This window comes from Singulisphaera sp. GP187 (assembly GCF_900129635.1).
GTDB lineage: Bacteria > Planctomycetota > Planctomycetia > Isosphaerales > Isosphaeraceae > Singulisphaera.
In genome coordinates this window covers 2614901-2730243 of sequence record NZ_FSRB01000001.1, presented here as the reverse complement: position 1 = coordinate 2730243, position 115343 = coordinate 2614901, and the positions used below count along the sequence as shown (strand labels likewise).

The 115343-nt window shown below is 63.2% G+C and carries 95 protein-coding genes and 1 riboswitch (2 of these 96 running past the window's edge); of the genes, 35 read left to right on the top strand and 60 right to left on the bottom strand.

The genetic code is table 11. The annotated features are described in order from the left end of the window. The 25 genes from BUS42_RS10675 to BUS42_RS10550 all read right to left on the bottom strand — a co-directional run. Positions 1–27, bottom strand: the 5' end (the start) of a protein-coding gene (locus BUS42_RS10675; RefSeq protein ID WP_159452197.1) for a patatin-like phospholipase family protein. It extends 1761 nt beyond the left edge of the window; the window shows 27 of its 1788 coding nt (coding positions 1–27); it begins with the start codon at positions 25–27; its stop codon lies beyond the left edge, outside the window. Positions 28–94: 67 nt separating this feature from the next. Then, positions 95–1159: a lipoprotein N-acyltransferase Lnb domain-containing protein gene (locus BUS42_RS10670; RefSeq protein ID WP_143206286.1), complete on the bottom strand. Its 1065-nt coding sequence runs from the start codon at positions 1157–1159 to the stop codon at positions 95–97. A gap of 568 nt (positions 1160–1727) precedes the next feature. Next, positions 1728–4928, bottom strand: a complete 3201-nt coding sequence (locus tag BUS42_RS10665) for an efflux RND transporter permease subunit (protein WP_083670131.1) — start codon at positions 4926–4928, stop codon at positions 1728–1730. Positions 4929–5011: 83 nt separating this feature from the next. Then, entirely contained in the window at positions 5012–6430 is a 1419-nt protein-coding gene (locus BUS42_RS10660) for an efflux RND transporter periplasmic adaptor subunit (RefSeq protein ID WP_074306895.1), read from the bottom strand. Between the two features lie 234 nt (positions 6431–6664). Next, the gene (locus BUS42_RS43580; protein WP_074306894.1) at positions 6665–7273 is read right to left on the bottom strand and encodes a hypothetical protein; all 609 of its coding nucleotides are present in this window, start codon (positions 7271–7273) and stop codon (positions 6665–6667) included. 113 nt (positions 7274–7386) lie between these two features. Then, entirely contained in the window at positions 7387–9906 is a 2520-nt protein-coding gene (locus BUS42_RS10650; protein ID WP_216821024.1) for a glycogen/starch/alpha-glucan phosphorylase, read from the bottom strand. 207 nt (positions 9907–10113) lie between these two features. After that, complete coding sequence (gene glgX / locus BUS42_RS10645; RefSeq protein WP_074306893.1) at positions 10114–12237, bottom strand: glycogen debranching protein GlgX; 2124 nt, start codon at positions 12235–12237, stop codon at positions 10114–10116. 66 nt (positions 12238–12303) lie between these two features. After that, a complete protein-coding gene (locus BUS42_RS10640; RefSeq protein WP_083670130.1) occupies positions 12304–12612 on the bottom strand; it encodes a histidine phosphatase family protein in 309 nt (102 codons plus the stop codon). A gap of 174 nt (positions 12613–12786) precedes the next feature. Further along, positions 12787–13476: a hypothetical protein gene (locus BUS42_RS10635; protein WP_143206283.1), complete on the bottom strand. Its 690-nt coding sequence runs from the start codon at positions 13474–13476 to the stop codon at positions 12787–12789. Between the two features lie 1143 nt (positions 13477–14619). Continuing rightward, positions 14620–15393, bottom strand: a complete 774-nt coding sequence (locus BUS42_RS10630; protein ID WP_074306890.1) for an ABC transporter ATP-binding protein — start codon at positions 15391–15393, stop codon at positions 14620–14622. Continuing rightward, positions 15390–16409, bottom strand: coding sequence for a FecCD family ABC transporter permease (locus BUS42_RS10625; protein WP_074306889.1), 1020 nt, complete (start codon positions 16407–16409; stop codon positions 15390–15392). The genes BUS42_RS10630 and BUS42_RS10625 overlap by 4 nt, the downstream gene beginning before the upstream one ends. Then, on the bottom strand, positions 16406–17398 hold the full coding sequence (locus tag BUS42_RS10620) for an ABC transporter substrate-binding protein (protein WP_074306888.1): 993 nt from the start codon (positions 17396–17398) through the stop codon (positions 16406–16408). The genes BUS42_RS10625 and BUS42_RS10620 overlap by 4 nt, the downstream gene beginning before the upstream one ends. Positions 17399–17468: 70 nt before the next feature. Beyond that, on the bottom strand, positions 17469–18311 hold the full coding sequence (locus BUS42_RS10615) for a DUF1559 family PulG-like putative transporter (RefSeq protein WP_074310948.1): 843 nt from the start codon (positions 18309–18311) through the stop codon (positions 17469–17471). Positions 18312–18473: 162 nt separating this feature from the next. Then, positions 18474–18695: riboswitch (cobalamin riboswitch) on the bottom strand. A 328-nt stretch (positions 18696–19023) separates the two neighbouring features. After that, positions 19024–19899, bottom strand: a complete 876-nt coding sequence (locus BUS42_RS10605) for an alpha/beta fold hydrolase (protein ID WP_074306887.1) — start codon at positions 19897–19899, stop codon at positions 19024–19026. After that, positions 19892–21073 (bottom strand): enolase C-terminal domain-like protein, encoded by a 1182-nt coding sequence (locus BUS42_RS10600; RefSeq protein WP_074306886.1) that lies wholly within the window; start codon positions 21071–21073, stop codon positions 19892–19894. The genes BUS42_RS10605 and BUS42_RS10600 overlap by 8 nt, the downstream gene beginning before the upstream one ends. Positions 21074–21482: 409 nt before the next feature. Beyond that, on the bottom strand, positions 21483–22853 hold the full coding sequence (locus BUS42_RS10595; RefSeq protein ID WP_074306885.1) for a HoxN/HupN/NixA family nickel/cobalt transporter: 1371 nt from the start codon (positions 22851–22853) through the stop codon (positions 21483–21485). 8 nt (positions 22854–22861) lie between these two features. Further along, entirely contained in the window at positions 22862–23242 is a 381-nt protein-coding gene (locus BUS42_RS10590) for a response regulator (RefSeq protein ID WP_015249401.1), read from the bottom strand. Between the two features lie 216 nt (positions 23243–23458). Then, complete coding sequence (locus tag BUS42_RS10585) at positions 23459–24661, bottom strand: DUF1571 domain-containing protein (protein WP_074306884.1); 1203 nt, start codon at positions 24659–24661, stop codon at positions 23459–23461. Positions 24662–24864: 203 nt separating this feature from the next. Then, on the bottom strand, positions 24865–26571 hold the full coding sequence (locus BUS42_RS10580; protein WP_074306883.1) for a GH3 auxin-responsive promoter family protein: 1707 nt from the start codon (positions 26569–26571) through the stop codon (positions 24865–24867). Between the two features lie 78 nt (positions 26572–26649). After that, positions 26650–27687 (bottom strand): alpha/beta hydrolase, encoded by a 1038-nt coding sequence (locus tag BUS42_RS10575; protein ID WP_074306882.1) that lies wholly within the window; start codon positions 27685–27687, stop codon positions 26650–26652. 93 nt (positions 27688–27780) lie between these two features. Continuing rightward, the gene (fabF, locus tag BUS42_RS10570; RefSeq protein ID WP_074306881.1) at positions 27781–29064 is read right to left on the bottom strand and encodes a beta-ketoacyl-ACP synthase II; all 1284 of its coding nucleotides are present in this window, start codon (positions 29062–29064) and stop codon (positions 27781–27783) included. A gap of 33 nt (positions 29065–29097) precedes the next feature. Beyond that, positions 29098–30429: a beta-ketoacyl-[acyl-carrier-protein] synthase family protein gene (locus tag BUS42_RS10565; protein ID WP_074310946.1), complete on the bottom strand. Its 1332-nt coding sequence runs from the start codon at positions 30427–30429 to the stop codon at positions 29098–29100. 131 nt (positions 30430–30560) lie between these two features. Beyond that, entirely contained in the window at positions 30561–31109 is a 549-nt protein-coding gene (locus BUS42_RS10560; RefSeq protein WP_074306880.1) for a 3-hydroxyacyl-ACP dehydratase FabZ family protein, read from the bottom strand. Positions 31110–31250: 141 nt separating this feature from the next. Continuing rightward, positions 31251–31637, bottom strand: coding sequence for an acyl carrier protein (locus BUS42_RS10555; RefSeq protein ID WP_074306879.1), 387 nt, complete (start codon positions 31635–31637; stop codon positions 31251–31253). 350 nt (positions 31638–31987) lie between these two features. Further along, positions 31988–32533 (bottom strand): 3-hydroxyacyl-ACP dehydratase FabZ family protein, encoded by a 546-nt coding sequence (locus BUS42_RS10550; protein WP_074306878.1) that lies wholly within the window; start codon positions 32531–32533, stop codon positions 31988–31990. A 413-nt stretch (positions 32534–32946) separates the two neighbouring features. Between BUS42_RS10550 and BUS42_RS10545 the strand changes: the two genes are divergently transcribed. Further along, complete coding sequence (locus tag BUS42_RS10545) at positions 32947–34956, top strand: TolB-like translocation protein (protein ID WP_074306877.1); 2010 nt, start codon at positions 32947–32949, stop codon at positions 34954–34956. 38 nt (positions 34957–34994) lie between these two features. On the opposite strand, the gene BUS42_RS10540 is transcribed toward BUS42_RS10545, so the two are convergent. After that, on the bottom strand, positions 34995–36167 hold the full coding sequence (locus tag BUS42_RS10540; RefSeq protein WP_074310944.1) for a M28 family metallopeptidase: 1173 nt from the start codon (positions 36165–36167) through the stop codon (positions 34995–34997). A gap of 183 nt (positions 36168–36350) precedes the next feature. On the opposite strand from BUS42_RS10540, the gene BUS42_RS10535 reads away from it, so the two are divergent. After that, positions 36351–36689, top strand: a complete 339-nt coding sequence (locus BUS42_RS10535) for a hypothetical protein (RefSeq protein WP_074306876.1) — start codon at positions 36351–36353, stop codon at positions 36687–36689. Between the two features lie 156 nt (positions 36690–36845). On the opposite strand, the gene BUS42_RS10530 is transcribed toward BUS42_RS10535, so the two are convergent. From BUS42_RS10530 to BUS42_RS10520, 3 genes are all read right to left on the bottom strand, one after another. Beyond that, complete coding sequence (locus BUS42_RS10530) at positions 36846–37994, bottom strand: M20 family metallopeptidase (RefSeq protein WP_256386199.1); 1149 nt, start codon at positions 37992–37994, stop codon at positions 36846–36848. Positions 37995–38829: 835 nt separating this feature from the next. Continuing rightward, positions 38830–39291 (bottom strand): PIN domain-containing protein, encoded by a 462-nt coding sequence (locus tag BUS42_RS10525; protein WP_074306874.1) that lies wholly within the window; start codon positions 39289–39291, stop codon positions 38830–38832. 3 nt (positions 39292–39294) lie between these two features. Then, complete coding sequence (locus BUS42_RS10520; RefSeq protein ID WP_074306873.1) at positions 39295–39522, bottom strand: hypothetical protein; 228 nt, start codon at positions 39520–39522, stop codon at positions 39295–39297. Positions 39523–40172: 650 nt separating this feature from the next. On the opposite strand from BUS42_RS10520, the gene BUS42_RS10515 reads away from it, so the two are divergent. The 4 genes from BUS42_RS10515 (at position 40173) to BUS42_RS10500 (ending at position 45605) form a co-directional block, all read left to right on the top strand. Beyond that, positions 40173–41600, top strand: coding sequence for a KamA family radical SAM protein (locus BUS42_RS10515; protein ID WP_074306872.1), 1428 nt, complete (start codon positions 40173–40175; stop codon positions 41598–41600). Between the two features lie 18 nt (positions 41601–41618). Further along, positions 41619–42659: a D-alanine--D-alanine ligase family protein gene (locus tag BUS42_RS10510; protein WP_074306871.1), complete on the top strand. Its 1041-nt coding sequence runs from the start codon at positions 41619–41621 to the stop codon at positions 42657–42659. After that, positions 42656–43735: a D-alanine--D-alanine ligase family protein gene (locus tag BUS42_RS10505; protein ID WP_074306870.1), complete on the top strand. Its 1080-nt coding sequence runs from the start codon at positions 42656–42658 to the stop codon at positions 43733–43735. Before BUS42_RS10510 ends, BUS42_RS10505 begins: the two co-directional genes overlap by 4 nt. Positions 43736–43856: 121 nt before the next feature. Next, a complete protein-coding gene (locus tag BUS42_RS10500) occupies positions 43857–45605 on the top strand; it encodes a histone deacetylase family protein (RefSeq protein WP_074306869.1) in 1749 nt (582 codons plus the stop codon). Between the two features lie 109 nt (positions 45606–45714). On the opposite strand, the gene BUS42_RS10495 is transcribed toward BUS42_RS10500, so the two are convergent. The 4 genes from BUS42_RS10495 to BUS42_RS10480 all read right to left on the bottom strand — a co-directional run bounded on the left by BUS42_RS10495 (position 45715) and on the right by BUS42_RS10480 (position 49735). Further along, complete coding sequence (locus BUS42_RS10495; protein ID WP_074306868.1) at positions 45715–46779, bottom strand: type II toxin-antitoxin system antitoxin DNA ADP-ribosyl glycohydrolase DarG; 1065 nt, start codon at positions 46777–46779, stop codon at positions 45715–45717. A 30-nt stretch (positions 46780–46809) separates the two neighbouring features. Continuing rightward, positions 46810–47460 (bottom strand): type II toxin-antitoxin system toxin DNA ADP-ribosyl transferase DarT, encoded by a 651-nt coding sequence (locus tag BUS42_RS10490; protein WP_074306867.1) that lies wholly within the window; start codon positions 47458–47460, stop codon positions 46810–46812. Between the two features lie 508 nt (positions 47461–47968). Then, entirely contained in the window at positions 47969–48532 is a 564-nt protein-coding gene (efp, locus tag BUS42_RS10485) for an elongation factor P (protein ID WP_074306866.1), read from the bottom strand. A 129-nt stretch (positions 48533–48661) separates the two neighbouring features. Further along, positions 48662–49735 carry a methyltransferase gene (locus tag BUS42_RS10480; protein ID WP_074306865.1) on the bottom strand — a complete coding sequence of 358 codons (1074 nt, stop codon included), beginning with the start codon at positions 49733–49735 and terminating at the stop codon, positions 48662–48664. A 277-nt stretch (positions 49736–50012) separates the two neighbouring features. Between BUS42_RS10480 and epsC the strand changes: the two genes are divergently transcribed. Both epsC and BUS42_RS46125 read left to right on the top strand, forming a co-directional pair. Further along, positions 50013–50972, top strand: coding sequence for a serine O-acetyltransferase EpsC (epsC, locus tag BUS42_RS10470; protein WP_074306863.1), 960 nt, complete (start codon positions 50013–50015; stop codon positions 50970–50972). A gap of 1017 nt (positions 50973–51989) precedes the next feature. Then, on the top strand, positions 51990–53855 hold the full coding sequence (locus tag BUS42_RS46125) for an ABC transporter permease (protein ID WP_159452196.1): 1866 nt from the start codon (positions 51990–51992) through the stop codon (positions 53853–53855). 129 nt (positions 53856–53984) lie between these two features. On the opposite strand, the gene BUS42_RS10460 is transcribed toward BUS42_RS46125, so the two are convergent. The 10 genes from BUS42_RS10460 to BUS42_RS10425 all read right to left on the bottom strand — a co-directional run bounded on the left by BUS42_RS10460 (position 53985) and on the right by BUS42_RS10425 (position 65559). Next, complete coding sequence (locus BUS42_RS10460; RefSeq protein WP_143206282.1) at positions 53985–54233, bottom strand: hypothetical protein; 249 nt, start codon at positions 54231–54233, stop codon at positions 53985–53987. After that, a complete protein-coding gene (locus BUS42_RS44320; protein WP_074306860.1) occupies positions 54230–55819 on the bottom strand; it encodes a HEAT repeat domain-containing protein in 1590 nt (529 codons plus the stop codon). The genes BUS42_RS10460 and BUS42_RS44320 overlap by 4 nt, the downstream gene beginning before the upstream one ends. A 62-nt stretch (positions 55820–55881) precedes the next feature. Next, the gene (locus BUS42_RS41815; protein WP_159452195.1) at positions 55882–56322 is read right to left on the bottom strand and encodes a polymorphic toxin-type HINT domain-containing protein; all 441 of its coding nucleotides are present in this window, start codon (positions 56320–56322) and stop codon (positions 55882–55884) included. After that, complete coding sequence (locus tag BUS42_RS42620; protein WP_159452194.1) at positions 56207–57964, bottom strand: HEAT repeat domain-containing protein; 1758 nt, start codon at positions 57962–57964, stop codon at positions 56207–56209. Before BUS42_RS42620 ends, BUS42_RS41815 begins: the two co-directional genes overlap by 116 nt. Before the next feature lie 541 nt (positions 57965–58505). After that, entirely contained in the window at positions 58506–59468 is a 963-nt protein-coding gene (locus BUS42_RS10445) for a hypothetical protein (RefSeq protein WP_254053431.1), read from the bottom strand. 40 nt (positions 59469–59508) lie between these two features. Then, positions 59509–59931, bottom strand: a complete 423-nt coding sequence (locus BUS42_RS10440) for a hypothetical protein (protein ID WP_143206280.1) — start codon at positions 59929–59931, stop codon at positions 59509–59511. 417 nt (positions 59932–60348) lie between these two features. Further along, positions 60349–60537 carry an ATP-binding protein gene (locus BUS42_RS46390; RefSeq protein WP_410001701.1) on the bottom strand — a complete coding sequence of 63 codons (189 nt, stop codon included), beginning with the start codon at positions 60535–60537 and terminating at the stop codon, positions 60349–60351. A gap of 234 nt (positions 60538–60771) precedes the next feature. Further along, a complete protein-coding gene (locus tag BUS42_RS10435) occupies positions 60772–61563 on the bottom strand; it encodes a class I SAM-dependent methyltransferase (protein WP_074306858.1) in 792 nt (263 codons plus the stop codon). Next, positions 61560–63026, bottom strand: coding sequence for a glycoside hydrolase family 13 protein (locus BUS42_RS10430; protein ID WP_074306857.1), 1467 nt, complete (start codon positions 63024–63026; stop codon positions 61560–61562). Before BUS42_RS10430 ends, BUS42_RS10435 begins: the two co-directional genes overlap by 4 nt. A 199-nt stretch (positions 63027–63225) precedes the next feature. Further along, positions 63226–65559 (bottom strand): carboxylesterase family protein, encoded by a 2334-nt coding sequence (locus BUS42_RS10425; protein WP_074306856.1) that lies wholly within the window; start codon positions 65557–65559, stop codon positions 63226–63228. A 296-nt stretch (positions 65560–65855) separates the two neighbouring features. Here BUS42_RS10425 and BUS42_RS10420 point away from each other — a divergent pair, with 296 nt between their 5' ends. The 3 genes from BUS42_RS10420 (at position 65856) to BUS42_RS10410 (ending at position 68992) form a co-directional block, all read left to right on the top strand. Further along, positions 65856–66455: a hypothetical protein gene (locus BUS42_RS10420; RefSeq protein ID WP_074306855.1), complete on the top strand. Its 600-nt coding sequence runs from the start codon at positions 65856–65858 to the stop codon at positions 66453–66455. 136 nt (positions 66456–66591) lie between these two features. Next, positions 66592–68505, top strand: a complete 1914-nt coding sequence (ilvD, locus tag BUS42_RS10415) for a dihydroxy-acid dehydratase (RefSeq protein WP_083670125.1) — start codon at positions 66592–66594, stop codon at positions 68503–68505. Between the two features lie 223 nt (positions 68506–68728). Continuing rightward, positions 68729–68992, top strand: coding sequence for a hypothetical protein (locus BUS42_RS10410; RefSeq protein ID WP_074306854.1), 264 nt, complete (start codon positions 68729–68731; stop codon positions 68990–68992). Between the two features lie 130 nt (positions 68993–69122). On the opposite strand, the gene BUS42_RS10405 is transcribed toward BUS42_RS10410, so the two are convergent. Continuing rightward, positions 69123–69533: a PilZ domain-containing protein gene (locus BUS42_RS10405; RefSeq protein ID WP_074306853.1), complete on the bottom strand. Its 411-nt coding sequence runs from the start codon at positions 69531–69533 to the stop codon at positions 69123–69125. 593 nt (positions 69534–70126) lie between these two features. On the opposite strand from BUS42_RS10405, the gene BUS42_RS10400 reads away from it, so the two are divergent. Next, entirely contained in the window at positions 70127–71122 is a 996-nt protein-coding gene (locus BUS42_RS10400; protein WP_074306852.1) for an SGNH/GDSL hydrolase family protein, read from the top strand. 108 nt (positions 71123–71230) lie between these two features. Here the strand turns inward: BUS42_RS10400 and BUS42_RS10395 are convergent, their stop codons facing one another. Beyond that, a complete protein-coding gene (locus tag BUS42_RS10395; RefSeq protein ID WP_074306851.1) occupies positions 71231–71878 on the bottom strand; it encodes a phosphatase domain-containing putative toxin in 648 nt (215 codons plus the stop codon). Between the two features lie 325 nt (positions 71879–72203). On the opposite strand from BUS42_RS10395, the gene lpxA reads away from it, so the two are divergent. Next, positions 72204–73034: an acyl-ACP--UDP-N-acetylglucosamine O-acyltransferase gene (lpxA, locus tag BUS42_RS10390; protein ID WP_173878239.1), complete on the top strand. Its 831-nt coding sequence runs from the start codon at positions 72204–72206 to the stop codon at positions 73032–73034. Positions 73035–73108: 74 nt separating this feature from the next. On the opposite strand, the gene BUS42_RS10385 is transcribed toward lpxA, so the two are convergent. The 4 genes from BUS42_RS10385 to BUS42_RS10370 form a co-directional block, all read right to left on the bottom strand. Then, entirely contained in the window at positions 73109–73936 is an 828-nt protein-coding gene (locus BUS42_RS10385; RefSeq protein ID WP_074306850.1) for an RND family efflux transporter, read from the bottom strand. A 41-nt stretch (positions 73937–73977) separates the two neighbouring features. Beyond that, positions 73978–75093 carry an aminopeptidase gene (locus BUS42_RS10380; protein ID WP_074306849.1) on the bottom strand — a complete coding sequence of 372 codons (1116 nt, stop codon included), beginning with the start codon at positions 75091–75093 and terminating at the stop codon, positions 73978–73980. Positions 75094–75627: 534 nt separating this feature from the next. After that, complete coding sequence (locus BUS42_RS10375; protein WP_074306848.1) at positions 75628–76827, bottom strand: hypothetical protein; 1200 nt, start codon at positions 76825–76827, stop codon at positions 75628–75630. A 487-nt stretch (positions 76828–77314) separates the two neighbouring features. After that, positions 77315–78097: an MBL fold metallo-hydrolase gene (locus BUS42_RS10370; RefSeq protein WP_074306847.1), complete on the bottom strand. Its 783-nt coding sequence runs from the start codon at positions 78095–78097 to the stop codon at positions 77315–77317. 711 nt (positions 78098–78808) lie between these two features. Here BUS42_RS10370 and BUS42_RS10365 point away from each other — a divergent pair. The 6 genes from BUS42_RS10365 to BUS42_RS10340 all read left to right on the top strand — a co-directional run bounded on the left by BUS42_RS10365 (position 78809) and on the right by BUS42_RS10340 (position 84940). Beyond that, a complete protein-coding gene (locus BUS42_RS10365; protein ID WP_254053430.1) occupies positions 78809–80272 on the top strand; it encodes a HEAT repeat domain-containing protein in 1464 nt (487 codons plus the stop codon). Next, complete coding sequence (locus tag BUS42_RS10360) at positions 80269–80928, top strand: GltB/FmdC/FwdC-like GXGXG domain-containing protein (protein ID WP_074306845.1); 660 nt, start codon at positions 80269–80271, stop codon at positions 80926–80928. The genes BUS42_RS10365 and BUS42_RS10360 overlap by 4 nt, the downstream gene beginning before the upstream one ends. 314 nt (positions 80929–81242) lie before the next feature. After that, complete coding sequence (locus BUS42_RS44960; RefSeq protein ID WP_254053429.1) at positions 81243–81419, top strand: hypothetical protein; 177 nt, start codon at positions 81243–81245, stop codon at positions 81417–81419. Between the two features lie 27 nt (positions 81420–81446). Continuing rightward, a complete protein-coding gene (gene corA, locus BUS42_RS10350) occupies positions 81447–82499 on the top strand; it encodes a magnesium/cobalt transporter CorA (RefSeq protein WP_074306843.1) in 1053 nt (350 codons plus the stop codon). Between the two features lie 28 nt (positions 82500–82527). Beyond that, positions 82528–84294, top strand: a complete 1767-nt coding sequence (gene recJ, locus BUS42_RS10345) for a single-stranded-DNA-specific exonuclease RecJ (protein ID WP_074306842.1) — start codon at positions 82528–82530, stop codon at positions 84292–84294. After that, positions 84272–84940, top strand: a complete 669-nt coding sequence (locus tag BUS42_RS10340) for a protein-L-isoaspartate(D-aspartate) O-methyltransferase (protein WP_074306841.1) — start codon at positions 84272–84274, stop codon at positions 84938–84940. Before recJ ends, BUS42_RS10340 begins: the two co-directional genes overlap by 23 nt. A gap of 200 nt (positions 84941–85140) precedes the next feature. Here the strand turns inward: BUS42_RS10340 and BUS42_RS10335 are convergent, their stop codons facing one another. Next, the gene (locus tag BUS42_RS10335; RefSeq protein ID WP_074310938.1) at positions 85141–85686 is read right to left on the bottom strand and encodes a TetR/AcrR family transcriptional regulator; all 546 of its coding nucleotides are present in this window, start codon (positions 85684–85686) and stop codon (positions 85141–85143) included. Positions 85687–85982: 296 nt separating this feature from the next. Between BUS42_RS10335 and BUS42_RS10330 the strand changes: the two genes are divergently transcribed. Both BUS42_RS10330 and BUS42_RS10325 read left to right on the top strand, forming a co-directional pair. Then, positions 85983–87026 (top strand): Nit6803 family nitrilase, encoded by a 1044-nt coding sequence (locus BUS42_RS10330; RefSeq protein WP_083670124.1) that lies wholly within the window; start codon positions 85983–85985, stop codon positions 87024–87026. Between the two features lie 62 nt (positions 87027–87088). Then, positions 87089–87598 (top strand): hypothetical protein, encoded by a 510-nt coding sequence (locus BUS42_RS10325; RefSeq protein WP_074310936.1) that lies wholly within the window; start codon positions 87089–87091, stop codon positions 87596–87598. 89 nt (positions 87599–87687) lie between these two features. Here the strand turns inward: BUS42_RS10325 and BUS42_RS44955 are convergent, their stop codons facing one another. The 3 genes from BUS42_RS44955 to BUS42_RS10310 form a co-directional block, all read right to left on the bottom strand. Beyond that, on the bottom strand, positions 87688–88272 hold the full coding sequence (locus tag BUS42_RS44955; RefSeq protein ID WP_254053428.1) for a hypothetical protein: 585 nt from the start codon (positions 88270–88272) through the stop codon (positions 87688–87690). A gap of 153 nt (positions 88273–88425) precedes the next feature. Continuing rightward, on the bottom strand, positions 88426–89832 hold the full coding sequence (locus tag BUS42_RS10315; protein ID WP_074306840.1) for a hypothetical protein: 1407 nt from the start codon (positions 89830–89832) through the stop codon (positions 88426–88428). Positions 89833–89872: 40 nt separating this feature from the next. Beyond that, on the bottom strand, positions 89873–91177 hold the full coding sequence (locus tag BUS42_RS10310; RefSeq protein WP_074306839.1) for an acetyl ornithine aminotransferase family protein: 1305 nt from the start codon (positions 91175–91177) through the stop codon (positions 89873–89875). A gap of 185 nt (positions 91178–91362) precedes the next feature. Here BUS42_RS10310 and BUS42_RS10305 point away from each other — a divergent pair, with 185 nt between their 5' ends. Then, positions 91363–92445 (top strand): Gfo/Idh/MocA family oxidoreductase, encoded by a 1083-nt coding sequence (locus tag BUS42_RS10305; RefSeq protein ID WP_254053427.1) that lies wholly within the window; start codon positions 91363–91365, stop codon positions 92443–92445. A 65-nt stretch (positions 92446–92510) separates the two neighbouring features. Here BUS42_RS10305 and BUS42_RS10300 read toward each other — a convergent pair whose 3' ends face one another. Continuing rightward, entirely contained in the window at positions 92511–93242 is a 732-nt protein-coding gene (locus BUS42_RS10300) for a zinc ribbon domain-containing protein (RefSeq protein WP_074306838.1), read from the bottom strand. 341 nt (positions 93243–93583) lie between these two features. Here BUS42_RS10300 and cphA point away from each other — a divergent pair, with 341 nt between their 5' ends. The 8 genes from cphA (at position 93584) to BUS42_RS10255 (ending at position 101942) form a co-directional block, all read left to right on the top strand. Further along, complete coding sequence (gene cphA, locus BUS42_RS10295) at positions 93584–96187, top strand: cyanophycin synthetase (protein WP_074306837.1); 2604 nt, start codon at positions 93584–93586, stop codon at positions 96185–96187. A gap of 20 nt (positions 96188–96207) precedes the next feature. After that, the gene (locus BUS42_RS10290) at positions 96208–97050 is read left to right on the top strand and encodes an alpha/beta fold hydrolase (protein WP_074306836.1); all 843 of its coding nucleotides are present in this window, start codon (positions 96208–96210) and stop codon (positions 97048–97050) included. A 257-nt stretch (positions 97051–97307) separates the two neighbouring features. Further along, positions 97308–97904 (top strand): TetR/AcrR family transcriptional regulator, encoded by a 597-nt coding sequence (locus tag BUS42_RS10285; protein ID WP_074306835.1) that lies wholly within the window; start codon positions 97308–97310, stop codon positions 97902–97904. A 192-nt stretch (positions 97905–98096) separates the two neighbouring features. Beyond that, positions 98097–98426 (top strand): nuclear transport factor 2 family protein, encoded by a 330-nt coding sequence (locus tag BUS42_RS10280; RefSeq protein WP_074306834.1) that lies wholly within the window; start codon positions 98097–98099, stop codon positions 98424–98426. Positions 98427–98635: 209 nt separating this feature from the next. Then, the gene (locus BUS42_RS10275; RefSeq protein WP_074306833.1) at positions 98636–99058 is read left to right on the top strand and encodes a nuclear transport factor 2 family protein; all 423 of its coding nucleotides are present in this window, start codon (positions 98636–98638) and stop codon (positions 99056–99058) included. Between the two features lie 26 nt (positions 99059–99084). Further along, on the top strand, positions 99085–100203 hold the full coding sequence (locus tag BUS42_RS10270; RefSeq protein ID WP_074306832.1) for an alkene reductase: 1119 nt from the start codon (positions 99085–99087) through the stop codon (positions 100201–100203). 541 nt (positions 100204–100744) lie between these two features. Next, positions 100745–101470: a hypothetical protein gene (locus BUS42_RS10260; RefSeq protein WP_074306830.1), complete on the top strand. Its 726-nt coding sequence runs from the start codon at positions 100745–100747 to the stop codon at positions 101468–101470. Between the two features lie 19 nt (positions 101471–101489). Next, the gene (locus BUS42_RS10255; protein ID WP_074306829.1) at positions 101490–101942 is read left to right on the top strand and encodes a MaoC family dehydratase; all 453 of its coding nucleotides are present in this window, start codon (positions 101490–101492) and stop codon (positions 101940–101942) included. Between the two features lie 208 nt (positions 101943–102150). On the opposite strand, the gene BUS42_RS10250 is transcribed toward BUS42_RS10255, so the two are convergent. Continuing rightward, a complete protein-coding gene (locus BUS42_RS10250) occupies positions 102151–102600 on the bottom strand; it encodes a MarR family winged helix-turn-helix transcriptional regulator (RefSeq protein ID WP_216821022.1) in 450 nt (149 codons plus the stop codon). A gap of 215 nt (positions 102601–102815) precedes the next feature. On the opposite strand from BUS42_RS10250, the gene BUS42_RS10245 reads away from it, so the two are divergent. From BUS42_RS10245 to BUS42_RS10230, 4 genes are all read left to right on the top strand, one after another. Next, the gene (locus BUS42_RS10245) at positions 102816–103721 is read left to right on the top strand and encodes an NmrA/HSCARG family protein (RefSeq protein ID WP_074306827.1); all 906 of its coding nucleotides are present in this window, start codon (positions 102816–102818) and stop codon (positions 103719–103721) included. A gap of 44 nt (positions 103722–103765) precedes the next feature. After that, on the top strand, positions 103766–104026 hold the full coding sequence (locus BUS42_RS10240) for a nitroreductase family protein (protein WP_074306826.1): 261 nt from the start codon (positions 103766–103768) through the stop codon (positions 104024–104026). Further along, entirely contained in the window at positions 104023–104646 is a 624-nt protein-coding gene (locus BUS42_RS10235; protein ID WP_074306825.1) for an ArdC family protein, read from the top strand. Before BUS42_RS10240 ends, BUS42_RS10235 begins: the two co-directional genes overlap by 4 nt. A gap of 98 nt (positions 104647–104744) precedes the next feature. Beyond that, positions 104745–107303 (top strand): M14 family metallopeptidase, encoded by a 2559-nt coding sequence (locus tag BUS42_RS10230; RefSeq protein WP_074306824.1) that lies wholly within the window; start codon positions 104745–104747, stop codon positions 107301–107303. Positions 107304–107567: 264 nt separating this feature from the next. On the opposite strand, the gene BUS42_RS10225 is transcribed toward BUS42_RS10230, so the two are convergent. The 5 genes from BUS42_RS10225 to BUS42_RS10210 all read right to left on the bottom strand — a co-directional run bounded on the left by BUS42_RS10225 (position 107568) and on the right by BUS42_RS10210 (position 113990). Further along, positions 107568–108854 carry an IS4 family transposase gene (locus BUS42_RS10225; protein WP_254053426.1) on the bottom strand — a complete coding sequence of 429 codons (1287 nt, stop codon included), beginning with the start codon at positions 108852–108854 and terminating at the stop codon, positions 107568–107570. 173 nt (positions 108855–109027) lie between these two features. Further along, entirely contained in the window at positions 109028–111412 is a 2385-nt protein-coding gene (locus tag BUS42_RS10220; protein WP_074306822.1) for a serine/threonine-protein kinase, read from the bottom strand. Next, entirely contained in the window at positions 111331–111900 is a 570-nt protein-coding gene (locus BUS42_RS42615; RefSeq protein ID WP_143206279.1) for a hypothetical protein, read from the bottom strand. The genes BUS42_RS10220 and BUS42_RS42615 overlap by 82 nt, the downstream gene beginning before the upstream one ends. A gap of 214 nt (positions 111901–112114) precedes the next feature. After that, positions 112115–113179, bottom strand: a complete 1065-nt coding sequence (locus BUS42_RS10215) for a site-2 protease family protein (RefSeq protein ID WP_074306821.1) — start codon at positions 113177–113179, stop codon at positions 112115–112117. Continuing rightward, positions 113172–113990, bottom strand: a complete 819-nt coding sequence (locus BUS42_RS10210) for a hypothetical protein (protein ID WP_074306820.1) — start codon at positions 113988–113990, stop codon at positions 113172–113174. The genes BUS42_RS10215 and BUS42_RS10210 overlap by 8 nt, the downstream gene beginning before the upstream one ends. Before the next feature lie 366 nt (positions 113991–114356). On the opposite strand from BUS42_RS10210, the gene BUS42_RS10205 reads away from it, so the two are divergent. After that, a protein-coding gene (locus BUS42_RS10205) for a Mur ligase domain-containing protein (protein WP_074306819.1) crosses the window boundary here: on the top strand, positions 114357–115343 show its 5' portion. Its footprint extends 399 nt past the window's final position; the window shows 987 of its 1386 coding nt (coding positions 1–987); it begins with the start codon at positions 114357–114359; its stop codon lies off the right edge, out of view.

Sequence of the window (115343 nt, the reverse complement as noted above, 5' to 3'; positions counted from 1 at the left end):
ATAATGCGCGATCCGTCCGAGCCGCACGACTTCCTCGAGGGTCTCTTCGGACGCACCCTGAAAGTACTCGTGAACCTTCAGTAACGCGATGACCTCATCGTTCATGGCGGCGCCTTTCGAGTTCGCGGCGGATATGATCCCCAAATCCCGCCTGGGGGGCTGCGTTCGCAGTGTCGTTAAGGTAGGCGAGCCGGCGGAGTTCCTCGAAGGGTAGAGTCCGGTCCAAGCGACCGTCCTGATAGAGGGCCCGATCCAAGCGGGCGTTGGCAATGACGCGCCAGTCCCAGCGGGCCTTTCTGCTGGGAAGCTTGTAGAAGGACGTGGTGCAATTCGCGAATACCACGTGGTACCAACGAGGGCTCTCGTACAATTGGTTGATTGTATTCACGTAGTCGAGAAACAGTTTTGTGAGTTCCTCAACGCTCGAGTTGATGCGGTAGAGGTACGCCCATTGACCTTGGCTATATTTCGTGCGCCGTAGAATGACGTCGCGCTCGTCCGCGGCGACGAAGATCAGTTCCTGCTGTCGATACAGACCGCGAACGATCGAGTATTTCTGCCCCTTCGTGATTCTTGCCTCGATCGACATGCAGATGCGGCCATCAGGTCCCAAGTCGAAGACCAGGGCAGGATGGCCCATTAACCCCTTTCCCCACTTGAAGAAAATGATGTCCAATCCCTGCATGTTCGAAAGATGACATGTGCGGGCTTCATAATTTGGAGTGAAATCGTCCAGCGAACGGTATTCAAGATTGCGGACGTTTTCGATCGTTACCGCATCTCCGGAGATGATAGCCCGCGGCAGCACGGCCGCGCTAGGGTCCCAGTCGCGGTCGGTGCTCGGTTTCTGCCGGTACCACCAGGCGAGGAAAAGCGACTCCACCCCGAGCAAGGCAACAATCGGCTGCCAGAGCGGCCGCCAGACCACGAACATCGCGATCACGCCAATGGCCCAGGCCAGCGCGACCCAACGGCCCCACCTGGCTCCGCCACACACGTTGAAGTAAATCGCGCCGACCATCCAAACGGCAACCAGGCCACATGTCAGCAGCGATGCTCCCGTGATGATTCCCAGTATGGCGCCCATAAACGCTTTCTCGTCGGGTTGACGCAGCGCATTGCGAGAGCGGGATGATGCACCAGAGAGAGCCGGCTTCAAGACTGGCCTTCACGCAGTTTACCGGCATGGGCTTTTCGGAGCATGGGTCGTCTCGTGCTTGAGGTGGATCGGCCGTCTGTGTGCGGCGTCGAGCTACAACTCATCGTACATCGCGTCTGGATGGGAGTCATGTGGAGTTCGAGGAAGTCAGAGACTGAAGTTGCGTCCGTGGCGATCGTCGAGTGCTGCGGTTGGAGGCGATCCGGACTACCACCGTGAGCCAGTTTATTACCGAACCGTCCATCGCTCCCTCATCAGGCACGATGGCGCCACCGGCTCACATGGAAACGGGCCGTCGAACCAAGCACGGCGTCCGCGGTCGCCGTGCCGCCTTGATCGAAATTAGTGATGTCCAGCCCGCGGATTAGGTCGCCAACGTCGGAGGGAGTCAGGTCGGACGCGCCCGAACTCGTGGCGTCCCCGTCCAACCGATTGACCTCTCGGAGTTCACCCGCGCCGATGAAATGGCTGTCATCGGAGAACAGGCGACGAACGAGTCGGTCTATTGACTCAAAGGGATGCTCTTATAACTCGACACGAAATTGTTTGCGTCAAATCCCATGCAAACTTAGCCTTCCTCCACCACGGTGGCGACGGATTCGGCGGGGATCGTTCTGGGGGTGTGTCCATTCCCATCGGGTGGCGTGGGCGGTGTCGACTGGTCCGCGTGACTCCGGGAACCACGCAGTCGCTCGCCCAGGACGTAATAGATCGGGATGACGAATCGTCCGAGGACTGTGCTGATCGCGATGCCGAAGGCGATCGCCACGCCCAGCGAGTTGCGGCTGTAAGCCCCCGCGCCGGTGGCCCGGGCCATCGGCAGGACGCCGAAGACGAACGCGAACGAGGTCATCAGGATCGGCCGGAGCCGTTGGCGAGACGCCTCCTTGGCCGAGTCGATGATGCTCAGCCCGTGCTTCTCCATCAGCTCGACGCCGAACTCGACGATCAAGATCGCGTTCTTGGTCTCAAGGCCGATCAGCATCACGAGGCCGATCTGGCCGAAGACGTCGAGCGGCATGTCGTAGAGCCAGAGCCCGATCATCGCCCCGAAGGTCGCCAGGGGGACCGTCAGGATAATGACCAGCGGCCGAATCCAGCTCTCGTAGAGGGCTGCCATGAAGAGGAAGACGCAGACGATCGACAGGGCGAAGATGTAGATCGCCAGGTTTCCGGTCTTCTGTTCCTGGTACGTCGTGCCGGTCCACTCGTAGCCGAAGCCTTCGGGCAAGACCTCGGCGGCCACCTCATGCATCGCGGTGATCGCCTGGCCCGAGCTGAACCCCGCGGCGGGCTGACCGGTGATCCGTGCGGCGTTGTACATGTTGTAGTGCGGCGTATCGATCGGTCCGAGTGCGTACTTGACCTCGCCCAGGGCGCTAAGCGGCACCTTGTCTCCCTTGCGGTTGAGGACGTACAGGCGGGTGACGTCCTCGGGCCGTTGGCGATCGCGGCTCTCGGCCTGGACCATGACCTTCCAGGTCTTGCCGAAGAGGTTGAAATCGTTGACGTAGTAGGACCCCAGGTTGGTCTGGAGGACGCTGAAGATATCGGAGACGGAGACGTCGAGGCGACGGGCCTTGATCCGATCGACGTCGAACCGGAGTTGCGGCACCTTCGCCGAGAAGGTCGTGAAGATTCCGGCGAGCTCGGGGCGGGCCCGGGCCGTGTCCAGGAACCGATCGGCGACGGTCGCCAGCGCCTCGACCCCCTTGCCTTCGCGGTCCTCGATCATGAAGTCGAAGCCGCCGGTGGAGCTCAGGCCCTGGATCGGCGGGGGCTGGAGGATCACCACGCTCGCCTCGCGGATCTGCTCTGACATCTTTCGTTGGAGTTCTCTCGCCAGGGCGACGGCCCGCAACTCCGGAGCGGTCCGATGGTGCCATTCCTCGAGGATGACGAACGCCGTGGCGGTGTTGGTCTGGTTGATCGCGTTGATGGCGTTGTAGCCGTCGAGGATCAGCACGTCCCGGACGCCGTGGAGTTCTCCGGCGATCTGGCTGGCGCGTTGGGCGGCTCGGCTGGTGGGTTCCCGGGTGGTGCCATCGGGCGTCTGCACGACGACGATCAGGTAGCCCTGGTCCTCGGTCGGGATGAACGCCTTGGGACGCTCGTAGATCATCCAGCCGGTCAGGGCCAGGAGGCCGAGCGAGGGTAGGACGATCGCCCACCAGTGACGGGCCCCGAAGTCGAGGAACGAGTCGTAGGAATCCTCCACCCACTTCAGGCCGCGGTTGAACCAACGGAACGGTGGGAACTTCGTCTCGCCGTGCTTGGGCCGCAGGACCAACCGGGCGATCGCCGGGGTGAAGGTCAGGGAATTGAACGCCGAGAAGAGGAACGAGAAGACGATTGTCATGGCGAACTGGTTGTAGAGCCGGCCCGTGAGGCCAGGGATGAACGCCACCGGCACGAACACGGCCGCCAGGACCAGGCCGATCGTGACGATCGGCGCCGTGATCTCGGCCATCGCCGCTCGAGTCGCCTCGAGCGGTGCCATCCCCCGCTCGAGGAATTTCTCGATGTTCTCGACGACGATGATCGCGTCGTCGACGACCAGGCCGATCGCCAGGACCAGGCCGCACATCGTCAGGGTGTTGATCGAGAACCCGAACGCGGCCATCATCGCGAACGTGGCGACGAGCGAAACGGGGATCGCGATCATGGGGATGGCCGTGGCGCGGAAGCCCTGCAAGAACACGAATACGACGATGAGCACCAGCAGGAACGCCTCCAGGAGCGTGTGCCAGACCTCGGTGATGTTCTCGCGGACGTAGAGGGTCGTGTCGTAGGCGATCCGGTATTCCAGGCCCTCCGGGAAGTTCCGGGCCACGCGGTCCATCTCCTGCCGCACCTGTTTGACGATCTCCAGGGCATTGGCGTCGGCGAGCTGGTAGATCGGGACCGTGCCGGCGGGCTTGCCGTTGAGCCAGCCGGCCGTCTCGTAGTTCTCCGAGTCGAGTTGGACGCGGGCGATGTCAGAGAGGTAGATGATCGAGCCGTCGTCGTTGCGGCGGACGACGATCTTCTCGAACTCATCGACCTTCGACAGCCGCCCCTTGGACGTGATCGGGTACTCGAACCGCTGGCCCGGCATGGCCGGCGAGGCGCCGATCTTGCCGGAGGCCGCCTGCTTGTTCTCCTGCTGGATCGCCTGGATGACCTCGGCGGGTGAGATCCGCTGGTTGGCCATGCGGTCCGGATCGAGCCAGATCCTCATCGCGTACTTGCGACCGAAGGGGTTCACGTCGCTGACGCCCGGGATCCGCTTGAGCGCGTCGACGACGTTGATCTGCGCGTAGTTGTCAAGGAAAGTCGCGTCGTACCGGCTGTCGGGCGAGACGAGGTTGACGACGCAGACCATGCTGGTCGAGGTCTTCTTGATCGTGACCCCGTACTGCTTGACCTCGGGGGGGAGGCTCGTCTGGGCCGTGGCTACCTTGTTCTGGATGTCGACGGCGGCGATGTCCTGGTCGTAGCCGACGTCGAAGGTGGCGATGATGTTGGCGAGACCGTTGGAGGTGCTGTCCGAGCTGAAGTAGATCTGGCCCTTGACGCCGTTGATCTGCTGCTCGATCGAGGTCGTGACGGTGTCGGCGACGGTCTGGGCGTCGGCCCCAGTATAGGTGGTCGTCACCTGGACCTGCGGCGGGACGACGTCGGGGTAGAGCGAGATCGGTAGGATAAAGATGCAGATGCCGCCGACGAGCAGCATCAGCAGGGCCAGGACCGAGGCGAAGATGGGGCGGCCGATGAAGAAGTTGACCATGGTGAGACTCGCTCTTGGATTCCCGGTTCGGGTCGATGGAGGATGCCGAGTCGGGGCGCGGCCCGGCCCGGTCGGCTCATGGATCAAGGCTTCGACTTCGCCTCGTCGGACGGGCGGTCTTCGCGCGGTCCCGCTTGACCGCCCGCTCCGGCAGTCTTCTCCACGACTGGCGACGCCGGCGCGGCTTTGGGGCCGGTTTCGGTCGTGGGAGAAGCTGGTACGGTCTTGACGTTCATCCCGCTGCGGACCAATGTCAGCCCCTCGACGACCACCGGCTGACCGGGTTGCAGGCCTGACTCGATGACGCGGAGCCCCTCGTGGACGAAGGTCGCGCGGACGGGAACAACCTTCACCTTGCCCTGTTCGTCGACCGTGTAAACCGTCGGGCCCGCCTGGGTCTCAACCACGGCCTGCTCGGGGACGACGATCGCATCTCGGGCCTCGCCGACCTTGGCGTGGGCTTTCACATACTCTCCGGGCAGGATTGTCTTCGCCGCGTTGGCGACCTCCGCCTGGATCAAGAAGGTGGAAGTCGTGGGATTGATCGCGTTATCGACGACCGTCGCCTTGCCGGGGAACCGGCGGGCCTCTTCTCCCTCGAGACCGGGCCGGAAGACCTCGACGTCGAGCCCCTGGTTGATCAGCCGCATCACCCGGTCGAGGTAGCGGGAGGCGACCGGGATGTCGACGCCCATCGGGTCGAGTTGCCGGACCACCGCCAGCTCGGTGTAATCGCCGCCGCCTCCGCTCGACGCGGGGCCGACGAGGTTGCCGAGCTTGACCTGGGCCAGGCCGATCCGGCCGTCAATCGGCGAGGACATCCGGCAATAGCTCAATTCGATCTCGGAATCGTGGACCCTGGCCTTTTCCCCGGCGACTTCGGCCTGGGCGGACAGGATGTTCGTCTCATGGTCGGCTTTGGCCTGCTCCAGGCTGGCCCGATCGGCTTCGACCTGGGCCGCGCTCCTCTTGCGAAGCGCCTGCTTTCGCTGGACGTCCTCGACCGCGGTGGCGTTCCGCTTCAGCAGCAACTGCTCGCGCCGCTCCTCGACCTCGGCGAGTTCGAGTGATGCCTGGTCGAGTGCGAGTTGTGCCGTTGCGACCTCCCGCGCCTTGGAATCTCGCGCCTTCTTGAGGCTGGACTCGGCCGCTTCCAGCTTGGCCTGGGCCTCCTCCAGCCTGGCCTTGAAGGGCTCCTCATCAATGACGAACAGGAGCTGACCGGCCTTGACGTCGCCCCCTTCCTCGAATTGGATCTCCTTGAGGAACCCGCGTACCCGGGCCCGGACGGAGACCTCTTGCAGGGCCCGCGTCGTCCCGATCGGCTCGGCCATGATCGGGACGGTCATCCGGCGGGCTTCGACGACGGAGACCACCGGGGGCGGTGGCGTTCGTGCCGCCTCGACTTTGGGGGAGCACCCCGGTATCGCGACCGATGCAAGGGCGATCCCCAGAGCGAGCCCTCCGAGCCCCCTCGACTTACTCAGCCTTCGCCAAGTCATGATTCTTCCTCCAAGGAGAAGGTCGAGGCGGGCGGCACCGCCCGACGTTTGGATCCGTCTCGCCGTGTTCCGAACGCGCCCGAGCCCGGTTGTTGCCCCCCGAAAGGCTTCCCGGGAGGTGCTTTTCAGCGATAGGGAGCTCGCCAAATGTGAAATAGAATAGGGGGCCGTCGTCAAGCAATCAAACGGGTCGGTCCTAAAATCCTCCGGACGTGGAAGTCCGGTCGCACATCGTCAGAGCGGGCCGAGTGGGCCGCGGGGAGAGGGATCGATTGGGTCTCCCGCCTCCGGGTAACGGCCGAGCTTGAGGCGAAGCAGTTCGTCGTAATCGTGCAGGGCCGCGGCCGTGAAATCCTCGTTGTTCAGGCCGACGGCTTGGTACGCCGCCACGGCTGCGGCGAAGGCGTTGCGCGCGGCGAGGTCGGCCGTGACCAGGGCGAGACCACCGAGGGATTTCCGTGCCTCGGTCGTCTTGAGTTCCCGAGGCTCGCCTTGCTCGGCTTCGCGAGATTCGGTCAGGTGCCAGGCGGAGGCGGCCGCGTGGGCTGCCTCCGAGGCGGCCGCCGCGGCCTTTTCCGCGCGGAGGGGCATGCCCGCCACAAGACGGCTTGCGTCGAGCGCCTCGCCCACCGAATCCGAGCACGGCGTGGTCGAGCCGCTCGCGAACCCCTCGGCCATGTGGAGGGCGGCCTCGACGTCCTCCCGAAGCCTTTCCCTCCCGGGATGGCCATCGGGGAGTTCGGAGAGGGCCTGGACCCTGCGTGCGCAGCGGGCCGAGAACGCAACGATCGCACGGAGCGGGAGTTGCTTGAGGTGCTCAGATTGGAAATCCTGCTTGTTCATGGAAGCCTCAATGGGTCAGAGGGTCCAACACTCCAATGGAGCCTGACCGCCGCGGTTCGGTTGGCTCGGGGCGGAAGGGACTTAGCCTCCTCGTCGGCGAGTCGCGTCGGCGGTCAGTCGATGGGACAAGGCTTGGCGCCCCAGACGTCGGAGGCGTACTCGCGGATCGTCCGATCGCTCGAGAACTTCCCGGACCGGGCGACGTTCAGGATGGCCTTGCGTCCCCACCCGTCGCGATCCGCATAGAGGTCGGAGACCTGCGATTGCGTCGCCGTGTAGGACCCCAGGTCGGCCAGGTGCATGTAGTAATCTCCGTGCGTGAGTAGGGCATTCCGAATCGGTTCGTAGAGCCCAGGCTCACGGCGGTTGAAATGGCCCGAAAAGATCAAATCGAGGGCCTGGCGGGTCTCGTCCTCCTGCTCGTAGTGCCAGCGCGGGTCATACCAGCCCCGCGAGCTTGCGACCTGGTCGGCGGTAAGGCCGAACAGGAAGACGTTCTCCTCGCCGGCCTCCTCGGCGATCTCGATCGTGGCGCCGTCGCGGGTGCCGACGGTCAGGGCTCCGTTCATCATGAACTTCATGTTGCTCGTGCCGCTGGCCTCGTAGCCCGCGGTCGAGATCTGCTCGGAGACGTCACTTGCCGGGATCAGCCGCTCGGCGAGGGTGACGGAATAATTCGGCAGGTACTCGACCCGGAGCCTGCCCCGAACCTCCGGGTCGTGATTGACCACGGATCCAACATCGTTGATGAGCTTGATGATGAGCTTGGCGAGCCGGTAGGCCGGGGCCGCCTTGCCCGCGAAGAGGTACGTGCGGTGCGGAAGATCCAGACCTGGGTTCGCACGCATGCGGTTGTAGCTCACCACAATCTGGAGGACGTTGAGCAGTTGCCGCTTGTACTCATGGATGCGCTTGATCTGCGTATCGAAGATCGAGTCGGGGTCGAGCGCGACACCCTCCCTGGCCTTGATCCAGTCGACGAACCGCAGCTTGGCCGCTCGCTTGGCGGCCAGAAACGCCTCGCGGAATGCCGGGTCGTCGGCCATCGGTTCGGCCTGCTTCAGCGTCGAGAGGTCTGTGACCCAAGCTTCGCCGACCGCCTCGGTCAGCAACCCCGCCAGGTCCGGGTTGGCGAGCAGCAGCCAGCGGCGGGGGGTGACGCCATTGGTCTTGTTGCTGAACCGTTCGGGGAACATCGCCGCGAAATCGGCCACGGTCGTGGTCCTGAGGAGTTCCGAATGGATCGCCGCGACCCCGTTCGTGCTGTGGGTCCCGACGATCGCCAGGTTCGCCATCCGGACCTGGCGTGCCTGTGTTTCCTCGATCAGGCTCATCCGGGCGGCTTTCGCCGCGTCGCCGGGATAATTTGCCCGGACCGCGTCCAGGAACCGGCGGTTGATCTCGTAGATGATCTCCAGTTGCCGGGGGAGGAGCGCCTCGAACAACTCGACCGGCCACTTCTCGAGGGCCTCCGGCAGCAGCGTATGGTTGGTGTACGCCAGGGTCCGGACCGTGAGGTCCCACGCCTCGTCCCACCCGAGCTTGGCCTGCTCGAGGAGGATCCGCATCAATTCGGCCACGGCCATCGCCGGGTGGGTGTCATTGAGCTGGACGGCGACCTTGTCCGCCAGCGCCGACCAGTCGTTGCCGCGGCGGAGGAACCGGGAAACGATGTCAGCCAGCGAGCAGGCGACGAGGAAGTACTCCTGGACGAATCGAAGCGAGCGTCCCCGGGGCGTCGAGTCGTCCGGGTACAGGACGCGGCTGACCGTCTCGGAGAGGGTCCGGTCCGACACCGCGCCGAAGAAGTCGCCGCCGCTGAATTCGCCGAAGTCGAAGACGTCCGGGGTCGAGGCTTGCCACAAGCGAAGGGTGTTGATCGTCCGCCCGCTGTAACCGACCACCGGCCGGTCGTAGGGAACACCGAGCAGTTGGGACGTCTGTCCGCGATGCACCGAGATCTGGCCCGCATGAACCTCGAACCGAGAGCCGAGCGGAACGGACACCGTCTCATTGGGGCGCGCGACCTCCCACGGGTCGGGATGGGCCAGCCAATGGTCGGGGTGTTCGACCTGGAAGCCGTCGCGGATCTCCTGGCGAAAGATCCCGTAATCGTAACGGAGGCCATATCCCACGGCCGGGATCGCCAGCGTGGCCAGCGATTCGATAAAGCACGCCGCGAGTCGACCGAGTCCGCCGTTGCCGAGGCCGGCGTCCGGCTCTTGCTCGATCAGCTCGGCGAGCCGCAGCCCCTTGTCCCGGGCGGCGGCGTCGACCAGGGGCGACAACATCAGGTTCGTGATGTTGTTCGCCAGCGACCGGCCGATCAGGAACTCCATCGAGAGGTAGTAGACTTGCTTGGGGTTGGCCCGGTCGTACTCCCGCTGGGTTCGGACCCAGCGCTGGGAGAGCACGTCGCGGATCGCGAGGGCGACGGCCTCAAACTGGTCTCGGGGCCCGGCCTCCCCGGGGTCGACGACGTGATCGAAGACCAGCCGTCGTTCGTACAGGGCGTCGTTCGTGCCACTGAACGGTACGGGTCCACACCCGTATCGGGCGATGAGTTCATTGAGGAGGTTGCCGTCGGGGCCGATGGCTCGAGGGTTCCGGGACGAGGCGGTGAGTCGGGTCACGATCTAGCCTCCTGGTTTGCTTTCCCACGGCCGTGGTGCTCGCGAATGATCTCGAGGATTTCGGGCCCGATCCGACAACAGATCGGGATGGCGATGTCCTCGGGACTCGCCAGCGGGATACCTGAGAGACGCATTGATATGCTTATTTGTCGAATCAGCCTCGCTACGTTCCCCGGGGCAAACGCCTCTTTCCGCGAGCGGACGGTCTTAATGCCATGACGAATTTTCGCCAGTGCTGGCGAGCGAGTAGAGCATCGCGACCGAGCGAGCGGTAACGCGATATGAGCCACTCGGGATTGCGGATGCTTCCAGCCACGGCACGATGTCGTGCGGTGAGTCGAGGCCGGTGTCGATCCATCGTCGCCAAGGGAGACCGTCACCCAGGTTCGGCAACTCGAATTCGAGCGGCTCCCAGTACGCGTTCAGGATCAGATGGAAATGCAGCCCCTCGCTGCGGAGCTCCGCGCCCAGGGCAACACTGTGCGAACTGTCCCCCCAATCCGGCGCGTACTGCTTCACACCGTGCCAGGCTTTATTGGCCTCTTTCAAGAATGTGTTCAGGCTCACGCGTCGACGCTCATGCTCGACCTCACGCAACAATCGCCTTGCGGTGAGCAAACTCACGAAGCGGTGGACATCGGCGTGCTTCGCTAGAAGGGTCCAGTCGAACCAGTTGGTCTCATCGTCGAGGCAATAGGCGTTGTTGTTCCCCTGCTGGGTGCGTCGGACCTCGTCTCCCATAGGGATCATGGGCACGCCCAGCGACAACATCGTGACCGTGAGAAAATTCTTGACCTGGCGGTTGCGCAGGGCCTCGACGGCAGGATCGTCGGTCGGGCCCTCGACGCCGCAGTTCCAGCTCCGGTTGTCGTCGGCGCCGTCCCGGTTGTCCTCGCCGTTTGCCTCGTTGTGCTTGTGGCTATAGGAGACAAGGTCGTTGAGTGTGAAGCCGTCGTGGCACGTCGTGAAATTGACGCTCTGCTCGGCCTCGCGACCTTTGTGGCCGTAAATTTCGGGGCTCCCAACCAGCCGGTCCGCCAGGTGCCGCACCGCTCCCGGTTCCCCGCGGAAGAAGTCGCGGACGTCGTCGCGAAATCGGCCGTTCCACTCCTTCCAGGCGTCGCCGACGAAGCTCCCGACCTGGTAGAGCCCGGCCGCATCCCAGGCCTCGGCGATGAGCTTCGTGCCGGCCAGGGCCGGCTCCGACTCGATATCCCAGAGGACCGGCGGATTCGGCAGCGGCTGCCCCGCCGAGTCGCGGGCCAGGATCGACGCGAGGTCGAACCGGAAGCCGTCCACATGCATTTCCTCGACCCAGTAGCGCAGGCTGTCCACGATCATGCGGCGGACGATTGGGTGATTCCCGTTCAGCGTGTTGCCGCAGCCGGTGTAGTCGGCGTATCGCGAGCCCCCCTCCGCAAGGATGTAGTAGGTTGGGTTGTCGATCCCCCGGAAGCTGAGCGTCGGCCCGATGCGATCCCCCTCGGCGGTATGATTGAAAACCACGTCGAGGATGACTTCGATGCCCGCCCGATGCAGGGCCTTCACCAGGTCGCGGAACTCATCCACCGGGCCAAGGGCATCGCGGCGCGAGCTATAAGCCGGATGCGGGGCGAAGAAGGAAACCGGCTGGTAACCCCAGTAGTTGACTAGCCCCGGGGGGCAGGCCTGGGCGTCGAACGCGAACACCGGGAGCAACTCGACGGCGGTGATCCCGAGTTCCCGGAGATAGGGGATCTTCTCGATCAGTCCGGCGTACGTGCCCCGGGTCTGCTCCCCGACCCCAGAGCTGGGATGGCGGGTGAATCCCCGGACGTGCATCTCGTAGATGATTGTACGCGCGGAGGGCCGGCTCAGCGGCAGGTCCCCCTCCCAGTCGTAGTGGCTCGGGTCGACGACCACACCCTTCATCGCCGTCGCGGCGTTTTCGCCCTCCCGTTTCGCGGCCTCGCGATCGTAGGTCGTCGGGATCACGACGCCCCGGGCGTACGGGTCGAGAAGGAGCTTTGCCGGATCGAACCGTAGCCCGCGAGCGGGGTCTGAAGGCCCGCCGACCCGATAGCCGTAGAGCTGGCCCGGTGACACGCCGGACACGAACACGTGCCAGTAGTGGTAGGTTCGGTTCGTTGCCGGGTCCAACCGGATCACACGGGACGGGGTGGTGTCGCCCTCCCGGTCGAAGAACACGAGTTCGACGGCGGTCGCGGTCCGCGAGAACAGGCTGAAGTTGGCTCCGCCCTCGACGATGGTGGCCCCCAGGGGGGAGCTTCGGCCGATGGTCACGGAGGTCCCGAGGGGGAGACCTTGCCTGATCTGCATGGCAACCGTCATGTGGACGCCGCTCCTCTCTTCGGAACGCCCCATTGTTTGGGACGCCAAGGCTGTGGTCGGCTCGACTCACTCCCGTGGTCGAGCGACCTGGTTCCAGGGGACGAGGATCGGCTCGTCCCGCGTCTCGTGCTCAAAGCCGATGACGCTCATGCTGGTGGTCTGACTGAAGAGGTACCGGCCTGCTCCTGGCGGTAGGCTGAGCCATCGGGCCGCGATCATCCGGATGAGGTGCCCGCTCGAGAACGCCGGTGCGTCCTCGTCGAGGGACCAAATCCGGGAGATGAACCGATTCACCCGGGCGGCGACGACCTCCGGCGATTCGCCGTCGGGGCGGCCTTCGCGATACCATTCCCAGCCGGGTTGCTGCTTGAGAATATCCCTGGACGCAACCGGAGAGAACGCGTTCGATCGAGTCGGCCGCCGTGAAGACCGCGAACTTCAGGCGGGATGAACCGCCGTTGATCGTCAAGATGTAAGGTCGTCGCAACCGACCGGCTTGGAGCGGGGCCGTCGTGGATCCGGGCGGGTCCGGCCGGACGCCTGTGTCACTCATGGGGTCAAGCCATGACGTTCCGCGAACTCGCGACGCGTTTCCTCGCTGATGAAGTAATAGGTCGTCCCGTCGTGGTCGAACGTGGCCGCGGCGTAATATTTCGGGAAGGTGATGCCGGCCACGGTGTCGGAGACCATCACCCGCGCCTGGTGCTGCTTCGTCGAACGCAACTCCAGTAAGACATTCGCGAACTCGATGATGCGGTCGTCGAGCCACTGGCCCACGACCGCTTCGTCGAACGCCTCGAGCGGCATGTCGAACTCGGAGTGTGAATTGAACCGGAAGAAGACCGGAACGATCTGGAGGTCGTAGGCGAGGCTGATCTGCCGCACGTCCGAGTCGTGAGTCAGTCTGAAGATGAGCTTGATGACCCCAGCCAGCTCGGACTTCACGTCGAGGGTGACCGATCGAGAGTAAGTCTGCTCGGTTTGGAACTGAGCGGGGATGACGTCGAACTTGAGTCGCTCTCTCAGCTGTTCCAGCTTTTCCCGAGCGATCGCGACGATCCGCTCGGCGATCGGGAGGAACTTCTGGAACCGGTCTCGGACTTCCAGACGCGCCGTCTCCGCCTCCGCCTGGAAGGCCTTGGCCTTCTCCTGGGCTTCCTCGACCACAGCATCAAGGCGGCTGGAGAGATCACCCGTTTCCGAGCGGTTGGCGCGGTCGTCTATAATGGATGCACTCATTTTTGTTGCTCCACCGGCGTCCATCCGGCCCGATCGACCTGCGATACAGTGGCGGCGAGCAGGAACGACAATCCTGTCAGGAGGGACGCCGAAAACGGTAACAGGTCATGAACGCCTCATTTCCCCGTTGGCGGGACGCCCATTCCGATAAGAAGGGACGCAGGCCAAGAATGTTTTGATGGCGATTTCGAGTCAGGGCGATTCAAGCCTCCAGGACTCGGTGGATGGGAGAGGTCATTGTATCAGTGGTGTCCAAAAAGGACGTCGCTCGTGCAATTGACGAGCACCACGGCTGTCACCCCGGAGGGAGGCTGAGCGTGCATGGGATGCACCGTTGAAACCAGCCTGACCCGGTTTGGCGCACCCTCCGAAGGGCGGAGCCAAAAATTTGATCTCAAATCGCAACGAGTTGCAGAGCGGTGCTGCCCTAGCCGAAAACGCGTTCCTGACGCGAGATCACGCTTCTTGTAAATCCATGGAATCCGTAAGGACTTAGATTGTCAATAGCCAAGCATCATGAATCCCGCGATATTTGATGATCAAGAAGAATGTTTTGGAATTCAATGCAATTCAAGCATGGCGGCTATGATCTGAAGGGCATGGCACGACCAGGTACGACCTGGAATCGTTCAAGAGCAGCCGCAGTGGCCGCCGTTCGTTCCAAACTTGCCGTACCCGCTTGGGTCGGATCATCCGGTCCCGAGGGGCCGGCATCGCGTGAATGTGAGCGAGGGACCGAATGATTCGGAAATACCCGCCGTTGCGGGTCGGTCGGTCGCCGATCGACTGCAACGCAACGTGGCCGTGCTCGACGAACAGATTCTGCCAACGGTAGAACAGCGGCGGGCGGGTGCTGGAGCTGATCGCATCGATTGGAGATGGGGATTTGATCGATCAGGTGACGCCAAAGGATGGCCACTTTCTCGACAGGCGTATCGTTACTTTCGGGGCTTTCGCATGGTGAGACTCCTGCCGAGTTTTCGTCTCACTCGGGATGGGCGTCGCCCCATTTCTGTCTGAAGGAAGACAAACTCTGAAACCACTGAGAAAGCAATTCAATGAGCGGACACAACGTATCGCATCATGAGTTGTGCCAACCTCCGTCGAAGACTCATTGGGGCCGCCGTCAGGTTTTCCCGTTCCTCAAAGCGAGTCTGACGGCAGAAATCGGAACCCGGGCCCCGTGTGTACTCGCACGCTGAAAGCGGTTTCCAGGGCGGGACCCAGCACGACGGTCTCGGTGGGGCCGTCGTCGATCAGCCGGCCTTCGTGCAAGAGCACTGCGCGCGGAAAGAACTCGAGGGCCGATTGGAGGTCGTGCACGGCGGCGAGGATGGTTTGACCCTCGCCGTGGAGCTCAAGGAGCAGGGTCATCAGTTCCAACTGGCGGCCGATGTCGAGCGACGAAGTGGGTTCGTCCAGGAGCAGGATGGGCGCTTCCTGGGCCAGGGCTCGCGCCAGGAAGACTCGCTGACGCTCGCCGCCGGAGAGGGTCGGGAGCGTCCGGTGGCGGAACGAGGTCAGGCCGACGCGGTCGATCGCCCAGGTAACCCGGGCGTGGTCGTCGCGCGACAGGCTTCCCCAGGCTTTGAGGTGGGGATAACGGCCCAGGGTGACGACGTCTTCAACCCGCATCTCGAAGCGGGTGACCGTCTGCTGGGGGAGGTATGCGCAAAGCCGGGCGATCGCTGTACGGCCCAATTCGCCGAGGAGTCGCCCTCCCAGCTCAACCTCGCCTTCGGACACGGGAAGGAGGCCCGCCAGGACGCGGATCAAGGTCGTCTTGCCGGCCCCGTTGGGACCGAGCAGGGCGGTCATGGAACCTGGCGGCAGGGTCAGCGTCACGTTCTCCAGCAGGGTCTTGTTCTCGATGCGGACCGTAACGTGACGGGTGCGCATGTCCGGCGGGGTGATCATGGCCGGCCTCCTCGCGTCCTTCGGAGGACGACCAGGAACGTTGGGCCTCCCAATAACGCGGTGAGGATGCCCAGGTGGAGCGCGAACCGATCGGAAAGGGCCCGGGCGAGCAACTCGCAGGCCGTGAGGAATGCCGCGCCCCCCGCCACGCAGCCCGGCAAGAGAGCCAGGAGTCGGGGACCGGTCAGACGGCGGATCAGGTGCGGAACCATCAGGCCCACGAACCCGATCGAGCCGCTCACCGCGGTTGCCGCTCCGGTCGCCAGGGCGGTCAGGACGAGCACCCAGAGCCGCGTCCCGACGACCGGGACGCCGATTGCGAGCGCCTGTTCTTCTCCGAGCAACATCGCGTCCAGGCGGCGGTGCAGCAGGAGCAGCCCACAGATGCCGACGGCGATCGGTGGGCCGGCCAGCACGACGTGTTCCCAGGTCTGGTTTCGGACGCCGCCGACCAGCCAGAAGAGGAGCTCCTGAACCCGATGAACGTCGGTCAGGATCATCACGAGGGAGACGCCGGCGATGGACATGCTCCCCACGGCAACCCCGGTCAGAAGCAGCGTGGGGCCAGTCGGGCGACCGCCGAGGTAGGTGAGCGCGTAGACGAGCAGCGAGGCGGCAAACCCACCCACACAGGCACAGAGCGGAAGCGAGAGGAAGACGGATTCAGCCAGGCCGGTGTGAATCGCGATCACGGCCCCGAGCGCCGCCCCTCCGCTCACGCCCAGGATCGCGGGGTCGGCCAGTGGATTTTCGAAAGTCGCCTGTAAGGCCGCCCCGGAACAGGCGAGCGCGGCCCCGACCAGGCCGAGCAATAAGGCTTGCGGTAGCCGCACGTTGCGCACTAAAAATCGTTCGACGGGTAAGACGGAGCTATCGTCGCCCAGTCCCACCAGGGCCGTCATGACGCGCGCCACGTTTCTCGGAGGGATCGCGGCGGTCCCCCAGATCGTGCTCAGGAGTGCCAGCCCCAGGTAGGCCACGGCCAGCCCACTGGTAATTGCGGCCGGGCGAGTCATGGCGCCACCTCGGCGGCACCTGGGAATCGATCGGGATGGAGCGCCCGGGCGAGCCGTTCGGTCGCCTCGACCACGTACGGGGACACCGACGTGAGGTAGCGACTTTCGATGGCGATCACGTGGCCCTCGCGGACCGCCCGAAGCTGGCGGAGGATCGGATGGCTCGCGATCTGTCCCTGCCGCTCGTCTTCTTTCCAGTAAGACAGGAGCACGACGTCGGGGTCGGCGGCCACGACGCGCTCGGGGGCGAGCTCGGCCGACCCCTCAAGGTTCAGGTCCGCCGCCACGTTCACCCCGCCCGCTTCGCGGATAACCTCGTCGATCGTCGAACGGAGCCCCGAGGTGTAACCGGCGGACCAGAACAGGACGCGGGGACGGTGCACTACCGCGCCCAACCGCTCGGCCAGCCGGCGCCGGCGTTCCCGCATCCGCTCGACCAGAGCGTGAGCGCGGGCCGGTTCGCCGACGCGCTCCCCGAGCCGCACCAGGCCGGCCTCGATCTCGGCCATGCTGTTGACGAAGTCATTGCGGTAGATCGACAGCCCCGAGCGTTCGAGTAACTTGAGCGAATCGGCGGAATTATAGTGGGCGACGCAGACCAGGTCGGGCGTGAGCGCGATGATCCGTTCCGGATTCGCGTCATTCACCCGGACGATCTCCTTCGCGTATCGCCCGGAAACGTTCGAGATGCCCGCGTCGTCCGCGAACACCGTCACGGCGACGACGCGTTCGATCGGCACCAACTCCGCGAGCAACTCATCCGTGCCCAAGGTCAGGGAGACGATTCGGGCCGGTTTCGCGTGTTTCGGCGTGGCCGGCGCCGAGCGCCCGCACCCCGATCCGGCTCCGAGACTGATGACGGCCAGGAAGATCGTGGCGAGCCAGGTTCGGCGAGCTCCGGTCATGAATACGCCCGCGCCTGGGTGTGCCCGTCGGCGTTCCAGAGCGTCAGTCGCAGTCGGGTCGACCGGGTTGCCAATCGCCTGCACGCTTCGTTCTCCTTGAGTCATGATTCTACGTCAATGCAGGCAGCCAGGGGGATGGGTGGTTCGGTACGGATCAGCGATCGCCGAGCGGGCCGATGCCATTGAACAGGGCGTCGTCGGTGCCGATATCGTGGAGATGGCTTTGCTCGACCAGGTTGACTCCCGCGGGCGACCACCACGAGGCGAGCGGGTTTTTGGACGGTCGCTGGGCCTCCACGTGGCCGTCGAGGTAGAGCAGATTCGCCACATCCCGATGACGAAAGTGGACGGTCGGATACTGGCTCGAAGGGGGTTCGAGGGCGTAGTTTTCCTCGAGCTTGGCCTGCCCCGGCCCGAAATCCCGGTCATTGACATGGGCGCTGTCGCCAAAGGCGATCGTCCGCGACGTTGTGCTGATCTTGGCGAGCGGATACGAGTAGGGAATCCCCATCTCGTTCCAGCCGAACCCGAGATAATTATAGTTGTACCCGTACCCGGAGCTGGCCCCGCTGTACCGAAGCGAGAACAGTGTGGGATCGAAATCGGGGCAGCGCTGGACCGCGGTCTGGGTTTCCATGAACGGCATCAGCGCCCCGGTGGTCAAGTCAAGGTCGGGGAGGCCGTTGGCGCCTTTGGTCTCGAGCACGTCTCCGAACCAGTACCGCTTGGGATTTGCCGGGCTGGGGGGAAGGTTGTAGTTATAGAGACTTGACGGTGGGAACAGGCCGTGCGTGTCGGCGTACATGGCCAGGGCGATGCCCATCTGCTTGAGGTTCGATGAGCAGTTGATCCGCCGGGCCGCACCGCGCGCCGCTTGAACGGCGGGTAACAGCAAGCCGACGAGCACGGCGATAATCGCGATGACCACCAACAGTTCGATGAGCGTAAAGCCAGCCGGCCGCGCCTTCGCGGTGCGCGGGAATCGGGAGTCGTTCATGAATCGTCCCCCCGCGACCGTTACGTGTCCTCGCCGCCGGCCGATCACGCCGAGTGTGTGGGGGCGCGAAGGCACGCTGACGAATGGCGGCGGTCTACGGGAACGGGCACCCTCGGAGAGAATCGGGAAGAGTTTCTTCGGCGCGCCCGTCCCTCGCAAAGCGACGCCCACTTCGGTGCAGGTAGGTCTTCTGACTCCCGAGCTGGGGCGGCGGGCCTTCTCATCAGAGCGGCGTGCGAGGCCGACCCGACAATGGCAAAGGAGGTGCGTCGCCCGTGAGCACTCGGTTACAGCGGCGGGGCCGTTCCGGATTTCCACCGGATTCCCTGTTTGCCGGCATCGACAGGCAGTCGACGGCCGGCCACCAACACCTTTGAGAAAGGATAAGGTTACCTGGAATTCGATGGGACCGTCAAGGAGTGACTTGGCGTTTCTGAAGTGACCGTACGATCTTGAGTCGTTTTTGCAGCGTCGGTAGGGGCGTGGCGATGGCGCGTGGAGTCGCGGTCGATACCGTTCATTTTCGCAGAGCAGAACCGGCCAAAGTCGAACTCGGTGTCAGGGGCCTCGTCGGGCCGTTCGGCGAGTCCTTGTTTCAGGAGGCGGCGCCGGCGTTTGCCACCCGCTCGTTTGATCTCACGTTTCTGTTGGCGGAGTTCCCGCTTGGTTTGGTCCATGACCCGGGTCCCGTTGGACGACTGGAAAGACGGATTCAAGGACTGACACGGCCACCCGCCTTTGAGTTCGCGAACAGGCGGCTGTCCAGCCATTCGATCAGGTCGAGCGCATAGCGGTCAGGGGCGGGCTCGAATTCGAGGGTGTGATGGGCCTCGGGGTAAACGATCAGGTGGCGGTCGGGGGTCGCGAGCCGTTCGAAATAGGCGCGAGTCAAGGTGTTGTCGACGATCCGGTCCTGCCCGGCGAGCATCAGCAGGGCGGGCTGATGGACCTTGGGGGGGATCCGTTTCACGGCCTTGTCGATGAAGAAACTGGCGGCCAACAACCCGGCGGTGCCTGCGTGCAGGCTGAGATTGTCGGAGGCGATGAAGGCTTGTCCCTCCGCGCTGTCTGTGAACAGGGCGGGTTCGCTCAACGGGATCGGGAACGTTTTGCGACGGTTCGTGAGCCAGGCCAGGGCGATCCCCAACCGCTCGCGCCGGGTGACGTCGACCCGGGGGTGGAGTCCGGGACAGATCAAGGCGAGGGCATCGACCAGGCGCGGCTGCTCTCCGGCCGCAATCACGGCCGGCTTTCCCCCCCAACTGATCCCGGCCAGTGCGGTCAGAACGGCGGGTTCGCGGTTTCGGAGCGTTCTGAGCCATTCGGTGAGGTCATCAAGCAAGCGACGGGACGAGGGGGCGTGCCCGCGGTCCGCGCGATTGGCGCCCGAACCCCTGCGATCGGGAAAGTGAGCCTCATACCCTGCCTTCGCGAGGGTTTGGCCGAGCCGATGATACCAGCCGCCGTGGCTCTGCACGCCGTGCAAGACCACCACCCGGCCCCGCGGAGTACCCGACACGGGCCAGACGGCCACCTGAATGGCGTAGCCGTCGGAGGCGGTCTGGGTCTCGATGCGCGGTTCACTCATAGGAAATCTCCTTGCGATCGACCGTCATCCGCTCCAGCGCCTCCGGATCGACGGTCACTCCCAGGCCCGGCCCGGTCAGCGGGGGAGCCCAGCCACCGTAGCGGAAGGTGATGTCCTCGACGATCAGGTTGGCGGCGAGCACATGGCGGTCGTACGAGCCCTCGACGTAGCGGAGCCCGCGCAGATTGGCGGCGACATGACGCCCGGCGGCCGAGAGGATTCCGGTCTCGCCCGGATGACAGCCCAGTTGTAAGCCAAGGCCGTGACGTTGGGCCAGTCCAATGATCCTCAGGCTCGGCACGATGCCACCGCATTTCGACAGTCGCACGTTCAGCAGGTCGGCGGTCCCTCGCTCGATCGCTCGGGTCGCATCGGGGTAGCCGCAGAGCGACTCGTCGAGCATGATCGGTAGACCGAGGTTCGGTCGAAGCGCCGCCAGGGAGTCGGACTCGGCGTGCGGAACCGGCTGCTCGAGCACCGAGGGGCCGAACGGGAGCAGCGGCCGAACCCGGTCGATCAACTCCGTGCTCTGCCAGGCCTCATTGGCGTCGAGCCGAAGGTCGATTCGCCGACCCAGGATCCGCCGGAGCCGGGCCAGCCTGGCGGGATCGTCCTGCCCCGCCACTCCGACCTTGAGCTTGACTTGCGCGAATCCGTAGAGCCGCATCTTCCAGGCCGAGATCCGCTCTTTCGCGGTCGAGTCGGCCATGATGGCGCCGCTGTAGCGAACCCGCGAGGGAGCGTCGGTCCGTTGCAGGCCGAGCACATCGACCATTCGGACCGCCTGGCCGAGCGACGTGTTGAACCGCCGGCCGTAGGCATCGAGGATGGCCAGCTCCAAGGCGCAACGCGCTGCGTTACCAGCCATGCCGCGCGGGTCGGCCTCGGTTTCGGGGAGGACGAGCGCCTCGAGCCGACGAACCAGTTCTTCAGTAGAGCCAGGTTGGCCCAGGTGTCGGGAAAAGTCGATGCCGGAAAGCGACGCAAAGGTTGACTCAATGGTCTCACCGGTCACGTAGGGGCGGGGCACCCCCTCGCCGTATCCCACCTGGCCGTCATCGAGCGTGGCGCGAACGACGAGGCTATCGCTCGTGGTTCGCTCGTGCGACGCGTGCTTGATCGGTTTCTTCAGGGGAACGGCCACGTGAAACAGGTCGAGCGCTTTGAGGGTCATGGTGTTCCTGAGTGATCGCTGGCGCTAGTTCGTACGTTTGGAGTGTGCCACACGATCGGGTGCAACGACGAGGGACGACTCGTAAGACCGTTCGCGGTAAGAGTCCGCCCGTCACCGCGCACCAATAATCTCCGCAGACGGAAGTACGGTCACCCTCTCGTGATGAGAATCGTCTGCTGGGTGCCCCGGGTTCCGTACTCGGAACCCGTGCGGCAATGCCTTGGGCCGAGTCTCACGGGTTCCGAGTACGGAACCCGTGGCACCCAGAATTCCCCTTGTCATTGGGCTTGTATGGACCGAGTAAGTTCGGCTCGATCTGTGATCCCGCCGACGAACACTGGAGATTATAGGCCGAAACGGCCGTGCGACTCGATGCGTGAACTTCGAAGGCAACGGACTCACCACCAAGTCAGGGAGACCCCAAGAGGTAGACTCCCATCACGCAGAGAACCAGGCTGCCGGCGACTCCGACCCAATGCTCGACGCGCGCATCGCGATCGAATCGGGTGAAGAATTGCCGGCAACGGGCGGCCATCCACCCCACGGCAATCAGAACGGCGGCCATCCCGAGGCCAAATGCGACGAGTAGCACGACGCCGATCCTGAGTTGGCCGACCGCCTCCGCCAAGAGGATCAGGGCCACGGCATCCCAGCACGGGACCAAGCCACCCACGACTCCGAGTCCGACGATGTTTCGGTGGCCGCCGCTGGAGCTTGTGAGAGGAACCGGATCCTCGTCGTGCTCGCCGTAGCCCCCGAGATGCCGCCCGAGCCTCCAGAAGCCGATGGCCGCGATTACGAACCCTGCAATCATCGTCAGAGTGGAATGAATCAGCTCGTAGCGGGACGAACGCGTGAGCCAGAGCCCGAGTGCGACCAGCAGGACGCTCCCCGTGTGGGTCGCGGTCGTGACCAGCGCGAGGAGGGTTCCCCGGAGCCAGCTTCCGCGTTCGGCGACAACGGTCGCCGCGACGAGCGTTTTGCCGTGTCCCGGCTGGATCGCGTGCGCCGCACCCAGGCCGAAGGCGATCAACGTTAGTCCGAGCAGAGAGAACCCGGAGCTTCGATCGAGGAGTCTCGAAAGGCGATCCGAGCCGCGACTGGGGGCGGTCCGTTCTGGTTTCACGCTGACGACTGGCTTCCGAACTCGATCGGAGGGGACGATTGGCGTCGGCTCGGCCTTCGTCGGTGCGACATGGGTCGCCGTGTGATAGTCGAGCTCGGCCTGCTTGCTGCGTCGTTCTTCCAGGTCGGACATCAGCCAGAGGGGCTGGACCGAAATGAGCTGGACGTCGGCTGGAAGCAAGTCGCCCCGGAGTACGACTCCCTCTTCGCCCCTCAGCGCGAGCCGGCTCGTCCCCTCGCTCGACACGAAATTCGTGTCCTGAACCTTCAGGCGACCGCGGGGGGGGATGGCGACCGCGAAGTGGAACGTGTACTGAGGGTGCTCCTCCGTCTTGAGGTCGAACCCACGAGCCTGGAGGGGCAGGGGGCGACCATCGACCGAGATCAGCAGTCCCTTCGCATTCAGGAGGGCGGTCTCTTGCCCATAGCGTTCGAGCCAGTCGCGACGATCGCCGTCCGGGAGCGCTCCGATCAGGTCACGGAGGTCCCTCGTCAAGGTGAGCTCCGAGAGGCTGACCTCGTAGTCAGCCGTGAGCCGTCCGGGACGGAGATGGATCTGAATCGACCGATCGACCCGCGCATTGGGGATATCGTGCGCCCTTGCGGAGGAGGGCAAGAGGGCGAACACGAGCAGGAGCAGGTGAGGTCGACGCATTCGACCGCTCAGTAGAACTTCTCGAGCGCTTTAGTCACAACGTAGATCACCACGTTGCGACTGACCGGCTTCGCCAAGACGCAAAAGGCATGGGCGGAAAGCGCCCGGCGAAGGAGGTTGTCATCGCTTTCGGCCGAGATCAGGATCATGGGCAGTACGCCCTTGATCTGTCGGACGAGGGTCATCGTCTCCAGGCCCGAGAGCTTCGGCAAGTGCATATCCATCAAGGCCAGGTCAACGTGTTGAGCCTGGACGATATCGATAGCTTCTTCACCGCTCTCGGCCAGGAGAGTATGAAACCCAACCGGTTCAAATATCTCGCGAAACGTCTCCCGCACAGCGGGATCGTCGTCGGTGATAAGGATGGAGTAGGGACGATCCATGGTCATGACGACCGTTCTCACGCAAGGCGGGCCTGTTGGGGTAGTCAGGCTACGAGCCTCGGCATTCCTTGCAAGAAACAGGCCGAAGCGATGGGTCCATGGAAGAACCTGCTAGTATTATGCTCTAAACGACGATCAAGTCAAGATTTACATTTTCTAAGCTCGGTTCATTGATTTTCGCCAACGCTGACAGGGCTGCCGTATTGTTCGCCAGTATGGCAGTCAGCGCGCCTGAGCCTCCGCCGGTGCCTTGCCGCCGCCGGCCCGGGCGAGGCGGGACAAGAGTCCGCTGGGGGCCTGCCCCCAGCGTTGACTCGGGTCGAATGCCTCGTTCGCGGCCAGCGCTTCCGGGTCGACCGTCACCGCGCCGAAGAGGTAGCGTTCGAGGAGGTCGCCGTTGGCAGCCTGCCCTTCAACCATGACGGGGAGTTTCGAGGTCGGGTCGATGTAGACCACCCAGTTCTCGCCGTTGGGGGTGACGCGAACGATCTTATGGCTGGGTTGATCGAGCTGCCCCGGGTTTTCCAGGCCTCCGTAGGTCATTTGGCCCACTGCGGAGCCTGTCGCCCCGGCCTGTGCGATGTTCTTTTGGAGGTCGGCCAGGATCGTCTCGAAGCCGGCTTCGGTAATGGGATGCCGGCTGTTGCGGAGCACCATCGGGTTATCCACGGCCAGGCTCATGGGGGGCACGGGCACGATCGAGTCGGTCATCTTGACGTGCATGAGGTTCGCGTCGTCGTTGGCCGAGTAGAGCACCTCACGCCCCTTGCTCGGTCCGTCGGGCCATTCCAGGCGAATCGCCCTCGGGTTCCGGCGCACGCTCAGCAAGACTTCTTCCGCCGGTCCGAGGGTCTCACCCACGCGTTCCCGACGCTTCATCAAAACCTGATAGCTTGTGATGGCTTCGAGCCGAGCCTGGGACGATGCCACGATGGTGGCGAGTTCCGTCGACTCAGGCGCCGGCTTCGGCTCCGGGCTGGCCGGGGCGGGTTGGCTGGTCGGTTCGTTCAAACCGAGGGCGGGGAGCGGCTCGCTGGTCGAGCGTTTTTCTCCCGGCCGGATCGTTACGGGCGGCTGAAGCGCCACTTGGAGCGGGGGTGTTTCCGCGAGTGCGGAGGGGTCATCCCCACCGGAAAGCCGGCCACCGTTCGATCGGTTGCGGGCCTGCGTCCGGGCGCGGTCCTGGGCCAACAGGGTCCGGGAGTGTGAGACCCCGCGTCCCACTTCCTGGGCGTAGAGATCGTTTCCCGGCGCGACCGGTTTCGTGCGACCGAACGGAGCTGCGGCACCCAGCATCAGCGGAGTACCCGGGTTGAAGGAGCGCATCCGAGCGCAGCCTACGTTGGTGACGCAGGCAACCAGCCCGGTCACAACACAAACCCGACGCGCGAGCAATTTCAAGGCGGAATCCGTCGCCCTATCCATAGCGAAGTTCTCCCCCTCAATGGGGTCTACCGGGCCCGGATCTCCCCAAAGTAAAAGTAGGGGACCGGGCCGGGGCCATCATGGCTGGCGGATCGCCGCGCGTCCCATCCTGGTGGGCGATCAGCGAGAACGAATCGAGGATATCGGATACCACAACCCGAATCCCCGCACAAGCCGAACCTAATACCGCACGGTCACTCGCGTCAGTCCGCGAGCGAAGTCCAAGCGGTGTCACTGAGTCGGAACGTTTCCAACGCTCCGAGGTCAGGCATCAGGTGCGGCTGCTTATATTGTTCGACGGTTCCCCCACTCCTCGCCAGTCGCCTCTTTTGAAAATCGGACCAAGATCCGGTCGGAATGCGGCGTATCCGAATTGGGCCGAGTCGGAGGGTTGAGCGCTTGTTTTCGTATTCGAGGTTCAGGCGCTGCAGTTCGGCTTCGACTTCGTGGGCGAGCGCCTCGGCGATGCCGCGATCGACCAGGTCGGACTCTTCCACGAGGAGGTTGTAGTGGGGGGGATCGCCCCAACTCGGGAGGAGCAAGAACGAGCCAATCCGCAGGTTGAGGGTCCGCTGCGCGGCACTGACCGCGGCGACGACCTGGAATTCAGACAGCTTCTCTCCGGTCAGGCTCGAGAAGTGGGCCCCTTTGTTGAGGAATTCGATAACGGGGGCCTTGCCGTGGAACCCGACGCACCGGATCAGGTCGTGAATCTGGTAGCGATAGAGACCCCCCGCGGTGGTTGGGAGGATGAAGTAGCGTTGGCCTTCGATCAACTCGTGGGCCTCAACGGTCTCGGGCGCTTCGCGGTCCGCCTGGTCCTCGGGGATGAACTCGAAGTAGTGGTGGCGGATATCGAGAACGCCCGCGGGGGTTCCGTCCTCGATCGGAATCGTCATCCGCCCTTCCGAAGCGATGAGACCGACGTCGCGGACCGGGCGGTCGCCGAAGTACTCCGGGTAGTTCCGGAGGTAAGAGCCCATGGTGCCGCCGGTCCAGTTCGCCAGGAAGCAGAGGTTGGGCCAGTAATCCTTGGGGAGCAACCGACCCGTCTGATTGACGATCGCCTCGAGCCGCCGCGCTGCCTTCTTGTGCTTGCGGCCGACCTTTCGGCGGAGCGCTTCGCGGACGTCGGCGGGAAGGTCCCACTTCGCGTTGAGCGTGCCGTCGGCAATGTCGCGAATCAGGGTGGCCTTCTCACGGTCGCCGAGCCGCGCGATCGCCAGGATCGTGCTCGGATTCGCGGCGATCGTCGTGCCCAGGTTGCGGAAGACCGAAAGCCGAAGCGCTACATAATATTTCGATTCGATGTCCTTGATCCGCGACGCGATCGCGGGCATGCAGTAGGTCAACCGGATCAGCGGGTTCTGCATGTGGGCCGTCAGCCCGGTGATCGCTCCGCACGGGATCCCGGACGGGGTCATGCTCTCGCGCCAGTCGCTGGCGATTTGCAGGATCGGGAGCAGACCGCGAGCGAGGATTTGCGGGTGCGCATCGAACGCCTGAATGCCCCAGATCGTCCATCCTTCGCGGTAGTCGTTGAGCGACTCCTGGGTGACCGGGATCGTCTTGGGACGATTGGTTGTTCCCGAGGTCATCGCGAACATCAACACCTTGGTGCCGGCGCCGAACAAGGCGCCGAGGTCGCCTTGGCGGACGCGGTCGATGTACGGTTCCATCGCGTCGTAGGCGCGAATCGGGACGCGGCGACGGAAGTCGGCGGGGGTCCGGATTTCGTGGAAGTGATGATCGCGGCCGAACTGACTCTCGGCGTGACGAGCGATCCGTGACATGAGTAAGTCGCGCTGAACTTCGTCAGCGCGACTCGTCTGAGCAAGGAAATGCCGCGCCAACCGCCGTGAGCGATTGAGGAGCGGCAATCCGGCATACTTCCGAAATAGATAGAGCATCGATGCCGCCAATCCTTCAACGGTTCCTGCCGTTCGGCCGCGAGCCGCGCGGCGGCCCGAATCGAAGGAGGCGGAAGTTCAGAGAACTCCCGAGGAAGTCATTTCCTTGGTCACCTGACCGACCGGCACGGCCGTTTCTTTAGGGAGGGGCCGACGCGGAGCCACGCGGCCGAGGAACGAGCTGACGCGCTCGGCATAGGATTCGGGCTGGACCTCGCGACAGCGATTATGCTTGGCTCCCGGCACGATCCACAACTCTTTGGGTTCACGTGCTTCGGCGAAGAGGAGCCGGGCGATCTCGGGACCGATGTAGGCGTCCTTGCCGCCGTGGATCATCAGCCAAGGGCGCGGTGCCAGCCGAGCCACCGCGCGTTCCACGTCGGGGAAGTGGCAGCGAAGGTTACGCTGCGACTGCATCCGGCCCATGAAACCGACGTAGGAGAAGACCCAGAGCGGCATCCGCTTCCACAAGATCGGACTGCCCACGTAGATCTCCGCCCAGCGGAGGATGTAGGCGAGCATCGTTCCCCGGGTCGGGAAGGCGCCATCGGTGATCACACCCCAGACGCCGGGATCCCGGGCCGCGGTGACCAAGGCGGTGCCTCCGCCTCGGCTGATCCCATAGAGTCCGAAGCCGGCCGGATCGCGGTCGGGGCGGGTTCGGAGGTAGGCCAAGGCGCCCCGAAGGTCGGCGGTCTCGTGGTCGGTCACCCACTGCAGAGGCTTGTACTGGGGGTCGCTCTCGCTTTTTCCGTGGTTGCGAAAGTCGAACGTAAAGATATCGAAACCGAGGTCGCGAAGGTAATCGGCGTAGGGGCGATAGCTCCAGCGATCGGACAAGTATTCATGGCAGAAAACGAGGACGCCGAGCCGGGACGCAGTCCGGGCGGTGAGGTACGTGCCGGCGAGTTTCAGGCCGTCCTTGGTGGTGAACGAGACTTCTTCACCATCGTTCTGGAGGGGAGAGACGCGAAGCGGAAGGAAGAGTGGTTTCTCCTCGAAAACCCGGCCCACGATCGGCGTGTACCGAATCGCGACATGGATAAGGAACACCGCTAGCGTGCCGAGCGCCACGAGCGTCGGTACCAGCAGGATCAGGAGAGACGAAGTGGACACGTTTGGACTCCGTGGACGCCGCCAGGGTGAGCTCGAGGTGTAGTTCGGTCAAGTCTTCGAGGCGTCGCCGGCCCAAACGGGCCGGACGCGTCGTCAGCCGGCGAAACGTCGAAGAATCAAGGCGATGTTCTGTCCGCCGAAACCGAAACTGTTTGAGAACGTAACGTCGACCAGCTTGCGCCTGGCGACGTGGGGGATGTAGTCGAGGTCGCAGTCAGGACCGGGGTTGTCGAGGTTGATCGTCGGAGGAACGACCCCGTCACGAATCGTCAGGAGACAAACAATCGCCTCGACGCTGCCCGCCGCGGCGATCAGGTGACCCATCATGCTCTTGGTGCTTGAGATCGGCACCTGATAGGCTTGCTCACCAAAAGTTCGCTTGATCGCCAACGTCTCAACTGAGTCATTGACGGACGTACTCGTCCCGTGTGCGTTGATATAATCAACGTCCTCCGGGTTCAGTTGGGCTTGGGCCAAGGCCTCTCGCATGCAAGCGATGGCACCTCGGCCTTCGTCGTGGCTGTCGGTAATCCGGAACGCGTCGGCGGTCGAGCCGTAGCCGGCGACTTCACCATAGATTGTTGCACCGCGTTTCTTGGCGTGCTCTAATTCTTCAAGAATGAGCATGCCCGCACCTTCCCCGAGGATGAATCCGTCGCGGTCGCGGTCGAAGGGACGGCTGGCGCGGGTGGGGTCGTCGTTGCGGGTCGAGAGCGCGGTCAAGAGGTTGAAGCCAGTCACGCCGAACGGGTGGATCATGCTGTGCGTGCCGCCCGACAACATCACGTCGGCGTCACCGCGGCGGATGATCTCGGTCGCCTCGCCGATCGCCTGCGAGCTCGCGGCGCAGGCGGTCAAGCAATTGGCGTTCGGGCCGCGGGCCCCGAAGAGGCTTGCGAGGTGCCCCGACGGAGTACCCGGCTCTTGCTCGGCTTCATGGATCGGGTGGAGTTTGCGAAGCCCCTGGCTGGTGAAGACGGTCGTGTCGACCTTCCCTTGGCGAGTTGCGTTCCGCACCAACTCGACGAACCGAGGAAAGTCCTGCTGACCTTCCCCAGAGCCCAGGTAGACACCGAACCGGGAGCGGTCGAGGTCCTTCACGGTCGCGAGCCCGGAATGGTCGATCGCCATCTGGGCGGCCGCGATCGCAAACTTCGTATTCCGACAGTATTCCTGCCAGCGTGGCGCATCGCTGATGTAGTCTTCGAGCGCGAAGTTGGTCGCCTCGGCGGCGATCCGGGTTGGAAAAGTCTCGGCATCGAACAGCGTGATGGTGCCGACGCCGCTCCGCCCTTCCTGAAGCGCGGACCAAGTCGCCTCCAGGTTAGGGCCCAGAGGCGTGACCATTCCCATTCCTGTCACGACGATTCGACGCATGGAGCCAGTTCCTCGACGGCGAAAGTCTCTTTGTCAGTTCGCGGCCGAATTGCCACGGACGACCAGGGCGGCCGCCTGACCGTGCCGGGTGAGATTGGTGTTCACGAAAATCGGGTTGTTGGTATCACGCGAAGCGCCTCGGATGAGGTCGACGACGCAGGCGGGATCGAGCTCATCGCAGTTGAGGGTCTGGGGAATCTTCCCTTGGTTGACCCCGATCAAGCTGGAAATCAACTCGACCACTCCGCAACCCGACACGAGGTTGCCCATGTAGCCCTTGAGCGCGGTGACGGGAACGTTCGCCCCGCCGAAGACGCGATGGAAGGCCCGGGCCTCGGCGAGGTCGGAAATCTTCGAGGCCGCGCCATGGGCGTTGACGTGACCGACTTCGGACGGCGCCAGCCCCGCGTCGCGGAGTGCCGCGTTGAGGGCGATCTCGGTGCCGATCCCGTCGGGATCGAGCCCGCCGCCCGGCGTGGCGTCGCACCCCGAGCCGAAGCCGAGGATCTCACCGTGAATCCGCGCACCTCGCTTGAGAGCATGTTCACGTTCTTCAAGAACGAGAATCCCCGCCCCTTCGCCGGGCACCCAGCCGTCGCGTTGCACGTCGAACGGTCGGCAGGCGCCGGTTGGGTCACCGCTCCAGTGGGACATTTGCTCGAGCAGGCTCATGCGCACGAGGCTGAGCGGATGGATTTTCGAGTCGGCTCCGCCGGTGATCATGAGGTCGGCTCGCCCTCGGGCGATGATCCGGCTCGCCTCACCGATCGCCAGGTTCGAGGCGGACTCGGCCTCGGTGATCGTGTTGCTCGGCCCTTGGCAGTCGAGCAAAATCGAGATGTGGCAGGCGAGCATGTTGGGCAGATACTTCAAGAGCCAGATCGGCGGGATCTGGCCGATGCTCTCTCGGCCCCAGATGCGATAGTCGAATGCGCCGCCGTTCTGGGAGGCGTGGTTGATCGCCGGGGCGAGCTCGTCGAGCTCGGTGGAGATCAGGCCGGCCCCGAGGTCGACGCCAATTCGGGTGGGGTCGATCGCCCCTTCCGCCAAGCCGGCGTCGATGAAGGCCAGCTCGGCGGCGGCCACCGCGAGTTGGATGTCGCGGGCCATGTACTTCATGCTCTTGGTGAGCGCCTTGCGGTGCTCAGGATCGGGCAGAGCGTACTTTTTGGGCCACGTCTTGGGGTTGAAGTCGGGGACTTCTCCACCGACGTCATTGGGCAAGTTCTCGACCGGGAATGCCGTGAGCTTGTGCACGGCACCCCGCCCCTCGGAGAGGGCGGCCCAATTGGCTTCCGGGCCAATCCCGAGGGGACTGACGAGACCAAGTCCGGTGATAACCACACGGCGTTCGGAACGAAGCATGAGGAACTCGTCGCTCTCCACCGTGGTGGGTTTGGCTCGAAGGTGCCGAGGGCGGCAAACTCGTTGCCTCGTCCCCCGCCCCACACGGGTCTTTTGGGGACGCCGGGCTCAACCGGTTAACACGTTTTCAATCAATCCGACTGCGGAGGAGATGTTTCTTTGGGCTGTCCATTGGTGGTGGACGACGCGGAACTGGCGATCTCCCGAGCCCGGTTCTGCGCCTTGGCCAGATCGAGAACACCCAACAGTTGCTGGGTAAAAACGAAGTTCTTCGGCCCGAAGATCTGGTTCGCTCGCGAGTTATCCAGATGGGCGAAGACAATTTCAACGTCGGCGAGCAGTTCACCGTCGAGGAACGCCTTGGCGTCCACCACGGCCCCTTCGCTCCGCAGGTCGGTCAGGGTGACCTCGTAGATCAATTGATCGCCTGCGCAGGCCACACCAAAGAATTCCGCCCGGGGAATTTTTGCCAGGACCACCTTCTCAGCGAAACCCCCCGCCTCACCGACCAAGATCCCGCCGGTCTGTGCCAGCCCTTCAATGATGAGCGAGGCGGGCATGACCGGGTAGCCGGGAAAGTGGTCGTGCAGATGTTCTTCCGCGAGCGTCAAATTCTTGATGGCACGCGCGAACTCTCCGCTGCGGAATTCCAGGAACTTGTCGATCCAGATCCATCTCATGAGGGAACACTCGCCGATCTGGCAATGGACGTCGGTCGCTATCCGGGGAAATTCCCCGGAAGCTCGACCGGGTCGATTCCTGCTCCCCACGGCGCGGCGATATCACTGCCCGTTATCCGTAGCGGGACCGCGCCACCGTACTCAGGCGGAGAGCTTGCTCTGCACGTACTGAACCAGCATCTCGACCGTGTATAGATCACCGATCTTTTCCACGTCGGGATCCGCGGTGAAGCTCGACAGGTCGGCGTAGGGCATCCGCGTCTTCAGCTCATCGATCCCCTTGGAGGTCAGCTTCCCATCCTGGATCATCTCCGGGTCGGAGACGACGTTTTCCGGGAACAGCTCGCCGCGGGGGATCTTGATCCCGAAGTTCCGTTCGAGTCGGAACACGATATCGAGGAAGTCGATCGATTCCGCGCCCAGGTTGCCCTGGAGGGTGGCGTCGCTGGTCACATCCTCCTCGTCCACGCCCAGGGCATCGACCAAAGTGGCTTGGACTTTCTGGAAGATCTCATCGTGTGTCGGCATAACATCCTCAAAATAATGGGATCGCCAATCCAATCCCACCTAGGGAAACCATCGACAGGGAGCCGCCGAAGATCGGGACACTCATGTAATCGTCGGCGTAACTATAGGTGCAACTTCAGCCGAGCTCATTCTCGCCGAAGAGAGAAAGGCAGGACGGCCAGGAACTCGGGCGGGAGCAGGGTTTTTGTTTGGGCCCTATCTTGCTGACTTTTGAAAAACCTTGCAACCTCAGCAGTCACAGTCGACCGAATCGAATCATTCGATGCAAACCGCAGACCAAGCAGATCCGCGGCTGGGCCGAGACACCTCCAGGAGTTGGGACTGAAACAGGCTCAAAATCTTTCTCGAGCTCAAGCGTCCGCTCCGGGGGCGACTGCGGCGACGACCGGCGGTGTGCCGAACTTGATCATCGCGCGGGCCCCCACCGAGCCCTTCCGAAGTGTCGCATAGAGGTCGCGAAGCCCCGCCACGATCGACGCGTCGGTGGCGTGAAGCTCGGGGTCGCGTTCCCTTAGGTTGTATCGTGTCAGAGTGAATCGGCCTTTCACCATATCCTGGCCGTCAATCACCCCTGATCCTTTGAATGTGCTCTCGCGTTCGCCATGCGAGATCAGCTCGACCCGCAACTGGAGCTGTCGGCCCGGCTCGACGAAACTGCCGTATTTGATCGTCTTGGCCTGCTTGAGCAGGACCACACTGTGCGCAAAGTCCTCGAGATCACGGATCAGCCAGGCGCCGGCCTGCGTCAGCGCCTCGAGCATGAGCACGCCCGGCATCACGGGAAAACCGGGGAAGTGGTCCGCCAGATACTCCTCGGCGAGCGAGAGGTTCTTGACCGCAACCAGTGATTGCCCCTGCTTGAGTTCGACGATCCGGTCGATCAGGACAAAACGCATGGATATCCCCAGAGGGTGGCGAGAGACACGTTTCAGAGGATGTATCGACTGGGAAAGAGACAGAGGCTGTGGACGCAATCCCATGCCAAGCCGATCATAGTAGCGAGGCGACCCCGACCTGACAAGAGAACCGCTCTTGTCCCGGACCCCCAGCCCCGTGGCTCGCCAACCTCAGTAACGTTCCGACAGATTGAGTGTACAACGGCTGGGAGCGTCGTCAAATCAGACTTCCTGAATTACCCAAACTTCCTAAATGGGCAGGCTTTTGTCGGCACCTGCCTTTGCGATCGGTAGGCAGACGGGGTCGGGACGTTTATACTCAGAGGCAACGCGAATGTGGGCTTTGGCCTGGTGATCCGCCTGGATTGACTGACCTCGCAATTGGCGAGTTCGTTCCCGAGAGAGTGAGCCTCATGCGACTTTGTGCGGCAGGCTTGTTGGGGCTGACGCTGACAGTCTCGCTCGGTTCTGTCCCCGCGCCGGTCCTCTGGTCGTCAGAGGGCCGCTGGTTGGCCTATACGGTGGCCGTCCGGTCTGAGGAGCAGCGGTTGCTGGCCCCCGGATGGCTTTACGACGTCAAGGCCGGTCCGGAACGTGAGCAGCTCGGCTGGAGCGCTTCGATCTCTCGGCCTCCGGCTTTACTCTATCGGCTTTGGACCACCCGTCCGGACACTGGCGATTCGGTCTTGCTCGAAGAATCGCGGAATCCGTTGACCGCACCCGTCTGGAGAACCGACGGCAAGGCGCTCGCGTTCGGCCGGTTGGTCCCCGACCCGGACGGTCGACTTCGGTTCGAGGTCGTCGTTCAAGATTCGCCCGAAAGCCAACGGGTCCTCTTCAAACAGGGGCCACTTGAGGCGGACCTTCGGTCGGCCGACCTTCCCGGATTGACCCTGGCTTGGAGCTCGGATGGCCGTTATCTTGCCATCCCCCACTTTCAGCGGACGCTCGGGATTGCGATCGTCCGGGTTGACGATGGCCGGGTTCTCAAAGCGATTCCCGACGCATCCCTGCCTTCGTGGTCACCGGACGGAACCAAGCTCGCCTTCCTCCGAGGTGCCGACCTCAAGTCGTTGCATTCCCTCGACACCAACTTCGGAACCCCAAGGCACCTGGCCGACGTCGGGCAAGTGAGCCAACCCCCCACCTGGTCCCGTGACAAACGGTCGGTGCTGGTCGTTGCCCGACGGCAGTCGCGACCTGGTGCGCGCGAGCCCGTGGGAACGGTCACGGTTCTTTTCAAGGTGCCCATTGATGGCGGGGTCAAGGAAGAGCTGACGCTGCCCGCCGACCCACGCGTGGGCGATCGTCCGGAGCTTGGCACCTCGTTCAGCTTCGCCCAGGATGAGGATGCTCTATTCTTTTCCGATGATGCCGATGGGGACCAGTCGATTGTTTGTTGGTTCATGCCGCGCGGCAAGGTGGTTCATAAGAAAGACAACCCGATCGACTTCACGGTCCGGCTGAGTGCGTTGACCGTCACTCCGGGGGGCAAGACGCTCGCGTTTCGAGCAGGTGGGCCTGATTTCTTCGCTCCGCCGGGTCTGTGGGATCTTCCCACCGGCCGGTTCACGCCGCTGACTCCCGACGACTCGGCTCGGCTCGAATGGATCGCCACCTTGGTGGCCTCGGCGCGTCAGCTTCTCTTGGGCGGATTGCCCGCGGTTGCGGGCGAGAACGGCCGTTCGATCGAACGGGCCACCTCGTTGCCGATTCCCGGGGAGTTCGCCGAGAATCTTCCCCTCGCGGCACGGCTTCGGCGGCTGGGACGGTTCGGGATCGCGCTCTGTGATCGTCCCTTCCTCAAAGCCGAGCTCAAGCCGGAGGTTCGCGATCAGGTCGACGAGGCGAGGCTCTACTTCGAATATCTTCGGGGCGACTACGACGCGGCGCTGCTCGCGCTCGAAGCACTTGAGGAGCGAGCAACGTCCCCCGATCATCGGCTTCGGTTGGTGAGCCTTCGGGCGCAGATTTTTATGGGGAAAGGGCAAGTGGAGCGTGTCGACCGAACGATCGAGTTCCTTCGGTCACTCGATCGCAACGCTCCCCGGCGCATCGAGTTCACGCCGGAGGGCCCCAGGCTGACGGTCGAGGAGGCGCCGAACCAAGGTTGGTCCAACTATCTCGCGTTACGGGCCAAGGAGTGGGCCAAATCGTCGGGAACGCGGTCGGGCCTGAACCTCGATCGACTCGTTCCCGAGGCGATCGATCCCATTGAGTTCGAGGCCATGCCGTTTGCACGCGATAACATCTTGGAGCTTCGCCAGGATGATGTTCCGGCCGTGATCGACAACGCGCCCGGTGCTGCGGTCGAGCGCGGGAATCATGGCTCGCGTCGGCTCGTTCCGGTCGCGCCGGGAGCGGAACGCAAGGTTCCGCCCCAGCCCATGAAACTTCGTCGCGTTCGCCGCCCTTCCTTCTGAATCGAGCGGCGCGGTCGTTCCGGAACAGTTCGGATGGATCAGAGGATCGCGATCAGGACGAGTCGGGCGACATTGACCATGGTGGCCCGTTCGCTCGACGTGATCGAACCCCGCTCGACGATGGCATCGAGCGTACGCACCGTGTTGTTCATCAGATATAGCTGGGCCACGCCGATCTTGAGCGTCTCGCGGTTCTCGAGCAGCGACCGGAGGATATCACGAACGGTGGCGACCTCGGCGATCGTGTTTTCCGGGGCCTGAATCCAGGTGGGGACCTTGGTGGCCGAGCCTGCCTGTTCGACCACCTTGTGAATCACCCGGCTGATCGCCTCCAACTTGGGATAATCCAAGGTTTCGGGCCGATCGTCGGGGGTGTGGTAGGTGGGGTTCTCACCGGTGCTGAAGAACAGGTACGGGATTTCGCGCGCTCGGAAGGGGCCGTAATCGCTTCGGTCGAGGACCAGCAGGTCGGTCCCCAGCATGCCGACTTTGACCGGCCTGTCTTTCGACGCCTGGTCGATCCAGGGACGTAACCCCGGGGCATGTTCGCTCCCCATGACGAAGACGTAGGGGTCGCACACGCCCCCGAGCGATCGCCCGATCATGTCGGCCGTGATGAACAGCGAGATCTGCTTCAGCGGTACGGGGGCGTGTTCGACGAAGTAGCGCGAGCCGTAGAGGCCGATCTCTTCAAGGTCGAAACCGATGAACATCAGGCTTCGCTTCGACGCCTCGGGCGATCGGGCCATGGCGCGTGCCACCTCGAGCATCATGGCGACCCCCGAGGCATTGTCGTCCGCGCCCGGATAGAGTTGGCCTTCGCGCACGCCGAGGTGGTCGAAATGGGCGGCGAGGACGATCCACTCGTCCCGGAGTTTGGGATCCGAGCCCACGATCCGGGCGCCAACGTTCTGGCCGATGATCCGGCCGGCATTGCCGTCGGGGATCGCCTGGGTGTATCGGCCGTCGAACAGTGGCTCGAGTTTGAGGGCGCGGAAGGCCTCGACGAGGTGTTCGGCTGTTTTCCGCCCTCCCTCTCCGCGCCGGCCTCCGAAGGCTGGTGAGGTGAGTGTCTTGACCTCGGCACGCAGTCGTACTTCCTCGGGCTGCGGTCGCGGTTCCTGCGAGTGCGAGGCCGCGGGAGTCATCACGAACCAGGTGGCGGTGATGGCGAAGGCCAGACCCAGACGACCAATCCCTGTCATCATCATCCCGGCGACGGGCGCCGTCCTTTTTTGGGGGTTCCGGGGATCGATTCCAATCCCCCAGGTCTTTGTGAGTGGAAAAACCGGATCCATTCGACCTAAAAAAAATTCGGATTTGCCCGCACCGAGGCAAAACCGGTGGCAGATTAGACGCGGTACCGGATCGCTTTCTCTACAAGGAGGTGGATAGTGACACGTTCCTCATGGATCAAGGCGTTTGTCTTGGCCGCGGCATTCGCCGGGGTTGGCGGCGTCGGGACGGCCAAAGCTCAGGACTGGACCAACTACCTGCACTGGCCCTACGTCCCCCCCCAAGTTCCCGGCAGCGGTGCCGATTCCCGGGGGCTCTACGACAAGTTCTACGTCTACCCCAAAGAACAGCGAATCGTGCCGCAGATCCAGGGCCCGTTCTACCGGAATTACTACGGTGGCCGGCGCACGCTTGGGTCCCGCCATCCCCACGGTTGGCACGATTGGGACAAGAAGAAGTACTACCAGGGTCACCACTTCATTCTTGACGTCTTCTGATCGTCGACCGGTTGCCCGGCTTTTGATTTCAAGCCTCGTGGGGCGGGTGCATTTCACCCGCCTCGACGAGTCTTTTTTTTTGATTTCCTCAGACAAGATCCAATCCGTTCTCTCCCACCTGAATGCCTACCAATCCCCTGCCTCAACCCGCGCGACTCAACCGAGCGCCAAGGCAATCCGGTAATACGCCTCGACGGCCGTTTGGACCTGGTCGAGTTCGATCCACTCGTCTTTCGTATGGGCCTGTGCGATATCGCCCGGCCCGATGACCAGGCAGGGCAAGCCGGACTGACCGAGCGGACCGGCATCGGTCCCGTAGGGCACGCCGCCAAGCTCGGGAATTCGCCCCGACGCCTCGCCGACGGCAGCGCGAACCTGGGCCACCCAGCCCCCCTCGTCGCTCACCTCTTGAGCGAGCGGCGGCATGTTGACCCAAGGGGGAAAGAATTCCCAGATCACCGACTCTCCCAGGCGGTCGTGGAGATAGGTCTGCACCCGCTGGACGCAATTGGTCGGGGTCTCGCCCGGGATGATCCGGCGGTCGACCTCGATCTCGCACCAATCGGGGACGACGTTGACGCTCAGACCCCCTTCGATCCGGCCGACCGAGAGGCTCGGCGGTCCCAGGATCGGGTCGGGCGTGGCGCGGGAGAGCATGTCGGCGTAGTCCGCGAGCGCCCCCAGCAGTTCGCCCATCCGGTAGATCGCGTTGACGCCGAGCTGGGGGGTGGAGCTATGGCAGGCGACCCCACGCGTCCGGATCTTCCAGCGAACCGCCCCCTTGTGACGGTGGACGATGTTCAGCCGGGTCGGCTCGGCGACAATCGCATAGTCGGCCATCCGGGGTGACGCGGCCAGTTGGGAGGACCCGATGTGGGTGAACTCCTCGTCCACGGTGCAGGCCATGACGACCGAGGCCGAATCCGCGGGGCGCTCCTTGACGAGCCGGGCGAACGCTTCGAGCATGGCCGCCATGCCCCCCTTCACGTCGCACGACCCTCGGCCGTAGAGCCGACCGTCCCGAATCTCCGGGACAAACGGCGGAATCGTCATCCCGTCGGTCGGGACCGTGTCCTGGTGGGCGTCGAAGAGGACCGTTTTCCGGCCGCGCGGCGACTCATAACGGGCGATCAGGTTATCGCGTCCCGGCGCGACGGTTCGCCGCTCATAGGGCACCCCCAGCGAGCGGAACCAATTCTCCAGGTAGTCGGACATCCCGCCTTCGAGAAATCCTTTTCCTTGGAGCGGACGACCCATCGGATTGACGCTCGGAATCGCAACGAGATCAGACAGAAGGCGAGTCACGGCGTCCACGGGTTCGGCTCCGAACGGGAGGGTCGACGATTAATAGATCGGTTCAGGTCCAGCGGCGCTGGGACGACCGCGCGGTCAATCAACGAACGTTCCGGCAATCTTACTCGCCCAAGAAGCCGACGTCACCCCGCGGGTCATGAATCCCGCCCAAGAATCTCGACCGTCCTTCGTGGCCCTGCCGAGGAGCCACTCGCATTCCGTCCGCGTGATTGACAACCAGGGTGGAGAACGATCCACTGAACCCGGCGACGGTGGCCACGGCATTTTCTCACCCGTCTTGTTTCGGTTATCGACATCTGCCATTGGGTCGGTTCAGTCATGAAAAACCTAAAGAGCAAATGAATTAAATTAAGTGATTGAATTTAAATGATTTGGGGATTGTATGGAAGCTTATGCAAGAAATGTGTAGCGTATTGGCGAACACGGCGTAGCTATTGCGGAAGGACTCGGGTCGGCACTGGGTGGACGACATCATTGTTGAGCCGATTGTCGGTAGGGTCGGTGTTGATCTGAAGAAAGATCTGGCAATCCTATTTGGAACGAAGTCGGACAGAGTTTGATCCCCCACTCCTCTTTCGCATATTGAAAAAATGCCTAATCTGAATTAATAAGTAGCCGAGTGTGCACCTCCAAGGAGCCCGAGGTGGTCTAGCACCCGTTTCAGCAGTACCGGCAGGACCGTGTCACCGGGGAGAGGGATCAGGACCGGCTCTCGCTCCACGATGATCTCCTCATCCTGCCCGATGTCGTCCGGCTGATCGTTGTCTTCGTCCTTTTACTGGAATTGGATCACGTACATCATTGCATCCTGTCCAGGTATTGCGGATCATCCCGTGATCAAATCCCATTGCCGGGCGTCGATCCCCGGAAACCGGTTCAGGTGGACGGCGTTCGTCGTCGCGATCGTCACGGCGTCGCCCGGGCCGCCCAGCAACGAGGTCTGCGCCGCCAGGATGCAATCGGCGTCGAGGGCTTTGGGGTCCGCCGTGGGCACGCCGGACCGGCGGACGAACGCCCAGAACTCGGCCGCCCGCCTCATTGCCGGCGTCGTGAGCGGGTCATAGACCAGCACGGACTCCACTTGATCGAGCCGGCCCACGGCGGACCGGATGCCGATCCGGAGCAGCTCCCGGCGCACCTCGTAATCGGCGCTCTCCGGCACCACGATCAAGGCGCCGGCGGCATCCATCTCGCCGATCCATGCGCGGCAACGATCCCCATCGGACTTGCCGGGGGCCTTGCTTGCCAAGCTGAGGGGACCAGAGTCGAGCACGATCAACCTTGCCACGGGTCAATACATCCCCTCGAACAGGGGACGGTGAGGGCGGGTCTCGTCGATGCCGCGGAGCACCTCGCTCCATGCCTCATCGGTCTCGGTCTCGTCGGCCGGGGTGAGCTGACTGAACACTCGGGCGATCGCTTGCGTGCGGGCCTTGCGTTCGTCGTCGGACATGGACACGAACCGGCCGGTCTCTGGATCGACCGTGCCCGGTCGGGTCGAGGTGGGGGCAGTCGCCATGTGAGGGGCCTCCTGAATGGGTGGGCAATGATCCTCTATCCGGAGGATGTGCCTGTCCAGATCTTTCGAAGGGGATCACTATACACCGGCCGACCTTCAGTTCCCGGATCGCCCCGACTCGATCAGCCGTCGGATCGTCCTGGGACTCAGGCCCGCGTAGCTGGCCAGCTCGGCAATCGACCTCTATCGAGGCGCGGCGGCTCTCCTCGGAACCCACATGGGCTCGTCACTCGCCGAGGACTCTGGGCCGGCGGGGCATGGATCGACCCTGCTTGGTCAATACTACCCTGAAGTGGTCAGGATTTCACCCGACGGCCCGTAAGGAAAGGATCCGCGTGGGAACGCACCAGGTCGTCGGCCCTGGCCCGCATTACCACGTCCTTGGGCTTTGGGTCTGTGATCGAGATCTCTGTCAACTGAATGACAGATCTCTTCAGAAAACCACCAATTTCGCCTGATGCGGGATGGCAAGGTACGCCGATCGTTGATGGTGTTTCGAGGCTCGAGGAAGAATTTGCCAATTCTTGTTGAACTCGCGCGATGATTCCTCTTGTCTCGTTTCATCGATTGCTTAGAATCCCACAGACCTTTCGGGGCGCGGACATTCGTCCAAACCCCACTACTCTCAATTACTGAGGGTCAGGACCACGATGGGCGAGCCGAGTAGCTCAACGAGCACAGCCGTCACCATCCCAGATGCGGTCGAGGTTGCCGATGGCGACGAGCCTCCCAGTTCGCCCCTGCAACCAACCCCCCGCCACCCCGTCTGGGCCAACGTGCCCGACAGTGATTGGAACGACTGGCACTGGCAGTCGCAAAATGCCGTCCGGCACCCCCGCCAGATTCTCGATTTGATTCCGTTCACCGATGATGAACGCCACGCCATTGAGTCGCTTCAGGCTCAATACAAGCTTGCCATTCCCCCTTATTACTTCTCCTTGATCGATCGGTTCGATCCGCTCGATCCGATCCGACTCCAATCGGTCCCTTCCCCCTTGGAGATGACTGGCGCGGAGGGAGAGGATGATCCGCTCGACGAGGATAAGGATTCCCCCGTCCCGGGCCTGACGCATCGCTATCCCGATCGCGCCCTGCTCGTCACCACCCACGTTTGCACGATGTATTGCCGGTTCTGCACCCGGAAACGCGCCACCATGAAACGGGGCGGCTGGGATTCGGTCTCGCGCGACGATCAGCGAATGGTCGAGTACGTTCGCGACCACCCCGAGATCCACGACGTGATCGTCTCGGGAGGCGACCCACTGACCCTTCCGCTCGAGAAACTCGCCTACTTCGTCGAGAGCCTGAGCGCCATCCCCCACCTCGACGTCATCCGGATCGGCACCCGCGTGCCTGTGACCTTGCCGCAACGGATCGAGGACAATAACCTTCTTGATATTCTTGAGTCCTCAGGAAAAATTTGGATCCAGACGCACTTCAACCATCCTCGGGAAGTGACGTCGGAAACGCGACGCGCCTGCGATCGATTGCGGATGCGCGGGCTGCCGATCAACAACCACGCCGTGCTCCTGAAGGGGGTCAACGACAGCCTGGCCACTCAGCGCGCGCTTTGCCGGGCCCTGCTTCGGATCAAGGTGAGGCCGTATTACCTGTTCCACTGTGATCCCGTGACCGGGGCAGGGCACTTCCGGACCCCGGTCTGGAAAGGGATCGAGATCATTGAGGGGCTTCGCGGTCACATCTCGGGACTGGGAGTTCCCACCTACGTCGTCGATGCGCCACGGGGAGGGGGCAAGATCCCCTTGATGCCCAACTACCTGCTCTCGGCGACCAACGACTCCGTCGTCTTGCGCAACTATGAAGGGGTGATCGTCAACTATCACCCCACGGGTGAGCCGCCGTTGAAGCAAGCTGCGGTCGTGACCCAGGGGGTGAGCGCCCTGCTCGAAGGCCAGGCGGAAGTCCTCGTTCCTGAGGGCAATCCCCGCCTACTTCGAAGACGGGCCAGGGGGATCGCCAACGGGCTCAACGGCCACGGGACCCAGGGGGCGAGCCCGAAGAAATCCAATGGCTCGGCTGGCAACGGACATGGCCAAGGTCACACTCCGGACCATTAAATTGAGAGGACCCGCGCCTTGAGGATCGGGATCACGTTCGACCTCGTACCGGTTGTCGCCTCGGCTGACGGGCCCGACGACCGGTACGAGGAGTTCGATAAGCCGCAAACGATCGAGGCCTTGGCCGCGGTGCTCCGGGGTGAAGGGCATGATGTCGTTCTGTTGGGCGATGGTCGCGAATTTCTCCATCGCGTCCTCGCCGATCCCCCTGACTTCGTCTGGAACCTCGCCGAGGGGGAAGGGGGGGGCCGGAACCGTGAGGCACGCGTGCCGGCCGTGCTCGAGATGCTCGGGATCCCGTACTCGGGGTCCGACCCCCTGACGCTCGCCGCCGCGCTCGACAAAGGAGTCGCCAAGCGGCTGGTCGCCGATTCGGTCGCCGTGCCCAAGGGGTTCTCCTTCCCCGCCGGCCTGTCCTCGCGTGCAGTCGGCTCCTTGATGCACCACGCAGGCCTTTGGGAAGGGGCCGATCAATGGATCGTCAAGCCTTGCTTCGAAGGCTCCAGCAAAGGGATTCGTGCGCGTTGCATCGCCGATACCCATGAGGAAGCCGTCGAGCTTTACATGGTTCTCTCAGGCGACTACGGCCAGCCCGTCCTGATTGAGGAATTCATCGCGGGCGATGAGGTGACGGTGGGGATCGTCGGCAACGGGGATGGAGCGGAAGTGATCGGGGCCATGCGGATTCGGCCGAAGACGCCCGACTCTCGTTTCGTCTACTCGATCGAGGTGAAACGCGACTGGGACGAGCGCGTGGCGTACGAGACGCCCGCCCAACTTTCCGCCGACGTCATGAAACACTTGATCCGGTCGGCCCTTGGCGCTTACGTAGCGCTAGGCTGCCGCGACCTCGCACGGATCGACTTTCGGATTCGCGACGGTGTTCCTTACTTCATCGAAGCGAACCCGCTCCCTGGTCTGGCTCCCGATTGGAGCGACCTGATCATTCTGGCCGGTGGGATGGGGATCAGCTATGCCGACATGATCCGCAAAGTCCTCCGCGTGGCTTTGCTCCGTGTCGGCCTGGAGCCGATTTCAAGGGCGAGGGTGGGGCTGTGACCTCGGTCCGCTTGAAGGTCGCTGTTCTCTACAATGCGCCGGTCTTGCCGGTGGATCATCCGGACGCCGTATCGGAAGCGGATGTCGTCGAGGTCGCTCAGGCCGTTGCCGCCGGGCTCGAGAATCACGGTTTCGAATCGGTGTTACTCGCGGTGAGACCTCCCGTGGTCGAGGTGCTCCGTAGTCTCGACCGGATCGGCCCGGACGTTGCGTTCAACTTGATCGAAGGGTTCGGGGCATCGACGGCGGCAGCGACCCACATGACCGGGCTGCTGGAACTGGCCGGCTTTGCATACACCGGCTCGCCGATGGAAGCGTTGGCGCTCTGTGTCTCGAAAGGGCGAGCCAAGTTCCTTTTGAGGGGCGCGGGTCTGCCCACCGCGCCCGGTTTCGTGGTTGAACCGGGCGCGGCGGTCCCGAGGTGGGACTGGGCCGGCCCGGCGATCGTCAAGCCGGACGCTGAGGATGGCAGCCTCGGCATCGATCAGGCGAGCGTCGTGCTCGACTGGGATTCCGCCTGCGACCGGGTGGTCTGGATCCATGCCACGTATGGTGGCGCGGCGTTGGTCGAGGCCTACTTGCCCGGCTCCGAATATAATGTCGGGGTGCTGGCGCTTCCCGAACCCGAAGCCTTGCCGATTGCCGAAGTTGCTTATGAGCCGGTGGAAGGAACATGGCCGATCTTGACTTATGCGGCGAAGTGGTCGGCCGGATCGGTTGAGGACCGCGCAAGCCCTGTGCTCTGCCCAGCGCGAATCGAACGCGAACTGGCCGAGACCATGTGCCGGTTGGCCGTCTCGGCGTTCAAGGTGACGGGTTGCCGTGACTATGCCAGGGTCGACCTGCGACTCGATCACCGTGGCGAGCCCGTGATCCTGGAAGTGAACCCCAACCCCGATATCGGGCCGACCGCGGGTTGGGCGCGGGCCTTACGGGTTTCCGGCCGAGACTATTCCGCGACGCTCGCCGCGTTGGCGCGGCAGGCGATGGGGCGACCACGAATGCCGCTTCGAGCCTCAGACCTTGGGAATCGTGGTCGCGGTTCTTCCGCATCCGAGCCGGATCGGCAAAGATGAGTGAGGCACGGTGAAATCGGTCCTCGAGAATGATGTCGACGTTCGACCTCTGACCTGCACTCGAACCGTGACACCCTCGATTCCAATCGGCCTATCGAGATAGGCCCTTGTGAGGGCCGCCATGTTTCGGATCAGCCATGTCCTTGGCGTTCACCGCGATTACGATCGCCGCTGCATCGCCGAGATCCAGACCTTGTTTCGGGCGGCCTTTCCCGACCTCGACGTCGGCGATGACTATATCGCTCGCAAGATCGGCGATCAGACGGGTCGGGGCTACCCGACGATCCTCCTCGCCGCGCACGGGCCAGGGGATCAGGTTCTCGGGTTTGCCTTGGCCGACTACTTCGATTCGATCGGCTTTGCGTACCTCGACTTCATCGTGGCCCAAGCCGAGCGCCGGGGGCGAGGACTGGGAGGAGCGCTCTACGAGGCGCTTCGCGAAGACCTGATCGCGCGCGGGGCCACGGGCCTTTTCTTTGAGGTTCCGACCGACGACCCCGGACAGGTTCCTGATACGACCGATCTGAAGATGAACAAGTCTCGGCTGAAGTTTTACGAGCGTTACAACGCGTTGCCGATTGTGGGGACGCTCTACGACCAGCCGATTCGCCCCAATCATCCCGCTGAGCCGCGGCTGCTCTACGACCCCTTGCAGAGCACGAAGCCGCTGGACGCTCCCGAGCTGCGCCAGGCGATGAAGATGATTCTGACCGAGCGATATCACTACGACCCCGACGATCCCTACGTGCTCGAACTGGTCGCCTCGGTCAAGGAATCACCGGTCCGACTGCGAAAGCCGCGCTACATCACTCCGAGCGACAAGAAGCCGAGGATTCCGCGCCGGCTCCAGCCTCTCAAGGTCTTCTGTTCCTCGCGGCATGCGCTTCATCATGTCCGCGAACGCGGCTACGTCGAACGCCCGGCGCGGGTGGACGTCATCCTCAAAGCGCTCGACTCACTGCCCGACGTCGAGCGGCTTCCGGTCCGCAATTTCGGCGAGAAGCCGATCCGGGCCGTTCACGACACCGACTTCGTCAACTACCTCCGCAACTTCTGCCTGGACATCCCCGAGGGGGAGATGGTCTACCCCTACGTCTTCCCGATCCGGAGGACCGACCGTCCCCCGCACGACCGGAGCCGGAGGGCGGGCTATTATTGTATTGATACGTTTACGCCTCTGAGCCGTGACGCCTACAAGGCCGCCCGGGCCGCGGTGAATGTCGCGCTCTCGGGCGCGGAGGCGATCCGCGCGGGGCACCCGTTGGTCTACAGCCTGTGTCGGCCACCGGGCCATCATGCCGAACGCGACACCTACGGCGGCTTTTGCTACTTCTGCAACGCCGCGATTGCCGCGCAGTATCTCGTCGAGTCGTTCGGCCGGGTGGCGATCCTCGACATCGACTATCACCACGGCAACGGCGCCCAGGACATCTTCTACAACCGGTCCGACGTCCTGACCATTTCGATCCACGGCCACCCCAATTTCGCCTATCCCTATTTCTCAGGGTTTGCCGACGAGATTGGTGAAGGCCCGGGCAAGGGCTTCAACCACAACATTCCGCTCGCCGAGGATACGCACGACGGCCGCTATCTCGAGGCCCTCGACGAGGCCCTCACGCTCGTCCGCAAGTTCAAGCCCGAGGTCCTGGTCGTGCCGGTCGGCCTCGACATCGCCAAGGCCGACCCGACGGGCACCTGGAGCGTCACCCCCGACGGCCTCTTCGAGATTGGCTACCGGATCGGCGGCATGAAGCTCCCCACCCTCCTGGTCCAGGAGGGTGGGTACAACATCCGATCGCTCGGGCGGAACGCCACCCGGATGCTGACAGGCGTCTGCGCTGGGGTGCTCGGACGCACCCGCCGGCACTAGCAAATGATTCAGGTCGACGGCGTGATCGCGGTTGTAATTTTCGGAACGGCCGGGGAGGTATCCCGCCTCCTCGATCACCGACTTGACGATCAGGGCCTCGAGCCACTTCTCAGAGGTGTCCTTCGGCCTGGGGCGTTCGGTTCAGCCAGCCCAGCAGGTGGAGTCGGTCCCACGCTGCCTGGATCTGGTGGGGGGTGAACATCGTCTTGCGAGTGTTCCAGCCGTGGACCTTCTGGACGGTCTGGTCGACTGTCCTCGCTCCTTGACGATCGGCCACCCAGTGAACGGTGGCCAGCAGCTCCATGCCGTAGGGCGATTCAAACCCCTCGATCAGTCCACTGACCTTCTCGAACCGCTCCAGCGTATCCGGATGATCCTGAAGGAACGCCCGCCCTTCCTCGGCGGCTCCCTCGGCCAGCTCGATGGGCTTCCTGGGGTCGTCCCCACCTTCACCATAACCGTGGATGTAGTGGCTTTCCATGGTCTTCAGGACGTGACGGAGCTTCGCGGCGTAAGGGCCGTAGAGATTTTGGCTGTAGTCGAGGTCCAGCGGTTCTCCGGCCACCTCAAGAAAGTACATCAACTTATGGATCTCCAGCAGGGAGATCCCGACGTCCATCACCCCGGCGAGGTAGTTCCGCATCAATCCCAGAACCGCCGCTCGGGCCGTCGTCAGTTGAGGACGTTTCGTCCGGTTGACCATCTCCCGAGCCGGAGGGGCCTTGCCGGGCTCGAACAGGTAGGCGTCGACCTCGGGGATTGCGGTCAAGGCGTCCTCAATCATGGGACGGACCTCGGCCCAGTTCAAGCCTCCCAGTCCGCAGCCCAGGGGAGGGATGGCGATCGACCGTATCCCACGCTCCTGGATCACCCGGACCAGATCTACCAAGCCGGCTTCGATGTCTTCGATGCGGCTGTTCGCCTTCCAGTGCCGCTTGGTCGGAAAGTTGATGATCCAGCGGGGCGGTTCCAGGGTCACCCGATCGAAGACGAACATGCGGCCGGGGATGACGTCGCCGGCCTTGGCAGCCTTGCGGTAGGCCTCGTAGTTGTCCTCAAACGCACGACGAAACTGAAGGGCGATCCCCCGACCCATCACACCCATGCAGTTCACGGTGTTGACGAGGGCGTCCGCCTCGTGCTTCAGGATGTCGCCGTGGGCCAGGTGGATCATGTCAGCTTCTTCCCCAAGTTGTCCATTTGCTCAATAGTACCATCCCGATTGGACCTGTACATCAGGCAGGTGGTCAGCTTTCGCCAGGATCTCGCGTGCCCTCGCGGCGAGCTTCTCGTCTTTGACCCCGATGGTCCGGATTAACGGCCAGGGGAACGATCCGAAGACCAGGAACTCGGATTGTTTGGCTTCCTTGACCTCGGCCTCCCCCCATTCGTCGCTTGCGATATGCTCCCAGCCCAGTTGGTCGAGTTCGGCCAGGTCAGTAAACGACTGGTAGAACCGGCCTCCCGCATTGCCGTTGGTGAACGCCCAAGCCCGCTGCCGACCCTCGGCCCAGGCTACGTCCTCGTGGAGATCGGCCACGAGGTGGAGGATTGGGCGTTGGCCTTCCCGGTAGGTGATGTCCGGGTGGTTCCCCATGTGGAGAAGGAAGAGCATGACCGACCGAGGGCAGAAGTAGAACGGGACGTACTGCCCGACCTTCGTTTCCGGGTGGCAGTGGACGATCTGCTCTTCAAGACGCCGCTTCTTGATCTTCGCCATCCCGATCGGTTTCTCCGGCCCTCCCCGGGCGAGGATCTCCGCATCCGACCACAGGAAGCCCTCGGCGATGATCCGCTCCTGGTGCTTCCCGTGGGTGATGTGGTAAATCTGAGGCCGGGGGGGAGGAGGGCTCATGGGTCAGTCCTCATCGGCGGCGACGGAGAGCAACTCGGCGGATTCGTTGCCCAGGCCGTCCTCGTCGTCGAAGGGCTCGTCCTAGGAGTCGACGTCTTCCAGCGACGCGGGGAGACGATTGGCTGCCTCCCGGACGTCGAGCTTGCCGGGCACGACGTCAGCCATGAGGCGGGTGCGGTATTCGCGAACAAGCGTAATTTCAGAGTCTTCTCGCTGAAGTCAACCTGCAGCAGTTTACATTCGGGTGAACCACAGCTCGAGCGATCTGGGTGGCTGGAGTCCATACTCGGCCCCCGGTGTGGTGGCCATCATGAAGACCGGGAGCCGAGTACGGACCCCAGCTACCCAGACGTGAGCCACTCGTGGGTAAACCGCTGTAGACCCATGTATTTTTAAATAGAGCCTAAGCGGCGTGAACTTGGGGAGATGTGAGGCGGGCCGCCGGGGTGAATCCCGATGGCCGGTCCGCCTGTCGTCGCGTCGGTTGGCAGTTCCCGGCCTTGTTCCTTTACTTAACGCGCTCGACGTATTCGCCGGTCCGCGTGTCGATCCGGATCTTTTCACCGGGACCGATGAACGGGGGAACCTGGACTTTCAGGCCGTTCTCGAGGATCGCCTCTTTGTACTGGTTGGTGGCGGTGGCGCCCTTGAGCGACGGCGGCGTATCGGTCACGGTCAGGTCGATCGAGGCCGGGACCTCGACGGAGACCGGCTTATCGTCGACGTACATGACCTGCACCTTGCTGTTGGGCAAGATGTACTGCATCGCCGTGCCGAGGATCTCGGGCGGGAAGCTCAACTGGTCGAACGTCTCCGATTCCATGAAGACGTGCTCGTCCCCCGACGAGTAGAGATACTCAAATTGCTTGGTCTCGACGTACGGGACTTCGATCTGGTCGACCGACCGAAGCCGTTTGTCGATCAAGGCGCCGCTATTCATGTTGCGGAGCTTCGTCTGGACCATGGCGCGAAGGTTGCCGGGGGTATGGTGGGCGAAGTCGACCACGACGAAGTTGGTTCCTTCGATCGTGATCACCATCCCCCTACGGATGTCAGTGGCCTTGATCATCATGGCGTTGTGCGTTGCCCCCGGAGAGAAAGACCCGAAATGAGCCACTCAAAATAAGCGGACAGAGCGAGCGCAACGTGCTGGCTCGACTCTGGTAATGCTTTTGACAGTACCGAAAGGCCAGCGATCTGGCTAGAGGGTTTGACCGGTCGTGCCGGGTTTGAGACCGGGTAAGACCCCGCAATGGACGAGCGTCGGCGTGATCGCTCCGGGCTCGAGGCCGGCTTCGACCAGCCAGCCCCGATATTCCGCGGCGCTGTAGGCGCGCCCTTCGGTCAGGCGGAAGAGGGCCGCCGAATAGAGAGCGATCGGCAACGGGCCGTCGAGGGAGTCATTGAGAAAGACGTCGTGAATCAAGAGCTGGCCGCCCGCGGGAAGGGCCGAAGCGCAGCGCCCGATCAGGGTGCGGCATTCGGCGACGTCCCAGTCGTGGAGGATGTTCGAGAGCAGGATGACGTCGACCCCGTCGGGAACCGGATCGCGAAACATATCCCCCGCGCGGCATTCGAGACGATCGGCCACGCCGTGCGACTCGGCCATCTCCTGGGCGACCTTGAGCACCTCGGGCCGGTCCCAGACGATCGCGCGAAGTGAAGGATGACGCTGGAGCCAGGCGATGCTGTAGATCCCGGTGCCGCCGCCGATATCGAGCAAAGTATGCCCCGCCGCCAGGGAGAACCGGTCGGCCAGCACCGGCGCTACGTTCTTGGCGCGGCCCGCCAGCGCGAGCGTGAGGTGCCGGGCCGACGCCTCGCGCTCCATCGCCGATTCGATCCCCTCGCGATAAATGAACGCCGCCCCGGGCGCATCGGCCGCGTCTCCGGCCGGCCGGTTCGTTCGGAGCCGCTCGACCATCTCAAGCACACCCGGGCTCTCGGCGGCCAGGCCGATGTAGCCGCTGACGTCGAATTCGCCACCGGGGATCAGGTGGGCCCGCGCTAATTCGGACAAGTCAAGTTGCCCGTCGGCATTCCGATCCAGGAGCCCGAAGGCTCGGAGCGCGGTCACGAGCACGGTGACGGGCCGCTCGGCGAGCCCCGTCGCCGTGCCCAAGGCGCCCAGACTGAGCGGGCCACACGCAAGGTGGTCAAAGAGACCGAGATGCGCGACGGCGGCCGTCAGGAGCTCGGTCGCGTGGTTCCCTCGAAAGAGCTCGAAAATCGGCGTGGGGTCGAGGCGGGGCGATTCAGTCGCGGCGCGTGCCATGAGGGCCAACTCGTCAGGTGGATGCGATGTCGCGCAGGCGTTGGTGCAAGGTCAGGACGCCCGAACGGTTCCCAATCGACGCGGTCACGATTGTCGCCTCTCGGCGGCGAAGAATCGAGATCGGCCGATTTGGTTGGGCCGGATTCCCCGGCGCAACCGATAAGCTAAGGACTCTTGCCATGATTGATTCCACTGCCTGTCCTGTCTACAATGGCCTAACTTCCTGATGGATAGAGATTTTCTCGACGCGGTCAGAGTGCCGGGAGAGATAAAGAGGATGGCCACCGACATTCGCTTGAAGGAATCACTCCCCGCACTGACGGAGCGGATCGTCGATACCTACGAAGAGTGTGGCGGGATTAACCACCTGGGCCACTCTCCGCTGCCGAGCTACCGCGAAATCGTCGAAATCTTGGCCGACATTCGCGAGATCCTCTATCCCGGTTATGGTCGCCGGCAAAACCTCCACCTTGGCAATGTCGGCTACCATGTCGGCGACCTGATCGACAGTCTTCACGACCGCTTGACCCAGCAGATCACGCGTGCTTTACGGCATGACTGCAAGGCGAGGGATCTCGAGGTCGACTTCGAGGCCGAGGCGCAGGCGATCGCGATCCGACTCCTGGATGCCATTCCGGGGCTCAGGAAGATGTTGGCCGATGACGTCCACGCGGCCTTCGAGGGCGATCCGGCCGCCAAGAATCTCGACGAGATCCTCTTCTGCTATCCGGGCGTCTCCGCCGTCACCGTCTTCCGGATCGCCCACGAGCTGTTCAAACTCGGGGTCCCCTTGATCCCCCGCATGATGACCGAGTACGCGCACAGTAAGACGGGAATCGACATCCACCCCGGCGCCACGATCGGCGCCCGTTTCTTCATCGACCACGGCACCGGCGTCGTCATCGGCGAGACGACAAACATCGGCGAGGGGGTCAAGGTCTACCAGGGTGTGACCCTCGGTGCCCTCAGCTTCCCGCGCGACGAGAATGGCAATATTCTCCGCGACCACAAACGCCATCCGACGATCGAGGATGAGGTGGTGATCTATGCCAATGCCACCATCCTTGGCGGCAAGACCGTCATCGGCCACCACTCCGTCGTCGGCTCGTCGGCCTGGATCACCCGGAGCGTCGCTCCCTACACCACGGTGACGATCGAGAATCCTCGACTCCGCTATCGAGGAGCTTCGGATGACGCGAACAACGATCACTTCACCGCGCTCGACTACCAGATCTAAACTGAGTCGATACGTTACCGATCGATCGCGCAGCTCGTTAATATGTTCCAAATCCACGGCCTCTGGCCGTGCGACCCGAAGAGCTTCGAGCGATCCGGCGTGCATTCTTACGCATTCCGTAAGTCACCCTCGGGATCGGTCTGAAAGACTCCGAGCGAGGGGCTACGGTTGACACGAGCGGGACCGTGAGCAGTGTAATGCGATTCTAACATCCACGCCCCCAACGGGGGCTACCTCACGTAGACGGCCCCCTCGGGGGGGCCTTCCTAATACCACGTCCTTTGGGCGTGGTTGATTATTCCGCCGCGTCCGGCCTGACGTATGTGGCCGGTTGGTCGTGTACTGAGAGTCGGAGGTCTGTCCCTAACTCGGATTGGGGCTGGCATCGAGCTTGCCCGAGACGCGGTCTTGGTTCAGCTCGTGGTAACACAAAAAATCGTCATGTTGTCAGATTCGAGATTTTTAATGGCTTTGCATTCCGAGCGAAAGTGTTGTATTGCCGATTTGTCATGAATTATATTTGAACAGGTCATGGGCTTATAAGTGATTTGCGATTAACAGGATCGGATGCGCCGGCCGCGTTTCGGGATTTCAGGGAACCTCTACCGGGCGTGTCCTTCCGGCAGGCGTGTAAAAAGTGATCCATCCGGTGCCAGGCTGGGGAGTTGGACGGCGGGCGTTGACCGATTCTCGGTGGCGCTCGATGAATGCTGGGCGAGAATAGAAGGGGCTGAGTTACGTTGACAGTCGGTAACTTTGGCGGTGGGCTAGTCGTCGCGTAGGGAACCGCGCCAGTGCAACCTCCTCATGGGCGGCCGACGCCGTAACCCGGTCGCAGGACTCACGAGCTGAGCTGACCGAGGCGGGGCGGGCATCCCGGTACCGGAAGGCTCTTGCCCCCGGCAAGCTTTGCGATGTAAAGTGAGTCCGGATTGACTCCGGGCCCGGTCGAGATCACGGCCCGGCATCCGAAGCGGTTCGTAGACCCTTGCTCCGTGGATGCGGGAGGCCAACCCGATGGCGACGCGTAGCTGGCCGGGGTTGGGCCCGGTCTTCGCGTATGAATGGCTGACGGCCTCGCGGCGCTGGCAGGGCTATGCCCTGCGGTCGTTGCTGGTCCTGCTCCTCTTGCTCGGCCTATCGGGCGTCTGGCTGGGGCGCCACGACGGGACGGGGGAGCTGTCGGTCCGGCAGCTTGCCGAGATCGGCCGGGGGTTCTACGCCGTGACGACGCTGATCTTGCTCGGGCTGGTCGGCCTGGCGGCACCGGCGGCGGCGGCCGGGGCGATCTGCCTGGACAAGGACCGGGGAAATCTGATCCTGCTGTTCTCGACCGACCTGACCGACGCCGAGATCGTGCTGGGCAAGCTGGCGGTGCGGCTGGTGCCGGTGCTCGGCCTGATCGCCTGCGCCGCCCCGGTGCTGGCGCTGGCGACGCTCTTCGGCGGCGTCGACCCGGCGATGCCGACCGGTGCGATCCTGGTCTGCCTGGCCTGCGGCGTCTTCGGCTGCACGCTGGCGCTGACGCTGTCGGTCTGGGGTAGGAAGACGCACGAGGTGCTGCTGGCGACCTACGCCTTCGGCATCTTCTGGCTGCTGTCGGCGCCGATCTGGGCGGGCCTGGTCCGGATGCTGCCCTGGTGGGCCCGGCCGGTCTGGCTGCCGGGCTCCCTGGCCCTGGTGCCCTACAACCCCGTCTTCCTCGCGCTCTCCCCGCTGAGTGCCGGTGGCCTGCCGGGGCTGGGACCGATGGGGCTGGGGGCGCAGGCTCGGTTCTGCGCGTTCGGGCTCCTGACCTCGGCGCTGCTGGCCGCCGCGGCGACCTGGCGGATCCGGGCGGTGGTCATCCGGCAGGCCGGCCGAGGGGAGGCAACGCGCCGGGCGGACCACCCGGCTGGCGCCCGCCGAGGCCCGTTCGCCCGGCTCGCCCGCCTGCTGCCCTCGCCGTCACTCGACGGCAACCCGGTGCTCTGGCGCGAGTGGTATCGGCGGCGGCCGTCGCGCTGGTCAGTCGCCGTCTGGGGCCTCTTCGGCGTACTCTCGGGTGGGTTCAGCCTCTGGGTGATCGTCGAGGCGCTCAACCGCGCCTTGCCGGGTGCCCCCGGCATTGGCGGGGTGATCAGCGGCGTGCATGTGTCCGCCGGGCTGCTGCTCCTGAGCATCTCGGCCGTGACGAGCCTGGCCGAGGAACGCCAGCGCGGCAGCCTCGACGTGCTGCTGGCCACCCCGCTATCGACCCGGTCGATCGTCCTGGGCAAGTGGTGGGGCGCCTTCCGCGGCGTACCACCGCTGACGGTGTTGCCGGTGCTCATCGCCGCGGCGATGGCGGCGCACACCGGGTTCGCCCTCGGCCCGGTGCTGATCGGCGGCCTGGTCGTCGCCTACGGCGCCGCGATCACGAGCCTGGGCTTGGCCCTGGCCACCTGGCTGCCCCGGATGGACCGGGCCATCGGCCTGACCGCCGGGCTCTACCTCGTCGTGCTGATCGCGGCTGTCCCGGTCGGGATGATCTTCTTCAGCAACGGCCCCAACGGGGCCGGTCCTGGCCTCGCCTCGGCCAGCCCGTTCTGGGGCGTCGGCTTCTCCAGCGCCATGTTCGGCGGCAATGCCGGGCCGGGCCACGAGATCGGGAGGCACTCAGTCTGGCTCGTCCTCTGGATCGTCGCTTACGGCCTGATCGCGTTCGGCTTGCTGCAGGCGACGCTGAAGACGTTCAACCGCTGCCTCGGCCGCTTCGACGGCCCGGCGTCCGGCGGGGGACCCTTCCCGCGCCCCGCCCGCAAGCCCGCGACCTGGCTCCCCGATGCAGAGCCGGCGCTCGACCTCGACCTCCGACCGCGCCCGGCAGCGCCGCTGTCTGACCCGCTGGCGTCGGACCATTGAAGCTCGGGCGTGTCCTCGGCCGGCAACGGTCCACGTTCGATTGCGCCCATCGCGATCTTCCCAGACGAGGATCGCCACCCTAGCAAATCAGCCAGAATGATTCAGGCAGACTTGCCGGAAGGACACTTTTCAGGGAGCCGCAACCGGGCTGGCATCGTGTACGAGCGCACCGAGTCGGCCCGCGAAGTAACTGGAGCCGTCGGTCAGGCGCAGGTTCCAGACCGATCCCCCGTCCTGTTCCTCGATCGATTGGACGGTGGCTGGGCCGTTCACGGTGAGGACTTGATCGCGGGGCTCGAGGTCTCCGGCACGGGTCCATCCGGTCCCGCACTTCCAGAATGGGTGGCCGTGGGTCGTAACGATGGCCTCCTCGTTCACCCGAAGTCGCAAGGTCCGGGGGAGTCGGACTGATGTCTGGAAAGGATCGAGCCAACGTGTTCCGAATCGCGCGATCCCGCGCCGGTCAGGACTCGATCGCCGGGGCGTAGCGACTCGATGGTGCGCGGGCCGTCGGGGGTCAAAATGGGGGTGCCCGCGGCGAAGCAGGATCCTGTTTTCGGCGGCTTCCCCTTTTCGTGCTCCCAGATCAGGCACCAGCCGCTCCCGCCGCCGCCGCCGCCGCCGCCCCCGCCCCCGGTGACGATCGCGGGGCCGCTTTGGGGAACGTAGGGGAGGGGCACCTGGACGTCGACGGTCCCCTTGCGCTGTTCGGCGGGGGGGACGTAGGCGTATCCACGCCGCTCCATGTACCACTTCAACCAGGCCTCGCGGTCTTCGCCGAAGTCCTTACCGGCGACGCGGTGCAGCGCTTCGGACACTCGCGCGTTCGTCTCCCGGATCGTCGCGTTGGCCGCCTCGACGGCGTTGACGTCGCGTTCGAGCTGCATCTGGGCCCCGACGGCCATCTTCGTCGCCTCGTCGAACTCGAAGTCGCGGTTGATCTGTGCCTGAAGTTGGAGACGCTCGGCCCCCTGATAGGCGACCGTCGGGTCGGGGCCATTCTTCGGAGCTTTCGGAAGCGCCCACGAGTCATCATAAATTAAGAGATTGGTATTGTTGACGAAGCCAACCACTCGAGAGCCTGGTGGAGGTCCCGGTGGGTTCGAGTTGAACTGAAGCGGCAAGACCATCCGGCGCATCTGCGGTTCGATGAACATGTCCTGGGTCTGGTCGAGCGAGGGAGGCGCGTAGAACCGTCGGACGTTGTACCGCACGCCTTCGACCAGCAGGGCGCCCGGCGAGCCCGGACCGGCCACTTGCCGGACCTCGTACTTGACCGGGGGGCGGAGCAGTCCGATCCAGGCCATGAGGACGGCGTCGGGATCGCGCAGGGCCAGGGTTTCGACGGCCGCCCGGCGCACCAGGGCCGTCTTGCCGAAGACGGCCAGGCCGCCCAGGGCCCTTGAGGCCTGCTCCCCCTTGATATGGCCGAGCATGTCGATCGCGCGTTCCTGGTCGTCGGGGCCGCCTCTGGCGAAGACTTTCCAGATCGACGGGATCGCTCGGGGGTCGTCCACTCCGGCGAGTAGCTTCTCCGCCTCGGCCCGCTTGCTTTTCTGCCCGAGCCCTCCCTTCCACTTATCGAGAAGTCCTCGCCAGTGCGTGTCGGCCTTGCGCTGGACTTCGGCTTCGGCCCGCTCCTCCGCGGCCTGCTTGGCCGACATCCAGCGCCCCTTTTCCTTCTGATAGCCCAGTTTCTTCCAGGCCGGCTCACGGCGGGGATCGAGTTGGGTGACCGCCAGGAACTCAACCTCGGCTTCGGGCTTCAGGCCCTTCTGTTCGCACCAGAGGCCCAGCTTCCAATGCCCGTCGGCGGTGTCGGGCGCCTCGGCTTTCAAAGTGTTGTACTCGGCCAGGACAGCCGGGTCGGCGGAGCTTGAGGTGGAAGTGGATGCGGGAGTCGGAACGGGTTCCTGGGGACCGGTCGCCAGGAGGGCTGTACCAACAAGCAGCATGAACACCATGACTTAACCTCCAGCGACGGAACGGAATCTCCTGGGCGGGCGAGTCTCCCCCGCACACTGACTCACCCTGCGCGACCCGATCGGGAAGGCTCCTGCTCCTTCGAGGCGTCGAAGGGGGAAGCGACCGGTTGGGCCACCTGGACATCGTGGGCCATGATGCCGCGGCGGCCGACGAACAGCCCGCGCTTCTCGTCCACCTGGATGTGGTACACCGTCCGGGCGCCCGCATCGACGACGGAGGTGACCCGGGTGATGCCTCCCAGGAGTCTGACGGTATCGCCGGCGCCCAGCTCGTGGACCTGGACCCAGCCCTTGCCGGCGATCCAGAACCGTTCGAGGTCGGTCGCGACCAGGATCTCGTCGTCGATCGTGACGGACCAGACCGGCTCACGCCTCGCCGGGCGGATCGTTTGGATTGGCGCATAGCCGAGGGCGCCGGTGACGGTGTCCTGAGTCAGGACCTGGTCGCCGATTCGGAGGTCTTCGACGGGTCGAGGACCCAATCGAGTCCAGATCGGCGTCCCTCCCGCGAACGAAGGAATCCGCGCTCGCACGGTGCTGACGGCCTGTGAGTCTTCCCGTTCCGGCGCGCTCGCGACCGGGCAGGGGGGGAGCGGACGTTGTCTTGGCCAGGTCGGACCACCACATTAGCCAGTCTTCTTGCTTCGCCCCCAGATCTTCGCCCACCGCAGCCTTGAGCACGAACGTGGCTCGTTCGTTGACCTGATTGACGTCCTTATTGTATGCGTCGAGTTCGGCGACGTCGGTTTGGAGTCGCTGTTGAGCGAGTGCGGCCTGCTGCTCCGCCTGGAGCATGAGCTGGCCGACCGGGATTTGAGCCACCAGCGGGACCGCCACGAATCCGGCGGATGATCTTCCGGCAATTGACGACCCGATGGCGCTCGACTCACGCTGGTTCTTGACCATGGATGCGCCCATCCGCCGGCCGGCATCCCCCATCGCCAGCTTGTTGCCGAAGAATTCAGAGGCACCGGTGAGGTCCCAGGTTCCCATCTGGCGCTGATCGACGATGGCGGAGAGGGGGAGCATGCTGGATCCCACCGCGCGATTGGCGACCGGTAAACCGTTGTTGTCGAAGCCGACGACGTCGCTGGGCCTGAGCGTCGCTAACGATGGGGGGGCCGCGTAGAAGCGGCGGGTATTGGCCCGCTTGCCGTGGATGTAAAGTTCGCCCGGCGAGCCCGGACCGGCCACCGGCCGGACCTCGTATTTGACCGGGTCGCGGAGCACGGCGATCAGCAGGTCGGCGAACTCGCGGGGGTCGCGTCCCGTGAGCGATTCGGCCGCCAGCCGACGAACCTCCGGCGAGGCTCCGAAGAGGGCCAGCGTGGCGAGGGCCCGCGAGGCGGTCGGCGAATCAAGCTGGCGAAGCAAGGCGACCACGCGTTGCTGGTCGTCGGGACCACCGTTGGCGAACGCCTTCCAGATCGACGGCACTGCCCGAGGGTCGGTGACATCCGGGAGCGCGTCGTCCACCTCGGTCGGTTTCCCCTTCTTCGAGTTCTGACTGAGCCGGCTCTTCCACTTCTGGAGGAGCGGCCGCCAGTGGAGGTCGGCCGTGCGCTGGGCGTCCGCATCGGCTCGTTCCGACGCGGCCTGCTCGACCGACTTCCACCGGCCGTTCTGCTTGCGATAGCCGAGTTTCTTCCAGGCGTCCTCCCGCGCGGGGTCGATCCGGACCACGGCCAGCAGATGGACGACGGCCTCGCTCTCAAGCCCCTGTTCCGCGCACCATCCCGCGAGTTGCCAGTGGGCCTCGGCCGTGTCAGGAAGCGCATCGCGTCGCCTGCGGTATTGGTTCAAGGATTCTTCCTCAGCGGCCCTCGCTCGATAGCGAGCCGCGACGTCCTCGGGCCTGCGCCAGCGCCCCTCGTCGGTCATCTGGGCGAGTAGGCCGCGCGCAATCGCATGGCCAGGCTGAATCTGGACGGCGATCGCCAGGTGCTTGAGGCGCTCGGTCTGAAGTCCTTGCGCCTCGCACCAAAGCGCCAGTCGCACATGAGCATCGGCACCAGGCCCGACCTTCGCCGCCGCGGCTTCGTACGCACTCAGATCGACCCGGGCAGGTGAATCGGCCCCCAGCGCCGTCAAGAGGCATAAACCAACCAGGGAGAGACGGAACATCCTCGAGCCTCCCAGTGCGTTGCTTCGTGCAACCGAATACCTCAGGAATCGTAACCCACGCCGTGGCCCTCGAAAAGGCAATTCGACAAATATAATGTCGACATGGATGTAAGGAGGGCAGATCCACCAGCCCGAGGCGAGTCTCTCGGAGACGTTTTTTTCGGCTGAAGTCGGTGGCGAGCGCATACCTACGACCAAGGGACGGCGCTGATGGTGGTGCAATGGATTTCGCTCGCCTCTGAAAGGCGAGCGGGGAGCGTGAGCTCCCTGTCTTTGGGCCTTCGCATGGGCTGATACCTTTGGCACAGTAGCAATGGCAAGGGGTTGATGGATCCGGGCGGAAAACCCGGTAACGTGACGACAGAGTCGCCCGTGGAGGTGGTTTCCTTCATTGACTCTCAAAAACGAAAAGTCGGCTAAGCCGGGCTCATCATCGCATGCAAGACCGATCGTTACTTGTGGAAATTGCGGTGGTTAAATGCGCAGGCGAAGTTTGCAGACCTCGCTTTCGAGGAAGAGGCCGATTCGAGACACGGCGAACTTAGACTCGAATCGGTTTCGCACTGCCGTAGCGGCTCATGAACCGCGTTGCGGCTTCCTGCCAGGCTCGATCGGGCGTCCCGCTGCTCTCGTGCGAGACGTACGCCACCAGCGCGTAGCAGGCCGCGCCTAGCCCCGCGTCCTGGAATGAGCGACTGGCGTTGAACGTGAAGGCCATATCGTAGAAGTGCCGCCCGAACGCGTCGTCCCACCAACCAGCCAGATCGTCCTTGGTAAACCGGCCGAAGAGGAGCGGCTCCCCTTCCCAACGCCGGAGCACTCCCAGGAGGAGACCGTCGAGCACCGCCACGGGACCGGGCGGTCCAAAGAGCGTCTGCTGATAGCACTTCTCGGTCTCTAACGTGTCGGGACCGGCTGGCAATGGATGTGACACCATGCCCCGGTTGAGTCCGTCCATCAGGATCGGTTGGGAGGTCTGCTGCCACCAGGGAAGCCGTAGCGGCGAGAAGGCCCGGGTGCCGGCCACCCCGAGGATCGGGTAGCGTGGCAACAGGTCCCACGCTTGCGCCTCGAACGACTCCCAGTGGCGGAAGCAGAAATCGTCGTGCTTGAACAGGACCAGGTCTGCCCGGCTGTCGAGGTAAGCGTCCCGGTACAAACGGGAGAGGTTGCCATCGGTACATTCCAGCACGCGTGTCCTGATCCGGCTCGGGTCGACGGTGACCGGAAAGCGGTCGCGATCTCCGGGACGAACCGGCACGACGATCTCGATGGTCCGGGACTCGGGCAACCGGGTCATCCTCGGGACCGGTTCGGCCGGGCTGACCAGGTGCGTGGTGGTTCTCCCTGGACTTTCGACACGAGGGTGGGGAACCGCTTCGTTGCGCGGCTCGGCCTCTTCTCCGTCGGCCATGATCACTCCTTCGCCTATGCGGTTCAGCGTCGCCGTATCCGTCCTCAACAGCACCACCAGGTCGATATAGACCTGGGTGCGCCCCGCCACGCCATTTATCTCGGCCGGCTTGCAATTTTGTTATGGCTGATTAATGTGTAGATTTGTTTTGCCTTCGGAAGACAGTGATGGATTCCCCATCATAACGACGGTCGCTGAGGGTCATGGCCTCGGGCATGATCGAAAGGACATCGTATCGAATCGCATCTTGAATCCAGTCCACGATCTCATATTCGGGCATCGGAGCGATGGGCAGATAGATCGACAGCATTCCGTCCGATGATGTTTCCCAGATGATTGGGAAGGGAGCGTCAGAATTGCATGCGAGAGACTTCAGCTCGGGAGAGAGCCATCGCAAATCGGCCGTACCGTCACCACGCAGGATAATTTCCTCCATGAATCGAGGTTCGACAGGGCTTAAGTCGGTCAAGTCTGTGCCACTGACTTCCGACCTCCAGATACCAGTCAGAGCGGGATCGATCGGAGTTCGCAGGTGAATAGGCTGTGCTTCCATAATGCTCTCACAACTCTCTGGCTGAGTACCGATTGGATTCGGCCTTACTTGGCGGAACCGCGCGGCTGGGACGAAGGTTACAAGTTGCCGAGTCTACTTAGGAGTGAGTCAAAACTGGAGAGCAGCATGGGCCAAACCCGAGTCTATCAGGCCTTCGTCCGCGGCTACCAGTGAGATCGCTTCATCCAATTGACTGGACATCGAGAGTAACCCAGGGCTCTCTTAAGGCGATGGGATCCTGCTGCAGAAGTGGGGGACTCAGTGGCTGCTGAGGAAAACCTGGCGCTGGAACGAAAGTCCAAACCATGCCATCCCACCCCTTGCCAGGTGACACGAATTTCGACCCCTTCGGACTTGGTTGGACAAGCCCCCCCCACACATTTCTCTGGCTACTTCGAATCCGACTGTCACGGCACGTTACCGTGACTTCTTCGGTCGTTTGCGTGGGGCTTCCTCCGAATTGGGATTGGCCGATGCCAGCCTCGTGCGGAACAAGCTGGACTTGTGATTCTGGCGGAGCCGGTCGCTCTCGCTGGTGACCATGAGCGTGTGGTTGTGGTGGGGGCGGTCCAGGATCGCCGTGGCCAGGACATCGTCGCCGAACAGCAGCGTGCGAGAGAAGTACGAAATGCCGAGGGGCGGGCGGGACGACGGCGAACGAAAGGAGGCGCCGAGGGGCGGGAATCGCCGACGACTTGCCTATGGAACACCCCTGTTGCAGGCCATGGGGGCCGTCAGAGTCAGGGGAAAACGCCTGGTCGACCGAGGACAATCGGGTGCGAAATCGGCCAGTTGAGCGTCCGCGATCATCGACGATGACGGCTCACGGACGCCCCCCAATCAGCCCGGTCGGCTCGCGAACACGATCCAGCCCCCTGCGCGGAGTGAGTGCCCGAACCAAGGGGCGGCGATCGGCTCGGCGCGCACGGCGTCGATGGGCAGGACGTCGTCGATCCGGAACCCGGCGGAACGAAGGTCGGACTTCAACTCGCGCCAGCGGAAGAGGTGCACTTCCATGCCGCTGATTCCGCGATAGGTCATTCGGCGATCGCCCAGCCCTGGTTGTTGCAACAAGGCCCGCTTCGCCTGGTTCAGGAGCCAGGTCCGACCTTGGGGGTCGCCCAGGTTGAGCCAGAAGTTGTGGGCATGGAGGGCGAGCCGGCCGCCGCGCCGGAGGATTCGAAAGGTTTCGGCCAGCGCCCGCCGCCGCGCCGGTCGCCCACGAATCATGCCGAGTGTGCTGAACATCGAGAGCGCGTAGGTGAAGGTCTCATCCCGGAAGGCGCCGAGGCGGCAGAGGTTGGCCTCGACGCCGAGGAACGCGAGGCGTTCGGCGTGGGCCTCGGCACGCGCGGTGCGGAGCATCGCGTGCGAGAGATCCACCGCGACCACGGGAAAGCCGCGGCGCGCGAATCGCAAGGCGTGCCGGCCGGTTCCGCAGCCGAGGTCGACCAGCGGAGCCGGCTCGACGAACCGGGCGTCGAGCGCCCGCGCGTCGGTCTGGAACAGGGGGTGGCCGCGGAAGTATTCGTCTTCCTCGTCGGCGAGCCGATCGGTGTGGGTGTACTCCCAGAGGGACGGGTTCACGCCATCGGGGAGCCGCCAGAGCGGTGGGGGTGAGTTCGCGTTCATGAGGGTAGGGGGGTGGCGAAAACGCGGCCCGAGCGCGGCGCGAGTTCGATGCCACGGAGGGTGTTCCCTTCGGATCGGGTGACTTCGTGGGTCCAGACCTCATCGAGGCCCGTTCCCTCGGGAATCAGGCCCGCGAGCGGGATGTCGATTCGTTGATGAAATCGTGATGTATTGATCGCAATAACCACGGTTTCGGGGCCGAGCTGGCGGGCGTGGGCGAGCACGTCGTCCTGAGCGAGGAGGATCTGGAACGAGCCGCGTCGGAGCGCGGGGCGGTTGCGACGGAGGGCGATGTAGCGCTGAAAGTCGTGCAGGAGGTCTCGGTCCCAACTCTCGGGAGTGTACCAGGGGAACGCCCGCCGGTTGTCGGGATCATGTTTGCCGGGCATGCCGATTTCGTCACCGTAGTAGATCGACGGGGCGCCGGTGTAGGTCATCTGGAAGAGGGTCGCCAGCCGGAGGGCCGACTTGTCTCCCTGCGCCAGCGTGAGAAACCTTGGCATGTCGTGGCTATCGAGCAGGTTCATCTGCGCTGCGTTGACGTTGGGATGGTAGTGGCCGATCATGGTTTCAATCGCGTGCCGGAAAGCGGGGGCACCGATCGGGTCGAGCGAGTGGAAGCTCGTCCTGCCGAGCTCGCCCCGATCGACCGACTCACCAATAAAAAATGCAATACATGCGCGAGTGAACAGATAGTTCATCACGGCATCCCACATGTCGCCTTGGAGCCACCGCTTCGCTTCGCCCCAGACTTCACCGACGATGTACGCATCGGGATTGCCGCCGTGGACGCGGCGGCGAAACTCCTGCCAGAACGAGTCGTCGTCAATCTCGTTGGCGACGTCGAGCCGCCAGCCGTCGATCCCCATGTCGATCCATTTCCGGCCGATCCCGAGGAGGAATTCACGGACCTCGGGGTTCCTGATGTTGAACTTCGGCAGCGCGGGCAGGTTCCACCAGGCCTGGTAGCCGGGATTGTTCCCGGAGTCGTAGGCGTTCAGCGGATAGCGATGGACCGTGAACCAGTCGAGGTAAGCGGCGTTGGCCCCGTTCTCGAGGATGTCGTGGAACTGGAAGAAGCCGCGGCTCGCGTGGTTGAACACGCCGTCGAGGACGACCTTCATCCCACGGCCATGCGCTTCCTCGAGGAGCCGGCTCAGTGCGGCGTTGCCGCCGAGCATCGGGTCGACTCTTTCATAGTCGTGGGTGTGATAACGATGGTTCGAGGCCGACTGAAAGACCGGCGTAAAATAGAGCGCGTTGACGCCGAGCTCGGCGAGGTAGTCGAGGCGCTCGACCACCCCGATCAGGTCGCCTCCCTGGTAGCCGTGGTACGTCGGCGGAGATCCCCATTCGTCGAGGTGGCTGGGCTTGGGGACCGTCAGGCTCCGAGCGAACCGATCGGGGAAGATCTGGTAGAAGATGGCATCACGTACCCAGTCGGGGGTCTGGGGTTCGCTCACGAGAAACTCCCTGGTAAGACGCGAAAGAGAATCAAAAGATCCCGGCATGCCACGATGGGTCCGCCGGGATCGCGCCGGTAGACCCGGACGAGGACAAGCATTTTTTTGGGGGGGGGAATGGTCTGGAATGGCCGCGGCTCAAGTTCCCGAACCAAGACCCCGTGCTTCCGATCGACTTCCGTGGCGTCTGAACGCGTCGTTAGGCGCCCGGGCTCATCCACGAGGCTTTGAGCCAAAAGATTTGTTGGCGATCACCCCGGAGTCGGAGGTCTTCCAAGAACGGTTCGATGTTCGGTTCGGCCACCGGCTTGGAAAACGAATCCTTATTGATCCGGACCTCGATCTTTCGATTGAAATCAATCAACTTGGGGCTGACCCAGACGTCGAGTCGTTTGACCCCGTTGGTCTGGATCTTGATGAGATTACTGAGGTTGCTGGTCGACATCTTGATGGTGGCCGGCTTGAGGTTCTTCGCGAACGGTTCGACGACTTCCGGAGCCGTCGTGCGGCCCTCGAAGAACTCGCGGACGACGACCCCGTAGAATCGGTCGTCCGACTCGCGCGCCGTGACCGCGTCGAACTCTTTCGGGAACGGATCGCGTCGATGGCGGTCCATCCAGTCGAAAACCGCGGGTGCTTCCTCGGGGAGGTCTTCCAACCCGCGGTGGTAGTATTCGACATAGGTGACGTCGTAGGTCTTCGCGATCAGCGGCTTCAGGACGTTCTGGAAGACGATCTCGGGACCGGCCGGCGCCAGGTCGCCCAGGGCCACATAAAGGGGAACCAACTTGGCGTGCGACTGATAACGAAACGGGTACTTGAACGGACGCCCTGAGATCACCGCCACGCCGGCAAACAGGTCGGGGTGGGCCAGCCCGTAGTCCCACGCCATGTCCCCCCCGCGCAACTGGCCCCCCAGGAAGACGCGGTCGCCGTCGATCGCGTATCGCCGCCGCGCATCGCGCAGGGCCAGCTCCACGGCGGCGTGCTCGCTCGTCGTGTAGGTGTAGTCGTCACCCTGGCCGGGCAGGCGGTATTCCGGCGCAATGACGATGTAGCCCCTTCGCGTTGCCTCGGCCGACCACCAGTCGATCGCGGCCCCTGGCCCTCGTCCGTCGTGGAGCGCGACGACGGCCGGGTAGCTTCGAAGCGGCTGATATTCCGGCGGCAGCAAGACCGAGTACTCGGTGGGGGCGAGGTTCTGATCCTCGCCGACCCGATGGATGATCGGCTCCCCCGGCTTGGTTTGCTTGTCCGAGTTGAGCGGGGGCGTCATCAAGGTCGCGAGCCGAGTCAGGACATCGAGCCTGAGCGTCGCGACGGACTGCCCCGGCCGTTCGGGCAATGGCACGGTTTGGAGCTGGTCGAGGGCGGTGGCACGCTCGCCGGTGTCGGTGCTGGCCAGGTATTGATGCAGTTGGTCGCGAAGCTTCCAGAGGTTCGTGGCCATCTCCAGGCTGGGCACTGCGGCGTCGGCGCCGACCACAAAGCCGGACGCCGCCAGAGCAAAGCGGGCGTCGTCCTTGAGTGTGGGATCGTCCTTCGCCTTTTGCCAGGCCACGAAGCGGTCGCGGACGGCGTCGGGCGCTTCCGCGAAGGCGAGCAGCATCTCGTTCACCGGCTTCTTCCAGGCCTTCTTCGCATCCGACGGGATTCGATCCGACAATTCGCGAAATTCTTTCGCGAGTGTCTCGTCGGCGGCCGTCTGGGCTTCGTCCCTGCGAAGCTGGTCGCGGACTTCCACCAGGGTGTCCGCGGCAACATCCTTGGTCGGGAACGTTTTGAGCCGGTTCATGACGTCGTGATACTGTTGCGCTTTGCGGCGGACGTCGAGATCGGCCTTGAGTTGCGTCGACTCGAGCTGCGCCACGACCGTACGGGCGTTGCCGATGGTTTCGCGCAGGGAGGCGTCATCGGGAAAGTCACGGAGCAGGTTGTCGAGCGCGAGTTTGGCGTCGCTGTACCATTCGGCCTGGATCAGGAACGAGGCCACGCGGCGCCGCTCGTTGAGTTGGGTTTGATCGACCTTCGCGAGAATGCTCAGCACCTCTTGCCGCGGGATCTGCTTCGTGCTGAGCCGCCCATCCTGCCAGAAGCCATCCACGCCTCGTAGTTTTACTTTGTAGGGGCCGAGTTCATAGATCGCCTGCTCCATCGTGATCGGCTTCCGCGACTTGCCCGATCGGTATTCGAACTGCCGTCGGCCCTTATCGTTCCACGGAGTCGACTTGATGTCGAACGCCTCCTTGGGCATCACGCCGCCGTGCAGGACGAGGGGTTGCTCGAGCCTGAAGATTTCCCAATGGCCGAACGTGGTGTCGGGGTCTTTGCGTGCGATTTTCGAGTCCCGCACCACCACGCGTTTGAGACCGTCGTCGATGAAGACGATCGTGTTATCCTGGTCGACGGCACCGCGGTAGACGATCCCGTTTTTGAGGACCACGTTCTCGCCGAACGTCAGGGTCGACAACGACAAGAAGAGCAGGGTTAGACGCGAGCAGCCTGGTGGTCTCAGCCGTGGAACCTGTCTCATTGGCCTGGGTGTCCCTACGCCGAGTGAGTGCCGGAGATCTGGGCAAAGGGGAGGGATGTAGACGTGGTCGCCGGGTTCGAGCCGATCACCTTCTCTATTGTGGCGATTCGAACTGCGGGGTCAAGCCGCCTCGGCCAGTTCGGTTTCCCGGTCGATCCGGTCCTGATGCCATGCTTTGAGCGGAGCACTTGCGTTTCGCGGTGACTCCGGACAGTGGCACGATTGACAGGGGATCCGTAGGCTGGAAGGCCGTGGTTGCCAATCAAAACATCGAGCCTTCTCGGGGGCGGCAGGGCATGGCGGGGGTTCCACTCAAATTTCGATGCTATCAGTGCAACCAGCTCCTCGGGGTTTCGCGCGGGAGGGTTGGGACGGTCGTCGCTTGTCCCAAGTGCCGGGCCGACCTGATTGTGCCCGACCCGGACGAGGCCGAGGGCGCCGACGTCTCGCAGTCGCCGCGGTTCACCGAGACGTCTGAGGAAGGGATCTCGCTCGACCTGCTGGACATCCGGCCCGAGGATATCCGGGTCGAGCCGGGAGTGAACTGGACGCCGCCGCTGGCCGAGTCAGCGCCCCGTGAGCCCTACCCCTCGGTTCCGCCGGAACCCGACCCGCCGGTCCCCTCGGCTGTCAGCGAGACCACTTCGCCGATCGACTTAGGCGGGCTGACAGGAACAACGACTGAGGCGGCTCCGAAAGTCACGGAAGCGGTGGTTCCACCGATCCAGTTCGAGTCGACCCGCATTGCCGAGACGAGGGTCGTGTCGACTCGTTCGCGGGACGTCGTCCTCCCCCGTTCGGCGGTCGCCACCTGGTCGCTCTTCGTGCTGCTGGCCCAAGCGTTTGCGTTTGTGGCCGGCCTGCTCGCGGGGCACTTCCTCTGGCGGGTCCACTGATCGAACCGCCGGTGCGCGCGGCGTGTCTAGGAAGCACCCGTACCGTCTGATAGGATAGAATTTTGGCGCGTGATCGTCAGGCCGATCCCTTTCCGCGCACGTTCGACCTGGAATTAGTTAGCCGGGAGCCCTCCTCATGCCCACCGAAACGAATGGGGTCAGCATGCGTTCCGACACGATCAAAAAGGGCGACGCACGCGCGGGGCACCGCAGTTTGCTGCGCGCGACCGGGGTTCGTGATGGGGACTGGGACAAGCCGTTCATCGCGATCTGCAACAGCCATGTCGACATCATTCCGGGGCACGTCCACCTGCAGGAGGTGGGCAACTACGTCAAGGAATGTGTCCGGGCGGCGGGAGGCGTGCCCTTCCTGTTCAATACGATCGGCGTCGATGACGGGATCGCGATGGGCCACAACGGGATGAAGTTCTCGCTCCCGTCGCGCGAGCTCATTGCCGATTGTGTCGAGACGATGATCGAGGCGCACCGGTTCGACGGCATGATCTGCATCCCCAACTGCGACAAGATCGTGCCGGGGATGTTCATGGGGGCCATGCGGGTCAACGTGCCGACGGTCTTCGTCTCGGGAGGCCCCATGGAGGCGGGGAAGACCGAGAGCGGGAAGTCGGTCGACCTGATCGACGCGTTCGTCGCCGGCGTGAAGCGCCAAAACGGCCAGATCACCGCCGCGGAGTTGGATGAGATCGAGAAAGCGGCCTGCCCGACCTGCGGGAGCTGTTCAGGCATGTTCACGGCCAACAGCATGAACTGCCTGGCCGAGGCGTTGGGCATGGGCCTGCCCGGGAACGGCACGATCCTGGCGACCTCCGCGGACCGCAGGACGCTCTACGAACGCGCGGCGAAGCGGATCGTCGAGATGGCCAAGGATTTCGGTCGGCTCGGTGAAGGGCACGGGCTCTTGCCACGCGAGATCGCGACTCGCGAGGCCTTCGATAATGCCATGATCCTGGACATGGCGATGGGGGGGAGCACGAACACCGTGCTGCACATCCTGGCGATCGCACATGAAGCGGGCGTCGAGTACTCGATGCGCCGAATCGACGAGTTGAGCAAGAAGGTCGCGAACATCTGCAAGGTGAGTCCGGCCAGTTCCTACCACATTGAGGACGTCGCCCGCGCGGGGGGAATCCACACGATTCTGGGGGAAGTGGAGCGCGGTCGCCCCGGCCTCCTCACCCTGTCCTGTTCCACCGTGACTGGCAAGACCCTGGGGGAGAACATCGCCGACTACGACGTCCGGAACGCGAATGCGGTCGCCGTCGCCAAGACTCTGACTCGGGTCCGTGCCGGGGGCGAGCGCACCACGCAAGCCTGGTCCGTGCCGAGTGTGGTGGCCGAGGCGCGCTCGCAGACGGCCGGATTGGCGGTGTTGGACTCCGAGGGCGAAACCCCGGTCGACAACGGCAACGACGGCGGCGACGGGTTCGATCCGTTTGACGTGATCCGGACCGTGGACAAGGCCTACTCGCAGTCAGGCGGCCTGTCGATGCTCTACGGCAATCTCGCGCCCGAGGGGGCGGTGGTCAAGACGGCGGGTGTCGACCCCAAGATGCTCAAGCACACGGGCCCCGCCGTGATCTTCGAGAACGAGCAAGACGCCTACAACGGCATCGTTTTCGACAAGGTGAAGGCCGGCGACGTGGTCATCATCCGCAACGAGGGACCGAAGGGAGGGCCGGGGATGCAGGAGATGCTTGCTCCCACCACCGCCATCAAGGGGGTGGGCCTGGGAGACAAGTGCGCTCTGATCACCGACGGCCGGTTCTCGGGAGGAACGGCCGGAGCCTCGATCGGCCACGTCAGCCCCGAGGCCGCCGTGGGAGGTCCGATCGGCCTGCTCCGCGATGGCGACATCATCGAGATCGACATCCCCGCGGGCCGGCTCTCGGTGCAACTCTCCGACGCGGAACTCGCGACTCGACGGGCCGCCTGGACCGCGCCCGCCCCTCGCTTCACGCGCGGCTACCTCGCCAAGTACGCGAGCATGGCCACCAGCGCCCACACGGGGGCGATTCTCAAGTGGGACTGAGCGGTAAGTCTCGCGCGGGGCGGGCCAACTGGCCGCTCCGCGCCGAGAATCGCGACCCTCGGGCTGCGCATCCATAACGTCCCGCGTTTCTCGAGAAGGAATCTGGCCCGGCGGATGCTGGTGAACGTAGAATGAAGTGGAGGACTCGCGCTCCGTCGGCTTATTGGTTGACGGAGGTAGGTTCCTCGGCCCAACGGTCGTCCAGCGCGACCAGGGAGCACCGATGCAACACCATCACGTCCCAACCGAACAAGAGAAGACGCGTCTCGGCCAGCCGGACGACACCGCGTCACGCGTGCCACTCTCCCCGAACGAAGTCAATGACCTTTGGGTCAGTGATCTCCCCAATGATCTTGCCTGCCTTGGACTCTGCGACCTTGAACAAAGTCTCGCCGATCGTGGCGACGAGTTGGGCTTTCTCAGCCTGACCAGTGACGAGCCCGAGGGAAAGTCCGAAAGACCCCACCACCATGAAGTGGGGATGTAGGGTCGTTGCGGGCGAGTCCGACGTTGACTCGCATTCCTACGCTTGATCGAGCCTGCTTGAGTGAGCCCGGGCCGTTCTCCAGAGAGCGGCCCGGGCTTATTCGTGGGGGCTCATGATCCGCGCGCATCGTTCAGGGTTGCTCCGAGCTGGTCGGCCGAGTCGTTTTCTCGTCGCTGGTGTGGGGCGCGAGCACGGCCGACTTGATCATGATTGTTGGGCAAGGCTCGCGGAATTTGATCCGGATCCGGTAGGTTCCATCCGTCGGCTCGATGCCGACCACATCCCCTTCGATCCAAGGGGTCGGAGTGGACCCAACAAGGCGGATCCGGACAAACGCCGCGGTGGGCGGCGAAGTCGACGAGGTCAGCGCCGCGCCCATTCGACTGATATCGATCAGGCGTGCCTTGACCGTGCGGGTCTCTCGTCCTTGCTGCCACGAGACCATCGCCCGCCGTCGCGATTGGTGGCGCGGATTGGTCCGAAATGCATCACCCACCGCGCGAGGTCGGGATTTGAGGAAACCGAGCAGGTTGTCATTCATCAATCGACTCCTCGGAAGGAATGCCCAGCCGATCAGTCATTCCCTTTCGTCTGATTCCTCCGGCTACGAGCATTGTAGCCCACGTTCTCACGCCGTCTGTTGCCGAAATCCTACACTGAAGGTGAACTTAATGACACTGGATAAGGCGTTGCAAGGGGTTACCGGCCCCACCATGCCGTGGCGCCAGCGCCGAAGTCGACGAATGTAAGTCCTTTTCAGGCCAACTTTCGTCGTTGCAACCCTCCTTACCCCTACAAGCCTGCAAAGAGGACGATTTTCCCTCGTCGAAACGCCGAAGAAGCTTTAGTTTTTCCAAAATTGGAGCTAAAGTTTTCGACGTCACAGGACAACTTTCGGACGTAATTGTCCTGGTTCTGGTTCATGAAGAAGGTTGTGGATCAACCTGTTTCCGAGTTGCCAATCCGATTTCGCCACGCCATGCCACTTTGACGGCGGTTGACGAGGTTTGTGACTCGGAACTTTTGCGCAGTCCAATGCTCCAGGGAGGAATGAGCGCATCATCGATTGACGAGCCGTTTACGGCGCACTCAATCGATCACCACCTATGATGTATCCACCGGGAGTGTATGGCAATGCGGGGGCTGAAGGAGGGAATTCTGGCGTCGATCTTGGCATTGATGCCAGGCTCGGCGGTTCCAGCAGGCGAGTTTACCGGAATCGGGGTCCTCGGCGACAGCTATTCAGATGAATATCAATTCTACTCTCCGGACCGAATGAGCAGCCGCAACTGGGTGGAGATTCTTGCCGCGACCCGTGGTCTCAATTTCGGCCAGTTCAGTACGATCAGCCGTGGCCAACCGCGGAACCAGGGCTACGAGTTCAACTGGGCCCAGAGTGATGCGACGACCGTGGATCTCCTTGCCGCCGGGCAGCATACCGGATTGGCCACCCAGGTGGCCGCGGGGGAAGTTTCGCTGGTCGTGATCTTCGTGGGCGGGAATGACTTCATTCATGCGCTCGTCTCCGCCAATCCCGCGACCGCGCTGGGCGAGGTGTTGCCCCGGGCTCTGGCCAACTATCGGGTCGCCCTGGAGACGATTCTCAACGCAAACCGGCAAGTCAACGTCGTCGCCGTCACGGTCCCGGATATCAGGGACCTGCCGATGATCCGGGGGGCCGTCCGCGATCGAGGACTGTCGGTTGAGCTGCTGGATCGTTATTCCGCCGCGCTCAACGCCTATAACACCCAGATCCGGTCTCTCGCCCTGATCCAACCGAGGGTTGCGGTTGCCGACTTCGATGTGGCGGCGAAGATCGCCAATCGGTTCAGCCGTGACCACGCCTTGATCGGAGGCCGGAGACTCGACCGGCTCCAATCGGGGAATGACCTCCATCATCTCTTTCTGGCCGACCAGCGCCATTTCGGGACGATGGGGCAGGGGCTCATGGCCCAGATGGTCGTCAATGCGATCGACACGAAGTTCGCCGCGACGGTCGCGCCGCTGAGCGACCGTGATATCGCGGGTTTCGCGGCCTCGCTCTCGGAACCGACTGCAAATCCAGCCTCGCTGGCAACGCTCGGCGCGAAGGGAACACGCGCCGAGAGCCGTCCGACCGAGGGGCGTTGACAGGACCGTGCCCACCGGGCGTCCTCTCCTCGTTCCTCTGGGGGACTGGTATCCGCGCCGCGTTATGGATCGAAAGGCGATGGGACGATCACCCCCAGGGGCACCGCGCTAATTCCCTGAGATCAAGGTGCGAAGTGAGAGACCATCCGGGGCGCGTTGGTTGAGCCGGGTCTGGCGGCGGGGCAGGACCCGCTCATTGTAAAACGCCGTCATCTGTCGGTAGTCGGGGCCGTGGGCGACCTCTTTCAAACCGAAGCTCCGCGAGATCTCCTCGGTCGCGCGCTCCAGCGTCCAACCACAGTGGAGCGTTCGGTATGCGATCTGAACCATTGAGGCCCGGTTGATGCCGTGATGGCAGTGGAAGTAGACGGGCTGGTTCTCGGGGGCGGCCAATTCGTCGGCGGCTTTTTCGAGGCTATCGAGCAAGGAACGCGAGACGCCCGTGGCGCGGCGATCGACGATCGGGATATGGATCCAGCGGAATCCCAACTCGTCGGCGAGGGCCTTCTCCTTGGCGACCAAGGGGCTCTCGGGAGGATGGGCAAGCGCCACGACTGTCTTGATCTGATAGTCACGCACAAGCCTGTGCATGGGCCAGTCTTGCTGCCAGGCGCCGCGGTAAATCCGCCCCGGTACAACGACTGCGAATTTGTCGATGAACACGTAGTCCTGGCCATGGCGCCAGATCTGGTGACAGGCCACGATGAGCAACGCCCCCGCGAGCAAGCGGCGACGCCAAATCCGGTGAGGGAGCATGGAACCGACTCCAACAATCTCGAAGCGAGTAAGGCGCCCGCGGCCCTCTCAAGAGGGTGCGGGATGGTAGCAGAGACCCAGGATTTCGCCAAGCCGGGTCGAACGCGGCGCTCGAATCTGTGTGCGCGGTGCGTGGCCTGGTAAAAGAACCAAATGACTCGACCCTGGTACGGGGCGTCGTTTAGGGTGTATGCTCTCGGGAGAGAACTCGGCGGGGCATTGGATCGGCTCCTTTACCGAGGTCGTCCGAGCGGACGAACGTGGCGGTCGCCACGCCTATGCAATAGGCGTTGAGGCCGATCCCACGGACCTCAAGGGATTGGGGATGCCGAACGTGACGACCATCATCGCACCCAGAGCTTATGTCGATCCTCGCGCTGAATTGGCCGACGACGTCGAGGTCGGTCCCTTTTGCGTCATTGGGCCCGAAGTCCGGATCGGCCGCGGGACCCGCCTGTCCGCCAACGTCTGCATCTCAGGCCGAGTGACCATCGGTGAGTTCAATCGGATCGGTCCGTTTGTCTCGATCGGCGACGTCCCGCAGGACGTTTCCTATCGCGGCAGTCCCACCCGCGTGGAAATCGGCGATTGCAACCTCCTGGGCCATGGGGTGACGATCCACCGCGCCTCCGAGAAAGAGGACGGACTCACGCGGATCGGCAGCCGGAACACGTTGCTGGCCTCGGCGCATGTGGCCCACGACTGCAAGTTAGGGGACGACATCACGCTCGGCGAATGGACGATGCTCGGCGGCCATGTCCACGTCGAAGACCACGCCGGGTTTGCCGTCGGGGTGGCCATCATTCATAACGTGACGATCGGCGCCTACAGCTTCGTCGGGATGAAGTCGAAGGCGACCCAGGACGTCCCTCGGTATATGCGGGCGGACGGGATCCCCTCCAAGGTTCGTCGCGTCAATGCGTCGGCCCTGAGGAGAAAGGGACTCCCCAAGGACGCGATCGCGGCCCTGGAAGAAGCCTACCGACTGATCTATCTTGGCAAGATGCGGCTTCCCCAGGCGGCCGAGTTGCTCCGATCCCACGGTCAATTCACCGCGGAAGTCGAGCGCCTCATCGAAGGCATCGAGACCCAACGCCGAGGCAAGAATGGTCGCGCCCGCGAGAATTCGCTCGGCAAGGGCGAAACGCACGAATGAGGGAAGCCGTGGAGCTGGCGACGACTCGACGGCCGGGCGAAGCATCGGCCCGGCCGACGAGACTTGGTCGCTGATCAGTTCGTCGTCGCGGGTTGAACCGGGTCGGACTCGTTCTCTTCCAGCTTCTTTCGCTCAGCGGCCAGGGCGGCCTCGGCGTCATCGACGGCCCTCTGGAACAGGGCGACGTCCTCAGTCGCGATCAGGCCGCGAGCCGAGCGCTGTTGGGCGATCGTCAACTGGCTCTTGGAGCCGGCCGTCACGACCTCGAAATACTGGATCCGCGCCTTGAGGTAAGAACCTTTGAGTCGCTGATACTCCACGGAGTCGTACGACTTTTCCCCTCGACGCGCGGCGAGTTCCATGACGATTTGCGCCTCGCGCGACTTGCTGAGGGCCAGGCTTGCCTGAGCGGTGTTGAAGGCCTGTTCCGCGTCGTCGAGCTCTTGTCGGCTGATCGCCTTTCGCTGGAAGAGAACGCGAGTCTGCTTGAGGGTGTAGTCGCGAAAATCGAGGTCGACCTGGGCCATGGTCGCCTGTTTTTTGACCCAGTCGAGCAGGAGCGAGTACGCCTTGACCTCGTCGGCCGAGATGACACGGCCCATCACGTCGCGCTCGTAGATCTTCAAATTCCGATAGGCGGTCGATTCCGCCTCGTGGGCTTCCTCGTAGCGTAGCGAGGCCGATTCCCGTTCGAGGTCGGCCCGGCTCACCAGCCCGCGTTGCGATAGGCGTTTGGTGCTGACCAACTGGGCGCGCTTGAGCAGGACGGTATCGTGCAACCGCTGGATTTCGCGGTCGAGGTCGTCGATCTCCATGCTCCGGTGCAGGGCGAGCGGGAACTGGTCAGGGTCGCTCTTGGTCTGGCCGATCAGGGCCAGCGCGAGGAGGAGAGTCGTGAGCATGGAGCGCTTCTCTCGTGGGTTCGGGGCACGTTCCTCGTCAATTATTCAGGATCGAGTGCCTGGAGATCCTCGGGGATGAATCGGCCGTCGACCCGGATCGGCTCGCCGTCGAATGCGATGCTCCCGCCCCCATAGTCGGATCGTTGGATTTGCACGAGATCCCAGTGAATCTTCGAACGATTGCCGTTGTCTGCCTCATCATACGCGTTGCCGGGGGTGAAGTGAAAGCTGCCGGCGATCTTCTCGTCGAAGAGGATGTCCCGCATCGGATGGAGGATCCTCGGGTTGCACCCGATCGACCATTCGCCGATGAAGGAGGCTCCTTCGTCAGTCTCGAAGATCCGCCGCAGCTTCTTGACATCGCCCCCAGTGCAGTGCGCCTCGACAATCCGCCCGTCCCGGAAGTCGAGCCGGACGCCGTCGAACGAGGAACCTTGGTAGATCGTCGGCGTATTGAAGCGAACGTGACCTTGAACCGAGTTGCGTACGGGGGCGGTGAAGACCTCGCCGTCGGGGATATTCATCTCGCCCGAGCAAGGGATGACCGGGATCCCTTCGATCGAGAACCGCAGGTCCGTCTCCGGCGCCTTGATATGAACCTCTCGTGCCTTGGTCATGCGTTCGACCAGCGGCCTCAGCGCCTTCGCGAGTCGAGGATAGTCGAGGTTGCAGACATCAAAATAGAAGTTCTCAAACGCCTCGGTACTCATCCCGGCCTGCTGGGCCATGCTCGAGTTGGGGAGCCGGAGGACGCACCATTTCGTTTGCTTGATCCGGCACTCGAAGTGGACCGGCTTGAGGTAGTGCGTGTTGTAGAGGTTCATCTTTTCCCCCTGCACGTCGGACATCTCGTTGATGTTCCGCGCGCCTCGGAGACCGATGTAGGCGTGAACCTGGCTCATTCGGTGCAGCTCGAAGTCGCCCAGGGCACGCATCTGCCCCTCCGAAGCGTTCTTGATGAGCTCGCGAATGATCCGCGTGTCCTTGGTCTCAACCAGGGGAAAGGCGCCTTTTCTCGCGGCTTTCTGGACGAGGAGCCGGGGCAGGGTGCTATCGTCGAGATCGAAACACTCGATGAGCAGGACTTGCCCTTTTTCGAGCCGAGTCGAGTGGCCGATCAGGATGTCGGCGAGAGCCTCCCAGCGGGGGTCGGGCATGAGCATATCCCTGTACGAGTCTGGTGTGCGGCAGGAACGGGTCCGAGGCGGTCTTCCTCGGAAAGGAGACAAGTCCGCCCAGACGCAATGAACGATCGCCGGGTCTCATTGTAAGCCCCCCACGCTCGCGGGCGAAGTCCGAGGCGTCGCTTCGCGGAGACGGACGGTTCACGAACGCTCGAAGTCCTGCTCTGTCTCGTGGGTGGGTGAGAAAATCGTTGCACCGGGAGGATGGAGAATCAGACGGCGACGAGGCCGTGAAGCCATGCAAAAAAAACAACGATCCGCCAATGGGCTAAAAACCAACTGAAAAGAGCGGACGCAGCAAGTCGTTATCCTGTCATGGTTTGCAGTCGACGCAGCGACGCAACTCTTTTCGGGTAAACCTTTTGCAGAAACACCCAAATCCTACTGGTTTTTAGCCCATTGGCGGATCGTTGAAAAAAAAAGGGTGGCAGGTGCCGATGAGGCCCTTGCCACCCGAGATCGTTTCGTGGGCGGGTTCGTCGTTGTCAGGCGTTACGGCGGCTTGGCTTAGGGCTTGGTGGAGGGTTTGACCGTCGCGCTGATTTCGATGTCGACTCCCGGGCCGAGCGGGAGACGGAGCAGGTAGGGCTTGATCGTGGCCCAGAAGCTTTGGGGCGAAATTCCAGGCGTACCGGTCGCACTGGGCTCGGGGTGATAACTTGCTTTGTGCGATTCGAGGTCGACCGACTTGGGCGCCTCGATGTCGTTGTCCTTGATGGGAGGCGTGCCCGCTTCGTCGCTTTCGGATTTGGGTCGGGGTGCGGTCTGCGGGGTGGCGCACGGCTCGGAGGTTCCGGGGAGCGAGGTCGGAGGCACCTGGGATTCCGGCAGCGGTGGCAGTGGGACGGGCGTTCCATCCGCGGTGCGGGCCATCGGCAGTGAGCGGCTGGGCATGTCCGGAACCCGGCCGGGCATGGGGATCATGGGGGCTCGGGCGGGTGCCACGAATGTGAAGCTTCGGCCGATCGCCCGCGTCAAATCGACGGTGGTCCGCGTGGCAACAGGGCTGGCTTCGACCAGCATCAGGCGTTCACGGACAACGGCCTTTCCATGGCCGTCGTCGATCGTGTGGGCGCCGAGGCTCGCCACGAGGACTCCGCCATTGGGGATCAGCCACTCCCCTTGGAGCGACTCTTTGACGACTTCCGGCACATCGAGCTTGGGGCTGAGGGTCGTCGGTTCGTCCTGCTCGTCTTTCTTGGGGACGAACTCGGTCAATTTCACCTGGTGAATTGCGGCGATCCGCGTTTCCTCGACGACCATCCTCACGAGCATGCCCTGGTCGAGTTTTCGTCCCGACATCGTGAACTGGCAGCCCTCACGGAGATCCTCGTGATCGGTGGTATAAGCGACCGCCAGGGCATGGTCGACGGGGCCGTCAGCGTGCCGCGTGAGCTGCGAGGCGACCTTGCGGGTCGTCCGCTGGGAATAGACCGCCATGGCGTCGGGGTCCGCCATGACTTGCGGGCTCATCAAGACCCGGCTCGCCTGATCCACCAAGGGTTTGATCAGTTCCTGATTGGCCGTCCAGATCGAGCACGAGCCCTGCCGCGAGACGGGCTGAAGTCGGGCGTAGATCGACTCACGCCACTTCAACCCATCCATCTCAAGCAGTTTGACTCGATACTGGATCGGGGGATGCCCCGGGTTCGGGGATGAATCTGCTCCGAGGAGAGCTACGACGAAGAGACTCAACGCTACGTGCATGCGACGACCTCCGTTCCGCCTGACGAAACCTACCGGTCAACGATCCGTGTCGCCGGCCCTGGGCGCGGGATTCTATGCGCGATGCCTTCGGCCGTCAATCGCGACTTGTCGGTCAATCGGGCGATTGACTTGAGCCGATTTCCTCCCCGAAATCAGCCTTCGTCCTCGTTCTCGGCCGAAGGAGATCCGAGAACCGGTCGTGGGCAAGTTTGGTGAGGTGAGCACGGCGCAACGGCTTTATCTTGCCCGATTGGCATCAACCTGCCGCTTCGCGAATCGGCAGGCTGAAACCGGTTCGCGAGCGCGTCGGGGAGTGGTCGCAACTGACCATTCCTCGGACGCCGCCCACCAGGCCGTTTGAGTCGCGGGTTGGTGGGTGTGGATGTGTGGGGGAAGACGTGATGAAATCCGTTGGGCGTCGATTCACCCTCGGGGCGATATCGGGTGGGCCCGATCTACCCACCCGACAGGCTTCGTCCGTACGCGATCAGAGGTTAAGCTTTCCTTGCACGAGCTCGTCTTCCCACTCGTCGAGCAGCGGCCAATCGACGGCACAGGTCCCGAAGTCGGCCATATGGGTGTACGACTCGAGCCGGGCGATTGTGGCGTCGAGCAGCGCGTTGTCCTTTCGGAAGATCGGACCGTGCGAGGGGAGGAGATACTCCGCGTCGCAGGCGCGAATCCGCTTGAGACTGGCAATGAACTCCACGAGATTCGACCCGTGGTGTGCGTCGATCACCCCCACGCACCCATCCCGAAAGATGTTGTCGCCCGAGAACAGAAGCGAACCCATCCGGAACGAGAGCTGACCGGCGGTGTGGCCCGGCGTGCTCCAGACCTCGAGCTTCCGATCGCCGATCGTCACGACGTCGCCTTCATCGATCGTCATATCGACTTTGCAACGGGGCATCGGGATGTGGATGTTCTGGGCGTCAATCCGCGCGTAGGTGAGCACCTCGTCGCCATCCTGGAGCGGGGCGACGCTCTTGGGGTGGGCGGCAACCTTGCACTTGAGCACCTCGCGGGCCCGCGCCAGACCCTGAGTGTGGTCGGCATCGGCATGGGTCGCCAGGATCATCTTGCAGTTGGAAAGGCTGAAATTCATCTGCCGGATCAGCTCGAGGACTTCAGAGAGCTCGTCGAGGAAGCCGACGTCGATCAAGGCGTACTCCGTGCCGCCGTCGATGAGGTAAATATTCACCCCAAGTCGGCGTCTGGCCTGGACATTGAGCTCGATGATGCCAGGAAAGATATAACGGCGTTCGACCATACCCAGGCAATCTCCACAATCGACCGAACAGCCAACGTGCCCTACATGGCGCTCGCGGGCCACATGTCTTGGCCTAGTTTCCGGAGGATTATTGCCAGATTCTACGGGCGATGGCCCTCGGGAACAACTCCCCCACCCCGAACAGGGCCGTCTCGCCTTCGATTCCCCCACTCCTCCAGGGAACGAAATTGCGCTGAGGGCGTCCAACTGGAAAGGGGACTGAGGAGGGGTAATGCCTATTTCCCCTGCTTTTCCTGGTTTATTCGTTTAATGTTTAACTTTTTCTTGATCTCGGGTGATGCCGGCGGGGGTCGAGACCCGGCCGGGAGGGTTTGGTTGACTTGACAGGGGGGCATTAGCAGGTTAACTTTGGAGCGGGTATTCCTCGATGGAAGTACCTGGACCAACTTGAGATGAGTTGTTGTTCCGACGGGTCGAGCCAGCGTGTACGCCGCCCCAAAAGCGGGTGGATTTGCGTGTTGAGTCGTCCCCGCAGTTCCCGTCCCAGTTGCGCGGTCATCTACGTCCCGGCCAATCGGCCGAGAGTCTTGGCTGCGTGGCGACAATCGCACATGACTATCGCACCAGACCCGGCGTAACGTGGGCCTCGGGCCGTGACTCGACCGGGTTGTTAGGGCCGCGAGTTTAACCAAGAGGTTGGCGACCATGATCAAAGCGCTCGCCCCGAGGATGCCACGGGGGTGCTCGTGGGTGTGGCCTTCGATCGTGCTGCTCGGCGTCCTTCCGCTGACGCTCCAGGCACAACAAACCACGCCGCTCACGGAGGCCGGGAAATCGGCCGAGAACTCCGACGACACCAAGAAGAAAGCGGTCGCGGCTCCTGCGGCAAAGCCGGAGGCTGGGGATCAAGCCGAGGCGAAAGAGCACGAAACCACGGCGTCGGTGGAGATCTTCGTCGATCCGAATGCAACGAAGGCGAACGAGAACACGTTCACGCCCCTTCCTTCGGGCACGTTCAACCCACGACAGATCCGCGAAATCGAGGCGATGGCGAAGGGTGGGGCGCTCGACCGTGACCTGATTCAGAAATACGTGATCAAGTACACGGCTGACCTGACGAACCGTTCGTTCATCAATGGATTGATTGCGCCCAATCCAGGCGCGGGTCCCAATGCCGCGGCGGCGGTCGGGTTTCGTGACGCCAGCGCCAATCTTTCCACCCCGATCGAGCTGGCAAAGCGGGCGAACAACGCAGCGTTCCTCAAAGCTTATACCGAGGCGCTTCTGTCGGTGGCGCCCAAGCTGCTGAAGAACCACCTGCTGGCCCGACTTGAGGCGGCGATCCTCCTTGGGAAGACGGGAAGCCCCGACGCGATCGACACATTCATCACGCAGCTCAATGACAAGGACCAGACGACTTGGGTGAAAATCTGGTCGGCACGGGGCCTGCTCAATATTCTCCAAATCCCGGGCGGAGGCTACCAGGATCTCCCTGGTGGGACGACTGCGACCGCCAAGTCGGCTCATGCCCTGGTGGATTGGCTGGCTGATAAGAGCCTGCCCTGGCCCGCGCAATTGCGTGCTCTCGAGGCTCTGGGGGCGTTGCGGATGGCCGCCGATCCTCGGGCGCAGGCGAAGCTGGAGATGGCCACCGCCGCCATGCAAATGCTTGCAGACCCCGCGGTTCGGCTCGAAGTTCGTGCTCAAGCGGCCTGGACCTTGGGCATGATGCGGGTCAGTGCCGCGAATGGAAAGTTTAATTACAAACTCGTCGCCTACTATGGCGGTGAGGTTGCCGCCGAGCTCGGCGAGCGGATCCTGGCCACCTATGGCACGAACATCACGCTGGCCCAGTCCTACGCCGCGCCCTTGCTCTACCAGATCTATCCGAGCTTCTACGGAGTGGAAGGGGCCCGAGAGTCGGGCCTGCTCCGGATGCCCAACCTCGGGAACAACCGTGGATTCATCGAGCAGTTGGGCAATCAGATCAAGCCCGTTGCCAAGTCGGCGGTCGAACTTTTCAAGGCTCCCAAGGGGAATCGGGACAAGTACGCCAAGGAATTGAGCGATAAGGTGGCGGTCTTGAAGTCCTTCCTCGACAAGAATGTTCCGGACGACAATCAGTTCGGCGACAAGCAGTTCCCGCTGAAAGCCGAGATTGCCGATGTTCGAGCCGAAGACCCCAAGGTCGCCGGCGCGGTTCGCGGCAAATGACTCCACCTGATTCAGCAAGCGAGACCGCGGTCGTCTCCGTTCCCGACATCCGCGACTATGAGAAGATCAACGCGGAGCTGGTTCAGCGGTTGGATTCGGGGGCGAAGCTTGTCTGTCTCGCCGGCGCCGAGGGCCAGCGGTTCCTGGCGGCCGGCCTCAAGGGAGCCTGGAACGCGGTCGTTGAGGTGGAGGGACGCGCGGGTCCGGAACTGGCCGCTGAGATGGATGCTCCGGGCCTGACGATTGTCTGTCGCGGGCCTGCCGCGGATGGCGCGGGGCGTGGCCTACGGGCGGGCCGGATCCTCATCCTGGGGGACGCGGGCGAGGGCCTGGCGTATGCTCAGCAAGGGGGGACCGTCCTCGCCACCGGTGGAACCGGCGCTCGTGCCGGTCTGAATCAGCGTGGCGGCGTCCTCGCGATGCTGGGACCCATCGGTCGTCTCGCCGGCGAGAGGCAGGTGGGGGGGCTGATCTTTGCCTTTCGCGACCAGCTTGGTCCCCATGCCGGCCGCGGCCGGCGCGGAGGCCGCCTGCTCCCGTTAATTTCCGAGACCGTAGGCGCGGATTCGGTCGAAGTCGGCGACCTCGCGATCTTCCGTGCAGTCCTCCTCGATTTTAGCCGATGGACTGGTTGGGAGCCGGACGATCGGCCATGAGCGGCGACCGTGCGCATCATCACCGATCCAGGTCCTCGGCCTCTCGAAGCCCGGGCGGTGGTATGCGTTGGCATCCGCGATCCTTGAGCCAATCGATTGCGATCCTTGGCCTACTCCTGTCGGGATGTCGGGAGGAATTGGGGCCGGAGCGATTCGAGACGACCTCGGTCTCCGGTATAATTCGCCTGGGCAGTCGCTCGATCGGGAAGGACTGGAAGGGCTGGATTGAATTCATTCCCGTGGACGGGACGGTAGGCAAGCTCCGATCCGTGCCCATTCGCCCTGATGGCTCGTTCGAGGCCGATCGGGTTGCGGTGGGTTGGAATCAAATCGGGCTGGTCAATGCACCGATTGGTCCTGATCTGGCCGACAAATTTCATCCATTCGCCAGCCCGATCAGGCGCAAGATCCCTCAACACCGCTCGGAGCTTGCGATCGATCTCTACGAAGAAGCGATCAAGGATCAAAAAGCCGCTCTGCAACGTCCTTGAGACTCGATATCCCCGGGATCCGTGCCGATGAGTGCGCTGCAAGCCGATACCGTCTCGACGGGACAAAGCGTCACGGGCCTCCAGATCAAGGTCGTTTACCGGGACGGCGACGGTCAGATCCATTTCGATTGGCCGATCGACCAGATTCCGCAGGCGCTCGACGACGCGAAGGGAACCCTCTGGGTCGAGATCGAAGATCAAACCCAGAACACCGATCGCCGGGTGGAAGAGCTGCTCGACGGCGTTTTCCACTTTCATCCCCTGGCGATCGAGGATGCGGTCAAGGATACCCACGTCGCCAAGGTCGACGACTGGGGGGAATATCTCTACATCGTCTTTCACACCATCGACTTCGACCCCGATACCGACAGCGTTCGGCTCCACGAGCTCGACCTGTTCCTCGGGCGCAATTACCTGGTGACCTACCACAACGAACCGCTGAAAATCCTTGATCAACTCCGCCGCAATATCGAACGGGACCCGGCGAACCGGCTCAAGCATGGGGCTGGGCATTTGCTCTACCACGTCCTCGACATGAGCGTGGCCGAATACCTTCCCGCGATCGAGCATCTCGATGAGGCGATCGACTCCGCGCAGGACGAGGTGTTCGACCGGCCGACTCCGACCACGCTCCAAGCGATTTTTCAGGTCAAGCGATCAGCGCTCCGGCTCCACCGCATTCTCGCCCCCGAACGTGAAGTGCTCAATCGCTTGGCCCGTGACGAATACGATCCGGTCAACCCCGAGCATCGCGTCTACTTCCGCGACGTGTATGATCATGTCGTCCGGATCCATGATATTACCGAGAGTCTCCGCGACCTCATTTCCGGAGCCTTGGATACCTATCTCTCGGCGATCTCCAATCGCACTAACGATATCATGAAGGCATTCACGCTGGTTACAGTGATGTTTCTGCCGCTTTCGTTCCTGACGAGTTTTTTTGGAATGAATTTCTTTGGCGGCACGCTCGAATTCGACAGTTGGATGCCCAAGCGGACGCTCTTCGTGGGGTCGTGTCTGATTATGCTATTCATGCCCGGGTTCCTCTATCTCTTTGCTAAGCGCCGGGGCTGGTTCTAAGCCTTCACGGGCGAGAGGAAAGCGGCGGATGAGCACGCGCTGGCGGTTGAGACCCCATGATCCGGATCGGACCGCGGCCCTGGGCCGTGACGCGGGCATTCCGCCGCTGGTCGCTCAGATTTTGCTGAATCGGGGAATCGAAGAACCGACGCTTGCCCTGGCGTTTCTCGAGTCGCGACTCTCGTCGCTTCATGATCCTGAGTTGCTGCCCGGGGTCGTGGAGGCGGCTGATCGGATCATCAGGGCGGTCCGTGCTCAGAAAAAGATCGTGATCTATGGCGACTATGACGTCGACGGCGTCTGTGGCACCAGTATCCTCTGGGACTGCCTCCGCCTGGCAGGTGCGAAGCAACTCGATTACTACATCCCGCATCGGGTCGAAGAAGGCTACGGGGTGAATGCCGACGCCTTGCGGCGACTCGTAACGGAGTCGCGGGCGGAGCTGATCGTCACGGTCGATTGCGGCATTTCGGCCGTGAATGAGGCCCGACTGGCGCGAGAGCTCGGCGTTGAGTTCATCGTGACCGACCATCATACGGTCGGGAGCGAATTGCCCGAGGCGGACGTGATCGTCCATCCTCGACTCGAAGGCAGCCGCTATCCGTTTGGCGACCTCTGTGGCGCGGCGGTTGCCTTCAAGCTTGCCTGGCAGATTGCCAAGGGGTTTGGCGACGGTAAGAAGGCGTCTCCCCACCTCCGTGATTTCCTCGTCTGTTCACTCAGCCTGGTCGCGATGGCGACTGTGGCGGACGTGGTGCCCCTCAAGGGCGAAAATCGGATCCTCGTTCGCCGCGGGCTGATCGGGATGTACGCCGAGCCGACCGAGGGGATCCGCGCTTTGATGGAGGTGTCCGGCTGCCTCGGCAAGCGAAAGTTGACGGCTGGAAATATCGGCTTCAACATGGGCCCTCGGATCAACGCGGCGGGACGTCTGGAACGGGCGATGAAGGCCGTAGAGTTGCTCACGACCCACGATGTGGAGTTGGCCGGTAAGATTGCCGGGGAACTCGATCAGTGCAATAAGGAGCGGCAAGACCTCGAGCACAAGATCGTCTCCGAAGCCCATCAGATGATCACGGAGCAAGGGGGATTAGGGAGCCGAGGCGCGATCGTCTTGGGGCGAGTGGGATGGCATCCCGGGGTGATCGGGATCGTCGCCAGCCGCCTGGCGGAAGTCTACCATCGGCCGGCCGTCGTGGTCGCGCTGGGCGATGAGGTGGGGCAAGGGTCGGCCAGGTCGATCCCTGGTCTCGACCTGTATGAGGCGATTCACCAATGCGCCGAGGGACTGATCAGTTTCGGTGGCCATGCGGCGGCGGCCGGTCTCAGGCTTCCGGTTGGCCAACTCGCCGCGTTCGCGGAGCGGTTCGAACTCCATTGCCGCGAGACGCTGACCACCGAACAATTACGAAAGTCACTCACGATTGACGCCGAGGTCCCGCTGGCGATGCTGTCGACCAAGTTGGTTGAGACGCTGGAGATGCTCGAGCCGCACGGGATGGGCAATCCGCGGCCGCTACTGCTGGCCAGCGGAGTGCGTCTGCTTGGCGAGCCTCGGATCGTGGGGGAGCGGAAGAATCATCTTCAGCTTCGCTTGATGCAGGGGTCGTTGGTCGTCAAGGCGATTGCCTGGAACATGGCCGATCGGGCCAAGTCACTCACGGCGAATACGCTCTGTTCGTTCGTGTTTCACCCCTCGATCAACGAGTGGAACGGACGTCGCGAAGTGCAGCTCGAGGTGAAGGACTTTCAGCTCGACGAGGCGAGCGAGCATGCCCAGCCACAGACCGCGTGACCCATTCCCTGGCGCCGCCATTGCGCAACAAGTTCGCCAGCGGGGAATCCGTGATCCCCGTCTCCTGAACGTTCTCGCCCGACTCTCGCGCCGGCAGTTCCTCCCTCCCGAGGAGCGCCGGTTCGCCCTCGACGATCGGGCGATTCCGATCGGCCACGACCAGACGATCAGCCAGCCGTTCATGGTGGCCGTGATGACCCTGGAACTCGCATTAACAGGAACCGAGCGGGTCTTGGAAATCGGCACCGGCAGCGGCTATCAAACGGCCGTCCTGAGCCTTATGGCCGAGGAGGGGGAGATCTTCACCATCGAGCGGCACGCCACGCTCTCGTTGCGGGCGCGGACGATCCTTGATGGCCTCGGGCGGACGAACATCCGTTACCTGATCGGCGACGGCACCCTCGGCTGGCCGGCCGAAGCCCCGTTCGATCGCATCCTGGTGACCGCGGGGGCGCCTGGGTTTCCATCGGCCCTCTTCAATCAGTTGATCGAAGGGGGCCGACTGGTGGCGCCCGTGGGCGATGAGTATAGCCAAGAGCTCATGCTCTTCCGGAAGCAAAATGGCCGGCCTGAGAGTCGCTCGATCATGGGGTGTCGGTTCGTCAAACTGATTGGGGCTGAGGGGTGGATCGATCAAGGACCGTGAAGTCCGCGTCGCGCATGCCCGCCATTTCGCACCGCGATGAGCCGGGATCAAGCCGTCACGAACGAGGAATCACTCCTTGTGGCGGCGGGCGACGAGCAGGCTGGTGATCGATTTCCTTGCCTGGGCGATTCGAGGCGCAAGCCGTGGTTTAAGTCCCGAGACCCCGCGGGGGTTGCCCGGAGGTCCAAGGGATTGGCCGCTTATGCTTTGATCGAGCTCTTCTCCGCCTCCTTGAGAATCTCCGCCGACAACTCAGGGGCGGTCACCAGCCGCGACAGGGTCAGCACGCCGATCGTCGTCGAGACCGCCACCAGGGCGCGCCGTCTCGCGGCCGCGGGCGGACTCTTGCCGAACTGCCCCGCCATGATCTCGTCGAGCTTCAGCAAGCCGTCAGACGCCACGGCTCGCGTCGTTTCGTCACACCGGCCAAGCTCGCTGCCGATCGCGGCAAGCAGGCATCCGTCGCCAGGATTGTCTCGATGACGGGTGGTGAGATACGACGTCGCGGCTCCTGAACCGGCGGCGGTCACTCGCTCGGTCAACGCTTCCAGGGCCGCGGCGCAGGCCTCCGCGACGAATTGATCCTTCGACTCAAAGTGCTTGTAAAAGCCGCCGTGAGTCAGTCCGGCGGCCCTCATCAGGTCATTGAGCCCGGTCGCGACGATCCCGTTCTTGCGGAACTCGCCCGCCGCGACCGCGATGATCCGCTTGCGGGTCTGCGCCGCCTCCTCTCTCGATTTCCTCACGACGCCTCTTCCGGCGAAATCTTGGATTTCCATTGACATCGAAAATGCCGATGCCTACGATTTGGATGTCATTCAACATCTTAAATGGCGTTGGCGGAGAATGCAAATGGTTTCAGGCCAGGTCTTGGCCACGGGCGCAACGGTTCGTCACCCGTTGGTCCAAAGCGGTGTTCTCGGTGACGGGACGGCGGACCCGCCGCGGTGGCGGGTCCTCTCCCTGGTTGCTCTCGGCTCGTACGTCCTGCTCACATGTATTGAAATCAACTTGTCAATATGAACTATTCAGGACATTCGCGATGCCCACCATCAAGGCCGCGGCCGTGCAGTTGAGCCCGGTGCTTTACAGCCGCGAAGGCACTGTGGACAAGGTCTGCCGACAGATCATCGCCCTCGGTCACCAGGGCGTGCAGTTCGCCACCTTCCCGGAAACGGTGGTGCCGTACTACCCCTATTTCTCCTTCGTGCAGCCGCCTTACAAGATGGGCGCGGAACACTACCGGTTGCTGGAACAATCCGTCACCGTACCGTCGGCCGCCACCCTGGCTATCGGCGAGGCCTGCAAGCAAGCGGGGATGGTGGTGTCCATTGGCGTCAACGAGCGCGATGGCGGCACGCTCTACAACGCCCAATTACTGTTTGATGCTGACGGCAGCCTGATTCAGCATCGTCGCAAGATCTCCCCGACCTATCACGAGCGCCTGATCTGGGGGCAGGGGGACGGCTCCGGACTGCGCGTGGTTGACAGCGCGGTCGGGCGCATCGGCTCGCTGGCGTGCTGGGAGCATTACAACCCCCTGGCCCGTTACGCATTGATGGCCGACGGCGAGCAGATTCACTCGGCGATGTATCCGGGCTCATTTGCGGGCGATCGGTTCGCCGAACAGATCCAGGTCAACATCCGCCAACACGCCTTGGAATCCGGTTGCTTCGTCGTCAACGCCACCGCCTGGCTGGACGCCGATCAGCAAGCCCGGATTATGCAGGACACGGGATGCGACATCGAACCGATCTCGGGTGGCTGCTTCACCGCGATCGTCTCCCCGGAAGGCGAATTGCTTGGCGAGCCCCTCCGTTCCGGTGAAGGCGTCTTGATCGCCGATCTCGATTTCTGGTTGATCGACAAACGTAAGCGTATGATGGATTCACGCGGTCACTATAGTCGCCCCGAACTCCTCAGCCTGTTGATCGACCGCACACCGACCGCTCATTTGCATGAGCGAGGCGCGCACCCGATGTCGCTTGCCGCCGAGGCGTTCGACGAGCCGAGGCGAAGCACTGAGCTCACGGGCACCCCGAGAGCACGCGACGGGAGCGCCGGGACGCCCTCGAAGGGAATCTGAAAAACTCTAATGATTGCATGTAATTGTGCTGTGATCCAGACCTCAATCGGAGCCGTGACCAGGTGTTTGTTCCAACTTCCGCCCTACCAACATTTACGATCATTCATGTCGCCATCAGCCTGGCGGCGATCGCCTCGGGATTCATCGTCTTGTTCGGGATGATCGCGAACAAGACGCTCGATGGCTGGACCGCCTTCTTCCTGGGGACCACGGTGGCGACGAGCGTGACCGGCTTCGGGTTCCCGATCAAGGGACTGACGCCGGGGATCGCCTTCGGCTTGATCTCGCTCGTGATCCTGGCAGGAGTGATCTACGCCCGCTACCTCCGGCGCCTCGCTGGCAACTGGCGCCCAGCGTACGTCATCGGCGCGACGATCGCACTCTACCTCAACTTCGTTGTCTTGATCGTCCAGTCGTTCCAGAAGCTGCCCATTTTCAAGGCCTTGGCCCCCACGCAGTCCGAACCGCCCTTCCTGGCCGCCCAACTCGGCTCGCTGGTGGCGTTCATCGTCCTCGGCACGCTCGCGGTGAAGAAGTTCCGCAAGATTCTGTTGATGCCCGTGGACGCCTAACCTCAGTGGCCGACGGGGCCGGACCCGTTCAGTGGGCAGGTCGAGCTCGCGACGTGGCTCGATGGAGCGTTGCCACCACGTCGCAACGCTCAATCGAGCCAGGTTGGAAGCATCTTGAGATATTCGGGATTCACCTTTGCGAGCCAGACGTGATGTTGATCAATGGACTTGGTTGTCGCGACCTGGGACCCCACGATTCCGACGATAATCCCCACGAGGATCGTGACTAAGCCGACCAAGACGGGGAGTGGGGCCCACTCGGGATCGATCAAGGCCGCTCCGCCGAAGATCAGACCGACCCCGCCGAGAATGGCGATCCAAGCCGAAGCGATGGCGCGGGAGCGTCGACGTCGATGCTCTTCGCAGAGTCCCACTTCGATCTTGGCGGTGTGGCGAACGCACAGGGCGACGATCACATAGATGAGCGGGCTGATGAACACCGTCAAAAACCAAATCGGCGGGTGCCAGGAAAGCTTGCGTTCGAGACGAAAGTCGTTGGCGGGAAGGTTGCACTTGACGCAGCGATCGGGGAGCTGAGCCCCTTTGCTTAAGACCAGCAAGTTCCCATCCTGCCAGCAACCCTCCGCGTCGAGAGAGCCGAACGCTTGGTCCGAGAATTTGCCGTCGGGTCGGACTGAGAATTCGGGCGCCGCATACGGATTATCGTCGTTCATCGATGAGCGCTCCTTGACCGATGACATCAATCAGGCGAGGAGACGATGATAATCACCGTGCTATGCAGGCACAACTGGTCTCATGCCTCCCATGATGCAAGTAGACGCCCATCGAGAGCTTGATGGGCGTTCGCTCGAGCGAGGGCTTACCGGTCAGTGCAGTCGAGGATCGGTCGCGGCGATGATGGCGCTGACAGCCTGCTGATTGAAACCTTTGTACCCTTCGCGGCGCTGGAGGTCTTCGAGGTGGCTGCCGAGTGCGCCATCGCGGAGGAATTTCGCGTGCTGCTCGGCCGTGATCCAGCCATTAGCCAGACAGCGGTCCGCGCGGTGCTTGGGAACCGGCCAGCGTTCCCCTGCGGTGAACGCCTGGCGGAGGAACGGGAAATCGGAGAAGGGCGCCATGACCTCGATGCCCGACTCCGCCTTGAGATCCTGTCGCAAGGCATCAAAGTCAAATTGCGCTTCGAGATGATGCATGCCCGCCTCGAGGATCGACTCGCCATGGAGTCCGACCCAGAGTCCGACCGTGTTGGGCCGGGGGAGGTCGGGGAGGGTCGAATGCGCGAAGTCGCGCGTGGCCTCGTCGGGGGCAAGGTCGAGGTCGGCGAAAATCACGACCCCGGTCGTCGGGTGCTCGAGCACCTGAGCGCCCCAGCCTGCGTTTTCGCCCGCGTGGAACCGCTCGCGCAGCAGGAAACCGAGCTTCTCGAACATTCGGATCACGCGGTGGAAGTGCCGGCGCGAACAGCGAAACGTGTGGTGATCATGGTTCGCCCACCCGAGGCCCAGACGGTCCTGCCGGCTTTTCTGGACCTGCGCGGCCCGGTTGCGCATCTGCCAATTCTCACGCTCCACCTCGAAGACGAGGTGGCAGGCCAGGTCGGCCGAACCGGCCAGTTCGATGACCTGGTTCAAGGTCTCCTCGGTCGCGTCGAAGCCTTGGGCATCGTCGGCAAACTGCCGCTTTCGCCCTTTCCAAAGCTCACGGGCGGCCAGTGCGTCACGGGCGGCCTGCGGTCGCATTCGGCCCTCACGGGCCAGGTCGCCCGGAAACGGGTCGAACCCCGTATACGCCCGGCGCTCGATCACGTCGAGCTCGGTCCGTTCGCTCGCAATCCGTCCGACTCGATACGGCCCGAGCACGTACCCGCGGACGTCGAGGCCGAGGTCAAAGGCCCTCGAGAAATCCGCGACCGACTCGACCTTGATCGCAAGCGCGCTCACTTCCAACCCCGAACCGGGCGCAATCGCCAAGCGGGGGAAAATCCCGCCTTCGTGGGCAAAGACAGGAACACCGACCGCATAGTCCGTGGCCTGACGCTTGAAGCCGAGCTCGCGGAGCCGCGGTCCAAGGCCCTCCTGGCCGGTAATGACCAGATGGTCCACCCAATCCTTGAACCGGGTGCTCGTCTCGACCCGCATCCGCTCCGCCAGCATGGTCGCGAACGTGTTGCCGGCCAACGCTTCGTCGATCAGACTGTCGATCCATGCTTCGGTTTCAGGCCATCGCTTCCACTCGAAGACGGGTGGAGGCGGGGCCGAGGCGACTTGAGACATGTTCAGGCTCCAGTGTGATCAGAATGACAAGTCTTTGTTTTTAGATTTGGCGTGTGAACGACCGAGGGGTGGAGTCGGTTGCGGACAAGGCCGCGCCGAACAACCCGAGGCCGATTTCCACCTGGCGGCGGGACAGGCAGAGGGGGGGGCAGAACCGTACCGTGCTGGGGCCGCACGGCAAGAGCAGGAGGCCGCGGTGGAAGGCCAGGTCGACGATTCGGTCGCGAAGTTCGGGATCGGGGGCGCCGTTGGTCTGGATCTCGACGCCGATCATGAGCCCGAGCCCGCGGACTTCACGGATCATCGGATGCTGGGTGGCCAGTTCCTCGAGTCCCGCGCGCAGGAGCTCACCTTGCCGTTCGGCGTTGGCCTGGTATTTCCGCTCGACCAAGTCCAACGTCGCCAAGGCCGCGGCGCAGGCGACTGGGTTTCCGCCAAAGGTCGAGGCGTGGCTACCGCTCGGCCAGTCCATGACGTCGGCCTTGGCGACGATCGCACCCAGGGGCAACCCACTGGCGAGGCCTTTCGCGAGACAGACGATGTCACCGGCGACATTCCAATGTTCGGAGGCGAACATTTTGCCGGTGCGGCCGATCCCGGTCTGCACTTCGTCGAGGACGAGCAAAATGCCGTGCTCGTCGCAGAGCGTTCGCAAGCCAGGGAGGAAATCGGCCTGGGGAACGAGATAACCCCCTTCACCTTGAATCGGCTCGACGAAGATCGCGGCCAACTCATCCGCGGGGCAGACCGTCCGGAGCAAGGCGCGAACGCTTTCGAGGTCGCCGTATCGCGCGTGATGGATCTCCGGGACGAGCGGTGAGAATCCGCGACGCTGCATCGGTTTCGAGGCGCTGAGGGACATCGCGCCGTAGGTCCGGCCGTGAAACGCATGCGTGAAGGCCATGACCCGCGGTCGCCCGGTATGGCGACGCGACAGCTTGAGGGCGGCCTCGACCGACTCGGCTCCGCTGTTCGTGAAAAAGACGCGCTTCGGCTCGGCGCCGGGGGCGAGTTTGGCGAGCCGCTCGGCGAGCTTGATCTGCGGAGTGTAGTAGAAGTCGGTCCCCGACATGTGGAGCAGTCGGCCCGCCTGGGTGCGGATCGCTTCCACCACCGCGGGGTGACAGTGGCCGGTCGCCGTGACGGCGATCCCGGCGGTGAAATCCAGGAAGCGGTTGCCATCCAGGTCTTCAATCATCGAGCCTTTGCCACGACGAACGACCAGCGGGTAGGTCCTGGTGTAAGAAGGAGACATCACCTGGTCGTCGCGTGCCAGCCATTCGCGGGCGCGCGGGCCAGGGAGCGGGCCCAGGATCTGGGGATCGTCACGGTGAAGGGCGATCATGCGTTTTTCCTGAGGTCTTGGCGAATCGAGTCCCGCCACGGCAATGAACGAAACACTATCACTCCTCTATTCTACGGCGAGTATCAACACCCCTCGCGATTGGCCCACCACGTTGAGGTCTCGAGATCAGGCATCGATCGCCTATACTTGAACCAAAGGAAACGCGTCGCGAAGGAGGCGTCCGTGTGGCGATCGCGTCGCAACTCGGCTGGTCGGGAGGTTCGGTCATGATCGAAACGGTTGTCGTGGGCTATGGCCTGGCAGGCCGAGCGTTCCATTCTCCCCTGATCCAGCGGCAAAAAGCGTTGAGGCTTCACGGAATCGTTGCCCGCGACCCTGCTGTTCGCGCCCAGGCGGTTTCCACCTGGGGAGTCGTCGGCTACGCCGGGATTGAGGAGGCCCTGGCCGATTCACGCGTCCAGCTGATCGTGATCGCGACCCCACACGATACACACGCCGACCTCGCCGTCCGCGCCCTCGAGGCCGGGAAGGATTGCGTGGTCGACAAGGTCATGGCGCTGTCCGCGACCGAGGCGGATCGGATGATCGCGGCGCGCGATGCCTCCGGCCGGATGCTCTCGGTCTTTCAAAACCGGCGCTGGGATTGGGACTACTCGACGCTCAAAGAGGTGCTTTCCCAAGGCCTGATCGGGCGGCCGCTCCTCATCGAGAGCGCGGTCTGTCGCCATACTCCGCCGCGAACCTGGCGCGGTGATACGGCGCAGGCGGGCACGATCCTCCATGACTGGGGGGCGCACCTGGTCGACCAGGCGCTTCAGCTTGGGGTCGGCCCTTGCCGTCGGCTTTCGGCCTGGATCACTCCCGCCCCCTGGCCGGGAGTGGACAGCGGCGGACATGGCCGGATCGTCTTGGAGTTCGACAACCTCTTATTTCAGGTGGAGATGAGCCGAATCTGTCGTCTCGAACGTCCCCGGTGGTGGGTCGTCGGCACCGCGGGAGGCTTTACGAAGTACGGGATCGATCCCCAGGAGGATGCGCTCCGCGCCGGTGATCTTGACCGGGCCGCCGAGCCCGCGAATTTTGCCGCCACGATTCGCCGGGAAACCGCCTCGGGCGTGTCCGAATCCCCCGTCGAGACGCAGCGAAGCCACTGGGACTCGTATTACGCCAACATTGCCGATCACCTTGAGGGACGGGCTCCGCTCGCGGTGACCGCCGAGCAGGCCCGCGACGTCGTTCGCGTTCTCGACGCCGCGGTGCGGTCCGCGAACGAGCATGCGGTGATCGCCGGTCCGTGGGGCCGCTGAGCCTGAGCCATCGTCGCTCCGCTCGCGCGCCGACCTTGAGAAAAGCTCCGTTTCAAGCGGCTTACTTACAGGGGGTGAGAGGCCGCCTGGAAGGTCTGGAGGCCGTCGAGTTTCCAGGTTCCGTTGCGGTCCAGCACCCAATGAAGCCTCAGGTCGATGGGTTGCTGCACCGAGCTTGCCGGTGTCGTTGTCGAATCGGTGGCGCTGGCAATCGCGGCGACGCGTCCCGCTCCCCCCGCGGGATAGATAAACGCTTGGGCTTCCCCCTTGCGCTGGTTGTGATCCTCCCCGATCACCATGACCTGGATTCTCGCTTCGCGGCTCTTCCAATGCTCCCGGTTTTTGACGAGCAGCGGGTGAACGGTATCAAACCAGCGGACGACGTCGTCGATCGACTCGGATGTGGCGATCTGCTTGAGATAGACCAGGTCGTCGTTCGCGAACCGTTCGGCGGTGCGCTGGGCGCTGTCGGCGAGACTCTCGGGCGGCCTGGACAAGAGCAGGAAGAGGCCGCCGAGGACCGTAATCGCCGCGACTCCGATGCCGACCGATTTGAGGGAAACGGTGGAGAGGCGTTCCGTCAGTCCGTCGAGCGCCTCGAAGGTGGGGAGTTGAAAGCCTTCGTGAGGGCGATGCTCGACTTTCGGGGACTCGACGTGTGGCTCTCCGACCAGGGTGCGGCCCGTCGGGTTGACGTGAAAGACGATATGGCACTTCTTGCAAGTCAGACGTGTGTTGATTTTCTCACGCGGGATCGATCCCGCCCGTCCACAGCTCGGGCAAGCCAAATCAATCATCGAATTTGCTCCCGAAAAGTCTGGCGTTCGTCGACCAGATCCAATCCCTCCGGGGGAACGAGAGAGGCTGATCGATCAGTCTACTTCGATCAGCAGACGGATGTAAGAGAAATCACTGGAAGTTTTAGAGCTATTGACGTGAGATACATGCGGATGAAATCCGAGTCATTTCGGACCGAGCGGAGAACGGGGTCGCCTTCGACCTCAACCAATCCACTCGAGCATCCCATCACGCAATCGTTCTGTCTTGCGCCGATCCCGAATTCCCCGGCATGCCCCCCTTCTGGTAATATCGAGGACTGGCCCGATCCTCATGCGACGTCCATATGTAGGGAAACGGAATGATCGTTCGGAAAGTCCTGGCCTTGCGCGGACCTAATCTCTGGGCCCGTGTTCCCGTGCTCGAAGTGTGGTTGGATCTGGAAGGCCTCAAAGGCAGGCAAGCCACCGAGATCCCCGGTTTCCATGATCGTCTGATCACGTCGCTGGGCTTGGCCGGCGCCGGCGGGACGAGCCAATCGGACCGCGAGCCGATAGCCGATCGACTGAAGCAAGAGAGTCGTCTGGAAGGGGTGGTCACGCTCCTGCTCTTGGAGATTCAGCAACGGTCGGGTTCGGACGTTGCCTTCTCGACCTGGCAACGGGCGGCCGAGGATGGAATCGCCCGCCTGGCCGTGCAGTATCAAGAAGAGGAGGTGGCGCGCGGTGCGCTCACCGCGGCCCTCGCTTTGGTGGGCGGAGCGGTCGACGATCGCCCGTATGAGCTCCGAGCCGAGATCGACCGGCTTCGTGAGCTCACCCGCCAGATCGGGATCGGTCCCAACACCGCGCCGATCGTCGCGGCGGCGAAGGCACGAGGGATTCCGTTCCGCCGGCTCAACGCGGACAGCCTGATCCAGTTCGGCTACGGGGTCCGCCAGCGACGGTTCCAGACCGCGTTCACCGATCGGACCAGCGCGATCGCCGAGTCGATCTCCAATGACAAGGACCTCACCAAGGAGATGCTCCGGGCGGTCGGTGTCCCCGTCCCCGAAGGTCGACCCGTCACCGACGCCGACGATGCCTGGGCCGCCGCGCTCGAGGTCGGGCTCCCGGTCGTCATCAAGCCGTGCGACGCCGATCACGGTGATGGGATCACGCTGAACCTCAGCACCCGCGAGCAGCTCACGGCCGCTTACACCGCCGCGCTCGAGGTCAGCTCGAACATCATGGTCGAGCGGTTCGCGCCCGGAGCGCACCATCGGATGCTCGTGATCGGCGGCAAGGTCGTCGCGGCCGCTCGACGCGACTCGGCCCAGGTCGTCGGCGACGGCACGCACACGATTGGCGAACTCGTGGAACAGGTCAACCGCGACCCGCGCCGCGGGGATGATGCCTCGTCGCCCTTGAGAAAATTCCCGCTCGATCCGATCGCGCTGGGCGTACTCGCCGACCAAGGTTATCAGGTCGACTCGGTGCCCGTGGCCGGGGCCCGGGTGTTCATCAGGCGGAACTCGCATCTCAAGGATGGCGGCAACAACGTTGATGTGACCGACCAGGTTCACCCCGAGGTGGCCGCCCGCGTGCTCGACGCAACCCGGGTTATCGGCCTCGACCTCGCGGGCCTCGACGTTGTGGCCGAGGATATCGGTCGTCCCCTCGAAGAGCAGGGGGGCGTCATCCTCGAGGTCAACGCGAGCCCTTGGCTGAGGCAGCACCTCCGGCCCTGGCACGATCCGCCCCAGCCCATCGGTGAAGCGATTTTGAACTCCCTGTTTCCCGAGGGGGAAGATGGGCGGATCCCGCTCATCGCCGTCACCGGGACCAGCGGCAAGACGACCACGACCCGGCTCATCGCCCACCTGTTCGCTGAGACGGGCCGGGTGGTCGGCATGAGCACGACCGACGGGATCTACATCGCCGGCCGGCGGATTGAGACCGGCGATTGCAGCGGACCGCAAAGCGCCCGGACCGTGCTTCTGAATCCGGCCGTGGAGGTGGCTCTCCTCGAAACGGCGCAGGGGGGGATCATCCGCGAGGGCTTGGCGTTCGACCGCTCCAACGTCACGGTGGTCACGAACCTGGGCGAGGGCGACCATCTCGAGCTTCGCGGGATCGATACCCTCGAGGACCTGGCCCGAGTTAAGCGGACGGCCGTCGAGGTCGTGGCCGCCGACGGCGCGGCCGTGCTCAAGGCCGACGACCCGCTCGTCGCCGCGATGGCCGACCATTGCCCTGGGGAAGTGATCTGGTTTGCACGCGACGCCGACCACCCGGTCCTCGTCCGCCATCGTAACGCCGGGGGACGCGCCGTCTTCGTTCGCGACGGCGCCATCGTGCTGGCCCGGGGCCAGGAAGAGGATCCGCTCGTTTCGCTCGCGGACGTGCCGATCACCCATCAGGGGCGGGTTGGGTTCCAGGTGGAGAATGTGCTCGCGACCACCGGGGCGGCCTGGGCCATCGGCTTGCCTCGTGAGGCGATCCGATCGGGCCTGGCGTCGTTTGCCGGCGACCCGATCCAGATGCCCGCGCGGTTCAACCTCTTCGAGGTCAAAGGGGCGACGGTCGTCATCGACTTCCCGCACAACGCGATGGCCCTCGAAGCCCTGATCGAGTCGGCCGAGTCGTTCCCCCACAACCGCCGCGTTCTCGTGTTCGCGGGCTGCAACCGCCGTGATGTGGACGTTGTCCGCCAGGGCGAGCTCATCGGTGACGGCTTCGACCGGGTCATTCTCTATGAAGACAAGGGGAACCAGGACCGCAAAGACGGCGAGCTCAACGTCTTGCTCAAGCAAGGGTTGATCGGTCGTCCCCGTCTCAAGGAACTGGTGGAGGTCTCGGACGAGAACCAAGCGATTGACCAAGCCCTCCGCGAACTTGAGCCGGGCGACCTCTTGATCGTCGGCGTCGAGGCGATCGAACGCTCTCTCGAATTCGTCCAGCACTGGCTGGAATCCAACCGGTAAAAGCGAAAGGCAATCGCAGTATGTCGATTCTCTTGCTGGTCTGCCTGACGCTCGGGCAAGGTTCGATCCCCGCGGGTTCCGCCAAGCTCGACCTGGACCTGGCCACCGCCAAGATGGAGGTCTTCACCTACAAGCCGGCGAATTATCGGGACGGGGCGATGCTCATGGTCTTCCATGGCATGCTCCGCAACGCCGACGAGTATCGCGACCACGCCCGCGCGATGGGCGACCGGTTCGGCATGCTCGTCGTCGCCCCCCGCTTTGACTCGACCCAGTTCGGCAAGGGGAAGTATCAGCAAGGGGGCCTGTTCGAGGACGGCAAGCTCGCCGCGCGCGCGAACTGGGCCTGGAGCGTCGTTCCCAAGATCGCCGATCGCGTCCGCGATCTCGAGCACCGCCCCGACATGCCGTACTACCTGATCGGCCACTCCGCGGGCGGACAGTTCCTCGTCCGCCTCTCCGCTTTTGTACCGACGGAGGCCACTCGAATCGTAGCGGCCAACCCGGGCTCCGACCTCTTTCCCACACGAGACTTGCCTTACCCCTACGGTTTCGGCGGTCTGCCCACATCCCTGGTCACCGACGACTTGCTTCGGGACTATCTCGCCCGGCCCCTGACCGTCTACCTGGGCAGTGCGGACACGGTGCGTGATGAAGACCTCGACATCAGTTCCGAAGCAGATAAGCAAGGACAAACGCGTTACGAACGAGGCCATAACGCGTTTCGATCCGCTCAAGAACTGGCCAAGCGCAAAGGCTGGGACTTTCGCTGGCGACTCGTCGAAGCCCCCGGGGTTGGTCACGACCATGAGGCGATGTTCAACGCCCCCGCCAGCCGCGCCGCCCTCTTCGGATTAAAGTAAGCCGCTGGTTAACGAACACGTTCTCAATCTTGCCGATGCGAGACGAAGGCGTCGGTGCAAAAGCGGCCCGAGCGGATGTTGCGCGTTCCGGTCCGAGAAGCGAGCTCGCTCGGTCCGCTGCGAGCGAGAATTGATAACCCGACTGGTTCCATTCGGGGAGGGGGATAGCGCAATCTCTGTTACGGATACTATCTGAAGGCGGAGTTGAGTCCGAAAGGCCGCTTGAGGAATACAAAACCAGGGATCGACCGCCGGTCATGCCAAAACCTTCTCACCGCGAAAAGCTCCTGCAGGCAGGCTTCGAAGTCGTACTCGAACGCGGGTACTGCGGGGCCAGCGTCCGCGACATCGCCCAAGCCGCAGGCGCACCGCAGGGGTCGTTCACCAACCACTTCGCCTCGAAAGATGCATTCTGCCTGGAACTCCTCAACCGGTACTTCGCCATGGTCGAGGAGAACATCCGCCTCACGCTTCGCAATGACGCGGCTTCGCCGTTCGCCCGCCTGGAGGAGTGGCTGGACATCCAGATACGCTTCCTGAACAAGGCCGGGATGCGCAACGGCTGCCTGATCGGCAACTTCAGCGCCGAGGCGGGTGAGCACAGCGAGCCGATCCGCCAGCGACTCAACGAGATCTACTGCGAGATCCACCGTTCCGTGGCGTACTGCCTTGAGGCCGCCGTCAAGGTCGGTGAGCTGCATGTTTTGGCCGACTGCGATGAGCTTGCCCACTTCCTTTACGCGGCACTCCACGGTGCGATCCTCCAAGCGAAGGTCGAGCACAGCCCTGTTCCGTTGGAACGCTTCAAGAAGACTCTCTTCGCCGTTGTCTTAAGGCCTGACCCTCCGCGGTAAGAGCGGACCTCGCGGGTCTCCCGATAGTAGGTTTGCCGCGCCGGGCGAAATCGCTCATTGCCAAACAATACGGACGTGCGTATTCTTTCTGCAATGGGTCGTTCCGGTGACGCCTTGCGGCGGAACGGGTCGTCTGACGTCGGTTCTCGTGATCACGATCTGGAACCGGCTCGCTGATTTCACCGCGAGGTAATGATGAGCCCCACCGTTCTCGACCGCCTATTCAACGCCGAGTATCAGCAGCACAACCCGCAGATTCCCAACGGCAACGCTGCGATCAAGTCGCTCCTGGGAAACCTTCCGGCTGACCTCAAGTATGAACCAGGTCTGGTTGTGGCAGAGGGCGACTACGTCACCATTCACGGCCGCTTTATCGGATGGGGACCTAAACCTTTGGTGGCTGTCGATATCTTCCGGGTCGCTGATGGCAAGATCGCCGAACACTGGGATGTCATGCAGGAAGAGGTGCCGGCGGCGCATAGCGCTAACGGCAACAGTATGTCGACTTCCCCACAAACATGAATCGACATGGAGGCACTCAAGCGTATCGGGTGGCCGTCGGACGTGGCGAACGTGATCGTGTTCCCGGCTTCCGACAGCGCGCGCTGGATCACCGGTGCGAGTATTCCGATGGTCGGCGGGTCAAAGTTAGAGGAAGCGAATTTTAAGTGAGGGTCCTTCCGAGACGAACGCTCGGCGTGGCATGCACAAACGATAGAGGAGAGAACTTTATGAGTCAGACGAAGCAGGAGAGGAATAAGTCACTCGCCCTTGAGGCCTTTGACGCTCTGTTCAACAAGCGGGACTACGTTGCGGCCGAACCCTACTGGTCGCCGCGCTACATCCAGCACAGCGCCCACATCGCCCCGGGCCGTGAGGGGCTGTTCGAGTTGGTGAAGGCGGCCCCGCCAACCCTAAAGTACGAGCCCGGGCTGGTCGTGGCCGATGGGGACTACGTGATCCTCCACGGGCGGTTCTCCGGGTTCGGCTTGCCGGTCAACTGGGTCGTGGCGGACATCCTCCGGATCGAGGACGGCATCCTCGTCGAGCACTGGGACGTGATCCAGGACGAGGCGTCTCAAGCGCACTCGAAGAGCGGCAGGCCGATGTTCGGCGACTCGTTTCCGGTGGACTCGCGAGGGCAGAGCTCTTAGCAAGGCGGGAAGGAGGGAGACGAACCATGCCAACCAGACCGACTGAAGTGCTTTTCACGCCCTATGCACTCGGCGACTTGCAGCTCAAGAATCGCATCGTCATGGCACCGCTTACGCGCACTCGAGCCGAGAACCGCGGGAAGGTTCCGAACGGGTTGATGGCCGAGTATTACGCGCAGCGGGCCGGGGCCGGCCTGATCATCACGGAGGGAACCTTCGTCAGCGAGCAGGGACAAGGATGGTACGGAGCCCCGGGAGTCTACAACGCGGAACAAGCCGCGGGGTGGCGGCGCGTCACCGATGCCGTTCACAGTGCAGGCGGGCTGATCTTCGTTCAACTCTGGCATCAGGGTTCTGTCTCTCATCGCTTCCTGTATGCGGACGGGCGATTGCCCCTTGGGCCTTCCGCAGTCAATCCCGAGCAACTGATTCACGTCGAGGGGGGGAAGGTTCCGAGCGAAACCCCGCGCGAGATGAGTCTTCAGGACATCAAGCAAGCTGTTGAAGATTTCAGGCATGCCGCACAGGTCGCACAAGACGCGGGGTTCGACGGCGTCCAGATTCAAGGCGGATTCGTCTACATCTTCCAGCAATTTCTGCATGAGGTCACCAACCGACGAACTGACCAGTACGGCGGGCCGGTGGAGAATCGCGCTCGCCTTCTCTTCGAGGCGCTCGAGGCGGTGCTTGAAGTCTGGCCGAGCAATCGCGTCGGCGTGAAGGCCGGGCCGATGATGAGCGAACACGGTGCCCTACGCGCGACTGACGAGACGCTCCGGACGAGCGAATACGTCTATCGGAAGTTGGCCGACTACAAGCTGTCGCACGTGCTTCTCATGCGGCAAAACGCAGACCTCACCGGCACTCCGATTGAACACTTGAGCGGCGACGCCGTCGTGCATCACTTCCGTCGCCTCTACGAGGGCACGCTCATCCTGAACGTCGGGATCAACGCCCAACACGCCGCCCAGCTTGTCGGCGAAGGAGCCGGTGACCTTGTCGCCTTCGGTCGAGGCTATATCGCCAATCCGGACCTTGCCGAGCGCATCCGCCGTGATGCGCCACTCAATGAGCCACGGCCGGAGTATTTCTACGGCGCTTCCGCCACCGGTTACACCGATTACCCGGCGCTATCGCAAAGCTAGCTGATTCGAATGTCTGTGTGTGTCGATCGTATTGATGTGTAGTCGTTTTTATGCGTTCTGGTAGGAGTGAGTGGGGAATTTGGAGATGAGTGACGATCGAACATCGAACGCCGAGGCGCGGCGTCTGGAAGAGGACACCGGTCGCGGCAAGAACGGGAAGCGTTGGGGGCCGTATCTCGCCGAGCGGCAATGGGCGACCGTCCGGGAGGACGACTCGGCCGAGGGCGCGAACGCTGCCTTCTCGATGAGCGCGAGTTCCTCTCGCCTTTCGGGGTGCGATCGATGTCGAAGATTTATGAACGGGATTCGTACCGGTTCGCGGCCGGCGGGCAGTCATTCGCCGTTCGTTACGTGCCTGGCGACATGGACACGGCCGATTTCGGCGGGAACTCGAACCGGAGCGAGCCGCCAGACCGGATGGCCCGCGATGGTCACCACACTCATCGAGCAGTGCGCCCGATGCACCGCCCCGTCAGAGACTTCGCGAGATCACGAAAATGCAGCTCCAACCAACTGACCCGGTGACACGATCGGTGCACTCATGAGCGCAGACCTCTTAGCAAAGGCGATCGCCGCTCACGGTGGGCTCGACCGGTGGAACCAATTCGCGTCGGTGCGTGCCGCCGGGTCGATCGGCGGGGCGCTGTGGGTCGCCAGGGGGAAGCCGGGCGTGCTGGCGGACGTCACCGTCGAGGCTCGCCTGCATGAGCAACGGGTCACTATTCACCTGAATGGCCGAGGGATTCGATACTCTTTCGTCCCCAGTCGGGTTGCCGTCGAGGACGAAAGCGGACGAGTCGTCTCGGAGCGTGCCGACCCGCGGGGCGCGTTCCTGGGGCACACGGCGACGACGCCTTGGGACGATCTGCACCTCGCGTACTTCAACGGCTACGCCTTGTGGACCTACCTCACCATCCCGTTTCTTTACACGTACCCCGGGTTTGTGACCGAGGAGCTCCCGCCCTGGTCCGAGAACGGGGAAGTTTGGCGGCCCCTGAAGGCCACATTCCCGGCGGGCGTCGCGAGCCACGCGCGCGAGCAGGTGTCGTACTTTGGCCCCGACGGATTGCTCCGGCGTCACGAGTACGCGGTGGATGTGCTGGGCGGAACCACCGGGCTGAACTACGCTAACGACTACCGGACGGTCAGCGGGATCGTGATCCCGGTCACGCGTCGCGTCTACCCCGCGGACGCCGACCATCGCAAGATCGCCGAACCGCTCCTGGTGTCAATCGACCTGCGGGACATCGCCTTCGAGACCGTGTGATGCCGAGGAGACCACCGAAGTGAGCACGCCGCTGTACTACGAGGACCTGGCCGTCGGGCAGACGTTCGGAACCGGCACGGTCCTGGTTGAGCCCGACATGATCAAGGTGTTCGCCGCCGAGTTCGATCCCCAGCCGTTCCACTTGGACCAGGACGCCGCCCGTGCGAGTCTCTTCGGCGAATTGGTGGCGAGCGGTTGGCACACCGCCGCGCTCACGATGCGGCTGCTGGTCACGGGAGAGTTTCGGATCGTAGGCGGCCTGATCGGGCTGGGGGCCGAGGAGCTCCGCTGGCCCTGGCCCGTCCACCCCGGCGACGTGCTACGGGTCGAATCCGAGGTGATGGAGTTGCGGCCCTCGAAATCGCATCCCGGCCACGGGTTGGTCCGCGTGCGGAACACGACGCTGAACCAGGACAGCGAGCCCGTGATGATCACGGTCGTCACCATGATCGCGCCCCGGCGAGTCTCGTGACGAAAGTTCCGCCAGCGAATGCCTCCAGAGGTGGTTGCGAGACAGGCCGCTCATTCTTCGCTGAACGTTAACTGCGTTTGGGCGTTTCCTTTCGGACCGGTCTGCTCCGGGCTCCGCTCTCACTCGTTTGCCCATAGCCTTGGGGTCCAAGTCCGTGGCGCTCGGTACACATCACCCTGTGGCCGGAACGCTCTTCGGTCAAACTCGCCTATTCACCCGCGTGACCTTTTTCAACCCTTCGCTCAAAGAGCGATTCGGCTAGTTTTCCCACGCGCTTCAATTGCTGTTCGAGTTGTCGAAGTTCCTGACGCGAGAGTCCCGCAAACACATTCTCCATCGTCTCAACGTGCGCGCGGAAAATTGGCTTGATGACGGATTCTCCGTGGGGGGGCAACGCAACGATACGAACCCGGCGGTTCTGAGAGCACTCCGCACGGCTCACTAAGCCTTTGGAGACAAGTCGGTCGACCGCCACGCTGATCGATCCAGGCGTCAGATTGACTTTCGGACCGATCACATTGACGGGTAGCGGTCCCTTGTGAAGTAGGGCTTCGAGGACGGCGAAATCGGAAAGCCCCAAGCCGGTTTCTTCAAGGTTTGCCAGGGCATATCGCGTAATGGCTTGCATGGCCTTCGTCATCACCAGCCAAGCATGCACGGGTGTCGGCGTGTCTTTTTTTTATGGTAATTACCCAAATTTCGGGAAAGTTACCCAATCCAGCCCTTACTATACCAACAAGGCGATTAGATTGATGTCAATATAATTGACTTCAATGGAACTCGGCGCTAAGATTCATTGACGACGTAACTGGCCGGGTCGGGGGTAGGGCAAGACCCGATTGACACGCCGGCAACGAATATAAAGGAGAATGCATGTCTCCCGACGAACGAAAACTTATCGCCGTGATCGGGGCAACCGGACAGCAGGGAGGCGCAGTGGTGCGTGCCCTGCAAGCCAGCGGCCAATTCAAGGTTCGCGCTTTAAGCCGCAATCCAGGCAAGCATCGCCAGCTCGCCGAGGAAGTCGTCGAGGCAGATCTGGACCGGCCGGAAACTCTCAATGCTGCCTTTGCAGGGACAGACGGCGTTTTTCTGGTCACCAATTTCGCGGAACCAGGCACGGACGAGCTCAAGCAGGCGACAGCGGCGGTACGAGCTGCCAAGCAATCCGGAGTCAAACACTTCATTTGGTCAACGCTTCCGGATGTCGAAGCGATCAGCGGTGGCAAGTTCGAGGTTCCCCACTTTACCGGCAAGGCCAAGATTGATCGGATCGTGAAGGAAGCCGGGTTCCCGCATCATACGTTCGTCATTGCGCCTGGCTACTACCAGAATTTTGTGGGTCGTCTCGGTCCGCAGAAGCACGCAGACGGATCCGTGGGCTGGGCTCTTCCTATCAATCCCGATGTGCGTTGCCTTCACATGGGCGACATTCGCGAACTTGGCGACATCGTTGCCGGAGCGTTCGCACACCCAGATGAGGCAGGCAATGGCGAGTATCTGCCACTCGTCGGTGATTTCCTGAGCTTCAATGAAATCGTCGAGACCCTAAATCGACAGGGGCATCATTTTTCATTCAAGCAGGTTCCAAAGGAAGCTTTTGCGAGTGCCTTTCCTGGGGCAGCCGAAATCGCCGAAATGTTCAGTTACTGGGAAGCGCATACCTACTTGGGTTCCGATTCGTCCGACCGAATTGCGCTCGCAAACAAAGTCGCGGGCCGGCAACCGACCAACTTCTCGGCGTGGGCCCGAGTGAACTTTCCGGTGGAGACACATTAAGTACGCTGGCACGCCCGCGTAAGTCAACTCGAAAGAGACTCCCAATGAATACAGCGATCCCGATCATGTTCATTCAGCAACTGTTTACTGCCGCGCGCACCCATCACGACTTGCAAGACAGAGATGTTCCGGACGGATTACTCCAGGAGATTTACGACCTGGCCAAATGGGGACCGACGAGCGTCAACTCGTTGCCGATGCGTATCGTCTTCGTTAAATCAAACTCTGTGAAAAATAATCGAATGACTGCGCTGGCGGGATCGAATGCTGAACGCGGCTTCAAAGCGCGAATATCGCAGGGGTGAACGTCCTCACGCATTGGATCGCGGCCGCAAGGCGCGGGTACTCGTCGTGGTTGTGGGCAACGTACAAGCAGTGGCAGGAACATGGCGCGCAGGTGAGGAGAGGAGAGCAATCCACTCTCGTCGTGTTCTGGATGCCCGCCCTGCGCGAAGATGAAAAACCCGAGCACGCGAACGACGGTGAACCGAGGAGCGGGCGGCGGCTTATCGCCAAAGGCTACCCGATCTTCAGCATTGCCCAGGTCGACGGTTACACGCCGCCGCCAGTGCCGAGTTTGCCCAAGAGCGAACGGAGCGCATCGGCAGAGCGGTTCTTTGCCGCCCTCCAGGCGGACTTTCGGCATGGCGGAATCGAAGCGTTTTACGATCCCGAGAAGGACTGCATCCAGATGCCGCGCTTCGAGGCCTTTCGTGACGGCCTCGCGTACTACGCGACGCTCGGCCACGAGGCCACGCACTGGACCGGTGCCCTGGACCGACTGAACCGGAACATCGAGAATCGTTTCGACTCACTCGCCTACGCTGCCGAGGAACTCATCGCCGAACTTCGCGCCGCGTTCCTGGGCTCGGCACTCGGAATCGCGAACAGACCAAGGCCGGACCACGCGAAATCCATCGAATGAGAACTTGGACGGGTAAGGACTCGATCTCGGAATCGCCTCCCCTTACCATGAGACGACCGTGGAATCGCCTCCGGTTGTTTTAGGAGCGAAGTTGCGCCATGCCAACCTCCCGTCAAGCCGCATTTGTCTGGCTGCTTTTCGTCGGCTTCGTCTTGCCTTGCGCGGGGGCCGATCTGCCGAGCCCGGAGGCGCACCTGGGCTATCGGCCGGGTGCTGACTTTCAGCTCGCGGCTTGGCCCAACGTGGTTGACTACTTTCGCAAGGTGGATGACGCGTCCGACCGCGTCTTGGTGCGCAACCTGGGTGAGACGACGGAGGGACGTCCCTATCTCGTGGCGGTCGTCTCCGCGCCCGAAACGATTAAGGATCTTGGCAAGTTCCAGCAGCTCCAACGCCAGTTGAGCCACCCCGGGCTCGCGACGGCGGAGTCGCCCGACCCGATCGCGGAGAGCAAGCCGGTCGTCGTGATCACCTGCTCGATCCACTCGACCGAGACGGCGTCGACCCTGATGGCGATGGAGTTGCTGCACGAGCTCGCGTCGAAGAACGACCCCGCCACGCGTGCGATCCTCGACTCGACGATCCTCTTGCTCGTCCCCTCGGCGAACCCCGACGGTGTCGACAAGGTGGCGCACTGGTATGAGCGATCGAAGGGGCATCCGTGGGAAGGGAGCGGACTGCCGGAGCTTTATCATAAGTATGCTGGCCACGACACGAACCGCGACTGGTTCATGCTCAACCTGAAAGAGACCAGGCTGCTGACGCGCTTGCTCTATCAGGAATGGATGCCGACGATTCTCTACGACGTTCATCAGATGGGGAGCCGAGGTGCGCGGTTGTTCGTTCCCCCCTTCTTCGATCCGATCAATCCCAACCTCGACCCGCGCATTCACCAGTCGATCTTTATGATTGGTGCCCACATGGCGGGTGACCTCGCCACCGCCGGTAAGCAAGGCGTACTCACGAACGCGATGTACGACAACTGGTGGAACGGCGGGAACCGAACCACTCCGCAGCGGCACAACATCGTGGCGGTCCTGACCGAGGCCGCGAGCGTCCGGATGGCCTCACCGATCTTTCTCGAAAAGCACGAGCTCACCGGGGGATCACGCGGGTTTCGCGACCACGCGCCGAGCGTCAACTTCGCCGATCCCTGGCCGGGAGGCTGGTGGCGGTTGCGCGATATCGTCGACTACGAGCTGATCTGCGCCCGGTCGATCCTGACCCTCGCCGCCAACTCTCGGCAAATGTTCCAGACCAATCTCCGGAACATGGCGCGCGATGCCACCCGCAAAGGGGAGAACGAGCCCCCGTTCGCCTGGGTCGTTTCACGCAATCAGCGCGATCCCGGGACGGCGAGCGAGCTGGTCCGGATCCTCCACGACTCCGGGATCGAGGTGAGACGGGCGACGAAGCCGTTTCAGGCCGACGGCGCGGCCTACGAGGCGGGAACCTGGATCCTGCCCGCGGCGCAGCCCTATCGAAATCATCTCAAGGATATGATGGAGCGGCAGGTCTACCCCTCGCGGTTCACGGCCGGAGGAGTGCCCGAAACCCCCTACGACGTTGCCGGTTGGACGCTGCCACTTCAGATGGGCGTTCAGGCGAGCGCCGTCGGGACACGATTTTCCGCCGAATCCGAACCCCTCGATCGCATCGAGCCGATCCAGGGCCAACGCTCGGGCGAGAACGACCCGAAGTTCTTTGCGTTGAGCCATCAGGCGAACGACGATTTCATTGTTGTGAATGCGTTGCTCGACGCCGACGTCGCCATCAAGGTGAACGACGCGAGCGGCCTCCTCTCGTTCCCGGCGGATGCCAAGACCGAGGCGGTGCTTGAGCGGGTCTTACCGACCGTCTCGAGTCAACTCGTCGGCCACCCAGAAGACCCGAGCCCCAAGGGCTCGCGGGTGCTTCGCCGCGGCCGGATCGGCGTCTATCAGCCCTGGAATCCGAGCATGGATGAAGGATGGACCCGGCTCGTGCTCGAGAAGTTCCGGATCCCGTTCGTCACGCTGCACAACGCGGAGATCCGCGCGGGTGGTCTGAACGAGCGGATCGAGACTTTGGTCATTCCTTCGATCGAGCCGCGGTCGTTGACGCAAGGGTACTCGGAGGATCAGACCGAGCCGAAATACGTCGGCGGCTTGGGGACCGAAGGAGTGGCCGCCTTGCGGGCGTTCGTCGAGGCAGGGGGGACGATCGTCTGTCTGGAGAACTCGTGCGACTACGCGATCACCGAGTTCGCCCTTCCCGTGGTCAACGTGTTGAAGGGGGTGAAGTCGACGCGTTTCTATGCGCCAGGCTCGATCGTCCGTCTCAAGCGGACCGGACACTCGTCGCTGACTCGAGGGGTTCCCGCCGAGCTTTCCGCATACTTCGATCATTCGCTCGCGTTCGACGTCTCCGGGGACGTCCAGCGGCCGGCGGAAGTTGGCTTACGCTACGCCGACCGGAATGTTCTCGAGAGCGGGTGGTTGCTCGGTCCTGAAGTGATCCAAGGCAAGGCCGCACTCGTCGCGGTCACCATCGGATCCGGCCGGGTCATCCTCTTCGGGTTCCCGCCCCAGCACCGCGGTCAGCCTCATGGAACCTTCCGGCTCCTGTTCAACAGCTTCTACCGCGAGGAAGATCCGGCCGGTCCATCGCCCAAGTAAGCGGAACCCGTGTTCGCCGACTTCAACACGCTCGCCTTCGGCGTCATCGTGAGGCCAACGATTCCCGTGGGGTGGGCCGCCCACCCCACGGGAGGAATTCGCAATAGTGTCCGGGATTCCTGATGGCGAGGAGGCTTTTCGTCAGGACATCCCAGAATAATTCGATTTGAACAGCCTTGCAGCCGCCTCCTTCGGTTTGGAGGGCGATCCCGGCGCATGCCGCGGCATGACCTCGTCCGCAGCGCGTGGACGGGCCCTGATCGCTTATTTGGGTTTTTCGGCACGCTTCCGCGCAACGCGGTCACGCTGTAATTGGCACTGACGCTCCCGCTCGCGAAGGATCGGCATGATCTCGTCCATCGTCGCCGTGCCGTTGGCCACCATTCCCAGCAGGCTAAACATATACTTGCTGGGGCGATTTCCTGTATGGATGCACATGAGCGTGACGCCGATCACGGCGACGTAGAAGCTCAACAGCACACCCTCGCGGCTGTGACTGATCAGATGATCGAACCGCGCGTAGCTTTTCAGCCAGCGGAAAAACAGTTCAACTTGCCATCTATGACGATATAATACTCCGATAATTGATGCGTCGGGCTCGAGCAGGGTCGTCAAGAGGTAGACCGGATTCTCGGGGTCATCCTTGGGGACGATGACCACTTCGCGAAGGACGATGCCCAGCGGTTTGCGATGCGTCGAGCCGGGAAAACGGACCAGTCGATCGGAGATGACGTCCGCGTCGCGGGCCTCTTGGGTGAGTTCCCTCGTCTCGGTCGTCTCGAGGTTGGGGGTGCGTTCTCCGGGTTTCCGGAACCGCATCACGAAATCCGCCGCCGGTTCTACGTGGGCCTTGATCAGCTTGAAGCTGAAGATCCCCCGGTCGTAGAGATGGATCGCCCCGGGGGTGATGGAGTACGCGGCGGTGGTCGCCTCGCTCTGGCCGGCCTCGGGGACGACGATCAGCTCGGGGAGCCAGGTTTGGGCATCGACATGGAAGTCGAGGCGAGCGCCGGTCTTGCCGCCGCGGCGGCGGACGCTCCAGGCCACTGAGGCGGCGGCATGAAGGAAGGTGCCATCGACGGCGAGGACCTGGCGGTGAAGCGAGCTCAGGGGATCGGCGGCCTGGTTCGGGTTGGGACTGGGCTTGAGAACGTTGCGTCGGAGCTGATCGAGGATCGGCTGCAAGCGAGTGTGGTCGGCCAACTTATTGAAGTCGGAGAGGGTGCTTTTGCAGAGTTTCTGGATCGAGAGGAATTTTTGGGCTTGTCGGGTTTGGCTGAAATCCTCGATCGTCCTGAGGGTCCGCAGAGTGGGGTTGAAGAAGGCCAGGAGCATGGCAACGAAGACGTCGTCGAGGAAGAGGTCGCGGTTGCCATGGGGGTCCTGGTCGCGAAGTTGTGCGATGAGCCGTTCGATCGAATGGATGTGCTTGGCCCCGACCACTTGATCGGGCCAGATGGGCAAATCACGAGAGAGCCACCCCGGTGCCCCGACCCGTTCAGGTCGCTGGGAAGGGGGAGTGTCAACCAGGGGTGGTTTCTTGGCCGCCATGACGAATACTGTGGCCGACCGTAACCAAAAGCGCAAGCGAAGATTTGATGAAGGTCAATCCCGGACACTATTGGGAATTCGATCCGAGCTGCAAGTCGTCCATGGCCCTATGACATGGTTCGGCGAAGCGTTGCAACCCAGGCGACGCAGTCGATCCGGCAACCCGTCGAACCTTAATATCGGGTTCGCCCAAAGACCGCGCCGAGCCCTCCGAGCAGAAGCCCAATGCCGGGAGCGACTGCAGGGTGCATGCCTGGGAGAAATTGCGGCCCGAACACGGCGATCGCGGCGCCCGGGAGGGCGAACAGGCCGATCTTGACGCCTCGGAAGAGTGAGGAGAAGAGCAGGATCAGGCCGGCGACTCCGGGATTGAAGGAGTTGAACCAGGCGGTGAACCGTTGAGGAATCATCGGCAGGCTCAACGGGCGTGTGCGATCGGGAACCTTGGGCAGCTCGACCTCAGTGAACGACTTATGGGCATCCTTAAGGACAGTGACGTCTTGTGCCTTCACCGCCTCGTTGGTGACGGCCTGGACCTTTTCGCTGAGTTGCTGGGCGGTGACCTTCGCCTCTTCCAGCTTCTCCTTGGTCAGTAGCTTGTTTTGATGCATCCAGAAGAGGCAGCCCGTCAGCAACAAGGCGCCGGCGAGGAAGCGCGGACCGGGGCCGAGGATCAGGTTGAGCGGTCCGTCGGTTCGCGGACCGATCAAACCTTGCTCCCGTTCGTTGAGCACCATCTCCGGCTTCGCGGCCGCGTCTCGGAGCGCTTGACCGATCGCGAGCCGTTCGCCTCGGACCGCGTGTGGCAGCCGTTCCGCCTCCTTGAGTTCGGCGGCCATCATGACCATGGCCTCGGCCGCCCGCCGCGCCTGGCGCCTGGCCGTCATGAGGTTGACGCCGCGCGCTTCCAGCCCCTTTTCCTCGATCTTTTTGAGCAGTCGACGCTCGCGTGCTTCCCGTCGTGATTGCTGCTTCGCGTCGATCCAGCGGACGATCGGGTCACGCCAGGCACCGAACCGCGTGCGCATTCGCCCTTGCTCAGCGCGGCCCCAGCGGTCGCGGGCGATCAACTTGGCCTCGTATCCGAAGAGCGTCTCGTAGAACTCCTCCCAGCGATCGCCGGAGTATTTGCAGACGAACTGTCGGAGCGCGTCTTCGTCAAGGCCATGCAGACGCATCGTCTTGAGCATGTCTTCGGTCTTTTCCACAGCCTCGCGCCGCTCCGCCTCGAGCTTCTTGTCGTATGCTCGGTGGAAGCCGATCGCGATCAATGTCGCCACGACACCAAATGCGACCCAGGCAAACACGAGGTGGAAAACGACCAGGACCGTCGCGAACAGGACGAGGCCGGCGAGGACCATCAGCCACTCGAACAGGTCGCTCCCCAAGACGAGTTGTTGGGCTTTGAGGAAGAGCGTCTTCTTTTGGGTCACGCCCGAGACGATGAAGTAGGCGAGGGCCGTCATCAGGCCGAGCCCGAGGAAGCCGCTCGCAAGGACCGGTTGTCGGGCCAGAGTCGCCGCGACCACCACGAAGAGCCAGGCGGCGAACCCACCGAGGATGAGCTTGGGCCGGAGTCGCGCGGTCGGTGCCTTGTTGAACGATTCCACGCTCTCGGTGAGGAGGTTCGCGTGCTCCTCGCGCGGTGAGAAGACCCCGGTGGTGGGAAGGCCGAGGAAGTCTTCGAGCACCTTGATGACGTCGCCGAGGTAGGAATAGCGATCTTGGGGCTTTTTCGCCACCATCTTGAGGATGATGTCGGAGAGCGCCTTGGGGACGCGTTTGACGATCGCCTCGGGGGGAACGATGACCTCGGTCTGATGTTTCGTGATCAACTCGACGGCCGTCTTTCCCTCGAAAGGAGGACGGCCCGTGACCAGGTCGTAGAGTGTGCAGCCCAGCGAATAGATATCCGCACGCAAGTCGACGGAGGCGGCGTCGACGGCTTGCTCGGGCGCCATGAAGGCGGGAGTTCCCATCGCTGAGTTGACCAAGGTGATCTGGCCGCCGCTCGAGGCCGAGGCCAGGGAGATCGCTCCCTTGGGGGCGGCGACGACGGCCGTGTTGGCCTCGCGGGCTTCTTCCGCCTCGGCCAGGGCGGGAGTCTTTACCAGGCCGAGGTCCGCGACCTTGACGACTCCTTGGTCGTTGAGCAAGAGATTATCGGGCTTGATGTCGCGATGGATCATCCCTTGGTCATGAGCATATTTGAGCCCGCGGGCGGCCTGAAGGATGTACCCCACGGCGGCCTCGGGGTCGATCTTCTTCTGCGTCTTGACCAGTTGGGAGAGGGTTTGCCCCTGCACGAACTCCATGCTGAAGAAGTTGGTCCCTCGGTCCTGGCCGAAGTCATAGATTTGCACGACGTTGTGGTGCACGAGCTGGGCCGCGGCATAGGCTTCGCGGGTGAACCGCGAGACAAACGTGGGGTTGTCGGCCCACTCCGGTTTCATCACCTTCAGGGCGACGTTCCGGTTCAAGGAAATCTGTCGGGCCAGATAGACAGCACCCATGCCGCCGTGGCCCAGCTCGCTGATGACCTGGTAGCCGCCGAGCACGCTGGGAATCCCCCCGGCTTCGCGCCGGTGGAGTGGCCTGGGGCCGTGGCGCCGGCGTCGGTGCCGAGGACGAATCCGAGCTCCGCGCTATTCTGGGCCGAGTTCGGCGGGGCGGTCTGCGTGGTGGTCGCCCAGTAACTGGTCGGTCGTGTCTCGGCTCCGGAATCGGCCGCCGTGGCGGCGACCTCCGTCTCTCGGGGAGTCGACCAGGCGCCGGTGGCCGTTGCCGCGGCGTCGGGCGCTGTTCCTAGGAGATTGCCGGCGGGGGAGGGGGGGAGTGTCGGCGCGACCGTGGGTGCTTGAGCTGCGCTGGGATTATTGGTCGCTGGGTCGGCGCGAACCGCGGAGACGATGGGTGCCGCGTCAGGGTCGGCTGGGACGAGAAGTAAGAGCTTCTGAGCGCACTTGGGACATTTGGTGGTATAGCGTCCCGGTTTCGCCGCTTTCAGTCCGAGAGCGTGATCGCAGGAGGGGCATTGGATCGCCACGATGAAGGATCTCCGCGGATAACCGAGAGGAATGAACGAGGCCGAACGGAGGTAATGAAGTAAGCGGATCGGCCGATTTGCATCATAATCCAAGCACCCCGCGATTCCCATGACAACGACGAGGCTTGAGCCAGGTCGCTCTTGAATCACGAGGGGCGATTCTCGGTGTTCGTCGTCAAACCAAAGGGGCCGAGCCCCGTGGATTGCGTCCGCCTCAGATGTTGACCGGAATCATCGTGAGGAGGGAGAACGCGACCACCAGCACGACGTATTCGAGGGTGGCTCTCCGATCGGGCATTTTCGCCGGGGGGTGAGTCAGCACGTTGAAAGTGGCCCCGATCAGGAGGAGGAAGAGGAGCGACTCTTGGGTTACAGACCACATGACCGCGATCGCGAGGGCCGAGAACCAGCGCTCGGAGCGGGACATCGATCGAAATCCACGGCCGCCGTCGAGTTGCCAGATCGGAATCAGGTTGAACAGGTTGATCCAGGCCGCCAGCTTGGCGATCGCCGCCAGCATCAGCGAGCCGGTCGCGAGCGCCGCGGCGAAGGTCGCCAAGGCGCCGAACAGCCCCCAGATCGGGCCGGCCAGGCCCACGCGAGCGTCGGCCCTGGCGTCGGGTAACGACTGCTGGAGCCGGACATAGGCGCCGAGGCCGGGAATGAACATCGGAGCCCCGGCGCGGATGCCGAACCGTCGGAGTGCGGCGACGTGGCCCATCTCGTGGACGTAGATCGAGAGCACCAGGCCAAGGGCGAATTTCCAGCCGAAGGCGGTCCAATACACCCCGAGCGACAGGAGCATCGAAAACAGGGTGCTCGCCTTGGTCAATCCTAATAAAAGCAACTTTCCCTTAGTCAGGGCCATGATCAGCACGAACTTGAACTTCAAGGCGAGGAGTGCCAGCGTCCCGAGCCCCGCCACTCCCGCCTTGCCCGTCCAAGCGGCCGAATCCGGCTCACCAGGCTGACTTGAAACGGGGCCAGGATTGACCCCCTGTCCCTCGTCGATCTGACGGGAGAGCGTTTCAAGCCGGGCCGAGATCGCGGCGTATTGCCGCGACGCTGGCGGCAGCAACACGAGCGCGTCGCGCCAGGCGGCAAGAGCCGTGGTGAGATCACCCGACCGACTCGCGGCCTCGGCGACGTCGGCGCACTGTTTCAACGCGTCGGCGTGGGCGAGCCGGTGGCATTGGGGACAAGCGAGAAGCTTGGTCGCGTATTCGGTCCCACACGAGTCGCACCAAGTTGAGGAAGAGACAGGGGTGGCGTCAGGCATGACTCGGTAGTTCCGTCGCCGGCGGGGCGCTCTCTCCACCAAAGGAGAAGGGACCGTTGAAGACCAGTGGGACGCGGCGATTGAGTTTCCCAGCCTCCCAGAGGGCGAAACCGACAATCAGCAGGCCAATGGGGGAGGAGAGGCCCAGGATGATGGGAAGTTTGAACGAGAGAGTGATCAACGGAATCAGGATGAAGGGGTTCGAGAGCAGGACGGCCCATACGTTCCGAGGTTTTTGATCGGCTAACTCTTTGTCCGCGGCGACGGGCTTCGGCTCCGCTTGCGGTTCGACCGCCGGCGCGTCGATCGGCTCAACCTGGTTCCCGTTCGCGTCTTCGACCGGTGCGGCGAGAATCAGGATCGGGAGATAGGTCGCCGCGTAACTCGCGGAGATGGCCGAGTAGGTGAGCAAGATGGCCAAAACCTGATAGACCCAGCCGCCCCGTTGCCCTGACCCCGACCGAACCGCGGTACCAACCATGTAGCCGACGAGAATCGAGATCAGGCCGATCTCCATTCCGGTCGTCTTCATGATCCCGAAGTAAATCGCGAACCCGATTAAGGCCGCGAGTGAGCCGAACAGGGTCGCCTTGGCGATCCGGAGCGGCCCCGAGCCGCCAACCCTGTGCGATTCGATCAAACTTCGGCACGATTCGCAGACGGTCGCTCCATTAATTTCATAATAGGTATTCTCTACCTCGCGATGGCAAACCGTACAGGTCAACCGCCCCGGGACTTTTGTGGCAAACTCGGCATTATCAAACTGAAGCGGTTCTTCGGAATTGGCTTCAGGAGGCGAAAGGTCGCTCATGGATTCTCTTGTTTCTCGATAGGGGGGTTAGGAAACGGGCCGACCGGGAACCTTGGCCCAAGGACAAGGGGTGTCTCGACAAAAACACAGGGGCCGCACAACCGCGACGAGAGAAGTGCTCTCAATCTAATAGAGCCCATTGCGGAAGGATAGATGTGAGAGACGCGGTGGTTTGTTCGTTTCCTTGACGCCCCCCAGAGCGACGGCTAACATGATTCTGCTGAACGGGTGGTTCCGGTCGTCGGGAAAGATTGCGAGCGTTCTGCCTGTCGAACCGATAGTAGGGTTTGGGGGGCGGAAGAGTGGCGGCCCGTGTTGGCCGTCACCTGCTCGTCGAGTATCAGGATAGACCGGGGGCGCTCGCCGATGGATCGGTTGCGACGGGGGGAAACCCGCGCGGAAGTCGCGCCTGCGCATGCGCATCTGGTGGGCATTGCGGGTCGTGGCATGTCAGGCCTGGCCCAATTGCTCGTGCAGCGTGGCATGCTGGTGACGGGGTCTGAGCCATCGAGCCGCCCCGCCGTTGAGCGGCTCAAGCGACTCGGTGCCCGGATTCATGCCGGCCACTCTCCGCGGGGGGCTCAGTTCCTCGTCTATCACCCTGAGGTCGGGCGCGATCATCCCTCGCGGCTCGCCGCCACCCGGCGCGGCATCGATCAGGCGTCGGTCGGCCAGTGGCTCGGCCTCATGATGCGTCAATCGATCAGCCTGGCGGCCGTGGGCCGGCGGACAGCCTCGATGGCCTCGGCGATGATCGGCTGGACTCTAACCCGGGCCGGACTCGATCCGACGATCGTGCTCGGCGCGGAGGTGCCTCAGTTGGGTGGTTGGGGCCGCGTCGGCTCGGGCCCCCACTTTGTGGCCGAGGGGATCGAAGGACCAGGCGAGATCGGTCCCGCTGCGCCGCGACTGGCCCTGCTCCTGGATCTGGTGGAAGAGTGTCCCTGGCTTGTTGAAGACCGAAAGGCGGCGATCCGACAGTTCGCGTGCTCGGTTCCGGCGGACGGTTATGTCCTCGCACTTGAGGACAATCCGATGGTGGCGGAGGCGGTTCGTGACCTGGCGCCGGTGGTGGAACGGATTTCGCTGGATCGGCCGAGTGACTGGTGGGGCGCCGACCTACGCGAGGATCGGGGCTGCTTCCGGTTCCGGGCGTTTCACAAAGGTCGATTCGCGGTTGAGGTTCAATTGCGCGTCCCCGGGCGTCGAAACGTGTTGGGGGCTCTGGCGGCGGTGGCGGCCTGCGACCGGCTTTCGGTGCCGATTCAGGAGATTAAACAAGGGTTGGAGGAGTTCACGGGGCTTTCTCGTGATTTCGAGTCACGGGGAAGCTATCGAGGTGTTACGCTGGTA

Excerpts from the sequence above, each read along its gene's own strand:
- BUS42_RS10665 (WP_083670131.1), bottom strand. The coding sequence starts at position 4,928 with ATGGTCAACTTCTTCATCGGCCGCCCCATCTTCGCCTCGGTCCTGGCC.
- BUS42_RS10660 (WP_074306895.1), bottom strand. The coding sequence starts at position 6,430 with ATGACTTGGCGAAGGCTGAGTAAGTCGAGGGGGCTCGGAGGGCTCGCT.
- BUS42_RS43580 (WP_074306894.1), bottom strand. The coding sequence starts at position 7,273 with ATGAACAAGCAGGATTTCCAATCTGAGCACCTCAAGCAACTCCCGCTC.
- glgX (WP_074306893.1), bottom strand. The coding sequence starts at position 12,237 with ATGACGGTTGCCATGCAGATCAGGCAAGGTCTCCCCCTCGGGACCTCC.
- BUS42_RS10635 (WP_143206283.1), bottom strand. The coding sequence starts at position 13,476 with ATGAGTGCATCCATTATAGACGACCGCGCCAACCGCTCGGAAACGGGT.
- BUS42_RS10630 (WP_074306890.1), bottom strand. The coding sequence starts at position 15,393 with ATGATCACCCCGCCGGACATGCGCACCCGTCACGTTACGGTCCGCATC.
- BUS42_RS10625 (WP_074306889.1), bottom strand. The coding sequence starts at position 16,409 with ATGACTCGCCCGGCCGCAATTACCAGTGGGCTGGCCGTGGCCTACCTG.
- BUS42_RS10615 (WP_074310948.1), bottom strand. The coding sequence starts at position 18,311 with ATGAACGACTCCCGATTCCCGCGCACCGCGAAGGCGCGGCCGGCTGGC.
- BUS42_RS10605 (WP_074306887.1), bottom strand. The coding sequence starts at position 19,899 with ATGAGTGAACCGCGCATCGAGACCCAGACCGCCTCCGACGGCTACGCC.
- BUS42_RS10600 (WP_074306886.1), bottom strand. The coding sequence starts at position 21,073 with ATGACCCTCAAAGCGCTCGACCTGTTTCACGTGGCCGTTCCCCTGAAG.
- BUS42_RS10595 (WP_074306885.1), bottom strand. The coding sequence starts at position 22,853 with ATGCGTCGACCTCACCTGCTCCTGCTCGTGTTCGCCCTCTTGCCCTCC.
- BUS42_RS10590 (WP_015249401.1), bottom strand. The coding sequence starts at position 23,242 with ATGACCATGGATCGTCCCTACTCCATCCTTATCACCGACGACGATCCC.
- BUS42_RS10585 (WP_074306884.1), bottom strand. The coding sequence starts at position 24,661 with ATGGATAGGGCGACGGATTCCGCCTTGAAATTGCTCGCGCGTCGGGTT.
- BUS42_RS10580 (WP_074306883.1), bottom strand. The coding sequence starts at position 26,571 with ATGCTCTATCTATTTCGGAAGTATGCCGGATTGCCGCTCCTCAATCGC.
- fabF (WP_074306881.1), bottom strand. The coding sequence starts at position 29,064 with ATGCGTCGAATCGTCGTGACAGGAATGGGAATGGTCACGCCTCTGGGC.
- BUS42_RS10565 (WP_074310946.1), bottom strand. The coding sequence starts at position 30,429 with ATGCTTCGTTCCGAACGCCGTGTGGTTATCACCGGACTTGGTCTCGTC.
- BUS42_RS10560 (WP_074306880.1), bottom strand. The coding sequence starts at position 31,109 with ATGAGATGGATCTGGATCGACAAGTTCCTGGAATTCCGCAGCGGAGAG.
- BUS42_RS10555 (WP_074306879.1), bottom strand. The coding sequence starts at position 31,637 with ATGCCGACACACGATGAGATCTTCCAGAAAGTCCAAGCCACTTTGGTC.
- BUS42_RS10550 (WP_074306878.1), bottom strand. The coding sequence starts at position 32,533 with ATGCGTTTTGTCCTGATCGACCGGATCGTCGAACTCAAGCAGGGGCAA.
- BUS42_RS10545 (WP_074306877.1), top strand. The coding sequence starts at position 32,947 with ATGCGACTTTGTGCGGCAGGCTTGTTGGGGCTGACGCTGACAGTCTCG.
- BUS42_RS10540 (WP_074310944.1), bottom strand. The coding sequence starts at position 36,167 with ATGATGATGACAGGGATTGGTCGTCTGGGTCTGGCCTTCGCCATCACC.
- BUS42_RS10520 (WP_074306873.1), bottom strand. The coding sequence starts at position 39,522 with ATGGCGACTGCCCCCACCTCGACCCGACCGGGCACGGTCGATCCAGAG.
- BUS42_RS10515 (WP_074306872.1), top strand. The coding sequence starts at position 40,173 with ATGGGCGAGCCGAGTAGCTCAACGAGCACAGCCGTCACCATCCCAGAT.
- BUS42_RS10500 (WP_074306869.1), top strand. The coding sequence starts at position 43,857 with ATGTTTCGGATCAGCCATGTCCTTGGCGTTCACCGCGATTACGATCGC.
- BUS42_RS10495 (WP_074306868.1), bottom strand. The coding sequence starts at position 46,779 with ATGATCCACCTGGCCCACGGCGACATCCTGAAGCACGAGGCGGACGCC.
- BUS42_RS10490 (WP_074306867.1), bottom strand. The coding sequence starts at position 47,460 with ATGAGCCCTCCTCCCCCCCGGCCTCAGATTTACCACATCACCCACGGG.
- efp (WP_074306866.1), bottom strand. The coding sequence starts at position 48,532 with ATGATGATCAAGGCCACTGACATCCGTAGGGGGATGGTGATCACGATC.
- BUS42_RS10480 (WP_074306865.1), bottom strand. The coding sequence starts at position 49,735 with ATGGCACGCGCCGCGACTGAATCGCCCCGCCTCGACCCCACGCCGATT.
- epsC (WP_074306863.1), top strand. The coding sequence starts at position 50,013 with ATGGCCACCGACATTCGCTTGAAGGAATCACTCCCCGCACTGACGGAG.
- BUS42_RS46125 (WP_159452196.1), top strand. The coding sequence starts at position 51,990 with ATGGCGACGCGTAGCTGGCCGGGGTTGGGCCCGGTCTTCGCGTATGAA.
- BUS42_RS44320 (WP_074306860.1), bottom strand. The coding sequence starts at position 55,819 with ATGGTGTTCATGCTGCTTGTTGGTACAGCCCTCCTGGCGACCGGTCCC.
- BUS42_RS42620 (WP_159452194.1), bottom strand. The coding sequence starts at position 57,964 with ATGTTCCGTCTCTCCCTGGTTGGTTTATGCCTCTTGACGGCGCTGGGG.
- BUS42_RS10440 (WP_143206280.1), bottom strand. The coding sequence starts at position 59,931 with ATGGAAGCACAGCCTATTCACCTGCGAACTCCGATCGATCCCGCTCTG.
- BUS42_RS10435 (WP_074306858.1), bottom strand. The coding sequence starts at position 61,563 with ATGAACGCGAACTCACCCCCACCGCTCTGGCGGCTCCCCGATGGCGTG.
- BUS42_RS10425 (WP_074306856.1), bottom strand. The coding sequence starts at position 65,559 with ATGAGACAGGTTCCACGGCTGAGACCACCAGGCTGCTCGCGTCTAACC.
- BUS42_RS10420 (WP_074306855.1), top strand. The coding sequence starts at position 65,856 with ATGGCGGGGGTTCCACTCAAATTTCGATGCTATCAGTGCAACCAGCTC.
- ilvD (WP_083670125.1), top strand. The coding sequence starts at position 66,592 with ATGCCCACCGAAACGAATGGGGTCAGCATGCGTTCCGACACGATCAAA.
- BUS42_RS10410 (WP_074306854.1), top strand. The coding sequence starts at position 68,729 with ATGCAACACCATCACGTCCCAACCGAACAAGAGAAGACGCGTCTCGGC.
- BUS42_RS10405 (WP_074306853.1), bottom strand. The coding sequence starts at position 69,533 with ATGAATGACAACCTGCTCGGTTTCCTCAAATCCCGACCTCGCGCGGTG.
- BUS42_RS10400 (WP_074306852.1), top strand. The coding sequence starts at position 70,127 with ATGCGGGGGCTGAAGGAGGGAATTCTGGCGTCGATCTTGGCATTGATG.
- BUS42_RS10395 (WP_074306851.1), bottom strand. The coding sequence starts at position 71,878 with ATGCTCCCTCACCGGATTTGGCGTCGCCGCTTGCTCGCGGGGGCGTTG.
- lpxA (WP_173878239.1), top strand. The coding sequence starts at position 72,204 with ATGCCGAACGTGACGACCATCATCGCACCCAGAGCTTATGTCGATCCT.
- BUS42_RS10385 (WP_074306850.1), bottom strand. The coding sequence starts at position 73,936 with ATGCTCACGACTCTCCTCCTCGCGCTGGCCCTGATCGGCCAGACCAAG.
- BUS42_RS10380 (WP_074306849.1), bottom strand. The coding sequence starts at position 75,093 with ATGCCCGACCCCCGCTGGGAGGCTCTCGCCGACATCCTGATCGGCCAC.
- BUS42_RS10375 (WP_074306848.1), bottom strand. The coding sequence starts at position 76,827 with ATGCACGTAGCGTTGAGTCTCTTCGTCGTAGCTCTCCTCGGAGCAGAT.
- BUS42_RS10370 (WP_074306847.1), bottom strand. The coding sequence starts at position 78,097 with ATGGTCGAACGCCGTTATATCTTTCCTGGCATCATCGAGCTCAATGTC.
- BUS42_RS10360 (WP_074306845.1), top strand. The coding sequence starts at position 80,269 with ATGACTCCACCTGATTCAGCAAGCGAGACCGCGGTCGTCTCCGTTCCC.
- corA (WP_074306843.1), top strand. The coding sequence starts at position 81,447 with ATGAGTGCGCTGCAAGCCGATACCGTCTCGACGGGACAAAGCGTCACG.
- recJ (WP_074306842.1), top strand. The coding sequence starts at position 82,528 with ATGAGCACGCGCTGGCGGTTGAGACCCCATGATCCGGATCGGACCGCG.
- BUS42_RS10340 (WP_074306841.1), top strand. The coding sequence starts at position 84,272 with ATGCCCAGCCACAGACCGCGTGACCCATTCCCTGGCGCCGCCATTGCG.
- BUS42_RS10330 (WP_083670124.1), top strand. The coding sequence starts at position 85,983 with ATGCCCACCATCAAGGCCGCGGCCGTGCAGTTGAGCCCGGTGCTTTAC.
- BUS42_RS44955 (WP_254053428.1), bottom strand. The coding sequence starts at position 88,272 with ATGAACGACGATAATCCGTATGCGGCGCCCGAATTCTCAGTCCGACCC.
- BUS42_RS10315 (WP_074306840.1), bottom strand. The coding sequence starts at position 89,832 with ATGTCTCAAGTCGCCTCGGCCCCGCCTCCACCCGTCTTCGAGTGGAAG.
- BUS42_RS10310 (WP_074306839.1), bottom strand. The coding sequence starts at position 91,177 with ATGATCGCCCTTCACCGTGACGATCCCCAGATCCTGGGCCCGCTCCCT.
- BUS42_RS10300 (WP_074306838.1), bottom strand. The coding sequence starts at position 93,242 with ATGATTGATTTGGCTTGCCCGAGCTGTGGACGGGCGGGATCGATCCCG.
- cphA (WP_074306837.1), top strand. The coding sequence starts at position 93,584 with ATGATCGTTCGGAAAGTCCTGGCCTTGCGCGGACCTAATCTCTGGGCC.
- BUS42_RS10290 (WP_074306836.1), top strand. The coding sequence starts at position 96,208 with ATGTCGATTCTCTTGCTGGTCTGCCTGACGCTCGGGCAAGGTTCGATC.
- BUS42_RS10285 (WP_074306835.1), top strand. The coding sequence starts at position 97,308 with ATGCCAAAACCTTCTCACCGCGAAAAGCTCCTGCAGGCAGGCTTCGAA.
- BUS42_RS10280 (WP_074306834.1), top strand. The coding sequence starts at position 98,097 with ATGATGAGCCCCACCGTTCTCGACCGCCTATTCAACGCCGAGTATCAG.
- BUS42_RS10275 (WP_074306833.1), top strand. The coding sequence starts at position 98,636 with ATGAGTCAGACGAAGCAGGAGAGGAATAAGTCACTCGCCCTTGAGGCC.
- BUS42_RS10270 (WP_074306832.1), top strand. The coding sequence starts at position 99,085 with ATGCCAACCAGACCGACTGAAGTGCTTTTCACGCCCTATGCACTCGGC.
- BUS42_RS10260 (WP_074306830.1), top strand. The coding sequence starts at position 100,745 with ATGAGCGCAGACCTCTTAGCAAAGGCGATCGCCGCTCACGGTGGGCTC.
- BUS42_RS10245 (WP_074306827.1), top strand. The coding sequence starts at position 102,816 with ATGTCTCCCGACGAACGAAAACTTATCGCCGTGATCGGGGCAACCGGA.
- BUS42_RS10240 (WP_074306826.1), top strand. The coding sequence starts at position 103,766 with ATGAATACAGCGATCCCGATCATGTTCATTCAGCAACTGTTTACTGCC.
- BUS42_RS10230 (WP_074306824.1), top strand. The coding sequence starts at position 104,745 with ATGCCAACCTCCCGTCAAGCCGCATTTGTCTGGCTGCTTTTCGTCGGC.
- BUS42_RS10225 (WP_254053426.1), bottom strand. The coding sequence starts at position 108,854 with ATGGCGGCCAAGAAACCACCCCTGGTTGACACTCCCCCTTCCCAGCGA.
- BUS42_RS10215 (WP_074306821.1), bottom strand. The coding sequence starts at position 113,179 with ATGCCTGACGCCACCCCTGTCTCTTCCTCAACTTGGTGCGACTCGTGT.
- BUS42_RS10210 (WP_074306820.1), bottom strand. The coding sequence starts at position 113,990 with ATGAGCGACCTTTCGCCTCCTGAAGCCAATTCCGAAGAACCGCTTCAG.